The sequence below is a fragment of the Rossellomorea aquimaris genome, assembly GCF_020172085.1.
In the GTDB taxonomy this organism is placed as follows: Bacteria; Bacillota; Bacilli; order Bacillales; family Bacillaceae_B; genus Rossellomorea; species Rossellomorea aquimaris_E.
Window position 1 is genome coordinate 1 of record NZ_JAIVAT010000010.1, and the last position, 111,558, is coordinate 111,558.

Here is a 111,558-nt window from a genome sequence, read left to right on the forward strand (position 1 = left end):
GCGACATGTGGAGTTGACTGATACTAATCGATCGAGGACTTAACCACAAAGAGTCATTATTAAATGAACAACATTGGTCGATTCTCGACTTTCTTGACATCAATCCTTTATCTAGTTTTCAGGGAATAAATTTTCATTTACCCCTTGAAATTCGTTGAAAATATTATATAATAATATTTGTCATTGTAAGCAATATGTCTGGTGATAATGGCGAAGAGGTCACACCCGTTCCCATGCCGAACACGGAAGTTAAGCTCTTCAGCGCCGATGGTAGTTGGGGGATCTCCCCCTGTGAGAGTAGGACGTCGCCAGGCCAAATCATTCCGCAGTAGCTCAGTGGTAGAGCTATCGGCTGTTAACCGATCGGTCGCAAGTTCGAATCTTGCCTGCGGAGCCATTGCTTCCATAGCTCAGCAGGTAGAGTGCTTCCATGGTAAGGAAGAGGTCACCGGTTCGAGCCCGGTTGGAAGCTTTTATCTTTTTTATAGACTGGCCCATTGGTCAAGCGGTTAAGACACCGCCCTTTCACGGCGGTAACACGGGTTCGAATCCCGTATGGGTCACCATTGTTTTTTGCGGAAGCAAAATAACGTACCATTACATATTGGAGGATTAGCTCAGCTGGGAGAGCATCTGCCTTACAAGCAGAGGGTCGGCGGTTCGATCCCGTCATCCTCCACCATTTATCTTTGTTAATTCAATATGCCGGTGTAGCTCAACTGGTAGAGCAACTGACTTGTAATCAGTAGGTTGGGGGTTCAAGTCCTCTTGCCGGCACCATTTTTTTAGCTGGAGGGGTAGCGAAGTGGCTAAACGCGGCGGACTGTAAATCCGCTCCTTCGGGTTCGGCAGTTCGAATCTGCCCCCCTCCACCATTTTGTATATTTCAGTGTAAAATGGACATCCTATAAATGTCCCTTTTTTATGCCATTTACGTAATTATTGGGCTATAGCCAAGCGGTAAGGCATCGCACTTTGACTGCGACATGCGTTGGTTCGAATCCAGCTAGCCCAGCCATTACGAGCCATTAGCTCAGTTGGTAGAGCATCTGACTTTTAATCAGAGGGTCGAAGGTTCGAGTCCTTCATGGCTCATCACATATTTTCTCACATCTCTTGGTGTGAGAATTTCTCTATACGGGGCCTTAGCTCAGCTGGGAGAGCGCCTGCTTTGCACGCAGGAGGTCAGCGGTTCGATCCCGCTAGGCTCCACCAAAGATTTTTTGTGAGAGCAAATGATCTATCCGTTTACGGAGCGTCAGCGAAGTAAATGAACCATACATACGACATTTTAAGACCTTGAATCTTTTAGGAGATTTGAGGTCTTTTTATTTAGCTTTTCAGTTAGCTTCTCGCCTGTCCAATTGACAAAAATCCATATATTTTCGTTCGAAACCCAATGAAAATGACTTAAATTTAACCAGAATATCCGTTATCTGATTAAAACAAAAGAATGCCCTCTTACAATAAGGGAGAATTATCTCCTTTTCTTCATTCCTTCACCAATTTATTTTCAATACCTACCTATATATTTTTAAATCGATCATAACCAAGCTGCACATACATCCAAAAGAGTACCTGCATAATATTACACGAAATCACCCATAACCCTCTTCAGCCGCATATATATACACAATCTTGTCCAGTTGAGTCATCTATCATTCTAAGGATACAATAGGGGTAGGTCTTGAATTTTGAATTGGGGGAATTTTTGATGAAGAAGAACATTTCAATTATTGGAGTACCGATGGATTTAGGTCAAATGCGCAGGGGCGTGGATATGGGGCCGAGTGCGATCCGTTATGCCGGCATCGTCGAGCGTCTTGAGAATCTTGGATATTCCATTAACGACCTTGGTGATATCGAGATTGGTCAGGCTGAGCGTATACATAATAATCCTGATACAAACTTACGTAATTTGAAAGCGGTTGCGGAAGCCAGTGAAACGCTTGCAGGAAAAGTGAATGACGTGATCGGAAGCGGGGATTTCCCATTGATCTTTGGTGGCGATCACAGTATTGCGATCGGTACATTGGCGGGAGTTTCTCCTCATTATGAAAATCTAGGTGTAATCTGGTACGACGCCCATGGCGATTTAAATACAGGTGATACGTCTCCATCAGGTAATATCCATGGTATGCCACTAGCGGTGAGCTTGGGAATAGGTCATGAGGACCTAACGGGTATCGGTCACAGTAATCCTAAGATCAAGCCTGAGAACATCGTCATCATCGGGGCGCGTTCTTTAGATGAAGGCGAAAGGGAATTAATTAAAGAAAAAGGCATTAAAGTCTATACGATGCATGAAATTGATCGTCTGGGAATGACGAGAGTAATGGAAGAATCCATTGACTACTTAAAGGGCAGAACGGATGGTGTTCATTTGTCACTTGACCTGGATGGATTAGATCCAAGTGACGCCCCTGGTGTTGGTACTCCGGTTCTTGGCGGTATCAGCTACCGTGAGAGTCATCTGGCGATGGAGATGCTAGAGGAATCCGGGATGATTACGTCTGCTGAATTTGTAGAGGTAAACCCTATTCTGGATGAAAAGAATAAAACGGCAACGGTGGCCGTCGCATTAATGGGTTCTCTTTTTGGAGAGAAATTACTTTAATAAATCATAAAAAAAGAAGGCTGGAACCGTTTAAGGTTTCCAGCCTTCATCTATTTCACCTCAGTGGTGCTTGACCACTTGATATTGATTTAACAGATCGTCAAGACGAGTACTCAAATCCACTACCTGCTCATCTGCAAAGGAAGACTTTAATGCCAGTTCGACCATTTGGCGACGACAGTCTTCAATTTGGAATAATAGATCATTTAATCTGCCCCTCATTTAAGATCCTCCCGCAAAAGAAATATTAGTTCCTTTATACCCCTTTTCTAATAAATGTAAACACATTTCCTTAAAAATTTGTTAGGATAATAATATAAAAAAATTGAAACCTTTTAATAGGGTATTACGTATATAAATATAGCCGCATAGAGCGGAGGTTGTGAAATGGAAGCATTAGTGAAAAAACGGATAAAACAAGTATTGAAAGGTGATCAAAACGCCTTTGCTGAATTAGTCGAACTTTATAGAGATAAAGTGTTTCAAATATGCTACCGTATGCTTGGAAATCGCCATGAGGCAGAAGACATTGCTCAAGAGGCGTTTATCAGGGCATATGTGAATATCGAGACCTTTAATCAAAAGAGAAAGTTTTCGACCTGGCTATTCCGGATAGCGACGAACCTGTGTATTGACCGGATCCGGAAGAAGAAACCGGATTATTTCCTCGATGCAGAGGTGGCAGGGACGGAAGGCTTGACGATGTACTCTCAAGTGGCTGCTGATGTTCAGCTCCCGGAGGATGAAGTGGAGAATATGGAGTTGCAGGAGACCATTCAAACAGAAATCTCGAAGTTACCCGAGAAGTATCGATCGGTCATTGTTTTAAAATACATTGAAGAACTCCCACTTCAAGAAATCAGCGAAATATTGGATTTACCACTGGGGACGGTTAAAACGAGAGTACATAGAGGGCGTGAAGCTCTCAGAAAACAATTACGATCACTGTAGAGAGGGTGAGTGAACATGAAGCCTTGTCCTGATAAAATCATCGAGTATATGCACGATTATTTAGATGGAGATTTAAACCGTGAAAAAGAGGAAGAACTGAAGCATCATTTGCAGGAGTGCATTGAATGCCAGCACCACTTCCATGAGTTGAAAAAAGCGATTGCGTTTGTACAGAGCACATCCCACATCAGTGCTCCGGCAAACTTTACAGATAACGTCATGTCCAGATTACCGAAAGAGAAGAAGAAGGTCGGGGTACAGAGATGGTTCCGTCATCATCCGCTCCTTACGGCAGCCGCCCTATTCCTATTCTTTATGACCGGGAGTTTTCTCACATCCTGGAATGATGACAAGGACTTTTCTTTTACGAAAAATGCTCAATTAGTCGTGAAGGATCATACCGTCGTTGTACCTGAAGGTGAGGTCGTGAAAGGGGATCTGACCGTCCGTAATGGCGATGTGAAAATAGAAGGAAAAGTTGCAGGAAATGTCACGGTCATCAACGGGAAGGTAACGGGTATCGACGGTAAGCAATATCTTGCCTCTGCAGGCAGTGTGACAGGGGACATCCATGAAATCGATGAGGCGTTCGAGTGGCTTTGGTACCAGATAAAAAAAGGGGCTAAAGACACGTTGGACTGGGGAAATTCGCAACTTGAAGAAAAGTAGGATAAAATAGAGGGGATGGAATGTAAGGTCCGTCCCTAAAGGGCTGACACTTAAAAAATCGTGTCAGTTTTTTTATGCAAAAACGTGAGTTCATGAATAGATAAGAAAGAATCATGAAGCCGTGCGTGTCTCTCATTTGACCGTGAAAAAATGTGCTATAATAAGTAACGTTACGAAAATGGAGAAGCCACACATGGCGGCTTACGCTTTCGATTAAGCTATTGGAGGATGTAATATGCCGTTTATCGATATTTTTTCGGATTACTCCGCGCTGGATTATGTCTCTGATATTGTAGATATACTCGTTGTATGGTTTGTAATCTATAAACTGATCATGCTGATAAAAGGAACGAAAGCAGTACAACTATTAAAAGGTATTTTTGTCATTATCATTGTAAGGGGCCTGAGTAGTATCTTCGGTCTCGATACACTGGGATGGATGATGGAACAAGCCCTCACCTGGGGATTCCTCGCCATCATCATCATCTTCCAGCCTGAACTAAGAAGGGCTCTTGAACAGCTCGGCCGGGGACGTTTATTCTCAAGGACGGGCCTGCAGGAGGAAGAAGAGCAGGAACAGATGATCGAATCCATGACAAAAGCCGTAAGCTATATGGCGAAACGCCGTATTGGCGCCCTTCTCACTCTTGAGAGGGAAACGGGAATGAGTGATTACATCGAGACAGGTATACCCCTTGATGCAAAAATCACATCCCAGCTGCTCATTAATATCTTTATACCGAATACACCCCTTCATGATGGCGCGGTGATCATACAGAAGAATCAGATCGCAGCAGCAGCATGCTATCTTCCATTGTCCGAAAGTCCTTTCATCTCTAAGGAGCTTGGGACAAGGCATAGAGCCGCACTCGGTGTGAGTGAAGTGACAGATAGTATCACCATCGTTGTATCAGAAGAAACGGGAGCTATCTCCATCACGAAAAATGGAGAGTTGCATCGCGACCTCTCTCTGGAGCGCTTTAGGGAAATACTTACTTTAGAGCTCATTGGCGATAAGACAAATGCTTCCTCGACGAAATGGAGTTTTAGGGGGAAGAAAGAAAATGGATAAATTCATGGAAAGCCGCTGGTTCATGCGTATTGTTGGACTGTTGTTAGCCTTCATTCTCTATCTATCCGTGAACTTTGACGATATCCAGAAAACGGCCAACAATAACAACGGTAGCTCTCAGAATGCGATAGAAACGATCCAGGATGTCCCACTTGAAGTATTCTATGACCGTGACAACCTGGAAGTCTCAGGACTGCCTGATACGGTGAATGTGACTGTGGAAGGACCAAAGGCCGTTGTGCAGCAAACCAAGACAGTAAAGGATTTTCAAGTGTATGTGGACTTGAATGATATCGGGATAGGCGAACATCAAGTTGAAATTCAAATCCAAAATATCTCTGATAAATTAAAAGTGAAAAAGGATCCTGAATTCGCCAACATTTCGGTTCAGGAAAAAGTCACAGAAGAGTTTACGGTCGAACCTCAGTTCAATGAAAGCATTTTATCCAATGGATATGAGGCTGAAGGACTGGCAGTCGATCCAAAAACGGTGAAAGTGACCGGATCCAAGGCTGAAGTAGAACGGATTGCCTATGTCATTGCGACTCTTGATGTCGATGAAGAAATCAATGAGAATGTAACTAAGGAAGCCAGGGTTCAGGTGCTTGACCGTGAATACAACAAATTGGATGTACTGGTAGAGCCTGAAGTGGTGGATGTCACCGTATCGGTGGTGAATCCGAGCAAGACCGTACCAGTCTCGGTGAAGCAAAAGGGAAGTCTTCCAAAAGGCACTACCCTTGAATCGATTTCAATAGAACCTAAAGAGGCAACGATCTTTGGCAGACAGGACGTCTTGGACACAGTGGAAGAACTCCTTGCAGAAGTCGATCTATCGAAAATCACGAAGGACTCGACCATTACTGTACCACTTGCCCTCCAGGATGGGCTGAATAAAGTTTCTCCTGAAGAGGTGAAAGTCAAAGTGGATGTAAACACGACCGAGGAGAAGAGCCTATCAGGAATCGAGATCAAGCCTGAAGGATTGGCTGACGAATATGAATACACCATCATGACACCTGAAAGCGGGGCAGTGGATGTGGCACTGAAAGGTCAAAACAGGGAAGTGAATAAGGTCAGGAAAGAAGACTTTTCCCTCGCCCTTGATCTTTCAGGGCTTGAGCCCGGCGAACATGAGGTTGAAATAGATGCAAAAGGACCAGATAACGTTGAATGGACCCTTTCACAAAAAACGGTAAAAGTAGAAATCAAAGAAAAGAACACTTCAGCATAAGAGCTGTAAAAAGGAGAGAATGACAATGGGTAAGTATTTTGGAACGGATGGAGTAAGAGGTGTAGCGAATACGGAATTGACACCGGAATTAGCCTTTAAGCTTGGACGCTTCGGTGGGTATGTACTGACGAAGGATGCTACACGTCCCAAAATATTGATTGGACGGGATACTCGAATTTCCGGTCATATGCTGGAAGGAGCACTTGTAGCGGGACTTCTTTCCATTGGGGCGGAAGTGATGCGCTTGGGTGTGATTTCAACTCCGGGAGTGGCATATCTTACAAAGGCATTGGGAGCTCAGGCAGGAGTCATGATATCTGCTTCCCATAACCCGGTAGGAGATAACGGGATTAAATTCTTCGGTCCGGATGGTTTCAAGCTGTCCGATGATCAGGAAAGTGAGATTGAAGATCTACTGGATCAAACCGTTGACGGACTTCCTCGTCCGACCGGCGCCGACCTTGGTCAGGTAAGTGACTATTTCGAAGGCGGTCAAAAATATCTGCAGTACTTAAAACAATCAGTGGACGAAGATTTCGATGGTTTACATATTGCTTTGGATTGCGCACACGGTGCAACATCTGCTCTTGCTACCCACCTGTTTGCTGATCTTGATGCGGATATCTCCACAATGGGGGCATCACCGGACGGCTTAAATATCAATGAAGGCGTTGGATCCACTCACCCAGAATCTCTTGCTGAAATGGTGAAGGAAAAAGGAGCAGACTTAGGTCTTGCCTTTGATGGAGATGGAGACCGTATCATCGCGATTGATGAGCATGGGCGGATCGTGGACGGAGATCAGATCATGTACATCTGCGGAAAGTACTTGAAATCACAGGGACAATTGAAACAGTCTACTGTTGTGTCTACCGTAATGAGTAACCTGGGCTTCCATAAAGGTCTTGAAGAGAATGGCATCCAGAGCATCCAGACAGCCGTAGGTGATCGCTATGTGGTGGAAGAAATGAAGAAGCACGGTTATACTCTTGGCGGTGAGCAGTCTGGGCATATCATCTTCCTTGATTACAATACAACGGGTGACGGCCTGTTAACAGGTATTCAACTCGTGAATATCATGAAAGTGACAGGTAAATCATTATCGGAGCTTGCGGGAGAAATGCAGAAATTCCCTCAAAAGCTTGTAAATGTTCGTGTCACAGATAAGCATCATGTAACGGATAACGAAACGGTTAAAAACGTGATTCAAAAGGTAGAGGAAGAAATGAACGGAAATGGCCGTATTCTTGTCCGCCCTTCAGGAACGGAGCCACTGGTCCGTGTCATGGCGGAAGCCCCTACAGAAGAGCTATGTGAACAGTATGTAAATGAAATTGTACAAGTCGTCGATCAGGAAATGGGTCTGAACGAATAGTTGATTTTTCATGCACAAGGGGTCAATATGTGCCCTTTGTGCATATTTAATGAGTAGGGTGTTTTAATGTGTTTACCCTCATTCTATGTCGGGAACATGACAAAGTGATAACAACTCCTTATCGTTGTCAGATTTTCATTGACGAAGGGAAACCCGCTAGTGTATGATGATTTTGTTTTCATTTTTCAAATTATATGGAAATGTGATTCAAGAAGGAAAGGTGGATTGTAAGGTATAAAATCTATAAAGCGCCAGGGCTGGACGATGGATACGACAAGGATCGTTCAGTTGACGAGGTGGAGGTTTATCGAGTGTTCGGCGGATGCCTCCCGGTTCGTAATGTCACCGAGCCGAAAGTTTCTTCCTTAAAACATTGAGGCAACTTGATGCACAAAGGGATGAAAAGAAGTGACCAAACGAATAATATAAATGACAAACAGAGATAAGGGGGCAAGTTGTCCCCAAAAGAGTTCTTGCCCCCTTGCATGTTCAGGGAGGATAAATTAATTATGTGTGGTATTGTTGGATATATTGGAAATTCAGATACAAAGGAAATCCTATTAAAAGGTCTTGAGAAGCTTGAGTACCGCGGGTATGATTCTGCAGGGATCGCTGTTCAAAACGACGAAGGTATCCATGTGTTCAAGGAGAAAGGTCGTATTGCAGACCTTCGCGGAATCGTGGATGAGAACGTATCAAGCAACACTGGAATCGGTCACACTCGCTGGGCTACACACGGTGTACCAAGCAAGGTGAATGCTCACCCTCATCAAAGCAATTCAGGCCGCTTCACAATCGTTCATAATGGAGTAATCGAAAACTACTCTCAACTAAAGCGTGAATATTTAACAGATGTAACGTTCAAGAGTGATACGGATACAGAAGTCATTGTTCAGCTGATTGAAAAGATTGTAGAAGAAGGAAACACAGTAGAGGAAGCTTTCCGTCAAACGTTGATGCTTCTGAAAGGCTCTTATGCCATTGCCCTTTTAGATTCTGAGAATGATGAAACAATCTATGTAGCGAAAAACAAAAGTCCACTGCTTGTTGGTCTAGGAGAAGACTTCAACGTTGTAGCAAGTGATGCAATGGCGATGATTCAAGTAACGGATCAATATGTTGAGCTGATGGATAAAGAAATGGTCATCGTCACGAAAGAAAAGGTTGAAATTCAAAACCTGATCGGTGAAGTAATGGAACGTGCTCCTTACACGGCTGAAATCGATGCCAGTGATATTGAAAAAGGAACATACCCTCACTATATGCTGAAGGAAATCGATGAACAGCCACTAGTGATGCGTAAAATCATTCAAGCTTACCAAAACGAGAACAACGAGCTTCACATCGATGAGCCGATCGTAGGTGCGATGAAAGAAGCGGATCGTGTTTACATCATTGCATGTGGAACGAGCTACCACGCTGGTCTAGTTGGAAAGCAATTCATCGAGAAGAGTGCAGGAATTCCTGTAGAAGTTCATGTAGCAAGTGAATTCAGCTACAATATGCCATTACTTTCTAAGAAGCCATTGTTCATCTTCATTTCTCAAAGTGGTGAAACGGCAGATAGCCGTGCCGTACTGGTTCAAATCAAAGAACTTGGACATAAATCATTAACGATTACAAACGTAGCGGGATCAACCCTGTCACGTGAAGCAGATTACACACTGCTTCTTCATGCAGGACCTGAAATCGCTGTAGCTTCAACGAAAGCGTACACGGCTCAACTTGCGGTTCTTGCTATTCTTGCTCACGTTGCCGGTCAGGCATGTGGAAACAACCAGGACTTTGACCTTGTTCAAGAGCTTGGTATCGTAGCTACTGCGATGGAAGCACTTTGCGACACGAAAGAAGAGTTTGAAGACATCGCACGTGAATATCTGTCAACGACGCGCAACTGTTTCTTCATCGGCCGTTCTCTTGATTTCTATGTAGGTCTTGAGGGAGCATTGAAGCTGAAAGAAATCTCTTACATCCAGGCAGAAGGATTTGCCGGAGGAGAGCTTAAACACGGTACGATCGCCCTTATCGAAGAAGGAACACCGATCGTTGCCCTTGCAACACAAGAAGATGTAAACCTTGGTATCAGAGGAAATGTGAAAGAGGTAGTCGCTCGTGGAGCGAACCCTTGTATTATTTCCATGAAAGGTTTAGAAGACGAAGAAGATCGCTTCGTCATCCCAGAGGTTAACCCATTGTTAACACCTCTTATCTCTGTCATTCCGTTACAATTAATCTCTTACTATGCTGCTCTGCACCGCGATTGTGATGTAGATAAGCCGCGTAACCTGGCTAAGTCGGTTACGGTTGAGTAAGGATTGAGTAGAAAAAACCGGTTGGTCCATTAGGGCTGACCGGTTTTTTCAATTTAAATAAATAATCAAGTACTAGTTGTATCTAAAGTATCATATAAATTCAGTTAGATATGATCCTTGATACCTAATAAAATAGTATTTTCTGAAAATAATAGTTGACATGTTCTTTATACAGAACTAAAATGAAAGAAGAATAGATTGGTAGAGAATAAAGAAGTTGAATGAGCTCGAATTAGAAATTTTCAAATCGATTTTCTAGCAGGGATTCTTTTTTTTATTCTATTTGTTCGTTATAATGAATAATTCTCTCATAAGTACTTTTAAAATAAACTTCAATAAAGGTGGTTTGGTTTCCATGGGAAGTTCAAAACAATCAAGTTATATGGTGAACAATGTCGCGAGAGAAATCAATTTAAGAGAGTATTATGAGGTCATAAAAAAACGGATTTGGCTTATTATCCTGATCACATTCATCACAACGGTTGCCGGGTATGTATACAACTCCTATACACAAACGAATCTTTATGAATCCTCCAGACGGGTGATCATTGGCTCAGACAGCGGAAATATGAATACGCTAATGGTTATGATAAAAGATCCAATCATCATGGAGAAGGTCAGGGATGAATTGAATCTTTCCCGGTCACCGGAAGGAATCGCCAATCAAATTACGGTGGCTCAAATAGACGATTCACAAGTCATAAAAATTTCAGCCGTTGATGCCGATCCTAAAGTAGCCATGGCTATTGTTAATTCGACAGCCAAACTTTTTAAGAGCGAAATCGCTACAATATTAGATTTCAAAGAGGTTCAATTATTATCTGAAGCAAAAGAAAATCCATATCCTATTAATCCGGCAGGGAACAGGATCACGATCATCGCTTTCGTCTTAGGTATGATTACAGCTATCGGATTAGTGTTTTTATTAGATTCATTGGATCAAACAATCAAAACGAATAAGGATATTGAGGAGTACTTGGATATAACCGTTCTTGGTAAAGTGTCTAATATGAATAAGAAGAAATTTGTCATAAAGCGGAAGGCTCAGGCTGAAATGGAGTTAAGGGGTGATACAGTTGGCATTAAATAGGAAGAAGCAATTAAGTAAAATGAAAAGAAGACATCTTGTCACTTACTCTCATCCAGAGTCGATTATTTCTGAGCAGTTTCGCGAGATTAGAACGAATATGAAATTCATCAATAAAAATGAAAACAAAATATTCCTTATCACATCTCCCAAGGATGGGGAAGGGAAATCAACCATGGTCGCTAACTTAGCCGTCTCCATGGCGCAGCAGAAAGAGAAGATACTCGTCATCGATGCCAACTTGAGGGAGCCGATCATCCATTCGATCTTTAAAATTCCGAACGAAAAGGGACTGACCAATGTATTAACCGGTCATACGGCGTTAGAAGATGCACTCTATCAAACAGAGGTCAGTCGTCTGGAAGTATTGACAAGTGGATCTCATTCCTTTAACCCGGCTGAATTATTAGAAACAAGGGGTATGAAGGAACTTCTTAAGAAGCTGGCTGAGTTATACGATGTTGTGCTGATTGATGCTCCCTCTGCAATAAAGTCAACTGAAACGAGAGTCATAGCCAATCAATGCGATGGAGTTGTACTGGTACTGAATAAAGGGAAAACCGAGATCGAACTGGCGATTGAAACGAAAAAAGTGCTGGAACTGGCTCATGCCAAGATTGTTGGAGCTATTTTAAATGAAGGGTAAAAAATTTTTAATCTGCATGTTCGTTATTAAGAATTAATCGTACGTTAAAAATGAATATTCTATCGGTGATGTCTCCTTGCCGTTATCCATGGAGGTACTCGGTCATGCTGTGGGTTGAATAAACCTTAGACGCTAAGTCGTCGGTGGTGTGGTGTGAGGATGGGTTAGATGCCCACATTTTAATGTTTTTATGTAGGAAATCTTTTTTTTCGGAAGATAGCGTACATAAGGACATTAATGAATAAAAGGAGATGGTTTAAAGATATGATTCTATTAGATGAACAACCTAAATTAATTAAGAAAGCGATCAGGTATATAAAGCGGGATGCCTTGAAAGAACACCTGAAGGCCATAAGAAAGCTATTAGACTACGCTGTTTATAAAAGATTGAAAGTACTTGATGAAGGAAAGGAGGCATAGCATGACCTACAGGCAAAGATTATCTCTATTCATTCTAGTTGATTCACTTATTGTCCTGACCGCTGTCTTCGTCAGCAAAATGCTGACAGGCTCCACCATCCAAGTCATAACCCTTCCTGTCGTCATCAGCTCTATTACATTGCTCATCAGTCACCAAATCTTTTCACTGAAGCACAAACTTTATAAGAAAGCATGGGAATATGCAAGCATAGGGGAATTATTAATCATTTTTAAAGTAGTGAGTTATTCGGTGCTTACAGGAGCGATCATCCAACAAGTAGCACTGCAGGAAATTCAATTCAGACTCCTTGCCGTTACCTGGATGCTTCACTTGATGCTCATTGGAGGTTCAAGGTTTGTATGGAGAGTCTATCGTGACACCTTTATATCCCTGGTGGATAATCGCAAACGGACATTGGTGGTGGGAGCCGGGGCGGCCGGCACAATGGTAGCCAGACAGCTTCTAAAGAATGACGGGGATCTGGTCCCTGTTGCATTCATTGATGACAATATTAGAAAACAGAAACTGGACATACTGGGCATCCCGGTCGTCGGAGGCGTGGATCGAATTGAAAAAGCGGTAGCTCAATATGACATTGAACACATCATTATTGCCATACCTTCTCTTAGTAAACAAGATCTGAATACCATCTTCCAGGAATGCTTGAAAACGAAAGCGAAGACGCAAACCCTGCCGATGTTGGAGGATTTGATCACTGGAAAAATATCAGTCAATCAATTCCGTGATGTACAGGTAGAGGACTTACTAGGCAGGGATACAGTGGAAATCGATATGTCCAGCATCTCTGAATATGTCACAAACAAAGTGGTACTTGTATCAGGTGCAGGGGGCTCTATTGGTTCTGAAATCTCCCGTCAAATCTCTCAATTCAATCCGAAACAATTAATCCTCCTCGGACATGGGGAAAACAGTATTTATTCCATTGAGATGGAGCTGAAAGAATCATTTGTCGGCAAGGGAATTGAGTTCATCCCTGTCATTGCTGATTTACAGGATGAGAAGAAGATGATCCAAGTAATGAATGAACACACTCCTGATGTTGTTTACCATGCTGCTGCCCATAAGCATGTTCCTCTCATGGAGCGTAATCCGGAAGAAGCGGTCAAGAACAATCTTATTGGTACCACAAATATTGCGAAAGCGGCAAGCTGGAGTGGGGTCAAAACCTTTGTCATGATTTCCTCCGACAAAGCGGTGAATCCAACGAGCGTCATGGGAGCTACTAAACGATTGTCTGAAATGGTTATCCAAAGCATGGATCAAACGAGTTCCACACGATTTGTTGCCGTTCGATTTGGAAATGTATTGGGCAGCAGGGGAAGCGTCATCCCGTTATTTAAAAAGCAAATAGAAAAAGGTGGTCCTGTAACGGTCACGCATCCCGATATGGTCAGGTATTTCATGACTATCCCGGAAGCATCAAGACTTGTCATTCAAGCGGGAGCCCTGGCTCAAGGAGGAGAAATCTTCGTATTGGATATGGGAGAACCCGTGAAAATAGTCGACTTAGCGAAAAATCTGATCAAGCTCTCAGGTCATTCCATCGAGGAAGTCGGACTGAAATTTACAGGAATGAGACCAGGGGAAAAGCTGTACGAGGAACTTCTGAAGGATGAAGAGATCCACGAAGAACAAATCTACCCGAACATTTATATAGGGAAAACTGCGCATCTTTATTTAGAAGAAATCGATGAAATCATCGAAACGTTTAACGATATGGATCGGGCGACACTAAGAGAAAAACTGGTTGCGTTAGCCAATACAAAAGAGATTCTTGAACCGAAGCCAGTCATGTCGATATCAAGCTAATAGGAGTGAGAATCAATGAAGGTAAGAAAAGCCATCATCCCTGCTGCTGGACTTGGAACAAGGTTTCTTCCAGCTACAAAGGCCATGCCAAAGGAAATGCTGCCGATTGTCGATAAGCCAACGATTCAATACATAATCGAAGAAGCCATTGAGTCGGGGATTGAAGATATCATTATCGTTACGGGGAAAGGAAAAAGAGCCATCGAGGATCATTTCGATCATTCATTCGAACTCGAACAAAATCTTCTGGATAAAGGTAAATTCGAACTATTATCTGAAGTCCAAAAGTCTTCGAAACTTGTAGACATTCATTATATCCGTCAAAAGGAACCAAAGGGATTAGGGCATGCCATTTGGTGCGCCCGCAAATTTGTGGGAGACGAACCATTCGCCGTCTTACTTGGCGATGACATCGTCAGAGCTGACACCCCTTGCCTTAAACAAATGATCAATCAATACAATCGATATCAATCTTCTATTCTGGGAGTTCAAACTGTGAATGAAGAAGAAGTATCCAGGTATGGCATTGTAGATTCTAATCAAATCGGGGATCGATTCTACGGAGTAAACGGGCTTGTGGAAAAACCGGCTAGAGAAGAAGCTCCTTCAAATCTGGCTATTATGGGTCGGTATATCCTAAGTCCACGAATCTTCGATGTACTGGAAAATCAGCCACCGGGAGCGGGAGGAGAAATTCAGCTGACTGACGCCATTGCCGAACTAAATCATCACGAAGCGGTCTACGCCTATGACTTCGAAGGGACCCGTTATGATGTGGGGGAGAAGATGGGATTTATCCAAACAACGATTGAATTTGCATTACAGCGAGAGGATTTGAAAGCCGATTTGCTGGAATACCTATTAACCGTCATGGAACGGGAAGTAGCTAAGAAAGTGGAATGAGGTGATGGGTATGGTTCATTCAATCCTGTTTTGTGCAACCGTCGACTACCACTTTAAAGCGTTCCATTTACCTTACATGAAATGGTTCAAGGAACAAGGCTGGGAGGTTCATGTAGCGGCAAGTGGTGAAATCGAGCTTCCGTATGTAGATAAGAAGTTTACCATTCCGATCCAACGATCACCGTTTTCGCTGACGAACATAACGGCCTATCAAGAACTAAAAGATATCATTGATCTACAGCAGTATAGGATGATACATTGCCACACACCTATGGGAGGAGTGCTGGCTCGCTTAGCAGCACGAGGGGCAAGAAAGAATGGTACAAAGGTCATCTATACAGCACATGGATTTCATTTTTGTGAAGGTGCTCCCATTCAAAATTGGATGCTTTACTACCCAATTGAAAAAATGCTGTCACAGTATACAGATTGTCTTATTACGATTAACGAAGAAGACTATACCTTGGCCAAACAACGATTCCATATTCCCACCATTGAACATGTTCATGGAGTAGGAGTGAACACCGAAACCTTCCAACCTATTTCTGAAAAGGATAAAGAGGAAAGAAAGAAGTCATTTGGATATCAACCAGATGACTTCTTATTATTTTATGCTGCCGAATTTAACAGGAACAAAAACCAACAACTGCTGCTTAGAGCGTTAGCACATATCAAAGAAGAGGTTCCACACGCGAAGCTGTTGCTTGCAGGTGAAGGAATCTTGCAGAATACATGCAAGGAACTGGCAAAGAGGCTAGAAGTTGAACATATGGTACATTTCCTGGGATTTCGTAAGGATATACCTGAAATCCTCCCCATGTGTGATGTGGCGGTTGCATCAAGTCTGCGTGAAGGACTTCCGGTGAATATAATGGAAGCGATGGCTTGTGGGTTGCCGGTGGTGGCAAGTGTGAATCGGGGGCACCGGGAGTTGGTGAAGGAACATCAAAACGGCTGGATTGTATCCCCAACAGATATAAAAGGCTTTTCAAACAAGCTTAAACTCCTTGCTGCCTCAGAAGACATCAGAAGGCAGATGGGAATGAACGGAAGAGGCATGATAGAGAGCTCATTTAGTGTCCAACGAATAGTAAATGAAAAAAGTCGAGTTTACCAATCTTTTATGAAAGAGAAGGAGGTGGAAAAATGGGCAGTCCATTAAGAGTTCTGCATGTGGTCGTGAATATGAACCGGGGCGGCGCAGAGACACTGATCATGAACCTGTACCGTAATATCGATCGAACGAAGGTTCAATTCGATTTTTTAACATGTAAAGAAGGTGTATTCGATTCTGAAATTCTTGAGATGGGCGGAAAGATTCATAGGATTTCCTACGTGACGGAAGTTGGGCATTCTGGGTATGTGGAGGAATTGGATATGTTCTTTAAGGAACACTCCTATTATCAAATCGTTCACTCACATTTGGATAAGATGAGTGGGTTGGTGTTAAGAGCTGCAAAGAAAGCGGGTATTCCTGTAAGAATCGCTCACAGCCATAATACCCAGAGTGAGGGAGGATTAGGGGTAAAGGTTTATAAATGGTTAGTCGGCCAGCAGATAAAACGGAGTGCTACTCACTTGTTTGCCTGTTCAAATGCGGCCTCTAAGTGGTTATTCGGCAATCAGGCAGATAAAGCACAGCTTATAAAAAATGGAATTGAGTTCGATAAATTTCAATTCTCCTTTTATATCCGAAATCAGGTTAGATCTGATCTTCAGTTAAATAAAGACACGCTGGTATTAGGGCATGTTGGAAGGTTCTGTGAACAAAAAAATCATATGTTTTTACTCGAAACCTTTGCCGAGATTCACAAAAAAATACCCGAATCGAAATTAATCCTGGTGGGGGACGGACCTTTAAGAGAGAAGATCGCCGATAAAATAAGAAGCCTGCATTTACAACAAGCGGTCATGGTTCTGGGAGTAAGGGATGACATTCCCTATTTACTACAGGCATTAGATATGTTCATGTTCCCATCTTTTCACGAGGGTCTTCCGGTTACCTTGATTGAAGCACAAGGTGCAGGGTTACCGTGTTATATTTCAGAAACTATTACAGAAGAAGTAGATATGGGAAATGGTTTGGTCAGTTTCTTACCTATTACGAATAAGAGGGTTTGGGTGGAACAAATAGTGAAGGGGAAAAATACACAGTCAGCAAGACATGTCTCTCATGCGGCCATGACTCTTAAAGGCTATGATATTCGGAAAACAGCAGAAGATACAGAAAGATCATACATAACGCTGGGAGGGAAAACAGGATGAAGCAACTAACAGTCTTCACTCCAACCTATAATCGTGCCTATTGCCTTGGTCAGTGTTATGAAAGTCTTAAAAGGCAAACGAATAAAAATTTCACCTGGCTGATCATTGATGACGGATCAACAGATCATACAAATGAACTTGTCGCGAAATGGATCAAGGAGGAACATGTTCACATTATCTACCACTGGCAGGAAAATCAGGGCATGCATGGCGCCCATAATACCGCCTATCAATTAATTCATACAGAGCTGAACGTCTGCATCGATTCCGATGATTATATGCCAGACGATGCCGTTGAAAAGATCCTGTCATTTTGGAATGATCATGGAAGCTCTAAAGTAAGTGGAATGATTGGGTTAGATGCCTACCATGACGGGGGTATCATCGGAACAAAGTTACCAGATACAGTCGGCTCTTCCACCTTATTTGATTTATATAACAAATATGGAGTAACAGGGGATAAAAAATTAGTCTACCGTACAGAGTTGACGAAGAAATATCCTTATCCAATCTTTCATCGGGAAAAATACGTCGGCCTTGCCTATAAGTATTTCATGCTTGATAAGGAATATAAAATGCTTCTTATGAATGAGGTCATCTGCCGTGTGGAATATTTAGCTGACGGATCTTCTGTCAATATGTTGAATCAGTATCGGAAGAATCCGAAAGGGTTTGCTTTTTACAGAAAGGAACTGATGAAATTGCCGTTCGCCAGTACTACTTTTAAATTTAGGCAGGCGATTCATTATGTGTCGAGTAGTTTACTGAGTAGAGACCGGCACTTTCTAACAAAAACCCCGAATAAGTCACTCACATTTTTAGCAGTTCCATTTGGATGTATATTATATATATACATTATGGGTAAGACAAAAACGATAATAAGTTGATGATATCAGAGCGGAAAGGGTTTTATTATGACTGTGTTATGGTTGAATCTTTTATTGGTTTTTATGTTCGCCTTTTTTGCACGTTATTCAGCTGTATCTGCTAATGGTGTCTACTTTAATATGAAACCGAATAAGCTTTTGGTAATGTTAACTTTATTAACTCTAGTGTTAGTATCCGGATTACGTATCAATATGGCAGATACGTATTTTTACATGCATTCATATGAAATAACCCAGTTTTCTTGGGAAGGTGTGTTTGGACAAAGGGATTTTGGTTTCTATATACTTCAGCTACTCTTGAAAAAATATGTATCTACTGACCCCCAGATACTAATATTACTTACAGCACTACTAACTAATTTTTTTATTGTATTTGTGTTATATAGATATTCTAGAATGCTTGAATTAAGTCTATATGTATATATTACTGGGGGCCTTTATTTAACTTCCATGAACGGAATGAGGCAATTCTTAGCAGCTGGAATTATCTTCATAGCGACAAAGTATATTTTTGATGGCAATTGGTTAAAGTATATATCTTTGGTTATTTTAGCATCTACCTTTCATCAAAGTGCTTTAGTACTAATACCAATATATTTTTTAGTGAGAAGGAAGGCATGGACCAAAACAACTCTTGTCTTGTTGTTAATATCAGTCTTAATAGTAGTTGGATATAATCAATTTTCCGAGTTGTTATTTAAGGCAATTGATAATACTCAGTATGGGGGGTACGACAATTTCACAGAGGGTGGAGCAAATATACTTAGAGTAATCGTACACTCTATACCAGTCATAATAGCGTATATAGGGAGGGGGAGATTAAGTGAACTATATCCTAAAGGTGATTATATAGTTAATCTAGCGCTATTAGGGTCAATTTTCTTAATCATCTCAACTCAGAACTGGATTTTCGCAAGGTTTAATATTTATTTTGGGCTTTATCAAGTAATATTAATATCTTGGGTAATCAAGTTATTTGGGAAAAAGGATCAAAGGATCATATACCTTGGAGTTATAGTGTTTTACTTGATTTATTTTTATTATGAGTGCGTTATATCATTTGGGACGGTTTATCAAAGCGATTACATTAACTTTTAGACTAAAGGAGCGTACAGATTAAAATGAAAAGTTCTTATACTGGAAAATTGACTAGACTAGATTCATTGACCTCCTTTAGGTTTATTGCTGCATTAATGGTGTACTTATTTCATGTAGGAATTTGGTCAGAATTTCAAACAGGATATATAGGGGTTAGCTTTTTTTTTATACTTTCAGGTTTCATATTGACCTATAACTACAGTAATAAATTAATTCACTTTGACAAAAAATCGGTTAGGAAGTTTTATATAGCAAGATTTTCAAAAATATACCCCGTCCATCTGTTAACTTTTTTCTTTGCTGTACCTTACTATTTTTTTATTCCATTAAAGCATGAACCTGTATTATATGTGTTTCAAGCCATTACGAATATAACTTTGATCCATAGTTGGATTCCGTTTGGTAACATTTCATTCAATGGAGTGTCCTGGAGTCTATCAAACGAGATGTTTTTTTATATGATTCTACCTTTAGTTATAATGTGTGGCTACAAGTTCAGGACTAAAAGGTTAGTACTTGGAGTAGTTATTGCTGGTTTTAGCTTCTTATTACTTACTACATTGATCTTATTACCCCCAGCTAACAATTTTTCAAGATGGTTTGCCTATTACTTCCCAGTAACAAGAAGTTTGGAGTTCATAGTTGGTATATTCTTAGGATTTGTATTTTTACGAACTAAGAATTTAAAAATGAATGTACCTAAAGGTATTTTTACAATTATTGAAGTCATTACTTTAAGTTTATTAATTCTAATAATAATACTCTCACCAAATATTCTTCAGAATTTACGTTATGGAATGGTGTTTATACCTTTTATGGGTTTACTAATAATTACTTTTGCGTTTCAGAAAGGGTTATTGTCCCGTCTACTTTCTAATAAGGTTTTAATATATCTCGGAGAAATAAGCTTCTCCTTCTATATGATTCATAATTTAGTTCTTTCATACATCTTCTTTTTATGGAAGCCACAGATTAACCAAAATTTGTTGATAGTTATTTGTCTATTATTATCTATTGTCTTGTCATCGATTATGTATCGCTTTTACGAAGAACCAATGAGGATAAGAGTAAAGGACAGTTTAGGAAATAAGTTTTACACTCAAAGTGTTGTAGAGTCAAATAAAAAGGTTGTTTGAATTATATTGAAAAGGAGAAAATTTATGACGATATTAATTACCGGAGGAGCAGGATATATCGGAAGCCACACTTGCATCGAATTATTAAATGCAGGCCATGAAATCATCGTAGTGGACAATTTTTCAAACAGTAAACCTGAAGCACTCAAGAGAGTTTCAGAAATTACGAGAAAATACTTTCGAACTTATTGTCTGGATCTACAAAACCGGGAAGGGCTGGAGAAGGTGTTTACCGATAACGAGATTGAAGCGGTGATTCATTTTGCCGGCTCCAAGGCGGTAGGAGAATCGGTTCATTTTCCACTTGAATATTACGAAAACAATATGAACAGCACCATCACTCTTTGTGAAGTTATGAAAAAATTCAAAGTGAATAAACTCGTATTTAGTTCATCAGCCACTGTATATGGTGCGACGGATAAGGTACCTATTACAGAGGAGACCCCTTTAAAAGCGACAAACCCTTATGGTCGTACAAAGCAGATGATTGAAGAGTTATTACAGGATCTATATGATTCTGACCGTGAATGGAGTATTGCCCTGCTTCGTTATTTCAATCCTGTAGGGGCTCATGAGAGTGGCCGGATTGGTGAAGATCCAAATGGAATTCCGAACAATCTGATGCCGTATATTTCTCAAGTAGCAATTGGGAAATTGGAAACACTTCAAGTGTTCGGTAATGATTACCCAACAATAGACGGTACCGGGATAAGAGATTATATTCATGTGGTCGACCTGGCTCTTGGTCACGTCAAAGCTCTGGAAAGACTACTTACTAATACCGGAATTGATGCGTATAATTTAGGCACCGGTAAAGGATACAGTGTTCTTGAAGTCTTGTCCGCATATGAAAGAGCAGCTGGGAAAACCATTCCATATAAGATAGTGGAAAAGCGACAGGGAGATGTAGCCGTTTGTTATGCTGATACATCAAAAGCAAAAGAGAAACTAAATTGGGAAGCGGTTAAAGGGATTGATGAGATGTGTAAGGATTCCTTGAGATGGCAACAACATAATTCGTTCGGTTACGAGAAACAATCCAAAATGTTAGTGAAGAACTAGGTACAGGTGCTACTCATAGCAGCTGCTTTTTTTATGTTCAATGTAAGGAGAAGAAATATGAATATAACTGAAAATCTAAAAGTCGAAGATCTTCAGGAGCTTTTAAAAACAATATATCAAAAGGGTATTCAATCTAAAGAAGTGAATACAAGTGAATTTCTAAATGAAATAAAAGAAAGCATCATCTCCCTCTGTACTACAAATGAGATCGATAACTGATCATCAAGGAAGTGATTTCAAATGATCAAACGAATGATGGATATTGGTATTTCAACGATTTTACTTTTGATCCTGATCCCGTTAATGGTTCCAATCATGTTAGGGATCAAGATTAAAATGGGATCACCTCTATTGTTTTGTCAGCAACGACCAGGGTTATACGGAAAACCATTCATCCTATATAAATTCAGAACCATGTTGAATGGGGATGGTAAAGCAGATGAACTGAGATTGACTCCTCTTGGAAGATTCCTTAGAAAGTTTAGCCTTGATGAAATTCCCCAGCTTTTCAATGTACTGAAAGGGGATATGAGTTTAGTGGGTCCGAGGCCGCTGTTGATGGAGTATCTGCCACTCTATTCCGAAGAACAATACACTCGACATCACGCAAAGCCTGGCATAACCGGATGGGCTCAGGTGAACGGGAGGAATGCAATCTCATGGGAAGAAAAATTCTTATTGGATATTTGGTACGTCAAGAATCAAAGTTTCCTTCTCGATATGAAAATCCTTGCCAGAACCTTCATCAAAGTGGTCAAAAAAGAGGGAATTACCGGGCAGGATCATGCAACAATGGAAAAGTTCAAAGGGTCGAAAGAAGTGGTTTGATATGAGGGTCGTAATCATTGGAAATGGCGGGCATAGTAAAGTTGTTCAGGAGATGGTAATAAGACAGGGGTACAGTATTCATGCCATAGTAGATGACAAATATGGAAGTGAGAGAGTCATTGACGGCATTGTTTATGCACCATTAAATTCAATTCATAAAATGCGTGATAAAGAGATGAAAGTGGTCGTGGCGATTGGTCATAATATGGTTAGAATGCATGTGGTAAGTAAGTTAAAGCTTCCCAGTGAGCAGTATTTAACCGTCATCGATCCTACTGCAGTAGTAAGCAATTCGGCAGCAGTTGGATGTGGAACAGTTGTGATGCCACAAGCCGTGATTAATGCAGATGCCCAAATCCATGATCACTGTATCATCAACACCGGAGCTGTCATTGAACATGATAATTCTGTATGGGATTATTCCCATATTTCCCCTCGCGCAACATTAACAGGGAATGTAACAATCGACGAAGGTGTACACATAGGGGCGGGTGCTACCGTCATTCCTGGTATGAACATCGGGGAGTGGTCGATCATTGGAGCCGGAGCGACAGTCATTCGATCTGTCCCTGCCTATTGCAAGGCAGTGGGGACACCAGCCAGGATCATCAATAGGAGCCTTGGAGCAGTGAAAGATATCATGTAGAGAAAAGGTGGTTGTTAGATGAAGAAGCCGAGAATCTTCCTTTCTCCTCCGCATATGAGTGGAAGGGAACAAGAATACATTAAGGAAGCCTTCCGGACCAATTGGATTGCCCCATTAGGTCCGAACGTTGACGCATTTGAAAGAGAGTTAGCCTCATACGTAGGAGCCAGTGAAGCGGTCGCCGTGAATTCGGGAACAGCCGCCATCCACTTGGCTCTTTCTTTATTAGGAGTCACCCGTGGAGACACCGTTTTCTGCTCAACATTGACGTTTGTGGCAAGTGCGAACCCTATTCTATATCAGGGAGCAGAGCCCGTTTTTATAGATTCGGATTTCGATTCCTGGAATATGTCTCCACAGGCGCTTCAACGGGCATTACAAGACGCTGCCCTTCAGGGAAAGCTTCCAAAAGCCGTGATTATTGTGAACTTATATGGTCAAAGTGCGAAAATGGATGAACTTCTTACTCTCTGTGACCACTATCAAGTCCCGGTTGTAGAAGATGCAGCCGAGTCACTGGGCTCTACTTATAAGGGGAAACCTAGCGGGACATTTGGTCATTTTGGGGTCTACTCATTTAACGGAAATAAGATTATTACCACCTCCGGCGGGGGCATGCTGGTTTCCAACGATGTGGAATCCTTGCAGAAAGCCCGTTTCCTGGCTACCCAGGCAAGAGATCCTGCACCTTATTATCAGCATAGTCAGGTAGGCCACAATTACAGACTGAGTAATATTTTAGCAGGAGTGGGAAGAGCCCAGCTGGAGGTAATCGATGATAGGGTGAGCGCCAGAAGACTCATATTTGAACGTTATCAGCAGTCCCTTTCCCATCTCCCGGGTATCTCATTCATGCCGGAATTAGAAAACAGTATGTCAAACAGGTGGCTTACAACCTTAATCATTGACGAATTAGAAACCGGAATACCATCATCACAAATAATTGAAGCAATGGCGAACGAGAATATTGAAGCACGTCCAGTATGGAAGCCTCTTCATATGCAACCCTTATTCAAGGGGGCAACGTATTTCTCTCACAGTGAAGATGATGATGTGTCTGCAAAATTGTTTTCCAGAGGTGTTTGTCTTCCATCTGGTTCAGGCATGACGGAAGAAGAACAGACGAGAGTGGTTAATCTTTTAGAAGAAACATTAGAGGGAGTGTTAGTAACACGGGAAATTATTTGATGACAAAAATGAGGTATAAATAAATGATAGGTACAAATATAAGTACAATTCGAAAACGCAGAGGACTCACCTTATCCGAACTTGCAGACCGGGCAAATGTATCTAAATCCTATTTGAGTAATTTAGAGAGGAACTTAAATAAGAATCCCTCTATTCAAGTCCTAGAGAAAATCTCGACTGTATTAGACGTGGATTTAATGACCATCCTTCAATTCAATGCACATGAAGACAACAGGGAACTACTTGAGAACGAATGGCTGGACTTTATCAATGAATTGAAGGATTCAGGGATTGAGAAAGAGCAATTACAACAATATAAAGCGGTGATTGAATTCATAAAGTGGCAGAATCAAAAGGTGGAAGAGAAATAGTCAGGGGAGGGGATAGCGATGGATGTACCTAAACGAATCCTTCACATAGTGGGAGCGATGAACAGGGCAGGGACGGAGACCATGTTAATGAATCTGTACCGGAATATAAATCATCATGAGATACAATTTGATTTCGTTTCTTACAGTGAAGAAAAGGCTCATTATGATCACGAAATTATTGAGCTTGGCGGAAAGGTGATAAGGTTATCCCAAACCGGATCAATAATGGAACTCTATCAGGCAATTAAACAGAATGGGCCTTACGAAGCGGTTCATTCGCATACTTTATTTCACTGCGGCATAGCAAGTGCAGCAGCGTACTTAGCGGGAGTGAAAATCCGAATTTCTCATGCTCATACGACGGAAGATAATGAAGAGGGCTTGGTAAGGAGAATGTATATTACTGCCATGAGAAAGATGATAAAGGTATTTTCCACACACCTGCTTGCTTGCAGTAAAGAAGCGGGTGAGTACTTATTTGGAGCGGGAGCTGCACATCAATCCAACTATTCCTATTTTCCGAATGTGATCGAGTTTGAGAAGTTGTTAACATGTCCTCCATCACTCTTTAATCAATTCAAAATAGAAGAAGGCCTTGGGAAATCCATTGTCATTGGACATATTGGCAGATTCATCCCGGCTAAGAACCACGATTTCTTGCTTGATGTGATGAAGAGCTTAATAAAAAGGAATCCAAATTGTAAACTATTGCTGGTAGGAGAAGGAGATCTAAAAAAACATATTGAAAAAAGGATTGAAAATGAAGGGCTTAAAGAAAGTATCCGACTTGTAGGAATCAGGGAAGACATCGGAACCATGTTACATAGTATGGATGTTTTTGTCTTTCCTTCCCTATACGAAGGCTTGGGACTTGTCCTCTTGGAAGCACAAGCCAGTGGTCTGCCATGTGTCGTATCCGAAGCCATTCAACCAGAAGCAGACCTGCAAATTGGGTTGGTCACACAGCTCCAATTGAGGGACGGACCTGAAGTATGGGCTGGAGCTATAGTAGAACAGGCTAATAGGAAAGAAAAAAACCTCCATAAAATCAAACAGAGCTTTGAAAGAAATGACTATTCACCGGAAGCGGGGATTTCAAAGCTTATGACCTTATATGGAGTAGACATAGCGCTGGGAGGATCTAATGAAAAAAGTATTGATCGCTTCGTTTGATATGGAAGTCGGCGGTGTGGAACGGAGTCTCATCAGCATGTTGACTCATTTTGATTACGACCAATACCAGGTTGATCTGATGTTATACAGTCATACAGGTGACTTTATGGAACTACTGCCTACAGGACCAACCCTGCTTCCAGAGAATAACGTATACAAAACTTTTCGAATGCCGGTTTCAATGTTGATGAAAAAAGGAAACTGGGCCATTGGTTTAACAAGGATGCTTGCGAGATATAAGGCAAATCTTCAAAAAAATGCTGAAACAGGTTATAAGCAAATGCAATACATGTGGAAGTATGCCCTCCCATTCTTACCGAAGATGGAGAAAGAGTACGATATAGCCATCAGTTATTTATGGCCACATTATTTTGTAGCGGAAAAAGTAAAAGCTAAAACTAAGATAGCATGGATTCATACTGACTATTCAACTGTAGAAACTGATGTGAAATTAGATTTAGAGATCTGGAATAAATTTAATTATATTGTGGCTGTATCTGAAGAATGTAAAAGAGCGTTCTTATTAACTCATCCTTCTCTTTATAAGAAAGTATTAGTTATTGAAAACATAACATCACCAGAGTTAGTTAGGGATTTATCTCGTGAATTAGTTGAAGATTTTATAACCCAAGATAGAAGATTTAAACTTCTTTCAGTAGGAAGATTATCGTATGCAAAAGGTATTGATATCGCTGTAAGAGCATTGAAAATACTTAAAGACAAGGGTTATAACAATCTAGCTTGGTATGTTGTTGGCTATGGTGGAGAGGAAAACAAGATTAGAGAATTAATTCGAGAGAATAAATTAGAAGGCTCATTTATCTTATTAGGAAAAAAAATGAATCCTTATCCGTATATGAAAATAGCAGATATTTACGTTCAACCTTCTCGTTATGAAGGTAAAGCTGTTACAGTCAGTGAGGCTCAGATAATTGGAAAACCTGTTTTAATAACAAATTACATGACCGCAAAAAGTCAGGTGCAAAATGGAGTCGATGGCTCTATTTGTGATTTAACACCCGAAGGCTTAGCAGAAGGTATTGAAAAGTTGTATAAGAATAAAGAGGAAAGAAGTAAGTTAGAAAGAAATTGCATGAATATTATATTCGACAACAGGTTAGAGTTAGAAAAATTATATAAAATTATATAGTGGACTGAATGGAGTGTGAAAGATGAAGGTATTAACAATAACCTGTCACGATGTTTATAATCATGGAGCTTCATTACAAGCATACAGTTTAATGAAATATCTACAAAAATGTGGTCATGATGCAAGAATTATAGATTATAAACCTGATTATTTAAGTAATCAATATAATTTGTTAAGTATTAATAACCCAAAATGGGAAAAGAATATATTGACAAAGTTATTATATTTGGCTCTCAAATTCCCTTTAAGGTTACGAGAATTACAAAGAAAAAAGGCATTTGACCATTTTAAGTCAAAATATCTTCGTTTAACTGACTTTCGGTATAAATCTAATAGTGAATTAAGAAAAAAACTACCAGAAGCTGATGCTTTTATTTGTGGAAGTGATCAAATATGGAACAGTTTACACCAAAACGGAAGAGATCCAGCTTTTTATTTAGATTTTGTTCCAAATGACAAAATAAAGGCGTCATATGCAGCAAGTTTTGCCATAAATGAACTTGATAATAAATATAAAGATTTTGTTAAAGAGAAGATATCCACTTTAGATAAAATAGGAGTTAGAGAAAAAAGTGGCATTGAAATACTGAATAGATTAAATATAAAAAGTGGAGTGAATGTAGTAGACCCAACATTACTGTTATCGAAAGAAGAATGGAATAACGTCGGTCAAGAAAAATATAGAGAAGATTATATTTTAGTATATGATTTCGACAAAAGTAGTCTTATTAGAAATTTGGCAATAGATATTGCTGAGAAAAAGGGATATAAAATTTATTCGGTGAATACAGGGAAAGTTGACTATGCGGATAGATACTTTAAATTTGTAGGTCCTGATACTTTTCTCTCTTTGGTTAGGGATTCAAAGTTCATTATTTCTAATTCGTTTCATGCAGCCGTTTTTTCAGTAATATTCGAAAAGAACTTCATTATTGTAAATAGAAATGAGGCGATTAATACAAGAATGAGAGACTTTTTAGAGGACTTAAACCTCCAGGATCGATTAGTAACTGATATCAACAGCTTAGAGCATTTACTTAATGATATTGAGTACCATGAAAGAAAACAGACGATAGAAAAGAAAGTTGATTTTTCAAAGAAATACTTGGAAGAAGCTTTGTCGATAGACAAAAGGTTGAAAAAAGTTCAATGAAGTTGAAAATATTGTTTGTTATCGATTCTTTAAATAGCGGTGGGGCAGAAAAAAGTTTGATATCCCTACTTTCATTACTCGATTACGATGCATATGATGTAGACTTGCTAATGTTTTCACGTAAGGGGTTATACCTACCTCTATTACCGAAAAAAGTGAATGTAATAGAGGAATCAGAAGTTTTAGAGAAACTACAACGAAAAAATTTCAAACAATTTTATCTTAAATTAGGTAATTCTTTATCATTAAGAATTCCCTTCTATAAGAACTTTATGCACTCCGCACAAATAAATTGGAAATGGAAGGAAAGGGGTGTTAAGCAATTAAACCAAAAGTATGATGTTGCAATAGCATATAGTCAAGGATTTCCAACATACTTTGTAGCTGAAAAAGTAGAATCCACTAAAAAATATTGTTGGATAAATACAGATTATAAAAAAGCTTCATATAATAAAAGGTTTGATGAAAAATTTTACTATCGATTTGATAATATTGTCGCTGTATCTGAAAGTAATAAAGAGATTTTCATTAAAGAGATGCCTTTAGCTAAAGATAAAACATTAGTAATATATGATATTATATCTCCAAGATTAGTAAGGAGTATGTCTGAAAAACCTGTTTCATATCAGGATAATTATAAAGGTATAAAGATACTTACAATAGGTAGATTAGTTGAAGTAAAAGGCTATGACCTTGCCATAAAAGCATGCTACCAATTGAAAAAGCAAGGAATAAATTTTAGGTGGTATTCAATTGGGGAAGGAGAATTAAAACCTAAACTTGAAAAGCTAGTAAAAGATTATGATCTAGAAGATACTTTTATTTTTCTAGGACCTCATCAAAATCCTTATAATTATTTGAAAATGTGTGATATTTATGTCCAACCATCTAGATTTGAAGGTTTTGGAATGGCTATTGCAGAAGCAAAGATATTACACAAACCAATAATCTCCACTAATTTCCCTGTAGTTTTCAATCAGATTGAAAATAATGAAAATGGCATAGTTGTTGATATGGATCCTAAAGAAATTTCTCAAGGAATCAAAAAAATTATAAGAAACAAAGAATTGAAAGAAAAAATTATATATAACTTAAAACATGAATTTATTGGAACAGAAAATGAAATTCATAAACTTTATAGGTTAATTGAGAGTTAACAATTATGATTTTGCGGAGGGGTTTATGAAGAAGAAATTATTATTTATGGTCATCAACATGAATCTTGGAGGCACTGAGAAAGCATTACTAAATATGATAGCAGAAATCCCAAGAGAAAAATTTGACATTACAATTCTTATGTTAGAGAAGTACGGTGAATTACTTAAGTCAATTCCATGGGATGTTGAAGTGAAATATTTAAAAGATTATCATAATATTAAGGAGATAATTAATACTCCGCTGCAATCCTTATCGCTCCAATTCTTGAAAGATAGAAAGTATTCAAAAGCATTAGTATCAATTTTATTATATGCTTGGACTCGTCTTCGGAAGAATAAAGGCCTACTATATAAATATGTTTTACGTAAATATCCCATGTTTGGCGAGGAATATGATATTGCTGTAGCTTATGCAGGTCCAATGGACTTCATAAGCTATTTTGTTGTGGAGAAAATCAAATCTAAAAAAAAGGTTCAATGGATACATTTTGATGTTGAAAAAATAGGATTTAATAGTGAGTTTTCTTCTAAGATTTATAAAAAGTTTGATAAGGTTTTTGTGGTGTCAAAAGAAGGTAGAGAAATCCTAAGTAGAACTATTCCTGAAATAAGTAATAGGATTAACTATTTTAATAATAGTATATCTTCTGATTTAGTTAAGAAAATGTCGAACCAAGACATTGGTTTTAATGATAACTTTGAGGGAATCAGAATTCTGACAGTGGGGAGGCTTTCTATAGAAAAGGGTCAGGATATAACAATAAGTGTTTTAGGAAAGCTCAAAGAAGAAGGGCTAAAAGTAAAATGGTATTGCATCGGGGAAGGCAAATCACGAAATATATATGAGGAACTAATAAGGAAGCACAACCTAGAAGAAGACTACATTTTATTAGGATCAAAAATAAACCCATATCCATATATGAAGCAATGTGATATTTATGTGCAACCATCAAGACATGAAGGATATTGTATTACACTCGCAGAAGCGAGGTGCTTTAATAATCCAATAGTTTGCACTTCTTTTACAGGTGCTAAAGAACAGATCAAACAAAATGAAACAGGGATAATTATTAACTTTAACAAAAAAGAGCTCTTTGATTCTTTAATTAAAATAATAAATAATACATCATTTAGAAATAAATTAATAAAAAATTTGGGAAATGAAGTATTTGAGGGTAAGGGAGATTTGGAAAAACTATATCAGGTTGTAAATGATTAATGATTAAAAAAAGGAATGAAGGAGGATACTATGCAAAAAATATTATTTATGATAGGCATGATGAATGTAGGGGGGGTTGAAAAGTCCCTATTATCTTTAATTTCCACCATTCCAAGAGAAAAATATGAAGTCACTATACTACTATTAGAGAAGCGAGGGGAATTATTAAAAGAAATACCCCATTGGGTTAAAGTAAAAGAAGCGAACTGGTTTGAAGAAATAAGACCGATTATACTTCAATCACCTTATAAAACAATAAGTAATTATTTTTATAATAAACAAATTTTTGAGATACCTAGATTTGCGTTAATTCAAAAAATTTCAAATAAAACAAATAATAGATATTTTTATTATCAAAGTATACTAAGAAACGTTCCAGAACTTCCTGAATCTTACGATATAGCCATTGCTTATCAAGGCCCACATGATATTATTGATTTTTATATTGCCAATAAAGTAACCGCAAAAGTTAAAACATCTTGGGTTCATTTTGATGTCTCTAAATTTAAAGTAAATATTAAGTTTTATTCTAAAATATACCAAAAGTTCGACAAAATCTTTGTTGTATCGGATGAAGCCCATAAAAAAATATTACAATTAATACCTAATTTGGAAGGAAAAACAGAAGTATTCTATAACATATTTTCAAAGAAAACCGTAAATTACTTATCAAAAAAAAGCAACTGTTTTGATGACGATTATAAAGGTTTAAGAATAGTTACTGTAGGAAGACTTTCGAAAGAAAAAGGTCTGGATATTGCAATAAATTTATTATGTAGGCTTCGTACGGACGGGTACGAAGTAAAGTGGTACTGTGTTGGAGAAGGGAACCATAGGGCGGAATTAGAAAGAATCATAAATAAAAAAAACATGCAAAATAACTTTATTTTATTAGGATCAAAAATAAACCCATATCCTTATATTAGAGAGTCTGACATTTACGTTCAAACATCTAGACATGAGGGGTACTGTCTAACATTAGCAGAGGCTAAATGCTTAAACAAACCTATTGTGACAACCAATTTTATTGGAGCATACGACCAAATAGTCCACGGCGTAAACGGCTATATAGAGTGCAATGAAGACGATCTTTATCATCGAATAAAATACCTATTAGATGATCCTAACAAAAGATTAGAGTTGATAAAGAATTTAAGTAGTAAGGACTTAGATACAACAGATCAGGTAACCAAATTATTTAAATTGATTATATAAAATATCTGTTTACTAATCTTTCCAAAAAAGGCGTGAGGAAATGAAATTTATAATAAAAAAATCATTAATGCTCTTTGAGAATAATGAAAAGAAAAAGCTACTTTTAATTTTTTGTATGATGATCTTAGCAGCATTTTTTGAAACGCTTGGGATAGGGATGATAGTTCCGATAGTAGGTGTAGTTACTAATCCAAGTACGATAGGAGAGCAGAGCATATTATTATATTTTTACAATGCCTTTAATTTTGAATCACATTCAATGTTTATCGTATTTCTAGTAATGACTTTGTTTTTTATTTTTATTTTGAAAAACTCATATTTAATGCTATTCAATTATGTGCAGTTTAAAGTGATTTTAAACCAGCAAGTGAAGTTGTCCAAGCAGTTGTTTAAAGTTTACTTAACAAAACCTTATACTTTTCACTTACAAAGAAATACAGCGGATCTATTAAGAAATGTGAACGAAGAAGTACCTAAAGTTTTTCAGGGTATTATTATTTCTAGTTTTCAGCTGTTTACAGAGATTCTTGTAACAATCTGTATATTATCACTATTATTAATAACCTCACCTTACGCAACAGTAACAGCAACAGTTATTTTAGGGTCTGGTGTTTATATTTTTTTAAAATTATTCAAGAAAAAAATTACTCAGCTCGGAAAAGAACAGCAAAGAGTTAGCTCGGAAATGATTAAATGGGTAAACCAGGGTCTCGGGGCTAGTAAAGAAGTAAAGGTTTCTGGTAAAGAGACTTTTTTTGTCAGAGAGTATTTGAAACATGGTCAAATTAAAGCAAATAATAGTAGATACATGAAAATGTTGGATCAAGCACCTAGACTTTTTATTGAAACGTTATTAGTATCTGTAGTACTTCTTACTATGCTTATGATAATTTTCCAAGATAAGAGCACATCACAACTTACATCTACTATGGCATTATTCGCAATGGCAGCTTTTAGACTAATGCCTTCAATAACTCGAGTGGTTGCATTGATAACAACAATTAAATACAGTCAACCCGCTCTCACTGTAGTATACAATGATTTAAATTTGAGTGGTGAAAAAAAGCAAGTCAACATTAATTGTAATTATAATCCAATTAATGTTGAGGGAAAAGCATATCATGATTCTATCAAATTAGTAGATGTAACGTTTAAATACCCGAATCAAAAAAAATACTCAGTGAAAAATGTTTCATTAAACATCCCAATTGGTCAATCAGTCGCATTTATCGGGGAGTCGGGAGCAGGTAAAACCACAATTGTGGATATTATTCTTGGATTGTTCACCCCGGAAAAAGGTCAAGTACTGGTGGATGGAATAAACTTGGAAGAACAAAAATCAACCTGGCAGAAAAAGATTGGATATATACCGCAGTCCATTTTCTTATCAGATGACACGATTCGTGGGAATATCGCGTTTGGAGTAGATAGCAAAGATATAGATGAAGAAGCGGTTTGGCGGGCACTGGAACAAGCACAATTAAAAGATTTTGTTGAAGCACTCCCAAAGCAACTTGAAACTTCAGTGGGTGAGCGAGGAGTAAGACTTTCAGGAGGACAACGTCAACGAATAGGCATTGCCCGTGCACTCTATCATAACCCGGAAATTTTATTCATGGATGAAGCTACGTCTGCTCTGGACAATGAGACAGAAAAAGAAATAATGAGGGCAATTGATGAATTAAAAGGTGATAAAACACTCATTATTATTGCTCACAGACTTAGCACCATCGAAAATTGCGATATTGTATACAGAATGAATAATGGAAAAGTAGTTGCAATAAATAATCAACTTGTACAGTCATCATAAAAGTATAATCTTAACTCTGGACGAGGTAAGGGGGATCCCAATGAAACAAAGACTAATCGACCTTGATCTCTTAAAAGGATTCGGCATTATAATGGTAGTTGCAGTCCACTCCAACATGCCTCAGCCGGTCACAGCCTTCCTACAATCGTTTGGAATGCCCTTATTTTTCATGCTAGCGGGCTACACATTCAATTCAAAGAAATATAAGGGGAACTTTTATCTACTTGTGAAAAAACGCTCCGTAAGTTTGTTGGCACCGTATGTAATGGGGTTTTTCCTTTCGTATTCATATTGGATCGTAACGAAGTTCACAGGGGATTTTAAAGAAAGCTTTCTCTGGTATAAGCCATTAGTGGGAATGCTTGAGGGGAACATTGAGGGCCTACTCAATTACCCTTTGTGGTTTTTGGTTTGCTTATATGCGGCTTTATTAATGTATGCCGCCAGCCAGAAGTATCTGCAAAGGTTCGTATTAGCTCAGCAGTTTGCTATTTACGCGGTTATTGGGTGGATTGGAGCGGTGATTGGAAGTGTGGTCCACCTTCCATGGGGACTGGATATTTCAATGGTATCATTACTGTTCATCTTTATGGGGGATCGCCTTAGACAGGGATCGCGATTTCCAGGGGGGATTGGGTTGAGCTTGGTTCTGTTTTCAGCTTTTCTTATCAATGAGCCTGTCAGTATGGGTCTAAGAGAGTATGGAAACCTCTTGTTGTTTTATATTAGCGGAGTCTCGGGTAGCCTGCTTAGTCTGGAAATTGTAAGGGGAATAACTGGAATACACCACTGGTTTAGAGCCATTAGTCATATTGGAAGTGAGTCTGCGTATATTTTGATCCTGCATGCAGGAATTTCATTTCCCCTGGTGAGTTACATCAATCACTTTATACTACCAGGAGTAGCTTTTCCTTGGTTTGTATATTTAGTTGGAGGTATAGTCATACCCCTGTATATCCGTTACATATTTAAGAAATCATACCGGATCATTCAGCAGCTGAAAATCAATAAATCGTTAATGAATAGAGATAAAAGGATAGCCTGATTTTTTTTTGGGAGAATCTTAAATACACCTTGCGTTCTTTATAAAATTGTAGTATTGTTCTTTATATAGTACAAATTAGGTATTTATAACCAGTTTGGGGGATGAGTACAATTTGATCCTTTTTCTAAAGAGAATACTTTTAGCATTAATCATTTTAGGCTACATGATACTCATTTGGTACCAATCAAGTCACTTTAATCCTGAAATTATCTATTACACCGGTCTCACTCTTGATCCACGCATTATATTATTTGCTGGCCTTTTATTGGAATCACTTCATTTAATTGAATTTGGCATTTTATATGTACTCATTGTTCTTTTTCAGTTGTCTTTTGGTAACCTCAATCAGCGCAAAGAAATCATTGCAATCATCCTTTCATTTTTATATTCCGTTACTGATGAGATACATCAGTTTTTCGTTCCATTCCGTACCTCTTCAATAGGTGATCTCGTTAAGAATGTTATTGGCATCCTTCTAATGTGGGTGCTGGTTCGATATATACATAAACGAAAAAACAACGTAGCACAAGAGGATTTTCTTCAAAAATAATATAGTACACCCTTTGCGTTCTTAATTAAGAATCACGTGAGGGGAAATGAGGTGTCAATTATGAGTGCGATTGCTGGGATATATCATCAGAACCATGAGCCCGTATCTAGGGAGCATATACACGCAATGATGGGGTCATTTGAACAGTTCCCAGCAGATGACGTGAGAGTTTACAAGAAAGATCATATTTTTCTGGGCTGTCACGCTCAGTGGATCACTCCTGAATCAATCGGTGAAGTTCTCCCTTTCTATGACAATGAAAGAAAATTAGTGATAACCGCTGATGCCATTATAGATAATAGACAAGAATTGTTTAATATTTTAGGTGTTGGGCCTGCTCTTAGGAAAGGGATATCAGATAGTGAGTTAATTCTTCTTGCATACGAAAAATGGGATGAAGAATGTCCTAAGCAATTAATAGGAGATTTCTCTTTTATGATTTGGGATGAGAGGAAAGAAAAATTATTTGGTGCAAGAGATTTTGCTGGTAGTCGAACGCTCTACTATCATACATCAAATCAACGTTTTGCATTTGCCACCACAATTAAACCCTTATTGTCATTACCTTTTATAAGTAGACGAATAAATAAAGAATGGATTGCAGAATTTCTTGTTATTCCAGATATGTTTAATACAGTTGACGTGCATTCTACTGTTTACAGTAATGTCATGCAAGTCCCTCCTTCACATTCAATCGTAATTCAAAGTGGAAAGACTAAACTAACAAGATACACCAAGTTCGATTCGAGAAAAAAATTAAAACTTAATTCTAATTTTGAATACGAAGAAGCTTTTAGAGATATTTTTCAGAGAGCGGTTTCCGATCGATTGCGAACATTTAAAAAGGTTGGATCACAATTAAGTGGAGGGTTAGATTCAGGTTCAGTCGTAAGTTTCGCTTCGAGAGAATTAAATAAGCAGAAGAAGCAGTTACATACATTTAGTTATATACCCCAAGAAGACTTTATCGATTGGACACCAAAATCTAGAATAGCTAATGAAAGACCTTTTATTCAATCAACAGTGAAATTTGTAGGGAATATTCAGGATTCTTATCTTAATTTTAGAAATAGCACTCCACTTAAAGAAATAAATCAGTGGTTGGACATACTTGAAATGCCCTATAAATTCTTTAATAACTCTTATTGGTTAAGAGGGATATACGAAGAAGCTTCTACCCAAGGAGTTGGGGTTTTATTGAATGGGGCCAGGGGAAATTGGACTATATCTTATGGAACAGCCATTGATTATTACTCTAGGCTATTAAAGAAAATGCAATTAATAAAGTTTTATAAAGAAATTAATAAGTACTACCTTATCAAGAACACAGGTAGGAAAAGAGTAATCCAACAGGTAAGTAGAATGGCATTTCCCTTAGTGTTATCTCCTAAGGATAAATATATATTTCCTCAGTTCATAAATAAAGACTTTGCAAAGAAAACCAATGTTTATCAAAAGGTGAGGGAAAACGGATTAGACATTACTGGTTCAAATATTTCTACTCTGAGGGAAGCAAGGAATCGACAATTTCAATACCTATATTATTGGGGAAATGGCACGAGTGCGACAAAGATGTCATTACATTATTCACTTTGGAACCGTGACCCAACAAATGATTTGAGAGTGATTGAATATTGTTTATCACTCCCTGATTCTCAATTCGTGCAACATGGAGTGGATCGATCTCTCATTAGGAGGGCCACCGAAAATTATCTTCCAAACAAGGTGCGATTAAATCACAAATATCGAGGAGCGCAAGGTGTCGATATTATTCACAGAATGAGAGATGAATGGGATTTGTTTAGATCTGAAGTTGAGGAATTGTTAAATGATCAAATCATGTCAGATTTGGTGGATCAAGAAGTGTTGTTCAGAGCTTATCTCCGAATAAAGGATAACCCATTACCTGAGCATGCTTTAGATGATGATTTGAAAATACTGATGAGAAGCTTAATCTTATTCAAATTCATCAATAAAATAGTTGAAAGGAGGTGAGAGGTTTATGAAAAAAGTATGGGAAAAACCAGAGTTGGAGATTCTTTCAATTGATATGACTATGGCAGGTCCAGGTCTTCGTTATGTTGATCATGATCAAAACGATCCAGATGAGCAAGATGCAGACCACTACAGTTAAATTTGGTTAAAATGCATTAATGAATTCGTTACTACATATTAGGTCCTTATATTTACTTGGAGTATAAGGACCTAATAAGAATGAAAATTTATGGCTTATATGGAGTGATAGGCATGATCAGTGCATGTAAAAAAACATTTTATAGAGCGTTTGGTTTAAACATCCAAAGTGAAATCCCACTTCCTGAAGTGAAAACAATAAATACAAAAGGGTTATTCAATAATTTTGATGTCAAGATTGAAGTGGGTGATCTTAGGGAAGAGTGGAAAAATAATGGTAATGAAGGTAAGTTTACAGTCAATAATGGAACTGTAATGTTTCACATCAAGAATACAGCAATATTTAGTGTAGTAAAAGGAGAAAGAGTTATCGTATCACCTTTTGAACATGCGGATGAAAATAAAATCCGTCTTTATTTGTTAGGTTCGTGTATGGGCATCATATTACTGCAAAAAAAGATACTCCCTTTGCATGGCAGTGCGGTTGTTATAGATGGAAAAGCATATGCGATCATTGGCCACTCTGGAGCAGGTAAGTCAACATTAGCTTCTACCTTGATGAATAGTGGTTATAAGCTTATTAGTGATGATGTGATAGCTGTTTCTCTTTCAGAAAATCAAGAATTCATTGTTCATTCTTCTTATCCACAGCAAAAACTTTGGGAAGAAAGCTTGGCGAAGCTGGGTTTGCCTGAGAATAAGTATTTTCCTTTATTTGAAAGAGAGAAAAAGTATGCTATTTCTGTAGAACCCAGCTTTTACGAGGGGGAATGGGTGCCTCTTGCAGGTATATTTGAATTGGAAAAGTCAGAACATGAACAACTGACAATTGAAAAAGTTCAGAATAGCATAGAGAAATTGCCTGTACTTTTTCATCACACTTTCAGGAATTCAGTTCTCAATCGACTAGGGTTATTAGAGTGGCATTTCTCTACAACTGCTTCTCTTGCAGATCAAGTAGAAATGTACAGGGTAAAAAGGCCAACATCAAGGTTTACTCCTTATGAAATACAATCGTTATTATTAAATACATTAAGAAAAGGGGAAAAAAAATGCTGAAAAATCCCAGCCTTACTTTGGACCAATCGATTACTCAAAGAAAAGGAAATATAGTGAGCAATATGGGCGGCGAAAAAGTGATGTTAAGTATTGAAAACGGAAAGTATTATAATCTGGGGGAAGTGGGGGGAGACATATGGGATACTATCGAAAATCCCGTTACCATCACTGAATTAGTTGATACATTGATGGCTAAATATGAAATAGATAAAGAGACCTGTTTGTCACACGTTTTATCATTCATTGAGATGCTGAGAGATGAAGAATTAATTAAGTTTAATTAGGATGATCTTTTATGAAGAAAATAAAATTGTTTTTATCATTGGATTATGAAACAAAGCTACTATTGTTGGAGGTTTTTCTTCATTTAGGGTGGGCAAGAATTATCAAATCCCTTCCTTTTGCAAAAGTAGCACCTATATTAGGGAAGCATATGATCGAAACGTCGCATTCTTTAAATACCGATCACGTTAAGGTACTAAAACAAATATCTTCAGCTATTAAAATCATGAGTAATTATACATTGTGGGAAAGTCATTGCTTGGTTAAGGCGATTGCTGCTATGAATATGCTAAAAAAAAGAAACATAGACACTACTCTCTATTTAGGGACTGGAAAAGATGAGCATGGAAGGTTGATTGCTCATGCGTGGTTAAGGAGTGGATCTGTATATATAACAGGATCTGAAGGTATGGAGCGATTTACTATAGTAGGGACTTTTGCACACATAGCCGAAAAGTGAGTGTAGGTGAAAAGGATGGAAGAAACGTATCGTTTGGATTTAAATAATTTACCCATTGAGCTAAAACTGATACTCGATATCCTGCAGATCAGTGATAAAGTGAAATCTCATCAGTTCAGTCAGGAATTGAAAGATTCAAATATCGATTGGGAAAAGTTCATTTCACTGGTGTATCATCATAGGATATATCCTCAAGTGTACACTAAGTTAAACAAGGTTCATCAGGCATTGATTCCTGCACAGGTTATTCAAAGAATAGAAAATAAATACAAAAAAAATACTTTTAACATGCTTTTATTAAGCGCAGAAATGGAATATGTAAGTAAAATGTTTGAGAGTGCAGAAGTGAAAATGTTAGTTCTTAAAGGACCTGTTCTTGCAGAAGATTTATATGGTGACATATCACTACGTACATCAAATGATCTCGATATATTAATATCGATCAGTGACTTGGATAGAGCCGAAGCACTTCTAATAAAAGAGGGTTATCTTAAAGATGACTATTTCACATCTATATTAGGGGAATGGAGATGGAGACATCACCATGTAACTTATTTCCACCCCGTAAAGAAGGTGAAGCTTGAATTACATTGGAGGTTAAATCCAGGGCCAGGAGCTGAACCTTGTTTCAAGGATTTATGGAAGAGAAAAAGAATTAGCTGCATAACAAAAAAACCAATTTATTTTCTAGGGCGCGAGGATTTATTTTTATTTCTTATTTCACATGGTGCCAGACATGGGTGGTCCCGCTTACGCTGGCTTGTAGACATTCATCAATTAGTCGAACAAGATATTGATTGGAATCAGATATTCTTATTAATAAAGAAATATCAGCTGGAAAAGATTTCGGGTAAAGTCCTGATTCTAGCAAGTAATTTACTGGGTACAAATATAAAAAAAGAGATGATTTCATTAGTGTCTAATTGGAGATCTAAAGAGCTCGGACAGAAAACCATTTTTTATTTTGAGAACATGATTAACTTACATTCGGAACCACTGCCTACTGAAATCTCAAAGTATCATCAAAAATATTTATTTTCTTTAAAGACAATAAAACAGAAGTGGATATTTATTGTGAGTTTTCTTTACCCCTACCCCGAAGATGCCTCTACTCTTCAGCTACCGAAAAATTTGCACATTCTTTATTTTTTGTTACGTCCTTTTTTATGGTGTTGGAGAAAAACAAAAAGAAGCTATGCATTATATAGGGGGATATAAATGAATCATTTATTATATTTCACTAAAAGATTTTATGCTTTTTCAGGAAAGGTCTTAATCTTTAATTTAATAGGAATGATGCTCATAAGTATGCTTGAGGGAGTAGGCATCCTGCTTCTAATTCCTATGTTGACTGTAAGTGGTTTTATAGATTATGAAACGACCATTGCTCCAATATCAAAATTAGTGGGTTTTATAGCACTAGTACCAGAGAAATTTGCTTTGCCTCTGATATTAGTCATTTATATTTTTTTAGTAATAAGTCAAGCACTGTTACAGCGGAATATTTCCAGAAGAAATGTTCAAATAAGAGTTGGTTTTATCAATCACCTAAGAATGAAAACATATCGGGAACTCCTCCAGGCAAACTGGGGTTTTTTCTTAAAGAAAAGAAAATCTGATCTTATTAATTCTCTTACGGCTGAGTTGGGCAGGGTTAATGGTGGAACCAATATGTTCTTACAACTAATAACCTCTATCATATTTACTCTCCTTCAACTTGGAATAGCTTTTTGGGTATCTCCTTATATGACAGGGCTAGTCCTTATTTCGGGAATTATCTTAGCCTTTGTATCTCAATCATTCGTGAAAAAGTCAAAAAAAATCGGATCCAAAACTTCTGAAATAGGCAAGAACTACCTTGCAGGAATAACAGATAATCTAAATGGGATTAAAGACATAAAAAGTAATTCATTAGAACATTCACGAAATACTTGGCTTTCAAAATTAAGTGAAGATATCATACATGAACAAACAGAACTTATAAAAATAAAAACGAATTCAAATTTTTTATACAAAGTCTCATCAGCCATTATCATTGCTCTATTTATTTATTTTTCTATTACTCTTTTTCGAAGCCAAGCAGATCAGTTCTTATTAGTTATTCTTATTTTCACCAGACTATGGCCACGGTTCACTTCTATACAATCCAGTATGGAGCAGTTGGCCGAAACTCTTCCGGCGTTTTCGTCAGTTATCCAACTCCAAAGGGAGTCGAGAGAAGCGAATGAGATATTTACTCACCAAGAGTACCAAGGAAATTTCAAGTGTGAAATTAGAAAAAACATTAAATGTGTAGGTGTCAACTATCGCTATAACTCTACTGAACCTCATTTTGCTCTTGAGAATATTAACGTAACTCTTCCGGCCAACAAAATGACGGCTATTGTTGGTCCCTCTGGAGCCGGAAAAAGTACCTTAGTTGATTTATTAATGGGTTTAAATGTCCCTGAACATGGTTCGGTTTTAGTTGATGGATTACTTTTATCAGGAGATGTTCAACGCTCGATAAGAAGTACTATCGGCTATGTACCACAAGAACCATTTTTATTTAACGCTTCTATTAGAGAGAATTTATTAATAATGAAATCAAATGCAACGGATTGGGATATCTGGGAAGCACTACAATTCTCATCTGCTTCAGAATTTGTAAAAAATCTACCAGAAGGACTGGATACGCTGATAGGTGACCGTGGAATTCGACTATCAGGTGGAGAACGTCAACGAATAGTTCTTGCAAGAGCCATATTAAGAAAACCTTCCATCCTGGTCCTAGACGAAGCCACCAGCGCCCTCGACAGCGAAAACGAAGCCAAAATCCAAGAAGCAATTGAACGACTCAAAGGCAAAATGACCATCATCGTCATCGCTCACCGTCTATCAACCATCCGAAATGCGGATCAGGTCATCGTATTGGATAAAGGACGTGTCGTTCAAACTGGGGGATTTAATCAATTGGCAAATGAGAAGAAGAGCATGTTCAGTAACCTATTAGAAAAATAGATGAAGGCGATCCCATAAAAGCAACTGGCTGTATCCATTGCTTTTATGGGATCTTTTTTGGTGGGGAGAAATAAAACAGCCCATCTAAAAATAGATGGACCTTTATATTATAGGTATTTCACTTCTAACTCTTCAACAACTTTTCGATAGGTCAATTCTGCTTCTTTTGGTTGTCCATTGTTAATGAAATCCACGCATTTTAATACTAAGTTTTGATAAAGGTTTTGATAAATTTCTAACGAGTTTTCTTCTGATTTAATGCGCTCTGAAATGATTGGGGCAAATTCGTAATATCTTCCGACTAATTTTCTTCCTTCAACCGTTTGGACCATTATGGAATCTCTAAAATTTCTTATGATAGTTAGTTCTTCGCAATCATCCGGCAGGTGGTTGGCTTTCACACAAGAGTCTGTAATGAAACAATGGCCAGGCGGCTTCCATGGCTTATGCTTTCTATGTAGTTTACAAGTATAGAATGGTGGCCAGCAACAGCAAACCTTTCCATCGTCCCCGCCTCCACCTCCTCCACTAATGGTGGTTTCAAATGAGATCGTCTGATGGTCGATAATCTTTGGAACATACATCTCCTCTTTCTTCAAAACATCGCCTCCATTCAAAGTAGATAATTATTCAGAATAATCCTTGAATCAAAAGTACTATATGATTATTCTATGCTGAGTGGTGTTCTTAATAAAGTTATTTTATTCGACAAATAATGAGGTTTTTTAAATGTTATAGCTAATTATTATTGGATATTGTCGAATGGTTTGTTCTTTAAAAAGAACGATGGGTATAATATAATGATAAAAGTAATAGGTAAATAGATCTTTAGGGCTGACAAAAAGTAATTACCTGTTCGATATAGTAAAAATCATTCAATTACAAGGGAGAGGTGAATGAAATGTCACATGAAACAGGGCAGAATAAAACACATAATAAACCTGAGGTATTATCACATCAACAAATAGTATTTGAAACGGCACAGAGTTGGAATAAAGGACAAGGAAACTTAGATCATCCAGGAACGGGTAACGGTGGAGTGCATTACCCTAATGATCCATACACAGGCCCACATCATGGAAATGGTGGAGGAAATGGCAAAGGAAAGAAATAGATAAATAAATTTATTTATGGAGAGAGATCAGTGTGTTGATCTCTCCATAATAGAACCAAAAGGAGAATCTCATGAACAGCTTGCAAGTTGAAATTGGTGAGCACATTATCAACGTATCCTTCGATTCATGTCAGTTATTAAATTTCTTTTCAAAAAACTTCTCCATATTATCTAATAATAAAAAAAATCCGGATTTAAACGTAGCAATATCATCTGGCTATGGAATCCGCTTCGTTCATTACCAAGTATCCATCACTGAACACGCTCAAAGCATTCATTATGAAAGGCCAGATTACCTCATCAAAGTGGACAGGAATTTTACAAGGGCCCAAATCTTCGTCCATGATGAACTAGCCCTAAAACATGCACTCATGAATGTTTATAGTGCTTTTATTCTTCATCATAACTGGGGATTGTTAATCCATTCGTCCTGTGCGATAGAAAATCAAAAGGCACATCTATTCGCCGGTCACTCTGGAGCGGGAAAATCAACGGCTGCGAAATTATCCTCACCCAGGCCTCTGCTTTCAGATGAAGCCACTCTTGTGAAAGTGACCAAAGACTGCATCACGATCTTTGATTCTCCATTCCGTAGCGAGCAGGAAGGCAGCTGTGATCAAGCACCTGTCCCTTTAAACAGTATCCAGTTACTAGTTCAGTCTACTCAGATTGAACGTCTACAATTAACGAAATCTGAAGCATATATCCAACTTATAGACAAAGTCTTCTATTGGAAACGAAACGGTGAGGAGGTTACTAGGATTATGAAGATGCTAAAAACGATTGTTAACCTGGTGCCAGTATATAATCTTAAGTTTCAAAAGAACGATAAATTTTGGGAGTTGATATCATGATGACTAAATTTGTGAAAACCAAGGATTATGAGGCTTCCCAATTCGATGATGAATGGGTCATTTTAAATACAGATCAGTTTACGGCCACCAAGGTCAATGAAGTGGGAGGATTTTGTTGGGGGTTGCTTGATAATGTTCAGACCGTTGATTCAATTGCGGAAGAAGTAAAGCATCATTTCAAGATAGTAGAAGATATAGAATCATTTAAGCAGGACATTGAGCAGTTTATTACAGAGCTTCATCATTATGGACTAGTAACCTATGCTGGCTGATCAAGAAGCGGTTCATTTAATTTCCAATGTGATGAAGAAGCATAAATGGATCGACTTGCCTGCACACGGTATCAGTATGTTTCCATATATTCAAGATGGGGATGTATGTACGTTTGTGACGTGTTCAGCGGCAGAGCTGCAAAAAGGGGATACGGCTTTGTATCATACTGTGCAGGGGAAATTGGTTACACATCGTTTTGTGAAACAACAGACAATTAACGATGATACATTTTATATGTTTAAAGGAGATACAAATCTGGGTTTTGATGAACCTATAGGGGATCAACAGGTTATTGGGAAGCTCGTCTATATAAAGAGAAGGAGAAGAAAGATTTCAGCAGGAAGCGTACGTTCAATTTTATGGAGTAAAGCAATCCTTTCGTTGCCTTACTTATCTCAATGGTTGAGAAGTTATCTTAACAGAAGGAATACGGTTAGAATATAACCCAATCTGGAGTGTAAATATGAAAAATAGAATTGGTCAACTAATAGCATTAATGAAATTATATCTGAATTTCAGTGACATGAAGAGGACGTTCACCCTGCTTAAGCCTTTTCTATTTCGTCAACGGAAAGCTTATGCAGGAATGCTGCTCCTATTATTTACAGATATTTTCTTGACCATTGCGTTTGCCTGGTTTTTTGGGAATATGACAGATGCAGGTGTTCGAAGTGATTTTAATGAATTGAGAAGACTGGTACCTATTGGGATTTCCCTGGTCGTATTAAGTATAGTGTCTAATTTCGCGTCCATCTTGATTGAGACGGTAACAACAAATGGGCTGAAAAAGGACTTGAAAAATCATTTGTTCCACCATATCTTACGTCTCCCATTGGGAAAGGTCACTTCTCAACGATCAGGGGAGATCATCTCCCATTTTACGAACGATATTAATAGCGTTGATGGGGTGGTTGGAAGCAGTTTAATAGACTTGATAAGACTTCCCCTTATATATGTTTCAGTATTCCTTTATTTATTAAATATTAACTGGAAGCTTTCGTTATTAAGTGTTTCAATTGCTCCCTTAGCTGTAGTTGCAGGTGCTGTTTTTGGTCTGTTGTTACGAAATAACAGTCGGATGATTCATGACATGTATGGAAAGATCAATAGTCTATTAACCGAGTCATTACAAGGTTTTCAAGTGATTCGTTCTTTTACGATGGAGAAGCTTATTTATAATAAATATGCCAACCAAAACCAGCAACTGTATAAACTGGAATTAAAGAATGCCAAATTAAGTGGCTGGTTCAATTCTGGTGGACAGGTTGTCACTTCGATAACGTATCTAGTTAGTTTGTGTTTGGGTGCTTACTATGTGACACAAAACATCATTACAGTGGGCTCTCTTCTAACCTTTGTGAGCTTAGTGAATCATCTCGTTAACCCTTTAACAGGACTTGCCGGTCAATGGGCAGGGTTTCAATGGTCTGTTTCTGCTTTGGAAAGAGTGGTTGATGTATTGGAATCGCCCACAGAGTCTAACACTCTTTCTGCTTACTCACCTCAAAAGGACGAATCAACGTCCATATTCTTTCGTGATGTTTCATTTGGTTACGATGAAAATAACAAGGTGTTTGAGGAGTTCAGTTTACATATCCCGTCTGGAAAAATGGTAGCCATTGTTGGACCGAGTGGTGGAGGTAAGAGTACACTCCTGAATCTATTACAAGGATTTTATCTTCCTCAACAAGGGAAAATATACATTGGCGGTAAGAAGACTGAGGAGTTCACGTTATCTCAATTAAGAAGCTCTATCGCTAATGTGCCACAGGAAACCTTCCTATTTGCAGGGACCATAAAAGAAAATCTACGATTGGCTTCACCCAATCTTTCAGATGAACAAATCATAACGGCGACGAAAAAGGCGGAAATTTATGATTTTATTGCATCCCTTCCTGATGGGTTAGAAACAGAAATAGGTGAAAGAGGAATAAAGCTATCTGGGGGACAAAAACAGAGAATGGCCATTGCCAGGGCTATATTAAAAGATGCCCCGATTCTATTGCTTGATGAGGCCACGTCTGCTTTAGATAGTCAAACAGAATACCGTGTGAAAATAGCTTTGGAATCATTAATGAAGGATCGTACGACAATCGTCATCGCTCATCGGTTATCAACCATTCTACATGCGGATATTATTGTGGTGTTGGATAAAGGAAAGGTTACACAAATCGGCAGTCATGAAGAGCTCCTGAATAAGGAAGGCTTATATAAACGCCTTCATGAGCACCAATTCTTTGAAAAGAAAGAGAAAGTTGTCGCATTAAATGCCTAAAGGAAGGGGAGAAGAGATGATGATCAAAAACCTCATTCACTCACTATATGATAACAAGGCAAGCTTTCCTCACAAGGCTTCTTACTACCACCAGGCAATCGACGAAATAGAATCCCACTCCATATCCCCCCAGATCTATCACTTGTTAAAGGAGAGGGGATGTCTAGAAAAAACACCGCTATTCTTTCAAGTACGCCTCAAACAAAAATACGACGAGGTGCTATTTCAAAACATCCTTATCAAAAGTGAAACAGACAAAATCCTAAACAGACTAGGAAAAGGGAAAATAGAATCCATTCCACTAAAGGGAGTATACTTTTCCCAAGAATATTTCGGTCATCTGGCTGCCAGAGGGACATCGGATATTGATATTCTTATTAGAAAAGAATCGATTGAGGAGACGGTACAACTAGTAAAGGATTTAGGTTTTGAACAGGAGGAAGAATGGATTCCAGAGCATTTTCATTGTTCCTACAGTAAACAAATCCCTGGTTCTCCGGTACCGCTTGTTGTAGAAATTCATTGGGGTATTGTGAGGGAAAAGACGTCTTATCTAAAAATTGAAGACTTCTGGGAGAATGCAAAAGCTGTAAAGGGAAAATCCTATATTAAAAGGTTATCCGATGAACATACATTTTATATGATTTGTCTGCACGGATGGAGACATAATTTGGACTCTCCGAGGTATTATCTTGATATCATTCAGTTAATTTTTCGATTAAATAACCAAATAGATCTTCATCGAATATTTCAACAAGCTAAACATGATGGGACCTTGAAAAGACTGGTTCGTACTCTTTCCATTGTGTTTGAAGAATACCCGATGCTGGAGAACGTTATGAAACTGCCTGTTAAGCGAAGTATGAAGAAAGGGAAAGAGGGGCGATTGTCCCAATACTTGGATTTTATCGATTTTCAATTTCTAAGCTATGACAGCTTTCAACATAGTTTGAGAGAGGTGTACAGTTGGTGCTTTCCAAGAAGGAAAGACATTTATACGGAATTAAACGTGGATTCTCAAAGATCTTCCTATATAAAGAGTATATTCTTCTTATATAAAGTAAGGGTAATGAAAGGATTAAAAGCAACTTACTTGTTAGTCAGAGGTGCTATTCAGCCTTAGAATTAAGCACTTTCCTTTACCTAGCGCCTATAAAACCCTTATAATCATACAAATAGATTCCGTTCTCAACGTGCACCTGTGAATAAGTGTAACCTGCTGCTCCACGCAGTACAGGTTACTTTTTTATTGGAAAGGGTACGATAAAAGAGAATGAAAAACGGTGCGAAGATAAGGGTTTGATAAGATATGAAACATTTACATAGACAGCATATATGGCTGGGGAGGATCCTTGCCTCCGATCCCGGCAGAAAAAGATTTCAGCAGGCAGGGAAGGCTACGATCAGCTTAATATCGGCTGTGTTTACGATGCTGTATTTATTAAAGCAATTCGATCATCCATCCATCACTCCTGCCATCGTATCAGGGATGGTAGGGATGCTTTGTATATTCGTCGTCATGGATGATACGACGGGAAAGAAGAAGGTAACGACTCCGTTAGTCGGTGTCGCAATAGCTGTCGGAATTACAATGGGATCCGCCTTTGCTCATTACAGTCTCGTTGTGAACGCTCTATTAGTGGGGGCCATTTTTAGCGCGTTTTACTTTTCACGTTTTGCCATCCGTTATTTTTCCATGGGGATGGCAGGTTTTATGTCGATTTATATATCATCCATTCTGCAACTGGATGCGGCGCATCTGGAGTGGTTTTACCTGGGGGTCATCATAGGGGTCGTATACGCTTACCTTTATAACTTCATCATCTTCAAGGACTCTGTCCATATGTTAAGGAGAAGTATGCGTTCTTTTCATATTCAATCCAACTTGACCTTTACAATCTTGATGAGGATGATAGAGGATCCACAGACGAGTAGCAAGCGCAGGAAACAGTTGAATCGAAACGTAAGAAGGCTGAATGAGTACGCGAGAAGCGTAGCAGGCGATATCAATGAAAATGATGTAAAGAAATTATGGCCGGGTATTGAAGCATCACAACTACGGTTGTATGTATTCGACACAGAAATGCTCATCCAGACGCTGACCGATTCGTTGAAAAAGCTGAAAGATCTTGATGCTTTGGAAGTCATTGAGCTTAGACGATTATTAGTATGGGTGCTCCGGTCACTTCGCGATGCGGAGGTACTGGCTCAGGATTATGACCCCCGTTCCCTTGAAGAAGCAGAAAAGGCGATACAGGCCCTTCGATTGGTATTGTCTGAGGTGTTAAATCAGGAGAAGAAGCCTGAAGGTTGGGTGTATCTCTTAAGGCGGATCGAGTCCATTGCCAATCATGTACTTGAAGCGGCCATCTCGATTCAGGAATCATTAAAGGTACCTGAATACAAGGTGTCGACTGTTGAGAACGATGGAGAACCGGAAGAAAAGGAAAAAGAAGAGACTACGGAAGAATCGAAAAGCTTAAAGCCCTCAACCCGTAAAGCGATACAGGCTTTGGTTGCGGGGACGCTTGCGATCGTTGTAGGGGAGCTGATGGCACCTGCGCAGCCGTACTGGGTCCTGTTAACGACCTTCATTATTCAAATCGGTACTGAATCGGTAGGCAGGACCTATATGAAAGCTTTCCAGCGGTCGATCGGGACAGTGATTGGGGCCATCATCGGATTCGGAGCGGCCAACCTAGTCTCCGGGAACTCTCAGCTGGAAGTCTTCCTACTGTTTGTGGTCTTATTTCTCGCCTTTTATCTTTTCACTGTCTCCTATACGCTGATGAGCTTATTCATCACGATGCTCATCGCTTTCATGTATGACCTTCTGCTGGGTGGGATCAGTGTACAGTTGATGGGGGCACGTGTCATTGATACGATTGTCGGAGCTGTGATCGCCCTTGTGGTATCAGCCTTTGTGTTTCCAAAGAAAACGAAAGACAAAGTGGCGGATAGCTTGGATGATTTCTTCGGGGAACTTAAAGGGTATGTTTCTTCATATATAAAAACCTTTACGATCCCGGAAGGTAAAACATTGACCGATCAGGCTTTTGATTTGGATCAGAAGCTCCAGGGAATCAAGGATGAAGCGCAGTCCCTTCTCCAAAGGCCCGGCGCCATGACGAGGTCTGGTGCAGGACGATGGATCACTGTCGTAACGGCCATCAATTATTACGCAAAGCACCTGCTTGCCTCTTCCCATCGGAAAGCACAAGCAAAGGTGTCGGAAGAACTCATTAGCGCGTTTAGGGAAACAGAAGAGAAAATCTCTGAAAACATTGAAACGCTCCGACAACTTTTAAAGGAAAAGGAAAGCTCGCCTATCATGTGGGATTTGAGCCCGGAACGGCAAAAAATCGAAACGCAAGCCCCAAGCTGGCGTAAATCACAGGTGGATCTTATTCACCATCTATATTATGTGTGGAGGATCAACCAATCGATTGTGGCACTTGGAGAGGAACTGGGGGCAGAAGTGAAAAGAGGGTAAAGCGGATTCCGCTTTACCCTTTTTCTTAATAGATATCCACGTTTCCACTGGATACAGAAACATCAATGTTATACTGACCGGAGCCGGACACTCCGGAAATATCGCCGTTTTCTATCTTCTGATTCTTTAAAGGAAGGTTGCAGGAGATATCACCGCTGCTTGCATTCCCGTTCAGTTTAAAGCTAGCGTCTTCAGGTAAATCAAGATTTACGCCCCCGGAGCTGACATCGAAATTCAAGTCGCCCTTTAAGGATTCCATGGTGACCGTCAACTCTCCAGAAGATAAGTCACCTTTCAACGGACCTTCATAGTTCGATAATTCTACATCCCCGGAGCTGATGTCCACCTTTCCGTCCTTTGTCGTCAGTCCATTGACGATCAAATCACCAGACGAACCATCATGCTCGAATACATTTGTCTCGATATTGTTCAGTTCCATGTTCCCCGATCCCATGTCAACGGATAGTTCATCGAACGTCCATTTCTTTGAAACGGACTCTCCCTCTAAGACCAGATTGCCGGAACCGATATCGATTTCCATGTTATTGTCATACTCTCTCGGAATATAAACGGTAACGTCAGATTTTTGATTAAATCCGACCCACTCATACCATTTATGTTTTACCTTTACGTATATCGTGTCCCCTTTTTGATTCAATGTCATTGTTCCTTTTCCTTTGAAGTCGACTTTTACTTCATTCTTGTCTGTGGGTAAGACCTTTGTGTCGCTGCTTTCCAGGTCAAGATCGATTGTTTTCACGTTTTTGGTGACTTCGACCCGATCCCCAGACTGACTCTCCTTCGCAAATAAGGACGTATTGTCATTCATAATGACATAAAGCGTACCGAGTGCCAGAAGCGCAATGATAACGGCAAACGCATTTTTCATTTCAATCCCTCACTTTGGTTTGTTTTTCCAATTTATAGTTTTAGTTTAATCCATGAGGGGAACCATCACAATGAGCCAAAGCATTATTTTTGAATCAGACCAGAGGCTGAGAAGGAAAGGTCTGCGAAATAAATATTTTCCAAGGTGGAATCAATAATTTGTATAATGGAGTTGTATGAAGAACAATGTGAAAGAGAGGGACAATCGTGTCTGTCTTAATTGAAGTGGCAACCGAACATGAGATAGAGGAAATATTTGAAATGGCAGGAATCAACCGAGAAGAAGCGACAGGTGTTCCATATGAACATCATAAAGAAGAAATGCAAAAAGCATACCGTCACTCCATCGAACACGGAGCCTATTTCCTCGTTGCCCGTGAGGATGATGAGCTGGCAGGGTGGGTACAGGTAGATAAGAGTGTTGATTGGATTACCTCCAAAGAAATTGGGTGGATCAATGATGTGTATGTGAAGAAGTCCTTCCGGGGAAGGGGACATGCGACAAGGCTTTTAAAACGGGCGCTCCTCGAACTGAAGGATCGAAACTACGATGAAGTAAGGTTGAATGTATACACGTTTAATGAACAGGCCATTCATTTGTATGAAAAAGTGGGATTCACAGATGTATGCAAATTTATGAAACTGAACCTGTAACAGACGTAAGGAAGTTGGACCGGCCGCCACGACCGGTCCAACTCTTTATTTCGCGATAAACATCTGTGTCCAATATATCCCTTGGCTCGCATCTTTAGCCGTTCCCACACCAATATGAGTGACTTGTTTATTTAAAATGTTTTTGCGGTGACCCGGGCTGTTCATCCAGGCGTTCACAACCGATTCAGGTGTTTTCTGTCCAACGGCAATGTTCTCCGCTGCTGTAGAATAGTCTACACCGAAGTTTTCCATCATCTCAAACGGAGATCCATATGTTGGGGATGTATGAGAGAAATAGTCATGTTCCTTCATGTCCTCAGATTTCATCTCCGCTACGTTTGATAGCTCTCCGTCCATCTTCAACGCACTGAGTCCATTCTTCTTACGTTCCTGGTTTGTTAAATCAATCACTTGCTTCACATACCCACTTGCATTCGAAGATTGAGAATCTTGTTTAGGCTGTTGTGCAGGTGGTTCCGGTTGTCCTTTATTCGGCTCCCCGGCAGGTTGTTTCGGCTGAGGCACCCCTTCGTTACCGGGTGTATATTCTTCACCAGGATCTAAATGAGTGAATTCACGCAAATCCCCGTTAGGATCTATCGGGGCAATAAAACGGTGGATGGCCGTTCGGTTTTCTTGTAAATCATTCATTCCCACTCTGTCTTGGTTTCTATAGGAAACCGGATCGTAATTCACGTTTTGAGTATCAGTCAGTGAATCGTTTGTATCGTTATTGCAGCCAGTCATCAGCATGAACGGGATGACGGAGCAGATTAAGATTCGTTTTTTCATGAGGATTCCTCCATTTTGTGTTTGCCTTAACAGTCTTTAATATGTACGCCGCCCAAACGGTTTATCCTGTTAAAAATAGGTTGAAGCGATGGTCAGATTTAGTACTATAAGGTTAGGGTATACCTATTATAAAGACTGATTATTTGTGTGTAAGGAAGTGAAATCTATGAACCGAATCCCATTACCTTCCACCTTTTACAAGCAGCCTACATTGGACCTCGCCAGGTCCCTGTTGGGGTGTGTTTTGGTGAAAGAGACAGAGGAAGGAACAGCTTCAGGGTATATAGTGGAAACAGAGGCGTATCTTGGGCCGGAAGACAGAGCAGCTCACAGTTTTGGAAACAGGCGTACGAAACGGACGGAAATCATGTTCCATGAAGCAGGGCGGATATATACATATGTCATGCATACACACTGTCTGGTGAACGTAGTGAGCGGGGAAGAGGAAAAGCCCGAGGCCATCCTCATCAGAGCGGTCGAGCCACTAGAGGGAGAGGCCCTGATGGAAAGCAGAAGACGAGGACATATGAAGAAGAATTGGACGAATGGTCCAGGGAAATTGACGAAAGCATTGGGCATCACCATGGAGGACTATGGGGGAAGCTTTTTAGAGCCACCGCTGACGATCACAAAAGGATTCGACCCAGAAAGCATCTCATCTGGGAAACGGATAGGGATCGATAACACAGGGGAGGCAAAGGACTATCCTTGGCGTTTTTGGATCAGTGACAATCCTTATGTGTCAAGGTAAGGATTTTCTTTATGAATTTTCAAATAATTTATGGAAAAACACACCCTAAAAGTACTAGTTTGTGGTATATTTTTCTTATAAGCATCTTCATAAACTGACAATTCGACTGGGGGCTGTGAACCTAAATGATAGATGGGCGCTTACATTTAGGGGAGCCAGTAGCGCAACCGACCACATGCGAACGCGAGGAATGCGTTTTTGTGTGGTTTTTTTATGAAAAAAAAAATAAAGAGAGAGTATAGGGGTCCTATGAACATCTTTACTATTTTTCAAGACGACTTTATCTATCACGATTTTCAGCCATTATATGATATGGGTGAACATCGAACCCTCTATGCTTACGAGGGACTGTTACGGAATACGTTTAACGAAAATCCCGAGAGTGTATTTCAATCGGCCATGAAAGCAAATATCCTGTACAAGCTTGATACTCTGTCCATTTCTAAAGCCCTTGATAGTTTCTCAAAGAACGGGCTTATGAACTGTAAGTTGTTTCTCAATATTTATATTACAACCATCCTGCATCCGAGTTTTCACACGTTCTTCTCCGACCTTATGAACCGCTATCCAGACATAAAGGGACGACTTGTTCTCGAAATTAACGAATCCAGTGCTGAAGAGCTATGGCAGAATCCTTTATTGAAAAAATCCCTGAAAGAACTGAAGCAATACGGTGTCTGGTATGCCATCGATGACTTCGGACAAGGAACATCCTCTATAAAGAAATCGATTGAGTACGAGCCGGAAATCATTAAGCTGGACCGCTATTTTGCCATGAATTTGGCCCAGGATGAAAAGAAACAGAGATTCCTCTCTTTCTTCAGTCAATTCTACGGAAGTGATACGTTGATTGTCCTGGAGGGAATAGAAACAAAACAGGATATGCAGGTTGCCAAGGAAATCGGTATCACGATCGGACAAGGATTTTACTTGGGCAAGCCAAGTCAACTGTTGGCGTAGGGACAAAAAAGTGACTCTGGAGAAGGTGGGTCACTTTTTTTGTTATGGAATTGTCAGATTTGAAATAAAATTGAAAAATTTTAACATTTCAATTAAACTGAGGAAAAAGAGATAAAGGGGACACAATGATGAAGTTTCTCATCTTTCCGATTAAATTGATCTTCTATTATATTCTTGGTCTGATTGGGATTTTAGCCGTCAGTATCGCACCAGAAGTATTCAGGGAACGTGGATTATACAATGTTGTAGGGTACCTTGAGGCATTTATAAAGTTTATCTTTGTCTTCCTGGATGGAGCAAATTGGAGTTACTCATACAAGGGGATTACCGTGGAATTTCTTGATATGCTCTGGGGTCCATACGTATACTCCCTCCAGATTGTAGGTGGTGCTCTGGGGATTGGTCTTGGTGCTGCCTTTATTCTTACGATCTTCACCGTGTTTTTACCCCGACCGGTTACTTCGACACTTAAGAAAGGGTTAAACCTCTTAGAGACTGTGCCCGATTTAATGTTTGCGTTCATGCTTCAGCTTTTGATTGTCTATATCTTTAAATATTTTGGTGTGGAATTGATGAACTTTGCAGAGTACGGGGAAGAGAAGGTCTTTCTTGCCCCCATGATTACGTTGTCCATCATTCCCATGATTTCTTTCTTTCGGATTCTCCTTTTCATTATGGAAGAAGAGCTGCTCAAGCCTCATATTGAATTCGCCCATAGTAAGGGGATGTCTAAGGGCAGGATCCTGTTTTCTCATGTACTGAAAAATATTTCTCCAAGTTTGTTTTATCATGGAAAGTTGATCGTATGGGGCATGTTATCCAGTTTATTTATCATCGAAACGATTTTTAATATGAAAGGGATCACCTATTATATCATCCAGGATTTCCGGCCGATGGTGATCGCCATCTCTTTAATCATGATCTATACACCTTTCTTTGTGGTGTATCAAGGGGTATACCTGTGGATCAACCATGAGAGCAGCGAGGATTATACGAAATATAAAAGAGATAAAACAAAGTGGACTGAATGGAAGATATGGAGCATTCTTTCGACCATCCGGAAGCTGTGGTGGCAGCATATGCATAACAGCAAGTTTGCCATCGGATTTAGCATCATTTTCGGTTTGATTGCTACGAGCTTCCTTTATTCAACGTTGAAGGAAGAGCCGATTAAACAGATTCAATTTATGAAGAATGATGAGGGCCGGATCATAAGCGCCCCTCCACATAAACCGTTTGGTGACATGATTCTGGGATCCGATTTCTTCGGTTACAGTATCCTGGATCAGCTTATCGTAGGTGCCAAATATACACTGTTATTTGCCTTGATTGTCGCTTCTCTGAGGGTGATCGGCGGATTCTACCTTGGTATTGGCTATCATTTTCACTTGAAAGAGAACAGGAAGAATTGGCTTGACCGCATGGTGGATTCCATTCACTTTCTGCCCCTGAGCCTAATCGCGTATCTTCTATTAAGGCCGGTGCTTTGGGGGTTGCCTGTGTTAGGATGGGATCACTCTATTTTTGAAAGGCTGGTATTTGAAGCGGTAGTGTTGACGATTCTGGTCCTTCCGTTGACAACAGTGCTGATTGGGAATGAACTGAAGCAAATCGGAAAACAGGATTTCGTCCTTTCGGCAAAGCTGCTTGGCGGAAGCAATAAGCACCTGCTCTGGACGCATCTTTTTCCACATCTTGCCCCGAGGTTATTCATCATTTGGGGGCAGCAATTCATCCAGACGCTTCTCATTCTAGTCCATCTTGGTTTATTCCATCTCTTCCTTGGTGGAACGATCATCACTTTCGGTGATATGCCGGATCCCCCAAAATCCGGGACGTTTGAATGGTCCGGTCTGATCAGTTCCACGAAGAACTCTCTTATGACCGGGAAGTATTGGATCGTCATCGCCCCTTTAGTCGCCTTCATGATCGCCATCATCGCCATGCAGCTGATTGTACAGGGGGTAAAAGAAATCCAACAGACGAAGGTCGGGGTCCTAGTGAACAACAAGCCAATCAAAGTAAAGGGTCCGTTGGATAAAAAGAAAACGAAGATGCCAGTTGTGGAAGACTTCCAAATGGCCCGTCAGCAAACCTTTAAAGGATAAGGAGGAGGCACAATGACTAGAAAGAGTCCGAAACTGCCCCTGACTGATAAGGAACGGTCCGCCCTTCGTAAAGGGAAGATCCGGTTGGGGGATATTCATGACTTGCCGCCTGAGCGACTAGGGGAAATGCTGGACATTCCTTTAGACAGATCCCGTTATTTAGTCGGGATGTCCATTTTTCAACAGATTCCATCCATCGGGCCCAATATGGCTCATAATGTCGTAGAAGATCTGGGTTTCTATACCTTTGAAGAAATAAAGGATGAAAAAGGGGAAGAACTCATCATCGAATTAGAGAAAAAATACGGTGTTTGGATGGACCCCTGTGTCGAAGACTCATTAAGATGTGTCGTTCACCACGCGAATCACCCGGAAAGCACCAAAAACTGGTGGGACTTCACCGCAGACAGAAAAACCCACCGCCAAACCCACGGCTACCCAAAAGACCGCCCCACCAAAGCCTGGGATGAATAGAGACTCTTCACCAAGCCAGGAAGCAAAACACGCTTCCTGGCTTTTTGATGGATGAGGGACGGACCTCCACTCGTATATCCTCTCTAAAATGGACATCATAATGAAAAAAGGAGTGATATGAGTTGAGAATCCTGCTTATCTTTTTCTTGCTGACGTTCTCCGTCCAAACATCCGTTTCTGCAAGAAACATCCTTCCCTATCCTGCCCATCATAATGAATTGGCGATTGTGATAGATGATCTGGGTAATGGTATGAAAGGAACGAAAGAGATACTGAATCTGCCTGTGACATTGACAATTGCCGTCATGCCTTTTTTGCCAACGACCAGAAAAGATGCAGAAAAAGCCCACGAGAATGGCCATGAAGTCATCATCCACCTTCCGATGGAACCGATGCACGGGAAAGCGAGCTGGCTTGGACCCGGGGCCATCACGACCTCCCTTTCCGATGAAGAAATCAGAAAGAGAGTGGAGCAGGCCATCAAAGAGGTTCCTTATGCAGTTGGCATCAACCATCATATGGGCTCGAAGGCAACAGCGGATGAGCGGGTCATGCGGATTGTACTTGATATTTGTAAGGAAAACGGCTTATTTTATCTGGATAGTAAAACTACAGGAAAGAGCGTCATTCCTCAGCTTGCCAAAGAACTGGGAGTGCCGTATCTGGAAAACGAACTATTCTTTGATGACGTCTATACGATCCAGCATATCGGAAAGCAGGCAAGACTCCTTTCGAAAGAATTGGATCATGACAATGCAACCATTGCGATTGGCCACGTCGGGGTCACGGGAATGAAGGTGGCAACCATGCTTAAGGAATTCCTGCCCCTTTATGAAAAGAAGGCCACGATTGTCCCATTGTCAGATCTTATACCGGAGTATCATTTGATTGACGAGAGCATGCCTTGATTGATGAGGGCTTTCGAGGCAAATGTAAATCTTTCGTTAAACGGGTGCATATTTTTTTGTGAAAAGATTCCTCTCCCTTATAATCAGGAGATAAGAAGGAGATGATTCGAAATGGATTATGCAATTGTGACAGGAGCAACAAGAGGCTTAGGGGAGTCCATTGCCAAGGGTTTTATAGAAAAGGGCATCGGCGTCATGAATATTTCCCGTACAGATAATGAGAGCTTACAAAGGCTGGCACGTGAAAAAGAAGTGTCGTATGAATTCTTCCATTGTGATCTTTCTCAAACCGTGCAAACAGAATCCGTTTTTCGTGAGGTCGGAGCCAGGGCATTTAAATCTGAAGCTGATTCAATCTATGTTGTGCAAAATGCGGGAGTGGTGACACCGATCAATCCGTCTGGTGAAGTGGATACCGGAGCACTTGAAATGAGTGTACATGTCAACCTGCTTTCTCCCATGATAGCCACCAATGAATTGATCAAAGCAGCAGAAGGTTCTTCTTCCAAAATGACCATGGTTAACATCAGCTCTGGTGCAGGGAGCCGTCCTGTTTATGGTTGGAGTACGTATTGTGCAACGAAAGCAGGCGTCAATATGCTGACGGAAACCGTGAGCCTGGAGCTTACCAATAAGCATAGCCGCCATCAAGTCATCGCCTTCAGTCCAGGGGTGATGGATACCGATATGCAGGGGGAAATCCGTTCTTCATCTAAGGAATCCTTTGCTGATGTTGAATCATTCCAGCGCTACAAAGACGAGGGCATGCTTCGCAGCACAGATACGGTTGCAGATGTATTATTGAAGCTCATCACTGAAAGTGAAATTGAAAGTGGAAAGCTTTATCATGTGAATGACTTATTATAAGAGAGTGAGCAGATTCCGGGAAGCGGGATCTGCTTTTTTGAGGTTGTTGTTAGTGTCTAGACGATAAAGAATCTTGTGGTATTTACGGAGTTGGCCCGATAAGTGCTTAGAGTGGCCCGAAAAACGTCAAAAGTGGCCCAATAAGTGCTTAAAATGGTCCAATAAACAATCAAAACTGCCGCGACATTCATACAACCCTATCCAAAAACAAAAAAGAGACAAATCCCGAAAGATTTGTCTCTTTAAAATCATTATGAAGACTGAATCGGATCTCCATCTGGAACGGGATTGCGAGTGAACTTTGGAAGGGCGAATTGAATTGCAATTAATCCGCAAACCGCAATCAATACTGGATAGAAGGCATATGGAATGATGCTGAGCGGTGATATGCCGGCTACTTCTGCCACGAGCAGTGCCTGTGCCCCATATGGGATCAAGCCTTGGATGGCACAAGAGAAAATATCCAGGATACTAGCTGATTTACGGGCATCCACTCCATATCGTTCGCTAAGCGTTTTGGCAAGTGGACCTGCAATGATGATGGAAATGGTATTATTCGCAGTACAAAGATTTGTTGCACTGACTAACCCCGCGGTAGCAAGCTGTGCTCCCTGAGGGGATTTGATCTTACGGGTGGCTTGATACAGGATTGCCTGGATTCCACCGTTATGACGGATCAGTTCGACCACGCCTCCAATCAGGATGGAAAGGATTACAATCTCAGCCATCCCTGTCATTCCGTCAGCTACACTGCCAAAATAACTCGATGGGGTGAAGCTTCCATCCACAAATCCGATGATTCCTGCCAACAGGATTCCGCCTAATAGAACAACAAATACGTTCAATCCTGCAAGGGCTCCGATTATGACTCCAAGGTAAGGCAGGATTTTAACCCAATTAAAGCTTTCCGCCTCTACTGAGGATGGAGTGCCAAGCGTCAGGATAAACAGGATCACCATGGTGATGATGGCTGCCGGTAATACAATGAAGAAGTTCACTTTGAACTTGTCCTTCATTTCCGTTTTCTGTGTACGGACAGCAGCGATGGTTGTATCCGAAATAAACGATAAGTTATCTCCGAACATCGCTCCACCAATAACGGTTGCCATGGCAAGGGGCAGGGAAATATCTGCTCCTGAGCTGATTCCCGCTCCGATGGGGGCAAGGGCTGCAATCGTCCCCATGGATGTTCCCATTGATAAAGAGATGAATGCGGCAATGATAAACAATCCAACAATGATTAAGTTACCCGGAAGCACAGATAGGGCAAAGTTGACGGTTGAATCAACGGCTCCCATCTTTTCTGCCACTCCTGAAAAGGCTCCTGCTAACAGGAAGATGAAGACCATAATCATGATGTCGGGATGACCAGCGCCTTTAGCGAACCGTTCAATCTTAGCGGTCAACGACTCTTTACGGTTCATAACTAGGGCAACGACCGATGCAATGATGATGGATACGAGTACAGGAAATGCATAAAAATCTCCCGAAATGATACCTGCTCCAAGGAACAGGGAAACAAATATGATCAAGGGCAATAAAGCCAATAGATTTCCTTTTTCTTGATTCATGCTAACACTCCTTTGTCTTGGTGTGAAATGAAATAAAAAACCTCTTCTTATATAAGAAGAGGTTTCATTCAAACGAAACACTCTCCTTATCTTTCAAGCATTACGCTTGCTGGATGTGGCACAGCACTCACATAGAGTCCGCTGCCGAGACATCACAGGGCCAGTCCCTCCGTCTCTCTGGATAAGAAGATATGTTATTTACTTGTTTTAAAATATACTTCCATACTTTAAAGGGTTTCATCAAAAAAGTCAAACCGGAAAATATTGTGAACCAAAAGCGGAAGCGGCTCGACCAGGCCCGACAAGCATAAGGCGAGAGCGTCAGAAAGGCGTCTTTTGCCTTTTTGACGTTCTTGACTTATGACCTCGAGGGCCTAGCCGCTGCAGCTGGATGAACCAAAAGCGGAAGCGGCTCGACCAGGCCCGACAAGCAAAAGGCGAAAGCGTCAGAAAGGAGCATTGATCCATCTCTTTCCCATCATCAGTCCTCCTGAAAAAGTATGACTTTATCCATAAAAAGGCATGAATTCATAGACAATTGAACAGTCAGGGTCTACTATAAGATAGACAAAAAACATCTTGGAGGATACGGTAGTGGAGAGAACTGTACGAAATCAAATTTTTACATTACAAGGGTTTTATTTATTGACGTTCTTCGGGGTTGGCAGTTTATACCCGTTACTCAGTGTGTATTTAAGTGAAAGCGTCGGATTGAATGGATATCAGATTGGAACCATCATGTCCGTCGGTCCCATCATGATGATTTTTTTTCAGCCGATATGGGGGATGGTAAGTGACACAACGAACCGTCCTACTGCAGTGCTGGGATTGACTTCTTTGATTGCCGGTATCTTTGCACTTGGCTATTTATTTATGAATATGTACTATGGTTTGCTGGCGGTCGCCATCCTGGTGGCGATTTTCCAAAGTGCGATCATCCCAGTTTCGGACAGTATCAGTTTGAAGTATACAAGTAAAGTCCGCTACAACTACGGAAACATCCGGCTGTTTGGATCATTGGGATTCGGTATTGCAGTCTTCACCATGGGGAGACTATCGGAAGGTTTCATCGGTCCGACGATCATTTTCTACTCGTTCTTTATCTGCCTCGTCCTTGCCGGTTTCCTTTCCTTCCGTTTTCCTAGAGAGAGAGCGGCTGCCAAGCTCGATTTAAAAGCAGGGATGAAGGAGCTATTCACAATGAAGAAATTCCTGATTTTCCTGGCTGTCACATTCCTGGTGTTCGGACCGAATTTAGCCAACAATGTCTATTTTGGATTGTTTGTGGAAGATTCAGGTGGTACGTACGCTGGAATAGGTCTTGCTTTCTTAATCGCTGTATTATCAGAGGTACCGTTTATGAGAGTTGCCGGAGGGTGGATTGATCGGTTTGGTCTCCTGACCGTAGCAGCACTAGCAGGTGCCGCTTCCATGATCCGCTGGTTGTTTTACTTCACAGAACCAAGTCTTTGGCTCGTCTACTCCTCAGCCGTCATGCAGGGCCTTGCCATTGGCCTGTTCATTCCCGCAGGGCTGAGGTATATAAAAGAAATTACACCGGCTCACATTACAGCCACAGCCGTCACCGTATATTCAGCCATTGGAAACGGTCTGGGAAACTGGTTCAGCACCTTTGTGGGAGGCTTCATCTATGAAACATACTCCATCTACACGGTGTACCTTTTCTTTGCCGTATTATCACTTATAGGTATTTTCTTATGCTTCGTTCTCATGAAAGAAGAGAAAAAAAATGCATTGGCTTATTAATAGAGGAATATCAGACATCCATGAATTCATGGATGTCTATTTTTTATAAAATGATTAAAAAGGAAGGATTTTCCTTATTGAGTATTGAAGTATACATAAGGAAAAGGTCTGAACCGTTTCATCCACCAAGAAAAGCATCCTGAAAGGTTTTAACTTTATTAAATTGTGGTACAAAAAGGTTAAGTCATTCATTGAAATTTACATAAATACAGGTTAAAATAATATTATTAGAAAATTCTTTCAATTAAACAGAGAAACTTATAAATGATATAAAAAGGGGATTATAAAATGGAAAATACATTCGTTTACTCGAAAGAGAACGCCAACCTTGGGGATACTGTTCAGTTTAGAAGAAAGAAACACGTCATTAATGGTGTCGTTACAACCTTAAGAGAAAATACCGTCATTGTTAAAATGGATAGGGAGATGGCGAAAAAGCTTGACCTTCCGGATGATCAAACGGTCGTAGCACATAAAAACTATGTGGTAATCGAACGAGCGGACAATGATTCACAGCCTGTCTTTGTCTATGATGGGTGGAATAGTGCATTAAAAGCGTAAGTTCCTTCATCCAACATAAAAAGCCCTGACGCATCTTCACCAAGAACTTGGATATAGATGCGTCAGGGCTTTTTACATTGTCTAATATTTGATACGGGTTAGCTCATTCTCCCAACGTACTCCTCGACCATGTCGATTGTGACGAGCTTCCTTTGCGGTACAACCCCTTGGCGGGCAAGGACATTTATTTCATTCGTAATATGATTGATGCGATCCGTTGTAAATGGTTTACCGGCAGAACAAAGCTGAACAGCCTCTTCAATCGCTCTTTCCCGTTGGTCATCCAGTATCATAAATTGTTGAACCAATTGGTTCTGTTTGTTGGAATGCTTGGAAATTTCTTTATGAACACTCATGATCTCATTCCTCTCTATGTCTTTCACACATTACCTCTATTATGCCTTCTTCCAACACCTGATGGCAATGTCGAACATTCTTTTTTATTGGTTCTTTTCGGCACCGTTGTTGCTTTTTCTATCAGCCTACGATTCATCCATGCTCTGTCTATGAGTATGTGCTGGAGGGTGAAGGGAGCTGCTTCGCTTCCCGCGGACGTTCGGCCGAGCCTCCTCAGTAAAAATTCGCTTCCGGGGTCTCGACGCGCACGTCTTCCGCAGGAGTCTCCGCATTTCCCCTCACCCTCTAAAGAGGCAATTGTTGACAGAGCTGAATGGTTCATAAAAATAAATAGAAAGAGCATTAGTATATTTGATATATTCTATCACTGCATAAAAGAAAATGATTTGGATAAGTAATCCTGACATTTACATGGTTATACTGAAAAAGTTATGCTTGGACAGTTGATTGGAGCGGAAGGTGCTCGACTCCTGCGGGAAATGCTGGACAGGTGAGACCCCACAGGGCTTTAGCCCGAGGAGGCTCACCACCAGCCCCGCGGAAAACGACCACCTGGAGCGGAAATCAACCACAACTCGCTTCTTCTAAAACAATAATGTTTACGAAAACAGCCATTTTTATAAAATAGGGGACAGCAGCCTCGAAATAGACTCCTTCACTTTAATCATAATCGGTCGTTGATGGTATCCTTCCAAGGTCAATTCCCGGCTTTTTTTAATGTCATCCATAAATACTGAGCTCAAGTGTTCAGAGAGTTCCTGGTCATATAAGAAGGCATTGACCTCGAAGTTTAAGCGGAAGCTTCGCACATCGATGTTGGCTGTGCCGACAGATGAGATGGACTCATCTACTACGATGGTTTTGGCATGTATGAACCCGTTATCGTAAATATAAATTTTCACTCCCGCCTTCAACAGCTCACCGATATAAGAATACGTAGCCCAATATACGAATAGATGGTCGGGCTTATTCGGAATCATAATCCGGACATCCACGCCCGTAAGAGCAGCGATCCTCAATGAATCAAGAAGGCTGACGTCTGGAATGAAATAAGGAGTTTGAATGAAAATGGATTTTTTAGCTGACGAAATCATCTTGATGTAACCGTTTTTTATCTGTTCCCATTCCGAGTCGGGACCGCATGTGACAATTTGAACGCCTGCTTCGCCCGTAAAGGAAGAGAGAGGGAAGAATCGCAGGTCGTATGCAATCTTCTTAGACCGGCTGGCCTGATTCCAATCCAATATGAATCGGGTCTGCATGGCCAGAGCCGAACTGCCTTCGATTCTCAGGTGGGTGTCCCGCCAATACCCGAACTTCGGGTTCAAGCCCAAGTATTCATCCCCCACGTTGAAACCACCGACATACCCGACCTTCCCGTCGAGAATCACGAGTTTTCTATGATTACGATAATTTAACCGTAGATTGACAAAGGGTATCTTCGAGGGGAAAAACACTTCCACTTCGCCACCTGCAGAGAGGAGATCTTTAAAGAATCCCCGCCTCGTTCGCCGGGATCCCATCTCATCGTACAGGACCCTGACCTTGACGCCTGCTCGGGCTTTTTCAACGAGCTTAGCCAAGATTCGTTGTCCCAACTGGTCTTTTTTGAAAATATAATACTGAATATGAATATGATCCTGTGCAGCTTCTATGTCTTCTAATAGTGCTTTAAACTTGTCTTCTCCATGTGTAAATACTTTGACCTCATTATCCTGGGTCAGTAAAGCATCATTATTGATCAGATGCATATAGATCAGGTCCTGATAGCGGGAAGAAATGTCATTCTTAAAAGGAAAACGATGTTCTTTCAACGTATGGATCTGGTTTTGGATCAAGCCTTCTATTCCGATTTTCTTCATATCTTCCCAGTCAAACAACCGTTTCCTGGTCAAATTTTGGCCAAAGACTAAGTAGAGGATGAATCCCAGTAATGGAATGAAAAACAATACCATCAGCCAGGCCCATGTCGCACCTGCATCCTTACGCTCGAGAAAGATGATGGCGGCTGCAAGGATCAGGTTCAGGAAAAATAATATCCCCAGAAGTGTAGATAGGATACTCATATGCCAAGGCTCCTTTGACTAACTTTCTATGACTAGTATACATGAGAACGGAATAGAAAAAAATGACAAGAAAAAAAGAGCAGAAGTCTGCTCTTTTTTAGAAAATGATTTATTCATTTGCAGCCTTTTTAGTCATTTCTCTTTCACGTTTCGGCCAGCTTTCGACACCTCGTAATCCTGGAATATCATCAGCATAGAAGACAGGGTCTAATCCTTGTCGGCGCTGAGTCATGTAGTTGTCCAGTGCTTTAAAGGCAATCGGAGCCAGGATTCCGATGGCAATCAAGTTCGTAAGGGCCATCAGTGCCATAGAGAAGTCTGCCAGACTCCAAACGATATCGAGACTTGCAACAGAACCGAAGATCACCATTCCAAGTGCAATGAAACGGTAGACTAAAAGACCGGTTTTGCTTTTGTTGATGAATGGGAGGTTGGCTTCCCCGTAATAATAGCTTCCGATGATGGAGCTGAAAGCAAAGGTGAAGATGGCAATCGCCAGGAAAACACCTGCCCATGAGTTAAAGTGTTCAGACATGGCTGCCTGAGATAATTCAATTCCCGTCAAACCTGATCCGTAAGCATCTGACGTCAGAATGATAAACGCCGTAGCGGAACAGACCAGAATGGTATCGAAGAATACTCCTAACGCCTGAATGAACCCCTGTTTTACCGGATGGGAAACAGATGCCGTAGCAGCTGCATTCGGTGCACTACCCATACCGGCTTCATTGGAGAATAATCCACGCTTTACACCATTCATGATAGCGGCACCGATCCCGCCGCCGACCACTTGGTCAAAGCCGAAGGCACTTTTGAAGATAAGGGCGATGACACCGGGCATTTCGGTAATATTCGTAATGACGACGTATAATGCCAGTACAATATAAAAACCTGCCATGATCGGAACGATGAAGGATGAAAAATTAGCAATACGCTTAACTCCTCCAAAGATGATCAGTGCGGTCAATCCTGCCAATATTAGTCCAATAACGAATGTATTAATATGAAATGAGTTACTGAACGCCGTTGCGATCGTATTACTTTGAACGGCATTAAAGGTTGTACCGAAGGAAAGGATGATAGTGACTGCGAAGATCGAACTCATCCAAGGCTTGCCCAGTTGTTTCTTCATATAGTAGCCGGGGCCGCCTTTAAATCCTACTGAATCTCTCTCCTTGTAAATCTGGGCCAATGTACTTTCAACAAAGGCGCTGGCTCCTCCTAGAATGGCAACAAGCCACATCCAGAAGACAGCTCCAGGTCCCCCAATTGCTAAGGCAATGGCTACTCCTGCTAAATTACCTGTACCAATTCGAGTACCTGCTCCAATAAAGAATGCCTGCAGGGAAGATATATGCTTTTCTCCTTCTGCTTCCACAACATCTTTATCGCCTAATAATCGAAACATTTCTCCTATATGACGGATTTGAACAAATTTAGATCCGATGGTGAAGTATAGTCCTAAAATGAGAAGTACACCGATTAAAATATACCCCCAAAGAATCGAATTCGCTTCCGTGACTAAATGGTTTAAGATATCCATGATAACCCCCTCAGAAAATTGTATCGGTTACACGTAATATTATCTGAAAATTTGAAATAAAAGTCAAGTTATTATCTGAATATTAAAATATTACCAAAAATGTATTTAGAGGGTCGAACTATTTTGTCATAGTAATAAAGGGTTTCTATTCAATCATCGGACAAAAGTATCTATGTAATTAATTATCTCAAAATAATTTTTATTGTTCTATTTAAATAATATTTTTCTTCGGGAGAAGTAGTAAATCGCCCACAAAAAAAAGCCATAGAAATCCATGGCGACAAATCGATTATTATCTTTAATATGAATAAATGAGATCATGACTTAATAATAATTCCAAAATCCTAAAACAAATAATAAGATACCCGTAATCATTGAAATACCAAATAACATGAATAAGAAATCAAGAATGCTGTCGGCGAAGACTTTTTTGCGGTTCTCACGTTTAAAATGACGAACTTCCTTCCGATACGATCGTGCGGCACGGCTCATACAAAACATCCTCCTCCACTAACACCTATAGTATTATTTCACATATTCGTCATAAAAAAAGAAAATCCTCCCTTTACATGAAAATAATGACGATAGACCCTCCTTCAAGTCGCAATCAGTCGAATAGAGGGACGGACCTTTTTAAATGACAAATAAGGGGCTTAATAAGCCCCTTATCTGTAACAAACATAAAGAGATTGTCCGCTTTTTCGTTAACGAAGGTGATTTTGAGAAATACCGCTTAGAGCGCTTCCTGCACTTTGATCGGATTGCTGCTGCACTGCCAAATCCCCTAAAGCCAACATCCCGACAAGCTGTCCGTTTTCTACTACCGGTAAACGGCGTACCTGGTGCTGGGACATAAGAGCGGATGCCTCTTCGACAGAAGCATCCGGAGAAATGGTCACCACTTGCTGTGACATGACCTGAGAGACATTTCCTTGTGCACCTTGAGTTAGTCCACGAGTTGCAATATCACGGTCTGTAATCATCCCGACAACCTGCCCGTTTTCAACAACGGGAACGGAACCAACATTTCTGGAACTCATTTTAGACGCAACGCTCTCTAATGAATCCTGGTTAGAAGCGGCTTCTACATTTGTCGACATAATATCACGTACTTGCATGAAAAATTCCCCCCTTGATCATAATGGCAGTACACCATTTATTATCCTTCATAATGCCTCAGATATTCTCAATATGAGTTTCCATTTATTTAAAGAGCTTTGTTAGTACTTCATACAGTAAGAGGGACGGACCTCGCCCGGTTCATCTTTATTTCGTAATGAACAGCTGCGTCCAGTATGTACCGTAGGCACCGCCCTTGGCATATCCCACACCCATATGAGTATAAGATGGATTGAGAATATTATTCCTGTGAACAGGACTGTCCAACCACTCTTGCACAACCTCCTCGAAACTCATTTGTCCCGCGGCCAGATTTTCAGCTGCCTGGCTGTATGAAATGTGAAAGCTCTTCAACATATCATCAGGTGACCCGTATGTTGGGCTCCTGTGAGAGAAATATCCTGCATCTCTCATATCACGGGACTTATAAAGGGCGACCTGGGAAAGTTTACTGTCAGTTTGAACAGGAGAAAGTCCATTTTTTTGACGCTCCCGATTGATCAATGTAGCGAACCTGTCTTCAAATGCATCCTCAGAACGTATAGCCGGAAGATGGATGATTTGGCCGGGGTAAATGATATCTGGATCTGTCAATTGGGGATTGGCCCCGATCATTTCTGACAACTCGATCCGAAACTTCTTGGAAATGGTCCAAAGAGTGTCTCCTTTTTTTACAGTATACGTACTTTCAGCGGTTACTAAAGGTAGATCAAATAGACTAAATACAAGGAACGATGTGATGAGTATGAGGGATAGTTTCGTCTTCATGAGTATAAATTGTGTAATTCGAAACAAATTATTCTTCTGAAATGTGTAAAAATAGGATTATCGTTTCATTTTTAGGGAAAAGGGAAATCATATAACATTAAGTGAAACCTTTTACTGAGTAAAACGTACAAATAGGTAACGATTTAATAAAAAGAGGTGAATAACGTGGTAAAGGAGAACGATCGCTTTAAAAAAGTGATAACGAAATTGTCGAACGTCGGTGTGAATATTTCAAAAACGAAATCAAGACGGGAAATCCTTCATTCACTAAAGCAGTATCAACCATTACCTAAGACGTTAACACAAGATTCATAAACACATACATCCAGAGTTGTCGGACAGACATAATTCCCTTTTCTCACCGATATACTATAGGTAAGGTGAAGAGGAGGGTTAGGCATGGAGAGAATGATGTTTGATCCACAAGCATTAAAGGAAATCAGAAAGAAGGCAGATGAAATTTCATACTACTGTATGAGCAGGGAGCAGCTTTCAGATCCTCAACGGATAAGCATGGCTTTAGATCAGGTGTGTCGTGCCCTGGCCATGTTTGCGGAAATGGAACTTCATCGTATGCAGAATCAGCATATTCCCTATGACCCCCAAAGCTACATTAAAGGACGTCTCGGAATAGCTCATCGATCTGTACTCCACGTCCCTCAGGAAGATTCCAGTACTGCGTAGTAAAAGAGGTTGACCCAAGATTCATTGGATTCTAAGCCGGAAATTCCACAGATATAAATAGATGCTTTGATAGAATATGGCTTGGTCCTATAAGGATGATATCCACTCATCGTTTTGGGTCAGCCTCTTTTTATTTGAAAAATTAATTGAGAAATTAGGTGACGACATTCATGGCAAGGTTTTCAGATATATTACTCATATGCAATGGCAAGGCAGGTCAAGGGACTCTCGAGGTTCTGCTGAAAGATGCTGTACCGCCTTTATTGGATATTTGCTCGAATCTAATCATCCATAAGACGAAAGAAAAAGGTGATGCCGAGAGGGTTTGTAAAGAAACCGGAAGTCAATATGAGCTGGTTGTGATCATGGGCGGTGATGGTACGATCCACGAATCGATCAATGGGCTGTCGGCCCTGAAGGAACGTCCAATGGTAGGTATCCTTCCAGGTGGGACATGCAATGATTTTGCGCGTTCATTACATATCCCCATGAACATAGGACAAGCCGTCCGCCTCATTACCGAACGACCTTTCGAAAAGGAAATCGATATCGTCAGAGCCGGTGAAAGATATTTCAGTAATTTCTGGGGAACAGGACTGGTTTCCCAAACGAGCGATAATATAGATGTGGGATCCAAGAGCGTCCTTGGAAAACTGAGCTATTATATCAGTGCATTCCAATCGATCAAGGATTCCCCGATCTTAAATGTGAAGGTCACGACGGAAGATGATGTAGTGGAAGAAGAGGTGGTCATGCTGCTGGTCGCCAATGGACGTTCCATCGGGTCCAATCCACTACCGACCTGTATCAGCATAGATGATGGCTTAATGGACATCTATGTTGTGAAGAAAAGTGGGTTTCCGTTGTTAAAGGAATTCCTTGTGATTAAAAGTACGGGCAACATCAGCGACGAGTATGATGATATCATGCATATTCAAGCAAAGGAAGCACATATTGAGCTCGGTCAGAATGAAAAGCTTGATATGGACGGGGAATTATACGAAGGAAGCAGGCAATCGCTGAAAGTGTTACCTAAGCATTTACGCTTTGTAGTGGGATCTACTGAATAAAAGAGAGCATGGGTACAGTAGTGTACCCCATGCTCTTTTTAATGAAAGTCATCAGGGAGTGCGTTGTTTCTTTTTGATGACTAAGTAGACGAGATATGCAGCAATCAATACTAAACCTGCTGCCAGGGTAAGGAATGTAAAGTTTTCCTCGATGAAAGGCTTTGCCTTTGCCCCGAGAGTCAGGATGATTGTCCCTTCAAGGAAGAAACGAATTCCTCTTCCGATGATGGACCAAATCACCAATACCCTGATTTTCACACCGGAAACCCCTGCGAAAATCGTAAAGATCTTGTAAGGAACAGGTGTCAGTCCGGCAATCAGAAGGGCCATAGGGCCGAATTTAGTAAAGTATTCCTCTACTTTTTGTATGCGTGCTTCTGAGAATAATCGAACAAGAATCGGTCTACCAAGTTTTTTACCGATCAACCAGCCGAAAAGGGCTCCAATGACAGAAGCTGCTGTCGTATAAAGTGCATACAGCAATGCACTGTCAGGGTTGGCGATCGCTAAAGGAATCAGCAACACATCAGGCGGGATGGGAAAGAAAGATGAATCTGCAAATGAAACAAGAATCAGTCCCCAAACACCGTAATCCAATAACCAGGCTTCGAAAGTATGAAGTAGTTCAGACATTGTACTCTCCTTTATAAAAAAAGCGTTAGTTTCAATTAGAACAGAACATAAGAAAGTATATCACTTTTCATATAGGGAGTCATGAAATATCCAATTCATATCACTTCAATACTTAAAAATGCAGATTCCTTCAGGAGTTTCATATCTTTTCAGGAAACACTATTTCTCGGGAAATAGTGACAAAATCTTTTAGAGTTCTACATTTCCGAAGGAGAATTTATCCCGAGTAATCTTAAACCTTCAGCAAGGACAATCCCGACGGCTTGAACCAGCGCAAGGCGGGATTTCTTCTGTGGGTCCTCTGAAATGATTTTCGTTTTACCATAATATCGATTGAAGCTTTGTGAAGTGTCGATTAGATATTTGGCAATGACGGATGGGGCATAGTGCTGCCAGGCTTTTTCAATGATTTCCGGGAATAACCTCAGCTGTTTGACCACTTCCCAGCTCTCGGCATCATCAAGACCATCAAATTTCAGGGAATAGGTTTCTCCTGCTTTCCTGAGCAGTGACTGGGCTCTGGCATATGTGTATTGGATATAAGGACCAGTCTCTCCTTCAAAAGTAAGCATGTGATCCAATGAGAATTCAATATCATTGAGACGGTCGTTTTTTAGGTCGTGGAATATGACAGCACCTACTCCGACATCTCTTGCGACTGAGGGTGCATTTTCTAAGCCGGGATTCTTCAGCGTAATGTTCTCCTCCGCCATTGTGATTGCTTCTTGGAGCACTTCTTCGAGAAGGATGACCCTGCCTTTACGTGTCGACATCTTCTTTCCATCCTTTAGATATAGTCCGAATGGAATATGCTTCATGTCATCTGCCCAGTCATATCCAAGCTTTTTCAGCACCGTCATGACTTGCTTGAAATGGATCGTCTGTTCCTGGCCGACGATATAAAGGGCTTCATCAAAGTGATATTGACGCTTCCGGTAGAGGGCGGCTGCCAGGTCCCTTGTAGCATAAAGAGTGGCTCCATCCGATTTCTTGATCAGGCAGGGAGGCAGATTCCCCTCATCCATCCGAACAACTTGGGCCCCTTGAGACTCCTCAAGAAGTTGGTGTTCCTGAAGCAATGTCACGATTTCATCCATCTTATCATTGAAAAATGCTTCCCCGTTATAGGAGTCGAATTTAACACCCAGTAAGGAGTAGATCGTTTTGAAGGCTTGGAGTGATTCATCCTTAAACCATTTCCAAAGCTCCGTGACTTCTTCATCCCCATCTTCCAAAAGCTTAAAGGCTCTTCGCCCTTCATTCTCAAGGCCGGGATCGAGTTCTGCTTCCTCATGAAACCTTTTGTATAGAACGAATAATTCGGCGATCGGGTTTTCTTTCACTTTTTCGGGGTCTCCCCATTTTTTAAACGCGACGATCAGTTTTCCAAATTGTGTACCCCAATCCCCGATATAATTAATCTTCTCGGTCGAGTAGCCGCATTTCTCAGCGATGGTTGCAATGGCATTCCCGATGACCGTTGAACGGAGGTGCCCCATGGAGAATGGTTTGGCGATGTTGGGGGAGGACATGTCTAATACGATGGTCTTCTTTTCTCCGAAGGTTTGTGTTCCATAATCCTTCCCTTTTCCCAAAATATCTGAAACGATTTCCTTCCCTGCTTTTGCCCGGTTGAAGTGAATATTAAGATAAGGACCTACTGCCTCCACCTTGGTGAAAAGGGGAGAGGTAAAGGTGACAGACCATTCATTGGCGATTTGTACGGGGGATTTCTTATAGACTTTAGCCAGCTGGAAGCATGGGAAAGCCAGGTCACCCAGATGACTATGTTTTGGGGTTTCAATCAAATCCCACAGAACATTTTCGCTCCAATCAGGCAGGAGCTGTGCTTTTATTTCATGAGCCAGTAAAGATTTCAAATCCATTTTAGAACACCTCCATTAATATAAAACACAAAAAAACTCGTCTCTACACAGAGACGAGTTTAGCTCGCGGTACCACTCTTATTTCCAATAAGGACACTCATTGTATAACGGGAGATCCCGGCTTTTCCCTACTCCGATTTCGGGGAAAACTTCTCGGAAGTGCGGTTCATCCATGGTTTCACACCAGGCTTCCACCACCCCCGGCTCGCTTTTGATTTACGTCAGGATTACTCTCTTCTTCATTGAATGTTCGATATCTAATTACTATTATTTTACACATCCTGAGGATGAATGCAACCAGTAATTAGGAATCTTCTGAAGAAAACATATACGTTTTGTGGTGGAACCTCATACTGAACACGAGGCCGAGGGCCAGCATATTCCCCATCAGTGAGCTTCCCCCATAGCTGATGAACGGAAGGGGGATACCGGTGATTGGGAGTAATTGAATCGTCATTCCAATGTTCTGGAACACGTGGAATGTGATCATGCTGATAATCCCTGCACACACATAAGCGTTGAAGGGCTCTTTCGTATCAAGGGCCGTCTTGGTCAAATGATAGATCAGCAGGAAGTATAAGCTGATGACGACACTTGCACCGATAAACCCGTACTCTTCACCGATGACGCTGAATATAAAGTCCGTATGGTTTTCCGGGATATACACTTCCCGGTCGCTGTAGCCTTTTCCGAAAATCTGACCCGAACCAATGGCATTAAGGGAGTTGATTAAGTGAAAACCCTCCAATTTTGCGTAGTTATAAGGGTCTAGCCAGGCATAAATCCGGCCGAATTGATATGGCTTTACGTTTAAGTACTTTTCCAATATCTCTGGTGCCCAAATCACGAGTGAAAGGATGCCCGCTCCTATCACCCCGATGGATGCGTAAATGGGAACGATCAACTTCCACGTAATACCTGAAACGAGGATGATCCCCGTCATAATGGCCAATATGACCAGTGATGTCCCTAAATCCGGCTGCTGCATGATGAAAGCAAGGGGAACAAGGGTGGTCAAGCCGATTTTAATTAACAACTGAAAGTCTGTCTGTACGGTTTTTCTTGGATTAAGTTCATGATGGTTGGTAATGACGCGCGCAAGAGCAAGGATTAAGAATGTCTTCATGAATTCTGAAGGCTGTATAGACCCAAGCGGTCCCAGCATGAACCAGCTTTTGGCTCCATTCCGATGAGGTGCGATGCTCTCTGGTGAAATCAATAATAACACGAGCAAGAAAATGCCCGCACCGTATATGTACCAGGCAAGCCGCTTATACTGATCCGAATCCAGGAATAATGCTGCCCCAATAATGATTCCACCCACTACATACCAAAATGCTTGTCTAATGACGAAGTTTGTTCCATACTGCCCTGAGGTCTGGGCGCTGCTGATTCCCATTGCGCTTACGATGAAGAACAGCATTAATAAAAAGAGAAGACCCCAATCGATCTTATCAGCAAATCGCTGGCGAGTTTCCATATTCTATTCACCTGAATTTCTAAAGATTTCACATTCCCTAGTCTAATAGAAATGAAGGGAAATTTCTACTCATGACCGGAGAAATCGTTGAACTTCTATCGGGATTGGACGGGTACTTTGGAGCACTCAGGGAAATGAATTCATTGGAAATGTAGATAGCAGAAGGGCTCATGGAAAGAATAGAGAGAGAGAATTCCATTTATTACATATTTGTGCTGGGCATTTGTTATTAAAAATAGTGCTAATTTAAAATCCATACAGTCTGTAGTACCGGGATATGACTATTTTCGACAATTCCCTGCGACTTTTGTCATCATTTTGAAATGAAATAGAAAAGAACAAGTGTCTTCTTTATTTGATAAAATAGAAAATATGAACTGTGCACCGTGTTAATCAGATGGAGGGAATGTTCTTGAAGGCAAATAATCGAGTTAAAGATATCATCTATGTTCATAAGAATCCGGAGCGTCAATACGTCGTTTCTTACGGAATTCATTTCAATGAATTTGTTATGAATGCCCGTAAACCCTTAAAGAACTTACTTCTCATAAAGCATCAGTACGAGCATGGTGCTTTTAATATACATACCCATATGGAATATGTAGAAAAGGACGAAATGAAAAAGATTATGAACGACGGGGTTCAAAACTATGGGGATTTCTGCTGGATTGACTTTGAAGAGGAAGTTGGAGTCGATGAATTGAACGGTCAGGAAATTGCGGAACTGCTTTATATGGGGCATATCAAGCAGCCGTTAAACCCTCCTTTTTATTCCAAGCTGAATAATCGCTACGCCTATCTTTCGCATGATGACGGCTGGTTCAATAAGGTTTATTACCGTGACTTCGAGGACTTCTATCATATGCTGGGATCGACCCTTTCATCAAAGCTGAGCTCCATCAAGGGTGGGAAAGGACTGTTCGGTATGAAAAAGGAAAAGCCTTACCCTGTGATCGGAAAGGAAGTCATTCATTCCTTCAGGGACAAGCTTAAAGAAGGGATGGTCATTTCCCTTGAAAAAGCTGTCCTGACAAGAGGGAAAATTGAAATTCCCATCTGGGTGATGGGGGATTATTATGATATGGATGAAATGGCGGAGGATTATGAACAGATTCGCAAGTCCCCTGCGAACGGATTATTATCCTATGACCGCAAGACGAAGAGCTGGAGTGCTCTGCTTAAATGAGAGGCCGTGAAGACATGGTAGAAATACCATTCCATGACACATTGATTCAAGGAATCTTTCTTGAGAGGCTCAATCGGTTTGTACTGGAATGCGAGCTTCCTTCGGGTTCAAAAGAAAAAGTTCATTTACCCGATCCCGGAAGATTGAAGGACTTACTGGTGCCAGGGGGGCCGATATGGCTTCAGGAATCCAATGATCCAAAAAGAAAAACGAAATGGTCAGCTGTCATGACATATGACTCCACAAATGATAGTTATGTATCATTAAATACTCAATATCCCAACCGGCTGGTGTTGAAGGCCTTGCAGCTGGAAATAATGGATGAACTAAAGGAATGGCGCCTTGAAAAAGCCGAATATAAGGCAGGGGGGTCTCGTTTTGACTTCCTTCTAACCCATAAGAAAAATGATGAAAAGTTACTACTTGAAGTCAAAAGTGTCACGATGATCGAGGACGGAATAGGTAAATTTCCCGACGCCGTTACGGCAAGAGGAGCAAGGCATGTCGAAGAACTCACTCATTTTCAGAGGAATGGAAGCTATCAAACAGCAGTCCTATTCATTGCCCAGCGTACAGACCTTAAGGCCATCACTTCAGCGCCGGAAATCGACCCGCATTTTGCACGGATCATGGAAGCAGCCGCGGATCAAGGAGTGCGTTTCATGGGAAGAAGCTGCATCGTGACGCCTGAACGTATCACTCTGGGTGGTTCTGTTCCTGTATATACAAAGGATTAATCTCACCATATGTGCAGATTAATCCTTTTTTTGATCTCTTATTCAATTTCAACGGCAGTCGTCGCTTTATAATCCTGATCTCCCTTGGCAGTCATCCATACCGTCAATGTATATGAGCCGCTCTCGAGCTTCGGCAGGACAATTTTCTGAGTAAATGCTTCTCCTTGCTTCACTGTGATTTCCTGCAAGGCCTGGGTATACATCTTATTCTTTGAATCTTTATATACGACCTCGCCTTTTTCGTTTCTCAGTTCGTAGTCGATCTTCTGTCCTGAAGAGAATTCAAAGGTTTTTTCCTGTTCGGTTTGGTTTTTCACTGAATATACGTAAACATTCTGATCTGCTGCATCCTGCTTTGTTAATGAAGGTTCCATTGCGCCTGCGACAATTCCTTTCTGCACGGTCATATCCTCACCTGCTTCCTGATTCGTTCCATTATTCGTCGAATCGCTGTCGTTTTCATCAGCCGTCCCACATCCGGCCATTCCCGCCATAAGAATGATGGTGATCATCAGTAATCGCTTCACGTTAAAGTCACCTCCTTACCGTATTAGACAAGGTTTGAGTCAAAAGGTTACAAGCTGTATAAAATATGAGCAAGAAGACATAGGTCATCGATAGGGCAATCATTTTCTTATGTAAGGCAGATTACTTTTTTATATTAATCGGTCCAGTACAATAGAATTATAGTAAAGCGCAGAGGAGTAGGATGGATGAAAAAATGGTTAGCTATACTGGGCGTCATTTCCTTACTGTTAGTATCGGCTTGTGATTCTTCAAATATAAATGGTGCCGGTAAAATTCCGGACGGAGATTGGAAGACGATCGCGTCGAATGCAGAAGGGACCAAAGTGAATATGTTCATGTGGGGAGGAGATGAAGGGATCAATCGATATATAGATGAGGTCATGGCTCCCATGCTGAAAGAAAAGCATCATATCGAACTGAACCGTGTACCTTTGGATACAACTGAAATCCTTCAGAAGCTGCAAACGGAGAAACGGGCTGACAAAGAAAAGGGCACGATCGATATCGTCTGGATCAACGGTGAGAATTTTAAAAATGCAAAAGAAAATAAGTTATTGGCAGGTTCATTCACGGACCAGCTGCCGAATTACAACCAATATTACGATACAACGAGCGACGCCTTCCGTTATGATTTTGGAACGGAAACGGAAGGGTTCGAAGCACCGTGGGGAAAGGTTCAATTCGTTTTTTTCTATAATAGTGAGAAAGTGAACCATCCTCCTTCTACCTTTGAGGAACTGAAAACGTTCATGAAAGAGAATCCAGGGAAATTTACGTATCCAAATCCGAGTGATTTCACAGGGAATGCGTTTCTTAGACATCTTCTTTATGCGAAAACAGACAAGAATCTGGTTCAGGAGGGGTTTGATGAAGAGAATGCGAACAGACTAGGAACCGATGCCTGGAAAGAATTAAACGAACTGAAGCCATACTTATGGCGTCAAGGGGAAACCTATCCTGCCACCTTAACTGATCTTGATAAGCTGTACAGTCAGGGAGAGGTATGGATGACGATGGGGTATAACGAAGCGAGGGCCGAGCATTTGATCAAAGACGGAGTCTTCCCCGAAAGTACGAAGTCCTTCCTATTAGAGGACGTCGGGTCAATCGGAAACACCCATTTCCTGGCGATTCCATTTAATAGTCCGAATAAAGAAGGGGCCATGGTGACCATTAATGAGTTTTTATCACCAGAAGCACAGTATGAGAAATTGAAGCCGGATTATTGGGGGGAAAGTTCTCCTATCTCTTACGACAAGCTTGATGAGGAATGGAGAGAGAAATTCATGGGAATTGATCGTGGAAAAAGTGTACTGGAGGCATCTGAGCTTGAGAAACATTTCAAAGGTGAGCTTGATGCCGCCTATGTGGAATGGCTAAAGGAGAACTGGAACCGTGAAGTGGTTGAAAGTCAATAATGCGTTCCTCATCCTTCCAGGCGTTCTCTTTTTTCTATTGATTCCGGGGCTTGGGATTGTCCTTGCAATCTTTGAAAGTGTAAGGGACAGAGGAACCTTCACCTTTGCACATTACCAGGAATTGATTGTAGAGGACCGGTTTATCTCTTCCGTCCTTTTCAGCTTGATGGTGACTTCCATCTCAACCATCCTGGCCCTTGTGATTGGCCTGGGAATCGTAAAGGCCTTCTCTCCGTTGTTAAAGGATAATAAGCATAAATTGCTGGTGTGGATCCCAATGCTCGTTCCCCACTTTGTATGGGCTTATCTTGTCTATTTACTCTTCAATCAGAGCGGTTTCTTCTCGAATGTAGCCGGTTTGCTTGGATGGATAGACGATCGCAGTCAGTTCCCGATAGTGGTTCAGGACCGGAACGGGGTCGGAATTATCTTGACGTATGTGTGGAAGGAAGTCCCATTTGTGACCCTGATGATGCTGCCTGTGTATGCTACCCTGTCAAAAAGGTATAAAGAGGTTGCTTCATTATTGGGAGCGGGACCATATCAAGCCTTCTGGGTAGCGGAATGGCCTTTGATCTTTCCGGTGTTTATTGAAACCGGAGCGATATTATTTGCCTTCATCTTTACCGCATTCGAGGTTCCGCAGCTTCTTGGAGTGACGTCCCCGCAAATGCTTGCCATTCTAGCATACGACTGGTTTTACAGCGGAAGCTGGAGTGATCGTCCGTTGGCGTTTGCTTCGCTTGTCCTGACAGGTCTCGTGATCGGGATCATCATGTGGGTCGTCCTTTATATGACGAATAAAAAGCGAATGCACATCACTAAAGGGATTGGGAATTAGGGGTGTTACGTTGAGGAAATCAATCTTTTACAGCATATCATTTATTCTATTTGTCTTTCCCCTTCTCTTTTTAGTATATAAAAGCTTTTATGGTGTGTGGGTATGGGGGAGCCCCGATCAAGGAAATCCGAGTGTAAGAGCGTGGGAACGGTTGTTGAATCAAGGGGAGTTCCTGGATTCCATAGGGATATCGATTTGGATCGCCCTTATCGTCCTGGCCCTCAATCTTGTGATCGGCATCACCTCTGGAAAGGTATATGCCTTCTCCTCTTTCAGGGGGAAATCGATGCTTGAAGCGCTCATGATGCTTCCCCTTTTTATACCGGTATTGGTTGTGGCCATCGGTCTTCATATCACGTTTATCCGATATGGTCTTTCGGATCATTGGCTTGGAGTGGCCCTCGTCCATCTGGTCCCGACGATCCCTTACAGCATCAAAATGTTTAAGACAGGCTATGAACGAATCGGTTCTAAATTAATTGAACAATCAACCATCCTTGGGGGAAGCTCCTTACAACGCCTGTACCATGTTGAATTACCTCTGCTTCTACCAAGCATCCGGAGTGTGTTGTTCCTGACAATTGTCATTTCCTTAAGTCAATACGTCCTTACTGCGATCATAGGGGGAGGGAACGTGGTGACCCTGGCAATGGTTTACTACCCATTTACCAATACGGCAGACGAAGCGGTCGCAGCTGCATTCTCTATTGTGTTTGCCCTTATCCCCATCGCGTTTTATATCATGTTGGAAGGATGCTTGACTGTCATGCTCCCATATCAGCATCTAAGAGCGAGGAAGAAGCTGTGAATACATTCATAGAGATTCAAGGAATATCAAAAACATTTAAAGAGAAAGAAATATTAACAGACACGACGCTTACACTGAACAAAGGTGAGATCCTTTCCCTGGTGGGAGCATCGGGTTCAGGTAAATCAACCTTTCTGCGCATTCTATCAGGCTTAGAATCTGCCACGCAGGGAAAGGTGTTAATAGAAGGAAACGATATTTCTTCCATCAGACCTCAGAACCGCCCCATCGGGATGGTCTTTCAACAACCTTTATTATTCCCTCATATGAATGTTCTTGAAAATGTCATGTATGGGTTAAAGATGAAAGGGAGAAGAAAAAAGGAAACCAAGGAGAGGGCAATGGACTATATCGAAAGAGTCGGTCTTGGGGAATTCATGCACCACTATCCTTCAGAGCTCTCCGGGGGTCAGCAGCAGCGGGTGTCCCTGATCCGTTCCCTCATCCTGAAGCCAAAGCTATTGCTTCTGGATGAACCATTCAGCAGTCTTGATCTGCAATTGAGGAAAGAATTGAGACACTGGGTCAGGAGCATTCTAAAGGAAGAAGAAACCACGGTTATATTCGTGACCCATGACCGGGATGAAGCGTATGAGATGGGGGATCGCGTGGCAGTGTTACACGATGGGCGATTCTTGCAGATAGGTAGTCCAGATGAGATCTATTACCGGCCCGCATCCCCATTTGTCGCGTCATTCATGAGCGATGGCCTCATCTTAAGAGGGCGGCAGTTTGTTCATGCTTCCCAAATAAAGGTCAGCTCTAGCGGTCAGGGTGTTTTGTCCCCGAAATGGAAGGGAGCGGTAAAGCAAAAACGTTTCATAGCGGGAACGAATATTTATGAAGTATGGGTGGAGGATTTGAAGCAAAAACTGAATCTCCCCCTTGACGGGCACTCATCACTCGAGGCGGTCTGGCTATATACCGAGGAAGAGAACATTCAGACGTTTCATCAAGAGGAGTAGGAGGGAAGACAATGAAGAAGAAGGAAATAGGCAAAATTCTGCTGTTTATTGCAATTTTACTATCCCTCATGTGGCTGAGCCGAAATTTCTTCCAGGTCAAGCCGCATGATATAAGGGATTGGATCGTGTCATTTGGTATATGGGCTCCGATTGTCTTTATCGTGGTATATACGATCCGACCACTGATCCTTTTCCCGGCTTCCATCCTTTCACTGGCGGCAGGACTTGCTTTCGGCGCTGTCCAAGGTTTCTTTTATATTATTTTAGGTGCCCTCGGCGGTGCAACGGTCGCCTACTATGCAGCAAGCTTCCTTGGAGAAAAATTATTAAAAAGACCATCTGCCAGAATGGAGAAAATACAGGCCAAGATGGAGGAGAGCGGCTTCTTTTATGTCCTCCTATTACGCCTCGTTCCATTCCTCAATTTTGATTTGATCAGCTATCTGGCTGGGATGGGGAAGGTGAAATACGTTCCGTACATTCTTGCTACAGCCATCGGAATTTTACCGGGCACGTTTGGTTACGTCTTTCTAGGGTCAAGCTTGGTAGGAGAAGATCGAACGAAATTATATATTGCCCTCGCATTTTTCCTGGTCATGATCATCGTACCACTCATTTTCAAAAAGAAGATGAAAGCATGGCTGGGGTTATCGGGGAAAGAAGATAAATAAAGGATGGGAACAATATGTTAGACACTCACGCCCGCAAATGGGTGCAGCCAAGTATAGAGGGAACGGCAAGGCTGTTTTTAAAAAAAGGACTATCAGCCAATCAGGTGACGCTCACGGCCTTTGTCGTGGGGTCGGTCACTGGACTGGTGTATTACTTGGGATTTCCGTTCATCGCCGTCACCTTATTATGGCTGTCCGGGTTCCTCGACGCAGTGGACGGAACGATGGCACGATTGACCAAGCCTTCTCCGTTCGGGACCGTCATGGATGTGACCTTTGATCGAATCGTTGAGATCAGTGTCCTCCTTGGCGTTGCTTTCCTGCACCCTGACATTATGTGGGCCACCCTCTTATTGAGTGTCTCCATCATCATCTCCATGACCATTTTTCTCACAGTCGGAGCCGTATCAGAGAAGCAGGGGATGAAGTCATTCTATTACCAGGCGGGACTCGCTGAGAGGACGGAAGGATTCATTCTATTCAGCGTCATGATGCTATTTCCCTCGATAGTCCTGTGGACGACGTTACTATTTTTTGCAGTGGAATTGTACACGGGTATCCAGCGGTTTCTGGAAGCGAAACGATTACTTTCATAAGGAGAGATGAAGATGGATCAATACGATTTGATAGTCATAGGGGGAGGCGCCGGTGGACTGACCGTCGCATCGGGAGCCGCTTCCCTTGGAGCCAAAGTAGCCCTTGTCGAAAAAAGCGGTGTGCTTGGCGGGGACTGCCTGCACTTTGGCTGCGTTCCGTCAAAGGCATTCATCCAGGCAGCAAGGGAAGTAGCTACTATAAGGAAAGGTGATGCTTTTGGATTCGAAACCAAAGGGACCGTTGACATGAAAAAGGTGAAAGAGAAAGTCAAAGGAGCCATAGCGCATATCCAACAGCATGACGATCCCGAGCGCTTCCTGGAATTAGGGGTCGATATCTATTTCGGTGGAGCCGAGTTCCTGGATCCCCACACCATTCTGGTGGAGAAAGAGGACAGGATCTCAGGGAAAAGGATTGTCGTGGCCACAGGATCAAGTCCTAGGGTACCAGATATCCAAGGCCTTTCTGAGGTAGAGTATCACACAAATGAAACGATATTCGACGTCGAGGAACTGCCAAACCGGGTTGTGTTCGTGGGAGGAGGTCCGATCGGACTTGAGCTTGCCCAGGCATTTTCCCACTTAGGTGCTGAAGCTGTTGTCCTGGAACAACATGATGAGGTTTTAGTGAAAGAAGATAAAGAAATTCGTGAAGTGGCAGCCGACATACTAGAAAAGGATATCCAGTTTGTGTATGGAGCAGAGATCAAACGGGTTTCAAAGCGGGATGGCAGGCAGAAAACGATCCATTATATGAAAGACGGTGTGGAGCATTCTGTTAATGGGGACCTATTATTTTTGGCAACCGGCCGCAAGCCCGGGACGGAATCTTTAAACCTGTCTGCAGCAGGCGTGGAAATGGACGACCGCGGTTTCATCAAAGTGAATGATGAACTAAGAACGAATCATCCACATATTTTCGCCATCGGGGACGTGAACGGCCGCTACCCATTCACCCACGGAGCCGGAATGGAAGGGAAGCTCGTCGTCCAAAATGCTGTGTTCGGATTGAAACGAAAGGTTTCCTACAAAAAGCTACCTTGGACAACCTATACGACACCAGAAATCTTTCATATCGGATTGACCGAAGAAGAGGCCATGGAAAAAGGAATACAGTATAAAGTCTTTAAGAAGACATTGGACGAAGTCGACCGCTTCGTTGCCGACCACCGAACCGAAGGACTCGTCAAAATCATCACAGACTCAAGCGGGAAAATACTCGGTGCCCACGCAGTCGGTTCCGGTGCAGGAGACTGGATGCAACCCGTCGTATTCGCCATGGAAAAAGGAAGCAAGATCGGTGCTCTATCCAATATGGTCTACCCTTATCCGAATCACGCAGCAGCTGTACAGCAGGTAGCGGACCTCTATTGGAGGGAGAAGCTGTTTGATGGAGTATTGCCTGTGATTAGTAAGAAGTATGTGGAGTTGTTTAGATAGATAGGTATGAGTGCGCGGCTGCTGGTTGGTGGTCGTGTTTTTTTTGTGTGGGTTGGGGTGTGGGATGTGGCGAGTGGTGGCGTTCACAATTTGGCCCAATAAACCGGGGAAGTGGCCCAATAAATGCCGAAAGTGGCCCAATTTATATTAAATGTGGCCCGAAAAACCCACAAAGTGGCCCAATAACCGATATCATGAAAACTCAACTCACAATATATTTGTAAAATAAAGGGTTTTTATAAGCGGGTGTCGAATAAACGTGTATACAATGAAAGGAGTTGATAAATTGATCGTTAAAAACAGGGAAATACCCCGGAGAATTTTAATGAATGAAGCATTATTAGAAAGACTCTCTCCTGCTCATAGCCATTGGCATATCATAAAGGCGGATTTAGCCAAGCGAAAAGCCGGTTACCGAGGAGAATTACAATTAGACTATCATCTGAAGTTTATATCTAAAAATAAAAATATATTCATCTTGCATGATCTTCGACTTGAAATAGATGACCGTCACTTTCAAATCGATACCCTCCTCTTAACCCCACAAGTCTTCATCATTATAGAAGTCAAGCACATAGCTGGAACCTACACATTAGATTCGAGATTCGACCAAGCCATTCGAAAGGTAGAGGATAAAGAAGAGGCATTCAGTCACCCTGTCACACAGGTCGAACGCCAGAAGAAGCAGTTGGTAAGGTGGTTCATCAACAGAAAGCTGCCTTCAATCCCGATTTCTACACTTGTTGTCATGACGAATAAATCCACAATCATTGATACTACTTCTCCTAATGAAAAATATCATAATGTGATCAGGGTAGAAAATGTAGAGGGATGGATTTTATCCGTACTTGCTCTTCATAGAAAAGAATCTATTCCAGCAAAACAATTAAAAAAAATCTCCAGCCAATTAGTGAAAAAACACACTGCACCCTTTGCTTTCCCTAAAGACATTTATGGAGTTACTCCAGGTGAAATAATGTCTGGTGTAAAGTGTTCGCAATGTCAACATCTTCCTATGGTAAGGAGATATGCTCATTGGGAGTGCACGGAATGTGGTGGGAAATCAAAAGATGGTCATATAGCTGCTTTAAACGACTATGCCCTTTTAATTTCTGATCGAATAAACAACAAGCAAGTTAGAAAATTCCTCCATTTAGAATCGAGAAAGATTGCTTATAAGATTCTTCAATCCATGCAGCTCAATTCAGAAGGGATGACGAAAAACAAAACCTACCACCTCACCCCCCATACCTTCCAACAAACCTCACATCAATCCAATTCTTCAACCGCCATGCCCAGCCGTTGACCAATGAAAATGACCCATATGTCAAAAAGCCCTCCTTATTCCCAATCGACATAATCGCCAGATACCGGTTCTGCGGTTCAAAGGGAATGATCTTTCCACCAGCCGCTGCACCGGTCAGATTTTTCCATAACACAGGACCTTGTCGCACAGCCGTGACCCCGTTTTTCGGAAGATTGGGGAAGTCTTGTAAAGTTGCGCAGTCACCTGCTCCGAATACGTTTGGGTATTCGACGGATTGGAGGTAGCTGTTCACGAGGAGGAAGCCTTTTTCATCTGTCTGCAGCACACTGCTTCCTAAGAGTGGAGGCGCTTTGGGCCCGCCTAAGAAAATGATCTCATCAAATCCTAAGGTCCGTCCCTCTCCCGTATGTACGCGGGTACTATCTACTTTTGTCACACGTCCTTTATGCAATTCGATGCCTTTTGAATGGGCAACTCTCGTCATTTTCTTTGATGAAAAGGAACCTGCTTTTTCTATGAGTGGTGAAGAATGAATCACTGTAACGGCATGATCCTCATACCCCATTTTCATTTTCCATGCTTTCAAAGATAAAGCCATCTCAATACTCGCTGCGCCTCCACCGATAAAGACCGTCCTTCTGCTGTTACGCAGTTTCTCGATTTGCTCGGGGAAACGATAGTTCGGTTTGATGGGCAGATTGTGCGTATGTAAACCTTGGATCTCCAGCGAGTCATTCCGCGACCCGATGTCGAAAGAAACGAAGTCGTAGGTGAAAATGTCTCCCTTGTCTGTTAAGAGATGCTGTTGATCGGGATCGATGGAGAGGACGGTGCTTTCGACAAAGTCACAGCCAGCCCTCTCACATAGATTATCTAAATCGATCCGGGTTTCTTCTAATGAATAGATTCCTTCTGTATATCCGGAGAACATTCCCGAGTAATACTGATAGCGGGAAGGGGAGATGAGGATCCATTTCACGGTTTCTTCTTGCGGTTGTATCTTTTTTAAACAGTGTAGGTGACTGTGTCCGCCACCAACCAGGATGATTGTTTTCATAGTGGGACTCCTTTTAGAGAGATCGTTTTTCTTCCCATTCTTCCCGGATCATGCCCATTCGGATGGAGTCGTAATAGACGCCATTGTAATAACGGCATTTTCGCATACGACCTTCAAGCTGCATGCCGATTTTTTCTGCGGCCTTCATCATCCGTTCATTTCCTGACCAGGTCGTGATGCCGACCCGTCCGATTTCCTTTGTAGTAAAAAGGTGGTCTACCCATAGGGATAAGGCTTCGGTCCCGTATCCACCGTTCCAGTATGCGGGATCATAGATCACAATCCCGGCCTCAAGCCATCTGGTGGGCTCATAATCCCAATAGTATCCGACGGTTCCGATGATGGTTCCGTCAACTTCGATGATCCGCTGGAATTCATCGCTGCGGTTTTTATTCCGGGTGGATGATTCCATATACTCGTCAAAAGGGACATATTTATGTTCAAAATAAGGGGCGTCCCATTTTTTCCATTCCGGAGAAGGATCCCCGTAAATATAGTCCCATAAAGTAGGAAGGTCTCTCTCTTCTATTTTTCTTAGTGTTACACGCTGCCCGGTTAATTTCAATTTATGAGCACTCCTTTAATGTGTTAATATTTCCATTATACAGAAAATGACAGAGATATTCAGTGGTGAAGTGACTGATTCACGGATCGGAGAGTGGTTCCCTGGACCTATGCGTCACGTCGTCTAAACGTCATATGCAGATAAAATGGTCACCGCGGTGTCTTTTTCAGACTGATTTCAAAAATAAAAATAGAGGTCCGTCCCTCCGATTGGAGGGACGGACCTCTATTAGGTTAGCTTGCTTTAATAGAAGATACGTGTGCTTTTTTCTTTTGGGTCAGTTTGTCGACGATCGATGTGATGGCGCCGTCACCTGTTACGTTGCAGGCAGTTCCGAAGCTGTCCTGTGCGAGATACAGGGCGATCATAAGGGACGTCATCGTCGGTCCGAACCCAAGCATTGTTTCAAGTAGTCCAAGGGCTGCCATGACGGCTCCCCCTGGAACACCGGGTGCTGCAATCATCGTGATGCCAAGCATTAGGATGAATGGAAACAGCTGAGTGAATTGCAGTGCCTCGCCCTGGATGAACATGACGGCCATGGCGCAGCTGACAAGAGTGATGGTGCTTCCTGATAAGTGAATCGTAGCAAGAAGCGGTACAGAGAAATCGGCAATGCGTTCTCTTGAACCGATTTTCTTGGAACGTTCAAGGGTCACCGGGATCGTGGACGCGGAAGACTGTGTTCCGAGTGCCGTAAAGTAAGCTGGGAGCATCCCTTTCATCATGGAAAGAGGGTTTTGTTTTCTCAGTGTCCCTGCAGCTGTATATTGAATAATTAAGAAAATAACATGTAAAAGAATGATCATGACAAATACTTTAGCAAATACAGACATGATGGCACTCACTTGTCCACCTTGCGTCATATTGGCGAAAATTCCAAGTATATGAACAGGTAACAGTGGAATGATGATCTTTTCAATCACAAGCTCGACGATGTTCCTGAATTCATCCATCCCTTTTTGAAGGGTGTCGCCTTTGATGGCGGCCATTCCAAGTCCGATGGTGAAAGCGATGAGTAATGCCGACATAACGCCCATGATTGGAGGCATGTCCACTGTAAAGAAACCTTTGAGAAGAGCTTCTTCAGGATTTTCAAATGACTGGGAAGTTTGATTGGCCAGTAAAGATGGGTATATAGACTTCGCAACGGCAAAGGCGAGTAAACCGGCTAATACTGTGGAACCGTACGCGAGGGCAGTGGTCAATCCAAGAAGTTTCCCTGCACCTTTTCCCATGGAGCCGATCCCAGGAGCGATAAAGCCGATGATGATCAACGGAATCGCAAATCCGAGGAAATTACCGAATAATCCATTGAATGTAGCGAAGATTTTCACAAACCATTCTGGTGCATAGGCACCAATGACAATACCTGACGCAATACCTAATAGAATCTTAGGCAGTAAACCGAGCTTTCTCATCTGGGTGTCCTCCTTAAAAATACAAATGTTTTTGATAGAGGGATTATACACCTTATGCCATGATAGTTTAATAGCTTTTTAAATAGGCGAAATCTTAAGTGTATTCAGAATAATAATAGGTCCATTTTGTCGCAGGACTGGTTTTCATTTGCATACATATATATTGGGCACTCTTTGAATGCCATTTGAATCAAGACAAATGTGGTAAATTTTATTTTCCAAGGGAATCATTCTTTCCCTTTCCGGTGAAAGTGATAAAATAGAAACATCTATTGTGAATATTGGAGGTAACTCATTTATGAAAACGAAGTTATGCTTACTATACGGAGGAAAATCCGCTGAACATAATGTATCTCTGCAAACAGCCAAGGCCGTGATTGGTGCCCTGGATTTAAATAAATACGAAATCCACCCTGTTTTTATTTCGACGGAAGGCCGTTGGGTCAAGGGTCCTGAACTGAACGCTCCTGTTGAAGATGTGAAGGCATTGCAATTTAAAGAAGGGGAAGAGATTGCCCCTAATGCTTTAAGTACATCCATCGCGCCGTCAGATTCAGAAGGATATGACATGATTTTCCCGCTGCTTCACGGACCGAATGGTGAAGACGGAACGGTTCAAGGAATGCTTGAACTGTTGAATCTCCCTTATGTGGGGAATGGTGTCCTTGCTTCATCTGCCGGAATGGATAAAGTCATTATGAAGAATCTATTCGCTCAGGCTGGCATCCCGCAAGTCAACTATACGTGGTTCATCCGCAGCACATGGAAAGGGAATCCGGAAGCGGCTTATAAGCAAGTGGAAGAGGAGATTGGCTATCCTTGCTTCGTAAAGCCCGCCAACCTTGGGTCATCGGTCGGAATCAGCAAATGTACGACTCGTGAAGAACTGCAGTCGGCTTTCAGTGAAGCGTTCCAGTTCGACCGCAAGATCATCATTGAAGAAGGCGTAAAGGCAAGAGAAATCGAGCTAGGCGTACTTGGAAATGATCAGCCGGAATGCTCTGTAGCAGGTGAAATCGTTCCGAAGAAAGACTTCTATGATTACAAAGCCAAATATGAGGATGGAGATACGGCCCTTATCATTCCGGCAGAAGTGGAAGGAAGCATCTATAACGAAATGAAGGAAATTGCCATCCAATCCTATAAGGCACTGGATTGTTCCGGGCTTGTAAGGGCAGACTTCTTCTTAACGGAGGATGGTCAAATCTATATGAATGAAGTGAACACGATGCCTGGCTTCACGCCATTCAGTATGTTCCCGCTTCTTTGGAAGCATACAGGAGTCGATTATCCTACTCTGATCGGGAAACTTGTGGAGCTTGGAATGGAACGATATCAAGACAAACAAACGATTAAGCATACGATGTAAACAACTTGGGACTGACCGCCTAAAGGCAGTCCCTGCTTTATTTTCATTAAAAAATGAGTAAAAGGAGTAAACGAATGTTCGAGAAGACGATTAAAGATATGTGTACCATGCTTGATGTAAAAAACGATCTTACCCCATTTGAATCAGTGGTCGTGAAGGGCGTTTCCATCGATACAAGAAAAATCGAGAGCGGCAACTTATTTGTTCCTTTTAAAGGGGAAAATGTAGACGGTCACCAATTTGTTCGCCAAGCCATTGAAAATGGTGCTTCTGCAGCTCTATGGGATATCAATGTCCCTAACCCTCCGGAAGATATACCTGTACTCGTTGTGGAAGATCCGCTGCTTGCCCTTCAGGCTTTGGCGAACAAGTATCGCCACGAACTGGATTTAAAAGTCGTCGGCATTACAGGAAGCAATGGGAAAACGACAACCAAGGACATTGTAGCCAATCTGCTGTCTGTAAAGTACCGTGTTCATAAAACACAAGGGAACTATAATAACCATATTGGTCTCCCGCTGACCATCCTTTCTCTTCCACAAGACTCGGAAGTGGCTGTACTTGAGATGGGAATGAGCGGGTTTGGTGAGATTGAACTCCTATCTGAAATCTCCCAACCTGATGCTGCCATCATTACGAATATCGGGGAATCTCACCTGCAGGACCTAGGTTCAAGAGAAGGTATCGCCAAGGCCAAGCTTGAAATCGTAAAAGGTCTGAAGCCTGAAGGTCTGTTTGCCTACTATGGAGATGAGCCGTTGCTGCAGGAAGGTGTAAAAGGACTCGGCCTCACGCATATGGAGACTTTCGGAAGAAGTGAATCCAATTCGATTTACCCGACTAAAATCGAAATGAACAATCATGGAAGCTATTTCGAGACGTCTTTTGCTGAAGGTGAAGCGTTCTTCCTGCCTGTCTTAGGGCAGCATAATATCCATAACGCCCTTGCTGGAATCCTGATTGCCCGTCATTTCGGACTCAGCGTGGATGAAATGAAAGAAGGCTTACAGTCGTTAAAGCTGACGCAGATGAGGATGGAAATGCTTGAAGGGAAGAAAGGCGAAAGCATCATCAACGATGCCTACAATGCGAGTCCGACTTCCATGAAAGCGGCCATTGAGCTTTTAGCAGAGCTTGAGGGCTACCGTACAAAGATCCTGGTCCTCGGAGATATGCTTGAACTTGGGGATAATGAAGAAGAATTCCATCAGGAAATCGGACGCATGATCGATGGAGAGAAAATTCAGCAAGTATTCACATTCGGCCATCTTGGAAGCCTGATTGCGAAAGGTGCCCTGGAGAATCTTCAAGAAGACCGGGTTCACTCCTTTACAGACAAAGAAAGCCTGACGAATAAACTGTCTTCCATCCTTAAGGGGGATGAACTGATCTTATTCAAGGCATCCAGAGGGATGAAGCTTGAAGAAATTATCGACAACCTTAAGGCATAAGTTTAAACCTTCATTAAAGTGAACAAAATGAGCTTGTAGATGTTGTGGGAGTGTGGCTCGCTCCCTACTTTTTGAGAAGTAAGTGGGGATAACATGATCGGTTGTTTATTAATCCATGGTTTTACAGGGAGCCCATTTGAAGTTGAGCCTCTTGCAGAATTCCTCCAGGAACGGACCGATTGGAAAATCGTCGTGCCGACTCTCCCAGGCCATGGGCAAACCCTTGACCTGAAAGGGATTAAGCATGTTGAGTGGATCGAACATGCTGAGTCTGAGCTGAAGGTCCTGTTGGACACATGCGACGAAGTGTATGTCATCGGGTTCTCAATGGGTGGATTGATTGCTACGTATCTTTCGGTTAAATACAATATCAGCAAGCTCGTACTATTAAGTGCCGCTGCTTACTATATAAATGTTAAACAACTGCTGAAAGATATTGGTAATTTAATTAAAGAGGGAATGCAAGGCAATATGCTTGAAAACGAGCTGTACAAACGATATAAATTCAAGGTGACTCAAACCCCGTTTCTGTCCACATATGAATTCAGAAAAGTTGTCCGTATCGCTCGTCCACTCCTCGGCGAGGTGAACATCCCAACGTTCATCGCTCAAGGAGAGAATGATGGAATAGTCCCCCCGAAAGCTGCGAAATATATATACGAGACTATTTCCTCAAAAAAGAAAAACCTATACTATTCCCCGGAAGCAAAACACTTAATTTGTCATAGTGAAGACAAGCAGGATCTATTTGAGAAGATCTACCAATTTCTTCAAATTGAATAGATTGACTATTTGACATTAGATTGAAATTCGTTTCTAGAAGTGGTAACATAACTACAACATAGTTCTTATTTTGTTGGACGTGCTAGCTCTTCTATTTTGAAGAGTGTATTTTTTTGTACCAAACATAAAACTAAACATCTCATATAGACGGTTTTAGATTAGATACCGAAGTCTTTCGGTGGGTAAAATTGTAAGATTTCGTTCCGACCTAAAAATATAATCAGATATTGATTAGTTATAAAAGATGTAAATTAAAGGAGAATGTAACATTGACTAAGTTTGCAGATTTAAACTTAAGCGCATCTACGTTGAAATCAATCAAACGTATGGGCTTTGAAGAAGCTACACCCATTCAGGCAAGTACGATCCCGGTCAGTTTAGAAGGTAAGGATATCATCGGTCAGGCACAAACGGGAACAGGTAAAACGACAGCATTCGGTGTTCCGATGATCGAGAAAATCGATGTGAAAAACCCGAAAGTGCAAGCGTTGATCATTGCACCAACACGCGAACTTGCGATCCAGGTATCTGAAGAGTTATACCGTATCGGTGCCGACAAGCGTGCCCGCGTCCTATCCGTATATGGAGGTCAGGACATCCAGCGTCAAATCCGTGCGATGAAGAAGAACCCACATATCATCGTAGGTACACCAGGTCGTCTTCTTGACCATATCAAACGTAAAACACTTAACCTTGAAAACGTTGAAACACTAGTACTGGACGAAGCAGATGAAATGCTGAACATGGGCTTCATCGAGGACATCGAAAGCATCCTTGAGACAGTTCCAAGCACAAGACAAACACTTTTATTCTCAGCAACAATGCCGGATCCGATCCGTCGTATTGCGAACCGTTTCATGTCAGAGCCGGAAGTCATCAAAGTGAAATCAAAAGAAGTAACGGTTTCGAATATCGAACAATACTTCACAAAAGTAAGTGAAAAAGAAAAATTCGATACCCTTTCACGTTTAATCGACGTACAATCACCTGAACTTGCGATTGTATTCGGCCGTACTAAGCGTAGAGTAGACGAATTAGCTCGTGCCCTAAGCATCCGCGGTTACCTTGCAGAAGGTATTCACGGAGACCTTTCACAAGCTCGTCGTATGACGGTCCTCAAGAAATTCAAAGAAGGACGCATCGACATCCTGATCGCTACAGACGTTGCTGCCCGTGGATTAGATATCTCAGGCGTAACGCATGTATACAACTTTGATATTCCTCAAGATCCTGAAAGCTACGTTCACCGTATCGGACGTACAGGTCGTGCAGGTAAGAAGGGTATGTCCATCACTTTTGTCACACCAAGAGAAATGGGTTACCTGAAGATCGTTGAACAAACAACGAAGAAGAAAATGACGGCCCTTAAGCCACCTAGCTTAAACGAAGCTCTTGAAGGTCAGCAGCGTCTGGCTTTAGAGAAACTGGTTGAAGCAGCGAAGGAAAGCGATCTTAAAGATTACTATCCATTAGCAGAAGAGTTCCTTGGCGATCATGATCCGGTTCAAGCGGTAGCGGCAGCGATCCGTGTATTAACGAAAGAACCTGATACAACTCCTGTTGAAATCACGGAAGAGCGTCCATTACCATCAAGAGGTGGAAATCGTGGCGGCGGAAACCGTGGTGGATACAAAGGCGGATCACGCAGCGGTAAAGGCGGAAGCCGTGGTGGGTCATCACGCAGCGGCGGTGGAAACCGCGGAGGCGGAAGCCGTGGCGGAGATCGCAACCGTTCAGGCGGCGGCAGACCACATTCTTCAAGCAAACGTAAATCTTATAACAATTCTTGATTAGATGGAACACGATGACCTTTTGGGGTTGTCGTGTTTTTTTGTTGGTTGTGGTTTTGGTAATTGAAAGAGAGAAAAGAAATATGTTCCAATATTTGTTAAAATACGCAATTATCATTAAAAATGACGCAATAAATAAAAAAACGACGCAATTATCCAGAAAATGACGCAATCAGAGCCAAAAATGACGCAATACATATTAATATGTTAATATTTCCAACCCGAATGAAGGATTCTCTCATCCTGTGGCGAATTAAATATCCATAAACCATAAGGAGAGTGATCCATTGATCTGTAAAGAACTCAAAATCCCCATCATTCTTGAAAAAACGGAAGCATTATTATGCCGAACTCCCCATAATCATCCTCAAATGTCACTTATAGAAAAGGATTTCAAGAAAAGAAGAGCAGGATATAATGGAGAATCCACCGTGTACTACCACCTCACCTTCCTGAAAGACAAAAAGTACAAAATCTTCTATAATGTAAGACTCCCCATCTTCTCAAACCATTTCCAAATGGACTTTCTCATCCTTACCCCTTTCTATATTTTAATCATCGAAGTAAAAAACATATCAGGAATCGTCCTCATCGATCCTTTCATCAGACAACTTACCCGGACTCATAAAGGAGTGACGGAAGGGTTTATCGACCCGGTTTCTCAAGTGCAAAGATATAAATTATTACTACAGAAATGGTTCAGTACCCATAAACTGAATCATCCCCCAATCGAACACCTCGTCGTTTTCAGCAACCCGTCAACCATTCTGAACTACACAGTATCCCCGACACCAGACGATCCTTATAAGAATATTATTCATGCTCAAAACCTCATCGATAAAATAAAAGAACTAAATGAAAAACATTTAAAGACAATCATTACAGATAAAGAACTCTTAAAAATGAAAAGGACCTTATTAAAGCATCATCATGAACATGAAATAGACATTTTAGAAGCCTACTCCCTGACAAAAAACGATCTCATCACCGGTGTCCGATGTGAATCCTGCCAACACATCCCCATGATTCGAGTCAGTGCATCCTGGTACTGCGTGAAGTGCCATGCTTCATCAAAGAGAGCTCATGAGACAGCGGTCAAAGATTATTTCTTACTAATAAATGATCAGCTAACCAATAGTGATTTAAGAAAGTTCCTCCATTTAAACTCAAGAAACACAGCCTACAAAATATTAAAGTCCTTTCAATTAGAAACCCAAGGAGGAACAAAATCTGTTACCTATTCAAAACCCACGAGATAATTCCCCGACTAAAGCACATACTAACCCCAAAAAGGAGTCCACCCACCCATGACACTCATTAAACTTGGCTACGTGGCCATGAGCATGAACCTGCAAAATGCGTCCCCTTCCCAAACGATGACATATAAACAATTCTCCAGCATAAAGGATCGGGAAGCGGCTATCCATAAACTCGAGAGGATTGCCCGGTCGAATTTACAAAATTGCCTTAGGCTTTTAAAGCATAATGTCCTGAATGAAATCCATTTCTTCCGGTTCAGTTCAAAGTTGATTCCTCTTGCCAATCATCCGGATTTGAAAGGGTGGGATTTTATTTCTCCTTTGAAGGAGGAACTACAAGAGATTAAAGATTATCTCGAGCTACATCCGATGCGGGTCGATTTTCACCCCGACCATTTTGTTCTGCTGAATTCAAGCGATGTGGATGTTTTGAAAAATACGCTAAAAACCTTGAAGGTGCATGAGGCGTTGTTAAAAGGAATGGGAATCGATCCGACCCATCGCTGTGTTCTTCATGTCGGCGGGGCATATGAGGATAAGGAGAAGGCGCTGGAGCAATTCATTCATAATTGGGGGCTGACTCCTGTGTCTCTTCAACAGATGATCATCCTTGAAAATGATGACACGGTTTTTAGTGCGGCGGATGCCCTTTATTTATGTGAGAAACTGGGCATTCCCCTTGTGTTTGATTATCATCATCATCTTGCGTATAACGAACGGGATTGGTTGTTGGACTGGGATAGGGTGGTTGGGACGTGGAGTCAGTCGAAGCTTCCGATGAAAATGCATATCTCAAGCCCGAGGTCAAAAGAGGAATATAAAGCACATGCGGATTTCATCGATCCCGGCATGTTTCTTGATTTTCTGCACGGCATAAAAGGTACGGTCGATGAAATCGATTGTATGATTGAAGCAAAGAAAAAGGATGACGCTTTGTTCAAGTTAGTAGAGGACCTGCAGGAATGTGAAGGTATCGAATGGGTGGATAAGAGTTCTTTTATTATTAACTAGCGTGAGGCATATTCTGAAACCATCTCTGTTCCCAATCGTATTTATACTGTAAGATTTAGTAAGAGAGATGGAAGGGGGATTTGCATGATAGGGGAACCGCAAACGCGAATATCGCCCATGGCTTTGAAGGTCTGGAGAATATATGGGGTGTTGGAGTCATTGATCGCGGCGGTGTTTGTAGCCGGGGCGATTGTGCTCGCTTTTATTTTTGATGGGTCCCATTGGGTGACTGTCACAGCAGTACTGGTATATATTTTGTTTACATATTTGTTTGTTTACTTGCTTCCGATGATGAAATGGAAAAGATGGAGATATGAAGTGAGGGAGCAGGAAATTGAACTGCAGCGTGGGATCTTCATTGTGAAGCGGACATTGGTCCCGATGGTGAGGGTACAGCATGTGGACACGGTACAGGGGCCTATTTTAAAAAGGTATGGACTATCGACGATCACCATTTCCACGGCAGCGACGGTTCACGAGATTCCGGCATTGGACATGGAAGAAGCGGATCAGCTGAGAAATTCCATATCACAATTGGCGAGGGTGGCGGAAGATGATGTCTGAGCATAAACGTCTTCACCCCATTTCGGCAGTGGCCAATTTCATTAAGCAACTAAAGGATCTGATTGTCCCCTTGATATTTCTGTTTGTATTGAATAATCGGGAAGAGAAGAATGGGTTTTGGGATTATCTTCCTCTTTTATCCATGGCTGTCGTGCTTGTTTTCGTACTTGTTTTCGGAATCATCAAATGGCTGCGATTCACTTACCGCGTAGAAGAGGGTGAACTCCGGATTGAATATGGGCTGTTTGTGAAAAAGAAACGGTACATCCCCATTGACCGGATTCAGAGCCTTAATTTCTCCGAAGGGATCTTGCATCGTCCTTTCGGGCTTGTAAAGGTGAAGGTTGAAACGGCAGGCTCTTCAAATTCAAGAGAGTCTGAAGCGGAACTGACCGCGATTACAAAGAAAGAAGCTCAGGACTTAGAGAACATGATCTATGTGGAGAAGAAGGGGCATACCGATGTGGAGGATTCTCCTGAGTCATCTGAAACCCGTGAGGAAGAACCCTATTTCTCACTCGGGTCCAAGGACATTTGGGTCCTGGCGGCAACCTCAGGGGGAGTTGGGGTCATTATTTCAGGTGTTGCTTTATTTTTGTCACAAATGAATGAACTCATTCCGTATGAGGCCGTGTATGAAGAAGTGGCGGTATTTGTTCAAAATGGAGTGTTCGTCGTTGCTATGACAGTGTTCTTAGGGTTGATTCTAGCATGGGTCCTCTCGATTATTTGGACGTTCATCATTTATGGAGATTTTAAGATTAAAATAGTAGATGATCATATCGTCATGACAAGGGGGCTGCTTGAGAAGAAGCAGGTGACGGTGCCGCTGAATCGGGTCCAAGGGATTCGGGTTGTGGAGAACCCCATCAGGCAGCTGATCGGCTATTGCACGGTGCATATTGAAAATGCCGGAGGGTCTGTCCTGGAGAAAGACAGTATGAGTATCAAACTATTCCCGATTGTGAAGAAGGAACAAGTACCGGATTTGTTAAAGGGGCTGTTTCCCGACTATATCATCCAACATGATTTTAAGGGGCTGCCTGGACGCTCCATGAGAAGATATGTGTTTAGACAGTCGGCCTGGGTTCTGGTACCCACGGCAGCTGCCTGTTATTTCTACTGGCCATATGGACTTTGGGCATCCCTTTTGATTCTTCCTTTTGGGGTTCTGGGATACTTCCAATACCGTGCAGGAGGATGGCGGATCGATGGGGGACAATTGACTTTACGGTATAGGGGCTTGTTGAAGAATACGATGTACATGAAGAAAAGCAGGATCCAGTCTCTTGATACGAAAGTGAGCTGGTTTCAATCGAGAAAAGAACTGGGTAGCCTTTCGACGACTGTGAAATCAGGTGTAACCGGACATGAAAGTCCTGTTAAGGATCTTGATCAAGAGGATGTTAAGAGGATTGCTTCCTGGTTTTCGCATCGTGTGTAAATGAAGAAGCGGCCTGCATTTGCGGGCCGCTTTTTGAATATTCCTTACTTCCTGCCCGAGATCCATCCGATGACGAATCCTGCGATAAGTCCGAATATGTGGGCGGTTATGTTGATGCCGGATTGCATAAATGTCATCACGACTCCGATGATGACGATGGGCAAGATGATTTGCCGGCTTTCCCTTGTGATGAAATGGTTTTTCAACACAATCATGGCGATGTAAAATCCAAATAAACCAAATATAGCTCCTGATGCCCCGACATGACTGTAGGTGAGAGGTTTAACCAAATACGTGATGATATTGGCGAACATCCCGCTTGCTAAATAAAGGCCAAGGAATTTCGCCTTACCAAGATGTTTTTCCAGGGGCGGGCCGAATAGTACAAGAGAAAACGAGTTAAATAATAGATGGGCAAAATCCATATGAACGAAGATGGGGGTGAGGAGTCTCCACCATTCCCCTTCTTTAATGAATAAATTCACACCGGCCAATTGTTCGTATACCCACAGCTGGGGGAAGATAGGGAGGGCGCTTACGGCGAAAAGGGCGATATGAATCAATACGATCAAGGAGATAATAGGATAGAATCGTAAAAATTGAGAAAAACTTTCGGTTCGTACAAACATATTGTATCCTCCTAGATAGGCTCTGTTACATAATAGTACTATAGTATAAGAAGACGTTTGAAATTACGAGTGAGATCTTAATTAATATATGAAAGATAGGACAAGAGTAGAAGGGGAATCGCATATGATAAAAGGAATAGGGATGGATATTGTTGAGATAGGACGCATTCAGGAACTGCTGGAGCGCAAGACGAAGTTTGTAAGCAGGGTTCTAACGGACAGAGAAGAGGATGCGTTCTATTCTTTGAATGAGCGGCGCAGGGTTGAATTTGTTGCTGGGCGTTTCGCTGCGAAAGAGGCATATGCCAAAGCGAATGGTACCGGGATCGGGAAGGAGCTTTCATTCCGGGATATTGAAATCAGCAAGGATGAAAGAGGCAAGCCTTATTTTTCAAAGCCTGAGGGAACGGCTGCCCACCTATCCATCACCCATAGCAGGGAGTTTGCGGCTGCTCAAGTCGTCATCGAAGAGTAATAAATTTTATGCTTGTCAGCATAATCCCCGAGGTTGTCTCATATATTCAGTAGTGCAATAGGAGAGACAAGGTCAGGTGTCTCACAATCGCGGTTCGTTGGCGAATGGAAACGGGCATTCTTTCAAGGATCGTCCATTCTTTGACAGCTGACCTTCCCCTCTCTCAATAACGTATATCCTGGGACAAAAGGGGTTGAAAAAATGAAGAAAAAGCTAGTGATACTAGTGATTGCCATGTTAGCGGTGCTGGCGCTCGCCGCTTGTGGGCAAAAATCGAAAGAAGATGTAACCAAGGACCTTAAGGCAAAAGTAGAGGATATGAAGGGGTACAAAGCAGATGCCAAAATGACCCTTCAGGTGGGAGAGGAACCCCAAACCTATGATGTAGAAGTATGGCATAATGACCCTAATTATTACCGTGTAGCTTTAAAGAATGCTTCGAAAGATCAAAGCCAGATGATTCTGCGAAATGACGAGGGAGTGTTCGTTCTGACACCGGCCCTGAACAAAAGCTTCCGGTTCCAAAGCAACTGGCCAGAAAACAGCAGTCAGGCGTACTTGTATGAATCGCTTGTCAAGGATGTCTTAGAAGACAAGGAAGCGACCTTCAAAGAAACGAAGAACCATTATGTGTTTACGACGAAAACACGTTACCAAAACAGTCAGATGCTACCTACTCAGGAGATTGCCTTTAACAAGAAAGACCTGACTCCTGCATCCGTCAGTGTCATGGATTCCGATCAAAATCCGCTGGTGAAAGTGGAATTTTCCAAGATGGATATGAAAGCGGCATTTGACAAGAAAGACTTCGACATGAAGAAGAACATGACAGGTGCCCAGCTTGAAGTTCCTGTTACAGCATCTGTAGAAGATACTGAATTCACTGTTCTTTACCCGATGTCAGAAATCACGGGGACTGAATTAATAGAAGAAAAAGAAGTGGCGACGGATACCGGAAAACGTGTCATCTTGACCTACGATGGTGAAAAGTCATTTACAATCGTACAGGAGAAGACAACTGTCGTGCCGACGATGACGGTTTCTACTTCACTTAAAGGGGAATTAGTGGACCTCGGATTCACAGTGGCGGCCATGACAGATCAATCCATCAGATGGACGAATAATGGCGTGGATTATATGCTTGCTTCAAATGATCTCACTCCTTCCGAGATGGTGATGGTGGCCCAGTCTGTACAAGGTTCGATGGTGAAATAAATTCTATGATAGGGGCGGGCCTGCTGGGTCTGCCTCTTTTCAATGATGGGATCAAGAGTGAATAGTGTAAGTTGATAATAAAAGGTCACATATTTTACTAATCAAGCAATTTGAGCACAAACGGATAGTAAAGTTTCGTCGTAGATCTTATTTCCCTTCAAACACCCTCTTTTCGAGTTTAACCCTTCCCTGAAAAATTCTCTTCACCACAATCAATGATATTATGAATAATCCATGGTATTCTTGAATAGAATGACAATGTTTTGTGTAAAGATACGAGGAAGTGAACAGAGTGGAAACCCAGACGCAATTTTTTCGTGATACATGGGCTGAAATCAATTTAGATCATTTATATGAAAACGTAAAGAATATCAAAGGTCATATCCCGAATGATGTAAAGGTATTTGCCGTAGTGAAGGCGAATGCGTATGGTCATGGGGATGTGCAAACATCTCTGACGGCTCTTTCGGCGGGGGCGCATGGTCTTGCTGTGGCATTCCTGGATGAAGCGATCTCCTTAAGGAGAGGCGGCATCATCGCACCTATCCTGGTGTTGGGGGCTACACGCCCTAAAGACGTGAAGATGGCTGCCGATATGGATATTTCATTAACGGTGTTTCAGCAGGAATGGCTAGAGGAAGCTGAAAGACAACTGTCAAAAGGGGATTGTTTAAACCTCCACATCAAATGTGATACCGGTATGGGCAGGATCGGTGTACGGACGATTGAAGAGTTGAAGGGGATTGAGAAATATATCCTTGATCATCCTCAGTTCGAAATGGAAGGGGTCTTTACCCACTTCGCCACTGCGGATGAATTGAACGATGAGTATCTTGATGAGCAATTGGTGCGTTTCGAACATATGCTTGCACAATTGGATAGTCTTCCTGCCTATATTCATTCTTCCAATAGTGCGGCTACTTTAAGGAAAACGAATACACTCTTTAATGCTGTGCGGGTCGGAATTGCCATGTATGGACTTACACCGTCGATTGAAATGAAACCGGAACTGCCATTTCCGTTAAAGGAAGTCTTTTCTCTTCATTCGACACTCATCCACACCAAGGAGCTCGGAGCTTTTGAGAAGGTCAGTTATGGAGCTACGTATCAAACGGAAAGGGCTGAGTGGATCGGGACGATTCCCATCGGTTATGCTGACGGGTGGCTTAGAAAGTTACAGGGGCAGGACGTTTTGGTGGACGGAAAGAGAGTTCCAATTGTTGGAAGGATTTGCATGGATCAATGCATGATCCGCCTCCCTGAATCCAGGTCGACTGGAACCCGTGTCACGCTAATCGGCAGTCAGGGCGAAGAGGATATCACCATGGATGAAATCGCTCAAAAGCTTGATACAATCAACTATGAGATACCTTGTATCATCTCTACAAGGGTTCCGCGTATTTATATACGGAACGGAGAACCTGCAGAAGTATCGAATAAACTCTTATCTACCGGGGTACAGGGTCAATTGAAAAATAAAGAACTTCAGGATGAATAATTCGTATTTTAAATGGTGGATAATAGAAGAGATTGATAAATTAACTTTTCATTCCCTATAATTGATGGTATGATAAATATGTTAATGAACAGAAACGGTATGTAGTGATTGGTGGAGGTGTAGTTTGTGTCTGAATCCAGCGCAACAACAGAAATCTTAATTCGTCTACCGCAACAGCTCGTTACAGAATTAGACGGCTTTGCAGATCAAGAAAATGTGAATCGCAATGAGTTTATTTATCGTGCAACCAAAATGTATCTAAGAGAGCGTAAAAAGAGACAATTACGTGAATCTATGAGACGCGGCTATATGGAAATGGCTAAGATTAATCTCGCAATCGCTTCTGAAGCGATTCAAGCAGAATATGAGGCAGAACATACAGTCGAACGCTTAGTAAGCGGAGGTTAATCCTTTGATTGTAAAGCGTGGTGACGTATATTTTGCAGACCTTTCTCCTGTTGTAGGTTCAGAACAAGGCGGAGTTCGGCCGGTACTTGTTATTCAAAACGATATAGGGAACAGGTTTAGTCCCACAATTATTGTAGCTGCCATTACCGCACAAATTCAAAAAGCAAAACTGCCTACTCATGTTGAAATTGATGCAAAACGTTATGGCTTTGAACGTGATTCCGTTATCTTGCTTGAACAGATTCGAACGATCGATAAACAGCGTCTTACCGATAAAATTACACATCTGGATGATGAGATGATGGAAAAGGTGGATGACGCCCTGCAAATCAGTGTGGGTCTGATCCAGTTTTAACAGCATTCTTACTGAATGTGTGTAATCATGGTCACGTTTATAATAGGGACAGTATTACTGCAAACCAGAAGGCTTGCTGATCAACACGATATTGATCATTAAGCCTTTTTGTTTTGCCTTTTTTATATTACGGCGAAGTTTTTTTGATTGTAAGAAGAATATGGATAGTGGAAATATAGACAATTTTATGACAAAACAAGGCAAACAATTTATAATGGGAAAAGAAAGCAAAATACCCGAAAAGGCATAGCTTTTTTCTTTTCTATGTTAATTTGTTACTATTAGATTAATTACGTCATTTTTCGTCCATGGATGTAAACTACTTTAAGATTGAGTTACAACACTCGGCATAAATACTGAGGTTAAATTTCATATGATAGAATGGAGAGAACGATATGTTTAGTGAAGTCACGGATTATATTCAAACCAATAAATCAGAAATCACTAGTATTTGGATGGAACGAATGCGAAATGAGGCGGATGAGAAGTTTCTTCAAGTCGTTTCTGATCAGGTTTTCACTAAGACAAGCCATGAGTTTGTGGAAATGATTGCTGCCAATTTGAGAGATTCGAAAGAATTCACCAGCCGGTTGGAAGATTTCGCTGAGAAAGTTGTCAGATTAGGCTGGCCACTAACATTTGTGACATCAGCATTAGGTACATTTGGGAAAGTGGTATTTGAGGGCATGACGAATGATCAACTGATATCAGAAGAAAATTATGCTGCTCAGGTTGAGAAATTCGACAAATGGCTGACCCCGATGTACAACAAAGTGGTTAAGGCTTATACAGAATCATGGGAACGAACGGTTTCTCTTCAAAAGATAGCATTACAGGAATTATCTGCGCCCCTTATACCGGTTTTTGAGAAAATTTCCATCATGCCTCTTGTCGGAACTATTGATACTGAACGAGCGCGCTTGATCATGGAAAACCTGTTAAACGGTGTAGTGAAGCATAGGGCAGAAGTTGTATTGATTGATATCACGGGTGTACCGGTGGTGGATACAATGGTTGCTCATCATATCATTCAAGCGGCAGAGGCTGTGCGTTTAGTCGGGGCGAAGTGCATGCTGGTAGGTATCAGACCTGAGATTGCCCAGACGATCGTCAATTTAGGGATTGATCTTAATCAGTTCAGTACGAATAGTACGTTAAGAAAAGGGATAGAAAAGGCTCTTGAAATGACAAATCGAAAAATTGTTTCGGCGGAGGGATTAGAGTGAGAATACCAATTTTAAAGCTGCATGATTGTTTGTTGATTTCCATTCAGTGGGAGCTGGATGATCAAACCGCCCTTCAATTTCAAGAGGATCTTCTACAGAAGATTCACGAGACGAGTGCAAGGGGAGTTGTGATTGATATTACCTCCATCGATTTCATAGATTCCTTTATCGCGAAGGTTCTTGGGGATGTCATCAACATGTCCAGATTAATGGGGGCTAAAGTGGTCATCACAGGTATTCAGCCAGCTGTAGCGATTACGCTGATTGAGCTTGGAATCAGGTTAGAGGACGTTCTAACCGCTCTTGATCTCGAAAAAGGTCTGGAGAAATTACAATTGGAACTGGGGGACTAGGTATGGATAGCCAATCCTGCGTGAAGATCACGAATGAATGGGACATCGTTGCTGCCCGCCAGTTAGGGAGGAATGTAGCGAAGGAGCTCGGATTCGGCACCGTTGACCAAGCTCGTATCACTACGGCTATCAGCGAATTAGCAAGGAACATTTACTTATATGCCGGCTATGGTCAGATATGTATTGAGAAATTATTTGACGCCGGGAAAAAGGGTGTGCGCATCATCGCCTTAGATGAAGGTCCTGGTATTGCCGATATCAGAAAAGTAATGGAAGATGGATATTCCACATCGGGCGGATTAGGAGCAGGTTTGCCTGGAGTTAAGCGCTTAATGGATGAGTTTAACGTAGAATCTGTACCTGGTGAAGGGACAGATATAAGGGCGACAAAGTGGCTCCGCTAGGGGGAGTTAGATGAATTTCAGAGAATTGATGGATTCAAAATATAGAGAGATCATTGAGCACTATCTAAACGATCAAGATGAGAAAGCCCTTTACTTAGGGCAGAAATTCAGCCGTAAATCAATTGAGCATCACGTGTCACCCGAAGAAATCATCAGTCTTCATAAGAATGTCATTCTGGAAATGGAACCGGATATACCGCATCAGGTTTTGCATTCATTCGATATCCTGCTGGAAGTCATGATTGGCTATGGTTTTGCTTACCGGGAACATCAAAGCCTCAGAACGAAACAACAAGAACTAAATAACGAAATAGATGTAGCATCCAATATGCAGCAGACCCTTCTTGGGACAGTCGTTCCGGCAGTGGAAGGATTGGATATTGGGGCAGTCAGTGTACCTGCCAAGAAAATGAACGGAGATTACTATCACTTTGTGCAGGATGAAAATGATAGTGTCAGCGTGGCCATAGCAGACGTCATCGGAAAAGGGATACCGGCTGCTCTTTGCATGTCCATGATTAAATACGCGATGGATAGTTTACCTGAATATCGCCATGAACCGAATGCGGTACTGGAAAGCTTGAATAGGGTTGTGGAACAGAATGTGGATGCGAGTATGTTCATCACAATGTTCTACGGTGTTTATAATCCCGAGAAACATCTGTTTTCATACTCATCAGCTGGGCATGAACCTGGCTTTTTTTATAAAGCTTCAACGGATGAATATGAGGACCTTGATGCAAAAGGGCTCTTATTGGGAGTGGATAAGAAAGCGAAGTACAGGCAGTATGAACGACGGGTGGAAGTAGGGGATATGATTATCCTACTCTCTGACGGAGTAACTGAATGCCGTACCGAAGAGGGGTTCATCGAAAGAGAGGACTTAGTTCAATTAATCAGCCAATATACGCATCTGCCGACACAGGAGATCGTGAATAAAGTGTATAAACAACTGGAGAAGCTGCAGCACTTTGAACTGAGAGACGATTTCACCTTGATCATCATAAAAAGAATTTCATAAAGAAGTTTATTTTTATCATTCATAGGGTAAATGTATAGAGACTTAATATAACGTTGCCAAAAAGGTGGTCTTTTTATGAACTTATCAATAGATATGAAAGAAAAAGAAAATGAGCTGCTTGTAAAAGTGGCCGGTGAAATTGATGCATATACAGCTCCAAAGCTTAAGGAAACGCTTCAACCATCTGCTGAAGCTGATAATAAAGATATTACAGTCGATCTTTCCGAAGTGTCTTATATGGATAGTACCGGACTAGGAGTCTTTGTCGGTCTGTTTAAAATGGTAAAGGCGCGTGGTGGACAACTTCATCTTGTTGGCCTGTCCGATCGTTTACAAAGACTGTTTGATATTACAGGTTTAGGGGATATTATGAATATTAATTCCAAGGTAGAAGGTGGGGTGGAATGATGCAAGCTTTTGATTACATCGAAATGAAAATCCCCGCAAAGCCGGAATATGTCGGGGTTATTCGTTTGACGCTTTCAGGTATTGCAAGTCGCATGGGGTTTGATTATGATGCAATTGAGGATTTGAAGATTGCCACAAGTGAAGCAATCACTAATGCGGTACAGCATGCTTACAAGGACAATCTCGGGGAAGTAGTCGTTGGATTTGCCCTGTATGAGGATCGTCTTGAGGTGATGGTGGCAGATCATGGTGAAAGCTTTGATTTTAAAGAAATCCGAAGTGCTGTTGGTCCTTATCATGCCGATCATTCCGTTGAGTTCTTAAGAGAAGGTGGGTTAGGCCTTTACCTTATCGAGAGCCTTATGGATGATGTAAAAGTGCATCACAAGGAGGGAGTGACAGTCTTCATGACTAAATTCCTATCAGGGGAGCAGGTGGAGAGGGATGAAAAAACTATCTCAACCTAACCAGCAGGCCCAAAAAGAAAAAGTACTGCAATGGATCAAGGAGTATCAGGAAACGCAAGATGACGATGCTCAGAGCCAGCTCATCCTTCACTATCAAAACCTCGTTGAGTCCATCGCAAGGAAATACTCAAAGGGCAGGTCTTTCCATGAGGATATTATCCAGGTTGGGATGATTGGACTGCTTGGTGCCATCAGACGATATGATGAATCCTTCGGCAGATCATTCGAAGCCTTTGCCATTCCAACCATCATCGGTGAGATCAAAAGGTTCTTAAGAGATAAGACATGGAGTGTACATGTCCCGCGTAGAATTAAGGAACTCGGCCCGAAAATCAAATCGACGGTTGAAGAGTTAACGAATAGATTGGAGCGTTCTCCCCAGGTTCATGAAATTGCGGAGTATCTGGAAGTGAGCGAGGAAGAAGTACTGGAAGCAATGGAAATGGGCAGGAGTTATCAGGCGCTTTCCGTGGATCATTCGATAGAGGCGGATTCAGAAGGAAGCACGGTAACGATACTGGATATTGTAGGGGATCAGGATGAGGGTTACGAGAAAGTAAATCAGCGGCTTGTTCTGGAAAAAGTCCTTCATGTCCTTACCGATAGAGAGAAAGCGATTATACAACACACTTACTTGGAAAATCTAAGCCAAAAAGAAGCTGGTGAAAAGCTCGGGATTTCACAAATGCATGTTTCCCGTCTGCAAAGAAGGGCAATTAAGAAGTTAAGGGAAGCCATACAAGAAGAGATGAACGATTCGGAGAGTCATTATTAATGGCTTATCTTCAACAAAATGAAATAGAGCTTTATGCAGAACAAGTATCGAAAAATGGGAACCCCTTTTGTGGTGATAGCTATTACTATACATCTACAAACGATTACTTTATCTGTGTCCTGGCCGATGGTTTAGGTAGTGGTAAGTTTGCGTACGAATCGTCACATGTTGTGGTGGAAATAGTTGAAAAGCATCACCATGAGGATGTGGAAACTCTCATGAGCCTGTGTAATGAAGCTCTGCAAAGAAAACGCGGAGCGGCAGTTGCAATCATTAAAGCATATTACCATTCCAAAGAGTTTGTGTATAGCTGTGTTGGAAATATCCGCTTTTATATGTATGCACCAGAAGGAAAGATGACTTATCCCCTGCCGGTGACAGGTTATTTATCTGGAAGACCGCAGAAGTATAAAACCCAACGCTTTCATTACAATCCGAACTCCAGATTTCTTATTCACTCAGATGGTTTGAGTATATCCGGCGTAAAGAATATCCTCCAAAGGTATCCAACCCTTCACGGAGCTTTAGGGGATATCCAATCATTAGTCGATGGTACATCAGATGATACAACATATATAATAGGAAACTTACTCTAATGGGCTTAGGGTAAGTTTTTTTGTTTATTTGGATACATTGATTTCCCCGTTGCCTTTTCAACCCTAAAAGGCAATTATGGTAAAATATAAAAGAATCCTATTAATGGAGGTAATACATGTGACATCAACATTAACAAAGCAGGAACCTTTACTTAACCAAGTATCAAAAGAATTGAACTTATCGATAAAGAATGTAAAAAACGTCATCTCGTTGCTGGAGGAAGGGAATACAGTTCCTTTCATCGCTCGTTATCGAAAAGAGCAGACAGGCGCGCTGGATGAAGTTCAGATCCGTAATATTATGGATAAATGGAATTACCTGCAGAATCTTGAGCAGCGAAAAGAAGAAGTTATCCGTTTGATAGAAGAACAAGGGAAGTTGACGGAAGAATTGGCAAATGCCATCCATAAAGCTGATAAGCTGCAAATGGTGGAAGATTTATACCGCCCCTATAAGCAAAAAAGGCGTACTAAAGCGACCGTAGCGAAGGAAAAAGGATTGGAACCCCTGGCTGAATGGATTCTTTCCTTCCCACCAAAGGGTGACTTGGAAGATGAGGCGAAACATTACCTTTCTGAAGAGAAAGAAGTGACGACAGTCGAGGAAGCCCTGAGTGGAGCACGCGATATCATTGCAGAATATATTTCGGACGAAGCATCTTACCGGGACTACATAAGAAAGTATACATTCCGAAAAGGGTTAATTGAAACAAAAGTAAAAAAAGAAGAGCTGGACGAAAAAAGAGTATTTGAAATGTATTATTCTTATCAAGAACCTATTCACAAAGTGGTTCCTCATCGGGTGTTGGCGATGAATAGAGGAGAAAAGGAAGACATCCTCAAGGTGAATATCCAGCCTGATGCAGAGGGTATCCAGCACTATTTGGAAAAGCAGGTTATTAAAAATGTACATTCCATCTCTGTCCCTCTTGTGAAAGAAGCGGTGGAGGATAGTTATAAAAGGCTTATTCAGCCTTCCGTGGAAAGGGAGATCCGTAATGAGTTAACAGACAAAGCGGAAGATCAGGCCATTCATATCTTCTCCGAAAACTTACGGAAATTATTGCTACAGCCTCCGATGAAAGGGAAGATGGTGTTAGGGGTGGATCCTGCATTCCGGACGGGGTGTAAGCTTGCTGTCATTGATGAAACAGGGAAAACCCTTGATATAAATGTGGTGTATCCACATCCGCCTAAACCGAAGCGGGAAAAAGCTGAAGAGATTATCAAAGGGATATTACAGAAATATTCCATAGAGGTTGTGGCGATAGGCAACGGGACAGCTTCCAGGGAGACGGAACAATTTGTTGTGGATGTGCTTAAAGATCTGAATGCAAACATTTCTTATTTAATTGTCAATGAAGCAGGGGCAAGTGTGTATTCAGCGTCTGAAGTGGCAAGAGAAGAATTCCCTGATCTTCAGGTCGAAGAGAGGAGTGCTGTCTCTATTGCGAGAAGATTGCAGGACCCATTGGCAGAGTTAGTGAAGATTGATCCGAAATCCGTCGGGGTTGGTCAGTACCAACATGATGTTTCTCAGAAGAAGCTGAATGAATCCTTAACCTTCGTCGTAGAGACAGCGGTTAACAAGGTCGGGGTAAATGTCAATACTGCCTCCTCTTCTCTTCTTCAATATGTTGCTGGACTTTCAAAGACAGTGGCAAATAATATTGTGAAAAAACGGGAAGAAGAAGGTAAGTTTCAATCGAGAGCCCAATTAAAGAAGATTCCAAGGCTGGGCGCCAAGACGTATGAGCAGTGTATCGGATTCTTGAGAATAATGGATGGAAAAGAACTGCTTGATCGAACACCGATTCACCCGGATAACTACAATGATGTGAAGAAACTCCTTTCTAAAGTGGAATTAAGTGTACAGGACATCGGAACAGAAGAATTAAAGCTGGCATTGAATCAATTGAATATAGAAGAGGTTTCTGGTGAACTGGAAATAGGGAAGCTGACGCTGAAGGATATTATCGATTCACTGATTCGACCGGGCCGTGATCCAAGGGATGAGTTTCCCAAACCGTTACTGAAGAAGGACGTCCTGAAATTGGAGGATCTTACTCAAGGAATGGAATTGCAAGGGACTGTTAGAAATGTTGTAGATTTTGGAGCATTTATCGATATTGGTGTTAAACAGGATGGTCTTGTCCATATATCGAAGTTGAAAAACGGATATGTAAAACATCCATTAGATGTGGTTTCTGTTGGAGACGTCGTAACCGTTTGGGTCGATAGTGTTGATGTCCAAAAAGGCAGAGTCTCGCTGACGATGGTTCAGTAGGAAGAGAATAGGAGCTGACGGCATGATAGGGAACTATCAGAAGTCAGCTCTTTTTTTCAATATGTGGTCGAATGACTCGTGTCGTTACAGTTTCCATTAAGAGCAGTTCTTCTTTCGGTAAAAGTACCAGCACTGATTGAGAAGTTTAATTTGGTAACGATCCTTCTCGAGGTATGCTTTCCTTAATTGATTGACAAGCCAATTAGGCATGTATGAACCTCCTTGTCTCTAAGAAAGCCCCAATGAAAAAGGGTTTTATAAGAGTAGTTGATCTCAGGTTTTAACAGTAAGGGTGATACCTAGTTTATGCTATAATGGGTTGTCATGTTCTAACGAAGAAAGAAGGAATTTTTATGACGAATGCTGAGTTGCAACAGTTAGTTGAAAAAATTTCAACGCAGTCGTTCCACAAGCCTTTCCTTCATAAGGCGTACTTTAATCCCAGATTAAGGACAACGGGAGGAAGGTATATGTTAAGAAGTCATGATATCGATATTAATCGTAAGTATCTCGATGAGCATGGGATGGAGGAATTAATCGGGATCATTAAGCATGAACTGTGTCATTACCATTTACATATAGAAGGAAAAGGTTACAAACATGGAGATCAAGACTTTAAGAGGCTTCTTCAGAAGGTGGGGGGACCGAGGCATTGTGCTTCGTTACCTAGTGAGAAGCAGCGAAAACGAGTAGTACTCTATAGCTGTTCTAAGTGTGGGTGGAAATTTGAAAGAAAACGAAAGATTAATACGAGTAAATATGTGTGCGGTCGCTGCAGTGGAAAGTTACGACTGGAGAAGGAAATGGTGTTTGAAAAAAGATAAAGATTCAGACTTTTGATTACAATCGTTTCGTGAAAAAAGTGTCGGAAAGTAGTTGACAAGAAAACGATGAGTCATTATAATCTAAAGAGTCGATAAGACGAGTTAAGCGTTAGAATACTTCACGTTCCGCAGTAGCTCAGTGGTAGAGCTATCGGCTGTTAACCGATCGGTCGCAAGTTCGAATCTTGCCTGCGGAGCCATTTTTATGGAGAAGTACTCAAGTGGCTGAAGAGGCGCCCCTGCTAAGGGTGTAGGTCGGGCAACTGGCGCGAGGGTTCAAATCCCTCCTTCTCCGCCATTACTTTAATGACGTGGCCCGTTGGTCAAGCGGTTAAGACACCGCCCTTTCACGGCGGTAACACGGGTTCGAATCCCGTACGGGTCATATTTACTTTAATGAAAGTTATGTTGCTTTCGCAATGTAATGAAACCTATTTGCTAACGCAAAAAGCTTTGGTCCGGTAGTTCAGTTGGTTAGAATGCCTGCCTGTCACGCAGGAGGTCGCGGGTTCGAGTCCCGTCCGGACCGCCAGATTTATTTTAAAAAAGTCATTGACTTCATCGGAGTGGACATGGTATTATTAAAACCTCGTCACTTTTTAATGACATATTGGGCTATAGCCAAGCGGTAAGGCATCGCACTTTGACTGCGACATGCGTTGGTTCGAATCCAGCTAGCCCAGCCATTACGAGCCATTAGCTCAGTTGGTAGAGCATCTGACTTTTAATCAGAGGGTCGAAGGTTCGAGTCCTTCATGGCTCACCATAGATTTTTTACTCCGGTAAAATATCTTATTATAGGATTTTCGCGAATGCGGAAATATTTACAGATTCATGCGGGTGTGGCGGAATTGGCAGACGCACCAGACTTAGGATCTGGCGCCGCAAGGCGTGGGGGTTCAAGTCCCTTCACCCGCACTTTTAACACTTTAAAAAAGTTGTTGACAAAATAGATTTTCCTCGATATAATAGTGTTTGTCGCTTTAAAACGCGGTCGTGGCGGAATGGCAGACGCGCTAGGTTGAGGGCCTAGTGGGGGCGACCCCGTGGAGGTTCAAGTCCTCTCGGCCGCACCAAAAGGTTTCAAAAGACATAATGCGCCCGTAGCTCAATTGGATAGAGCGTTTGACTACGGATCAAAAGGTTAGGGGTTCGACTCCTCTCGGGCGCGCCATCTTGTTTCTACTAGTGAGTATCATTCACGAATTTATACATATGCTTTTCTGACGGGAAGTAGCTCAGCTTGGTAGAGCACTTGGTTTGGGACCAAGGGGTCGCAGGTTCGAATCCTGTCTTCCCGACCATCGAAATTTTATATGCGGGTGTAGTTTAGTGGTAAAACCTCAGCCTTCCAAGCTGATGATGAGGGTTCGATTCCCTTCACCCGCTCCAATTTATTACCTGATTATTGAACCTTGAAAACTGAACAAAACAAGACAATACGTCAACGTTAATTCTAGATTTATTTTAAAGAGCTATTCAAACTTTTATCGGAGAGTTTGATCCTGGCTCAGGACGAACGCTGG

111 protein-coding genes, 20 tRNA genes, 1 rRNA gene, 2 riboswitches and 1 other annotated feature are annotated in these 111,558 nt (G+C 41.4%); of the genes, 112 read left to right on the plus strand and 20 right to left on the minus strand.

Annotated elements, in window-relative coordinates; genetic code table 11:
• Positions 1 to 197: 197 nt before the first annotated feature.
• The 11 genes from rrf to rocF all read left to right on the plus strand — a co-directional run bounded on the left by rrf (position 198) and on the right by rocF (position 2,617).
• Positions 198 to 314: ribosomal RNA gene (gene rrf, locus LCL96_RS21255) — 5S ribosomal RNA — on the plus strand.
• An 8-nt stretch (positions 315 to 322) separates the two neighbouring features.
• Positions 323 to 397: transfer RNA gene (locus tag LCL96_RS21260), tRNA-Asn, on the plus strand.
• A gap of 2 nt (positions 398 to 399) precedes the next feature.
• A tRNA-Thr gene (locus tag LCL96_RS21265) sits at positions 400 to 472 on the plus strand.
• Positions 473 to 491: 19 nt separating this feature from the next.
• Positions 492 to 566 (plus strand) — tRNA-Glu (locus tag LCL96_RS21270).
• Between the two features lie 40 nt (positions 567 to 606).
• Positions 607 to 682: transfer RNA gene (locus tag LCL96_RS21275), tRNA-Val, on the plus strand.
• A gap of 22 nt (positions 683 to 704) precedes the next feature.
• Positions 705 to 780: transfer RNA gene (locus LCL96_RS21280), tRNA-Thr, on the plus strand.
• An 11-nt stretch (positions 781 to 791) separates the two neighbouring features.
• Positions 792 to 875: transfer RNA gene (locus tag LCL96_RS21285), tRNA-Tyr, on the plus strand.
• A 68-nt stretch (positions 876 to 943) separates the two neighbouring features.
• Positions 944 to 1,018: transfer RNA gene (locus LCL96_RS21290), tRNA-Gln, on the plus strand.
• Positions 1,019 to 1,022: 4 nt separating this feature from the next.
• Positions 1,023 to 1,095: transfer RNA gene (locus LCL96_RS21295), tRNA-Lys, on the plus strand.
• 44 nt (positions 1,096 to 1,139) lie between these two features.
• Positions 1,140 to 1,215, plus strand: a tRNA-Ala gene (locus LCL96_RS21300).
• 499 nt (positions 1,216 to 1,714) lie between these two features.
• A complete protein-coding gene (gene rocF / locus LCL96_RS21305; protein ID WP_224945099.1) occupies positions 1,715 to 2,617 on the plus strand; it encodes an arginase in 903 nt (300 codons plus the stop codon).
• Between the two features lie 60 nt (positions 2,618 to 2,677).
• On the opposite strand, the gene LCL96_RS21310 is transcribed toward rocF, so the two are convergent.
• A complete protein-coding gene (locus LCL96_RS21310) occupies positions 2,678 to 2,839 on the minus strand; it encodes an aspartyl-phosphate phosphatase Spo0E family protein (protein ID WP_224945101.1) in 162 nt (53 codons plus the stop codon).
• Positions 2,840 to 3,004: 165 nt separating this feature from the next.
• Here LCL96_RS21310 and sigW point away from each other — a divergent pair, with 165 nt between their 5' ends.
• From sigW to LCL96_RS21500, 38 genes are all read left to right on the plus strand, one after another.
• Complete coding sequence (sigW, locus tag LCL96_RS21315) at positions 3,005 to 3,568, plus strand: RNA polymerase sigma factor SigW (RefSeq protein WP_224945103.1); 564 nt, start codon at positions 3,005 to 3,007, stop codon at positions 3,566 to 3,568.
• 15 nt (positions 3,569 to 3,583) lie between these two features.
• Complete coding sequence (locus LCL96_RS21320; protein WP_224945105.1) at positions 3,584 to 4,237, plus strand: anti-sigma factor family protein; 654 nt, start codon at positions 3,584 to 3,586, stop codon at positions 4,235 to 4,237.
• A 235-nt stretch (positions 4,238 to 4,472) separates the two neighbouring features.
• On the plus strand, positions 4,473 to 5,309 hold the full coding sequence (gene cdaA / locus LCL96_RS21325) for a diadenylate cyclase CdaA (protein WP_224945106.1): 837 nt from the start codon (positions 4,473 to 4,475) through the stop codon (positions 5,307 to 5,309).
• Positions 5,302 to 6,543 carry a YbbR-like domain-containing protein gene (locus tag LCL96_RS21330; RefSeq protein ID WP_224945108.1) on the plus strand — a complete coding sequence of 414 codons (1,242 nt, stop codon included), beginning with the start codon at positions 5,302 to 5,304 and terminating at the stop codon, positions 6,541 to 6,543. Before cdaA ends, LCL96_RS21330 begins: the two co-directional genes overlap by 8 nt.
• 25 nt (positions 6,544 to 6,568) lie before the next feature.
• Positions 6,569 to 7,918, plus strand: a complete 1,350-nt coding sequence (gene glmM, locus LCL96_RS21335) for a phosphoglucosamine mutase (RefSeq protein WP_224945110.1) — start codon at positions 6,569 to 6,571, stop codon at positions 7,916 to 7,918.
• Between the two features lie 509 nt (positions 7,919 to 8,427).
• Complete coding sequence (gene glmS, locus LCL96_RS21340) at positions 8,428 to 10,230, plus strand: glutamine--fructose-6-phosphate transaminase (isomerizing) (RefSeq protein ID WP_224945112.1); 1,803 nt, start codon at positions 8,428 to 8,430, stop codon at positions 10,228 to 10,230.
• A gap of 355 nt (positions 10,231 to 10,585) precedes the next feature.
• Positions 10,586 to 11,320 carry a YveK family protein gene (locus LCL96_RS21345; protein WP_224945114.1) on the plus strand — a complete coding sequence of 245 codons (735 nt, stop codon included), beginning with the start codon at positions 10,586 to 10,588 and terminating at the stop codon, positions 11,318 to 11,320.
• On the plus strand, positions 11,307 to 11,963 hold the full coding sequence (locus tag LCL96_RS21350; protein ID WP_224945115.1) for a CpsD/CapB family tyrosine-protein kinase: 657 nt from the start codon (positions 11,307 to 11,309) through the stop codon (positions 11,961 to 11,963). The genes LCL96_RS21345 and LCL96_RS21350 overlap by 14 nt, the downstream gene beginning before the upstream one ends.
• A 264-nt stretch (positions 11,964 to 12,227) precedes the next feature.
• Positions 12,228 to 12,383 (plus strand): hypothetical protein, encoded by a 156-nt coding sequence (locus LCL96_RS21355; protein WP_224945117.1) that lies wholly within the window; start codon positions 12,228 to 12,230, stop codon positions 12,381 to 12,383.
• A 1-nt stretch (position 12,384) separates the two neighbouring features.
• Positions 12,385 to 14,214 (plus strand): polysaccharide biosynthesis protein, encoded by a 1,830-nt coding sequence (locus LCL96_RS21360; RefSeq protein WP_224945119.1) that lies wholly within the window; start codon positions 12,385 to 12,387, stop codon positions 14,212 to 14,214.
• Between the two features lie 15 nt (positions 14,215 to 14,229).
• Complete coding sequence (gene galU, locus LCL96_RS21365; protein ID WP_224945121.1) at positions 14,230 to 15,117, plus strand: UTP--glucose-1-phosphate uridylyltransferase GalU; 888 nt, start codon at positions 14,230 to 14,232, stop codon at positions 15,115 to 15,117.
• Positions 15,118 to 15,127: 10 nt separating this feature from the next.
• On the plus strand, positions 15,128 to 16,279 hold the full coding sequence (locus LCL96_RS21370; RefSeq protein ID WP_224945122.1) for a glycosyltransferase family 4 protein: 1,152 nt from the start codon (positions 15,128 to 15,130) through the stop codon (positions 16,277 to 16,279).
• On the plus strand, positions 16,264 to 17,382 hold the full coding sequence (locus LCL96_RS21375; protein ID WP_224945130.1) for a glycosyltransferase family 1 protein: 1,119 nt from the start codon (positions 16,264 to 16,266) through the stop codon (positions 17,380 to 17,382). Before LCL96_RS21370 ends, LCL96_RS21375 begins: the two co-directional genes overlap by 16 nt.
• Entirely contained in the window at positions 17,379 to 18,269 is an 891-nt protein-coding gene (locus LCL96_RS21380) for a glycosyltransferase family 2 protein (protein ID WP_224945132.1), read from the plus strand. Before LCL96_RS21375 ends, LCL96_RS21380 begins: the two co-directional genes overlap by 4 nt.
• A gap of 27 nt (positions 18,270 to 18,296) precedes the next feature.
• Positions 18,297 to 19,367, plus strand: a complete 1,071-nt coding sequence (locus tag LCL96_RS21385) for an EpsG family protein (RefSeq protein ID WP_224945134.1) — start codon at positions 18,297 to 18,299, stop codon at positions 19,365 to 19,367.
• A gap of 23 nt (positions 19,368 to 19,390) precedes the next feature.
• The gene (locus tag LCL96_RS23735) at positions 19,391 to 20,503 is read left to right on the plus strand and encodes an acyltransferase family protein (protein ID WP_224945136.1); all 1,113 of its coding nucleotides are present in this window, start codon (positions 19,391 to 19,393) and stop codon (positions 20,501 to 20,503) included.
• Positions 20,504 to 20,527: 24 nt separating this feature from the next.
• Positions 20,528 to 21,565: a UDP-glucose 4-epimerase GalE gene (gene galE, locus LCL96_RS21395; protein ID WP_224945138.1), complete on the plus strand. Its 1,038-nt coding sequence runs from the start codon at positions 20,528 to 20,530 to the stop codon at positions 21,563 to 21,565.
• Between the two features lie 57 nt (positions 21,566 to 21,622).
• Positions 21,623 to 21,784 carry a hypothetical protein gene (locus tag LCL96_RS21400; protein WP_224945140.1) on the plus strand — a complete coding sequence of 54 codons (162 nt, stop codon included), beginning with the start codon at positions 21,623 to 21,625 and terminating at the stop codon, positions 21,782 to 21,784.
• Between the two features lie 24 nt (positions 21,785 to 21,808).
• Positions 21,809 to 22,393, plus strand: a complete 585-nt coding sequence (locus LCL96_RS21405; RefSeq protein WP_318246452.1) for a sugar transferase — start codon at positions 21,809 to 21,811, stop codon at positions 22,391 to 22,393.
• A 1-nt stretch (position 22,394) separates the two neighbouring features.
• Positions 22,395 to 23,039, plus strand: coding sequence for an acetyltransferase (locus tag LCL96_RS21410; protein ID WP_224945143.1), 645 nt, complete (start codon positions 22,395 to 22,397; stop codon positions 23,037 to 23,039).
• Positions 23,040 to 23,057: 18 nt separating this feature from the next.
• Positions 23,058 to 24,227, plus strand: coding sequence for an aminotransferase class I/II-fold pyridoxal phosphate-dependent enzyme (locus tag LCL96_RS21415; protein WP_224945145.1), 1,170 nt, complete (start codon positions 23,058 to 23,060; stop codon positions 24,225 to 24,227).
• A gap of 23 nt (positions 24,228 to 24,250) precedes the next feature.
• Complete coding sequence (locus LCL96_RS21420; RefSeq protein WP_224945147.1) at positions 24,251 to 24,598, plus strand: helix-turn-helix domain-containing protein; 348 nt, start codon at positions 24,251 to 24,253, stop codon at positions 24,596 to 24,598.
• Positions 24,599 to 24,616: 18 nt separating this feature from the next.
• A complete protein-coding gene (locus LCL96_RS21425; protein ID WP_224945149.1) occupies positions 24,617 to 25,771 on the plus strand; it encodes a glycosyltransferase family 1 protein in 1,155 nt (384 codons plus the stop codon).
• Positions 25,743 to 26,921 (plus strand): glycosyltransferase, encoded by a 1,179-nt coding sequence (locus tag LCL96_RS21430; protein WP_224945151.1) that lies wholly within the window; start codon positions 25,743 to 25,745, stop codon positions 26,919 to 26,921. The genes LCL96_RS21425 and LCL96_RS21430 overlap by 29 nt, the downstream gene beginning before the upstream one ends.
• Positions 26,922 to 26,943: 22 nt before the next feature.
• Complete coding sequence (locus LCL96_RS21435) at positions 26,944 to 28,074, plus strand: polysaccharide pyruvyl transferase family protein (RefSeq protein ID WP_224945160.1); 1,131 nt, start codon at positions 26,944 to 26,946, stop codon at positions 28,072 to 28,074.
• Positions 28,071 to 29,231, plus strand: coding sequence for a glycosyltransferase (locus tag LCL96_RS21440; protein ID WP_224945162.1), 1,161 nt, complete (start codon positions 28,071 to 28,073; stop codon positions 29,229 to 29,231). The genes LCL96_RS21435 and LCL96_RS21440 overlap by 4 nt, the downstream gene beginning before the upstream one ends.
• A 25-nt stretch (positions 29,232 to 29,256) precedes the next feature.
• A complete protein-coding gene (locus LCL96_RS21445) occupies positions 29,257 to 30,450 on the plus strand; it encodes a glycosyltransferase (protein WP_224945164.1) in 1,194 nt (397 codons plus the stop codon).
• Between the two features lie 30 nt (positions 30,451 to 30,480).
• Positions 30,481 to 31,665, plus strand: coding sequence for a glycosyltransferase (locus LCL96_RS21450; protein ID WP_224945166.1), 1,185 nt, complete (start codon positions 30,481 to 30,483; stop codon positions 31,663 to 31,665).
• 40 nt (positions 31,666 to 31,705) lie between these two features.
• Complete coding sequence (locus tag LCL96_RS21455; protein WP_224945168.1) at positions 31,706 to 33,475, plus strand: ABC transporter ATP-binding protein; 1,770 nt, start codon at positions 31,706 to 31,708, stop codon at positions 33,473 to 33,475.
• Positions 33,476 to 33,515: 40 nt separating this feature from the next.
• A complete protein-coding gene (locus tag LCL96_RS21460; protein ID WP_224945169.1) occupies positions 33,516 to 34,520 on the plus strand; it encodes an acyltransferase family protein in 1,005 nt (334 codons plus the stop codon).
• A gap of 112 nt (positions 34,521 to 34,632) precedes the next feature.
• Positions 34,633 to 35,070, plus strand: coding sequence for a VanZ family protein (locus LCL96_RS21465; protein WP_224945171.1), 438 nt, complete (start codon positions 34,633 to 34,635; stop codon positions 35,068 to 35,070).
• 60 nt (positions 35,071 to 35,130) lie between these two features.
• Entirely contained in the window at positions 35,131 to 37,065 is a 1,935-nt protein-coding gene (locus tag LCL96_RS21470; RefSeq protein WP_224945173.1) for an asparagine synthase-related protein, read from the plus strand.
• 7 nt (positions 37,066 to 37,072) lie between these two features.
• A complete protein-coding gene (locus LCL96_RS21475) occupies positions 37,073 to 37,204 on the plus strand; it encodes a paeninodin family lasso peptide (RefSeq protein WP_224945175.1) in 132 nt (43 codons plus the stop codon).
• Between the two features lie 113 nt (positions 37,205 to 37,317).
• Positions 37,318 to 38,262: an HPr kinase/phosphorylase gene (locus LCL96_RS21480; protein WP_224945177.1), complete on the plus strand. Its 945-nt coding sequence runs from the start codon at positions 37,318 to 37,320 to the stop codon at positions 38,260 to 38,262.
• Positions 38,256 to 38,546, plus strand: a complete 291-nt coding sequence (locus LCL96_RS21485) for a lasso peptide biosynthesis PqqD family chaperone (RefSeq protein WP_224945179.1) — start codon at positions 38,256 to 38,258, stop codon at positions 38,544 to 38,546. Before LCL96_RS21480 ends, LCL96_RS21485 begins: the two co-directional genes overlap by 7 nt.
• Before the next feature lie 11 nt (positions 38,547 to 38,557).
• Positions 38,558 to 39,004 (plus strand): lasso peptide biosynthesis B2 protein, encoded by a 447-nt coding sequence (locus tag LCL96_RS21490; protein ID WP_224945181.1) that lies wholly within the window; start codon positions 38,558 to 38,560, stop codon positions 39,002 to 39,004.
• 15 nt (positions 39,005 to 39,019) lie between these two features.
• Positions 39,020 to 40,222, plus strand: coding sequence for a nucleotidyltransferase family protein (locus LCL96_RS21495; protein ID WP_224945183.1), 1,203 nt, complete (start codon positions 39,020 to 39,022; stop codon positions 40,220 to 40,222).
• The gene (locus tag LCL96_RS21500; RefSeq protein WP_224945184.1) at positions 40,223 to 42,004 is read left to right on the plus strand and encodes an ABC transporter ATP-binding protein; all 1,782 of its coding nucleotides are present in this window, start codon (positions 40,223 to 40,225) and stop codon (positions 42,002 to 42,004) included.
• A 107-nt stretch (positions 42,005 to 42,111) separates the two neighbouring features.
• Here LCL96_RS21500 and LCL96_RS21505 read toward each other — a convergent pair whose 3' ends face one another.
• Entirely contained in the window at positions 42,112 to 42,603 is a 492-nt protein-coding gene (locus LCL96_RS21505) for a CFI-box-CTERM domain-containing protein (RefSeq protein WP_224945186.1), read from the minus strand.
• 302 nt (positions 42,604 to 42,905) lie between these two features.
• On the opposite strand from LCL96_RS21505, the gene LCL96_RS21510 reads away from it, so the two are divergent.
• From LCL96_RS21510 to LCL96_RS21540, 7 genes are all read left to right on the plus strand, one after another.
• Complete coding sequence (locus tag LCL96_RS21510) at positions 42,906 to 43,118, plus strand: hypothetical protein (RefSeq protein ID WP_224945187.1); 213 nt, start codon at positions 42,906 to 42,908, stop codon at positions 43,116 to 43,118.
• Positions 43,119 to 43,189: 71 nt separating this feature from the next.
• A complete protein-coding gene (locus LCL96_RS21515) occupies positions 43,190 to 43,972 on the plus strand; it encodes a hypothetical protein (protein ID WP_224945189.1) in 783 nt (260 codons plus the stop codon).
• Positions 43,969 to 44,244: a PqqD family protein gene (locus tag LCL96_RS21520; protein WP_224945190.1), complete on the plus strand. Its 276-nt coding sequence runs from the start codon at positions 43,969 to 43,971 to the stop codon at positions 44,242 to 44,244. The genes LCL96_RS21515 and LCL96_RS21520 overlap by 4 nt, the downstream gene beginning before the upstream one ends.
• Positions 44,234 to 44,689, plus strand: coding sequence for a signal peptidase I (locus LCL96_RS21525; RefSeq protein WP_224945191.1), 456 nt, complete (start codon positions 44,234 to 44,236; stop codon positions 44,687 to 44,689). The genes LCL96_RS21520 and LCL96_RS21525 overlap by 11 nt, the downstream gene beginning before the upstream one ends.
• Positions 44,690 to 44,708: 19 nt before the next feature.
• Complete coding sequence (locus LCL96_RS21530) at positions 44,709 to 46,520, plus strand: ABC transporter ATP-binding protein (RefSeq protein ID WP_224945192.1); 1,812 nt, start codon at positions 44,709 to 44,711, stop codon at positions 46,518 to 46,520.
• A gap of 16 nt (positions 46,521 to 46,536) precedes the next feature.
• Positions 46,537 to 47,643: a nucleotidyltransferase family protein gene (locus LCL96_RS21535; RefSeq protein WP_224945193.1), complete on the plus strand. Its 1,107-nt coding sequence runs from the start codon at positions 46,537 to 46,539 to the stop codon at positions 47,641 to 47,643.
• Positions 47,644 to 47,829: 186 nt separating this feature from the next.
• Positions 47,830 to 50,013, plus strand: coding sequence for an FUSC family protein (locus LCL96_RS21540; protein WP_224945194.1), 2,184 nt, complete (start codon positions 47,830 to 47,832; stop codon positions 50,011 to 50,013).
• Positions 50,014 to 50,038: 25 nt separating this feature from the next.
• Here LCL96_RS21540 and LCL96_RS21545 read toward each other — a convergent pair whose 3' ends face one another.
• Entirely contained in the window at positions 50,039 to 50,902 is an 864-nt protein-coding gene (locus LCL96_RS21545) for a DUF4097 family beta strand repeat-containing protein (protein ID WP_224945195.1), read from the minus strand.
• A gap of 206 nt (positions 50,903 to 51,108) precedes the next feature.
• On the opposite strand from LCL96_RS21545, the gene LCL96_RS21550 reads away from it, so the two are divergent.
• The gene (locus LCL96_RS21550) at positions 51,109 to 51,555 is read left to right on the plus strand and encodes a GNAT family N-acetyltransferase (RefSeq protein ID WP_224945197.1); all 447 of its coding nucleotides are present in this window, start codon (positions 51,109 to 51,111) and stop codon (positions 51,553 to 51,555) included.
• Between the two features lie 45 nt (positions 51,556 to 51,600).
• Here LCL96_RS21550 and LCL96_RS21555 read toward each other — a convergent pair whose 3' ends face one another.
• Positions 51,601 to 52,347: a CAP domain-containing protein gene (locus LCL96_RS21555; protein ID WP_224945199.1), complete on the minus strand. Its 747-nt coding sequence runs from the start codon at positions 52,345 to 52,347 to the stop codon at positions 51,601 to 51,603.
• A 166-nt stretch (positions 52,348 to 52,513) separates the two neighbouring features.
• Here LCL96_RS21555 and LCL96_RS21560 point away from each other — a divergent pair, with 166 nt between their 5' ends.
• The 6 genes from LCL96_RS21560 (at position 52,514) to LCL96_RS21585 (ending at position 58,415) form a co-directional block, all read left to right on the plus strand.
• Entirely contained in the window at positions 52,514 to 53,098 is a 585-nt protein-coding gene (locus LCL96_RS21560; protein WP_224945201.1) for a DNA-3-methyladenine glycosylase, read from the plus strand.
• Between the two features lie 101 nt (positions 53,099 to 53,199).
• A riboswitch (cyclic di-GMP riboswitch) is annotated at positions 53,200 to 53,280 on the plus strand.
• A gap of 67 nt (positions 53,281 to 53,347) precedes the next feature.
• Positions 53,348 to 54,058, plus strand: coding sequence for an EAL domain-containing protein (locus tag LCL96_RS21565; protein ID WP_224945203.1), 711 nt, complete (start codon positions 53,348 to 53,350; stop codon positions 54,056 to 54,058).
• A 125-nt stretch (positions 54,059 to 54,183) separates the two neighbouring features.
• On the plus strand, positions 54,184 to 56,166 hold the full coding sequence (locus LCL96_RS21570) for an ABC transporter permease subunit (protein ID WP_224945205.1): 1,983 nt from the start codon (positions 54,184 to 54,186) through the stop codon (positions 56,164 to 56,166).
• Between the two features lie 12 nt (positions 56,167 to 56,178).
• Positions 56,179 to 56,640, plus strand: coding sequence for a helix-hairpin-helix domain-containing protein (locus tag LCL96_RS21575; protein ID WP_224945208.1), 462 nt, complete (start codon positions 56,179 to 56,181; stop codon positions 56,638 to 56,640).
• Positions 56,641 to 56,762: 122 nt separating this feature from the next.
• The gene (locus LCL96_RS21580; RefSeq protein ID WP_224945210.1) at positions 56,763 to 57,548 is read left to right on the plus strand and encodes a divergent polysaccharide deacetylase family protein; all 786 of its coding nucleotides are present in this window, start codon (positions 56,763 to 56,765) and stop codon (positions 57,546 to 57,548) included.
• 111 nt (positions 57,549 to 57,659) lie between these two features.
• Complete coding sequence (locus LCL96_RS21585) at positions 57,660 to 58,415, plus strand: (S)-benzoin forming benzil reductase (protein WP_224945219.1); 756 nt, start codon at positions 57,660 to 57,662, stop codon at positions 58,413 to 58,415.
• 251 nt (positions 58,416 to 58,666) lie between these two features.
• Here the strand turns inward: LCL96_RS21585 and LCL96_RS21590 are convergent, their stop codons facing one another.
• Positions 58,667 to 59,986: a Na+/H+ antiporter NhaC family protein gene (locus LCL96_RS21590; protein ID WP_224945221.1), complete on the minus strand. Its 1,320-nt coding sequence runs from the start codon at positions 59,984 to 59,986 to the stop codon at positions 58,667 to 58,669.
• Between the two features lie 83 nt (positions 59,987 to 60,069).
• A riboswitch (SAM riboswitch) is annotated at positions 60,070 to 60,174 on the minus strand.
• A 406-nt stretch (positions 60,175 to 60,580) separates the two neighbouring features.
• On the opposite strand from LCL96_RS21590, the gene LCL96_RS21595 reads away from it, so the two are divergent.
• Both LCL96_RS21595 and LCL96_RS21600 read left to right on the plus strand, forming a co-directional pair.
• Entirely contained in the window at positions 60,581 to 61,753 is a 1,173-nt protein-coding gene (locus tag LCL96_RS21595; protein ID WP_224945223.1) for an MFS transporter, read from the plus strand.
• Positions 61,754 to 62,041: 288 nt separating this feature from the next.
• Positions 62,042 to 62,314, plus strand: a complete 273-nt coding sequence (locus tag LCL96_RS21600) for a DUF2187 family protein (protein ID WP_224945224.1) — start codon at positions 62,042 to 62,044, stop codon at positions 62,312 to 62,314.
• A 98-nt stretch (positions 62,315 to 62,412) separates the two neighbouring features.
• Here the strand turns inward: LCL96_RS21600 and LCL96_RS21605 are convergent, their stop codons facing one another.
• The 6 genes from LCL96_RS21605 to LCL96_RS21630 all read right to left on the minus strand — a co-directional run bounded on the left by LCL96_RS21605 (position 62,413) and on the right by LCL96_RS21630 (position 68,194).
• Positions 62,413 to 62,670: a YpbS family protein gene (locus tag LCL96_RS21605; protein ID WP_224945225.1), complete on the minus strand. Its 258-nt coding sequence runs from the start codon at positions 62,668 to 62,670 to the stop codon at positions 62,413 to 62,415.
• A gap of 618 nt (positions 62,671 to 63,288) precedes the next feature.
• Complete coding sequence (cls, locus tag LCL96_RS21610; RefSeq protein WP_224945230.1) at positions 63,289 to 64,737, minus strand: cardiolipin synthase; 1,449 nt, start codon at positions 64,735 to 64,737, stop codon at positions 63,289 to 63,291.
• Positions 64,738 to 64,846: 109 nt separating this feature from the next.
• A complete protein-coding gene (locus LCL96_RS21615) occupies positions 64,847 to 66,280 on the minus strand; it encodes an alanine/glycine:cation symporter family protein (RefSeq protein WP_224945232.1) in 1,434 nt (477 codons plus the stop codon).
• Between the two features lie 324 nt (positions 66,281 to 66,604).
• Positions 66,605 to 66,772, minus strand: a complete 168-nt coding sequence (locus LCL96_RS21620) for a hypothetical protein (RefSeq protein WP_224945234.1) — start codon at positions 66,770 to 66,772, stop codon at positions 66,605 to 66,607.
• Positions 66,773 to 66,984: 212 nt separating this feature from the next.
• Positions 66,985 to 67,398: a CBS domain-containing protein gene (locus LCL96_RS21625; protein ID WP_224945236.1), complete on the minus strand. Its 414-nt coding sequence runs from the start codon at positions 67,396 to 67,398 to the stop codon at positions 66,985 to 66,987.
• A gap of 148 nt (positions 67,399 to 67,546) precedes the next feature.
• Positions 67,547 to 68,194 (minus strand): CAP domain-containing protein, encoded by a 648-nt coding sequence (locus LCL96_RS21630; RefSeq protein WP_224945245.1) that lies wholly within the window; start codon positions 68,192 to 68,194, stop codon positions 67,547 to 67,549.
• Positions 68,195 to 68,332: 138 nt separating this feature from the next.
• Here LCL96_RS21630 and LCL96_RS21635 point away from each other — a divergent pair, with 138 nt between their 5' ends.
• From LCL96_RS21635 to LCL96_RS21645, 3 genes are all read left to right on the plus strand, one after another.
• Positions 68,333 to 68,482, plus strand: a complete 150-nt coding sequence (locus LCL96_RS21635; RefSeq protein ID WP_098351100.1) for an Lmo0850 family protein — start codon at positions 68,333 to 68,335, stop codon at positions 68,480 to 68,482.
• A gap of 84 nt (positions 68,483 to 68,566) precedes the next feature.
• Positions 68,567 to 68,851 (plus strand): hypothetical protein, encoded by a 285-nt coding sequence (locus LCL96_RS21640; RefSeq protein ID WP_224945246.1) that lies wholly within the window; start codon positions 68,567 to 68,569, stop codon positions 68,849 to 68,851.
• A gap of 170 nt (positions 68,852 to 69,021) precedes the next feature.
• Positions 69,022 to 69,921: a diacylglycerol/lipid kinase family protein gene (locus LCL96_RS21645; RefSeq protein ID WP_224945248.1), complete on the plus strand. Its 900-nt coding sequence runs from the start codon at positions 69,022 to 69,024 to the stop codon at positions 69,919 to 69,921.
• A 51-nt stretch (positions 69,922 to 69,972) separates the two neighbouring features.
• On the opposite strand, the gene LCL96_RS21650 is transcribed toward LCL96_RS21645, so the two are convergent.
• The 3 genes from LCL96_RS21650 to LCL96_RS21660 all read right to left on the minus strand — a co-directional run bounded on the left by LCL96_RS21650 (position 69,973) and on the right by LCL96_RS21660 (position 73,920).
• Positions 69,973 to 70,554, minus strand: a complete 582-nt coding sequence (locus LCL96_RS21650; protein ID WP_224945250.1) for a YqaA family protein — start codon at positions 70,552 to 70,554, stop codon at positions 69,973 to 69,975.
• A 197-nt stretch (positions 70,555 to 70,751) separates the two neighbouring features.
• Complete coding sequence (argS, locus tag LCL96_RS21655; RefSeq protein WP_224945251.1) at positions 70,752 to 72,440, minus strand: arginine--tRNA ligase; 1,689 nt, start codon at positions 72,438 to 72,440, stop codon at positions 70,752 to 70,754.
• Between the two features lie 46 nt (positions 72,441 to 72,486).
• Positions 72,487 to 72,692, minus strand: a binding site (T-box leader).
• A gap of 52 nt (positions 72,693 to 72,744) precedes the next feature.
• Positions 72,745 to 73,920, minus strand: a complete 1,176-nt coding sequence (locus tag LCL96_RS21660; RefSeq protein WP_224945253.1) for an FtsW/RodA/SpoVE family cell cycle protein — start codon at positions 73,918 to 73,920, stop codon at positions 72,745 to 72,747.
• A 406-nt stretch (positions 73,921 to 74,326) separates the two neighbouring features.
• Here LCL96_RS21660 and LCL96_RS21665 point away from each other — a divergent pair, with 406 nt between their 5' ends.
• Positions 74,327 to 75,106, plus strand: a complete 780-nt coding sequence (locus LCL96_RS21665; RefSeq protein WP_224945255.1) for a hypothetical protein — start codon at positions 74,327 to 74,329, stop codon at positions 75,104 to 75,106.
• A 14-nt stretch (positions 75,107 to 75,120) separates the two neighbouring features.
• Complete coding sequence (gene sfsA, locus LCL96_RS21670) at positions 75,121 to 75,843, plus strand: DNA/RNA nuclease SfsA (RefSeq protein WP_224945257.1); 723 nt, start codon at positions 75,121 to 75,123, stop codon at positions 75,841 to 75,843.
• A gap of 38 nt (positions 75,844 to 75,881) precedes the next feature.
• Here the strand turns inward: sfsA and LCL96_RS21675 are convergent, their stop codons facing one another.
• Complete coding sequence (locus tag LCL96_RS21675) at positions 75,882 to 76,370, minus strand: BsuPI-related putative proteinase inhibitor (RefSeq protein ID WP_224945259.1); 489 nt, start codon at positions 76,368 to 76,370, stop codon at positions 75,882 to 75,884.
• A 186-nt stretch (positions 76,371 to 76,556) separates the two neighbouring features.
• Here LCL96_RS21675 and LCL96_RS21680 point away from each other — a divergent pair, with 186 nt between their 5' ends.
• The 8 genes from LCL96_RS21680 to LCL96_RS21715 all read left to right on the plus strand — a co-directional run bounded on the left by LCL96_RS21680 (position 76,557) and on the right by LCL96_RS21715 (position 84,416).
• Positions 76,557 to 77,789, plus strand: coding sequence for an ABC transporter substrate-binding protein (locus LCL96_RS21680; RefSeq protein ID WP_224945261.1), 1,233 nt, complete (start codon positions 76,557 to 76,559; stop codon positions 77,787 to 77,789).
• On the plus strand, positions 77,767 to 78,630 hold the full coding sequence (locus LCL96_RS21685; protein WP_224945263.1) for an ABC transporter permease: 864 nt from the start codon (positions 77,767 to 77,769) through the stop codon (positions 78,628 to 78,630). The genes LCL96_RS21680 and LCL96_RS21685 overlap by 23 nt, the downstream gene beginning before the upstream one ends.
• A gap of 10 nt (positions 78,631 to 78,640) precedes the next feature.
• A complete protein-coding gene (locus LCL96_RS21690) occupies positions 78,641 to 79,438 on the plus strand; it encodes an ABC transporter permease (RefSeq protein WP_224945265.1) in 798 nt (265 codons plus the stop codon).
• A complete protein-coding gene (locus LCL96_RS21695; RefSeq protein WP_224945267.1) occupies positions 79,435 to 80,403 on the plus strand; it encodes an ABC transporter ATP-binding protein in 969 nt (322 codons plus the stop codon). The genes LCL96_RS21690 and LCL96_RS21695 overlap by 4 nt, the downstream gene beginning before the upstream one ends.
• Positions 80,404 to 80,414: 11 nt before the next feature.
• Complete coding sequence (locus tag LCL96_RS21700) at positions 80,415 to 81,074, plus strand: TVP38/TMEM64 family protein (RefSeq protein WP_224945269.1); 660 nt, start codon at positions 80,415 to 80,417, stop codon at positions 81,072 to 81,074.
• A 14-nt stretch (positions 81,075 to 81,088) separates the two neighbouring features.
• On the plus strand, positions 81,089 to 81,670 hold the full coding sequence (locus LCL96_RS21705) for a CDP-alcohol phosphatidyltransferase family protein (protein ID WP_224945271.1): 582 nt from the start codon (positions 81,089 to 81,091) through the stop codon (positions 81,668 to 81,670).
• 12 nt (positions 81,671 to 81,682) lie between these two features.
• On the plus strand, positions 81,683 to 83,110 hold the full coding sequence (locus tag LCL96_RS21710) for a dihydrolipoyl dehydrogenase family protein (protein WP_224945273.1): 1,428 nt from the start codon (positions 81,683 to 81,685) through the stop codon (positions 83,108 to 83,110).
• A 325-nt stretch (positions 83,111 to 83,435) separates the two neighbouring features.
• Complete coding sequence (locus LCL96_RS21715; protein WP_224945275.1) at positions 83,436 to 84,416, plus strand: nuclease-related domain-containing protein; 981 nt, start codon at positions 83,436 to 83,438, stop codon at positions 84,414 to 84,416.
• On the opposite strand, the gene LCL96_RS21720 is transcribed toward LCL96_RS21715, so the two are convergent.
• The 3 genes from LCL96_RS21720 to LCL96_RS21730 all read right to left on the minus strand — a co-directional run bounded on the left by LCL96_RS21720 (position 84,349) and on the right by LCL96_RS21730 (position 87,420).
• Complete coding sequence (locus tag LCL96_RS21720; protein ID WP_224945277.1) at positions 84,349 to 85,434, minus strand: FAD-dependent oxidoreductase; 1,086 nt, start codon at positions 85,432 to 85,434, stop codon at positions 84,349 to 84,351. The two genes, LCL96_RS21715 and LCL96_RS21720, sit on opposite strands and share 68 nt — an antisense overlap.
• Positions 85,435 to 85,447: 13 nt before the next feature.
• Positions 85,448 to 85,999, minus strand: coding sequence for a GNAT family N-acetyltransferase (locus LCL96_RS21725; protein WP_224945279.1), 552 nt, complete (start codon positions 85,997 to 85,999; stop codon positions 85,448 to 85,450).
• A gap of 233 nt (positions 86,000 to 86,232) precedes the next feature.
• Complete coding sequence (locus LCL96_RS21730) at positions 86,233 to 87,420, minus strand: dicarboxylate/amino acid:cation symporter (protein ID WP_224945281.1); 1,188 nt, start codon at positions 87,418 to 87,420, stop codon at positions 86,233 to 86,235.
• 298 nt (positions 87,421 to 87,718) lie between these two features.
• Here LCL96_RS21730 and LCL96_RS21735 point away from each other — a divergent pair, with 298 nt between their 5' ends.
• The 8 genes from LCL96_RS21735 (at position 87,719) to LCL96_RS21770 (ending at position 97,091) form a co-directional block, all read left to right on the plus strand.
• Positions 87,719 to 88,789: a D-alanine--D-alanine ligase gene (locus LCL96_RS21735; RefSeq protein ID WP_224945283.1), complete on the plus strand. Its 1,071-nt coding sequence runs from the start codon at positions 87,719 to 87,721 to the stop codon at positions 88,787 to 88,789.
• A gap of 74 nt (positions 88,790 to 88,863) precedes the next feature.
• The gene (locus LCL96_RS21740; protein WP_224945293.1) at positions 88,864 to 90,240 is read left to right on the plus strand and encodes a UDP-N-acetylmuramoyl-tripeptide--D-alanyl-D-alanine ligase; all 1,377 of its coding nucleotides are present in this window, start codon (positions 88,864 to 88,866) and stop codon (positions 90,238 to 90,240) included.
• A gap of 93 nt (positions 90,241 to 90,333) precedes the next feature.
• Positions 90,334 to 91,023 (plus strand): alpha/beta hydrolase, encoded by a 690-nt coding sequence (locus tag LCL96_RS21745; RefSeq protein WP_224945295.1) that lies wholly within the window; start codon positions 90,334 to 90,336, stop codon positions 91,021 to 91,023.
• 269 nt (positions 91,024 to 91,292) lie between these two features.
• Positions 91,293 to 92,813: a DEAD/DEAH box helicase gene (locus LCL96_RS21750; protein ID WP_224945296.1), complete on the plus strand. Its 1,521-nt coding sequence runs from the start codon at positions 91,293 to 91,295 to the stop codon at positions 92,811 to 92,813.
• Between the two features lie 287 nt (positions 92,814 to 93,100).
• Positions 93,101 to 94,072 carry a nuclease-related domain-containing protein gene (locus LCL96_RS21755; protein ID WP_224945297.1) on the plus strand — a complete coding sequence of 324 codons (972 nt, stop codon included), beginning with the start codon at positions 93,101 to 93,103 and terminating at the stop codon, positions 94,070 to 94,072.
• Positions 94,073 to 94,120: 48 nt separating this feature from the next.
• On the plus strand, positions 94,121 to 95,083 hold the full coding sequence (uvsE, locus tag LCL96_RS21760; RefSeq protein ID WP_224945299.1) for a UV DNA damage repair endonuclease UvsE: 963 nt from the start codon (positions 94,121 to 94,123) through the stop codon (positions 95,081 to 95,083).
• Positions 95,084 to 95,167: 84 nt separating this feature from the next.
• Positions 95,168 to 95,647, plus strand: a complete 480-nt coding sequence (locus LCL96_RS21765) for a PH domain-containing protein (protein ID WP_224945301.1) — start codon at positions 95,168 to 95,170, stop codon at positions 95,645 to 95,647.
• Positions 95,637 to 97,091: a PH domain-containing protein gene (locus tag LCL96_RS21770; protein WP_224945303.1), complete on the plus strand. Its 1,455-nt coding sequence runs from the start codon at positions 95,637 to 95,639 to the stop codon at positions 97,089 to 97,091. The genes LCL96_RS21765 and LCL96_RS21770 overlap by 11 nt, the downstream gene beginning before the upstream one ends.
• 44 nt (positions 97,092 to 97,135) lie before the next feature.
• Here the strand turns inward: LCL96_RS21770 and LCL96_RS21775 are convergent, their stop codons facing one another.
• Positions 97,136 to 97,720, minus strand: coding sequence for a rhomboid family intramembrane serine protease (locus tag LCL96_RS21775; protein WP_224945305.1), 585 nt, complete (start codon positions 97,718 to 97,720; stop codon positions 97,136 to 97,138).
• Positions 97,721 to 97,844: 124 nt separating this feature from the next.
• On the opposite strand from LCL96_RS21775, the gene acpS reads away from it, so the two are divergent.
• The 14 genes from acpS (at position 97,845) to LCL96_RS21845 (ending at position 109,208) form a co-directional block, all read left to right on the plus strand.
• Positions 97,845 to 98,195 carry a holo-ACP synthase gene (gene acpS, locus LCL96_RS21780; protein WP_224945307.1) on the plus strand — a complete coding sequence of 117 codons (351 nt, stop codon included), beginning with the start codon at positions 97,845 to 97,847 and terminating at the stop codon, positions 98,193 to 98,195.
• Between the two features lie 201 nt (positions 98,196 to 98,396).
• Positions 98,397 to 99,410, plus strand: a complete 1,014-nt coding sequence (locus LCL96_RS21785) for a LolA family protein (protein ID WP_224945308.1) — start codon at positions 98,397 to 98,399, stop codon at positions 99,408 to 99,410.
• Positions 99,411 to 99,702: 292 nt separating this feature from the next.
• The gene (gene alr, locus LCL96_RS21790) at positions 99,703 to 100,908 is read left to right on the plus strand and encodes an alanine racemase (protein ID WP_224945310.1); all 1,206 of its coding nucleotides are present in this window, start codon (positions 99,703 to 99,705) and stop codon (positions 100,906 to 100,908) included.
• Between the two features lie 126 nt (positions 100,909 to 101,034).
• Positions 101,035 to 101,316 (plus strand): CopG family ribbon-helix-helix protein, encoded by a 282-nt coding sequence (locus LCL96_RS21795; RefSeq protein ID WP_032085355.1) that lies wholly within the window; start codon positions 101,035 to 101,037, stop codon positions 101,314 to 101,316.
• Positions 101,317 to 101,320: 4 nt separating this feature from the next.
• Positions 101,321 to 101,671, plus strand: a complete 351-nt coding sequence (ndoA, locus tag LCL96_RS21800; RefSeq protein WP_034763063.1) for a type II toxin-antitoxin system endoribonuclease NdoA — start codon at positions 101,321 to 101,323, stop codon at positions 101,669 to 101,671.
• A gap of 395 nt (positions 101,672 to 102,066) precedes the next feature.
• A complete protein-coding gene (locus LCL96_RS21805; protein ID WP_224945312.1) occupies positions 102,067 to 102,897 on the plus strand; it encodes an RsbT co-antagonist protein RsbRA in 831 nt (276 codons plus the stop codon).
• The gene (locus LCL96_RS21810; protein WP_034763058.1) at positions 102,894 to 103,250 is read left to right on the plus strand and encodes an STAS domain-containing protein; all 357 of its coding nucleotides are present in this window, start codon (positions 102,894 to 102,896) and stop codon (positions 103,248 to 103,250) included. Before LCL96_RS21805 ends, LCL96_RS21810 begins: the two co-directional genes overlap by 4 nt.
• A 2-nt stretch (positions 103,251 to 103,252) precedes the next feature.
• Complete coding sequence (locus tag LCL96_RS21815) at positions 103,253 to 103,654, plus strand: anti-sigma regulatory factor (protein ID WP_034763056.1); 402 nt, start codon at positions 103,253 to 103,255, stop codon at positions 103,652 to 103,654.
• A gap of 10 nt (positions 103,655 to 103,664) precedes the next feature.
• Complete coding sequence (locus LCL96_RS21820; RefSeq protein ID WP_224945313.1) at positions 103,665 to 104,675, plus strand: PP2C family protein-serine/threonine phosphatase; 1,011 nt, start codon at positions 103,665 to 103,667, stop codon at positions 104,673 to 104,675.
• Positions 104,676 to 104,750: 75 nt separating this feature from the next.
• A complete protein-coding gene (locus LCL96_RS21825) occupies positions 104,751 to 105,083 on the plus strand; it encodes an anti-sigma factor antagonist (protein WP_224945315.1) in 333 nt (110 codons plus the stop codon).
• On the plus strand, positions 105,083 to 105,550 hold the full coding sequence (gene rsbW, locus LCL96_RS21830; RefSeq protein ID WP_318246453.1) for an anti-sigma B factor RsbW: 468 nt from the start codon (positions 105,083 to 105,085) through the stop codon (positions 105,548 to 105,550). Before LCL96_RS21825 ends, rsbW begins: the two co-directional genes overlap by 1 nt.
• Positions 105,528 to 106,325 (plus strand): RNA polymerase sigma factor SigB, encoded by a 798-nt coding sequence (gene sigB / locus LCL96_RS21835; protein WP_224945319.1) that lies wholly within the window; start codon positions 105,528 to 105,530, stop codon positions 106,323 to 106,325. The genes rsbW and sigB overlap by 23 nt, the downstream gene beginning before the upstream one ends.
• Positions 106,325 to 106,921: a PP2C family serine/threonine-protein phosphatase gene (locus LCL96_RS21840; RefSeq protein WP_224945321.1), complete on the plus strand. Its 597-nt coding sequence runs from the start codon at positions 106,325 to 106,327 to the stop codon at positions 106,919 to 106,921. Before sigB ends, LCL96_RS21840 begins: the two co-directional genes overlap by 1 nt.
• A gap of 118 nt (positions 106,922 to 107,039) precedes the next feature.
• Positions 107,040 to 109,208: a Tex family protein gene (locus LCL96_RS21845; protein ID WP_224945323.1), complete on the plus strand. Its 2,169-nt coding sequence runs from the start codon at positions 107,040 to 107,042 to the stop codon at positions 109,206 to 109,208.
• Between the two features lie 96 nt (positions 109,209 to 109,304).
• Here the strand turns inward: LCL96_RS21845 and cmpA are convergent, their stop codons facing one another.
• Positions 109,305 to 109,418 carry a cortex morphogenetic protein CmpA gene (cmpA, locus tag LCL96_RS21850; protein WP_098351062.1) on the minus strand — a complete coding sequence of 38 codons (114 nt, stop codon included), beginning with the start codon at positions 109,416 to 109,418 and terminating at the stop codon, positions 109,305 to 109,307.
• Between the two features lie 143 nt (positions 109,419 to 109,561).
• On the opposite strand from cmpA, the gene LCL96_RS21855 reads away from it, so the two are divergent.
• The 12 genes from LCL96_RS21855 (at position 109,562) to LCL96_RS21910 (ending at position 111,424) form a co-directional block, all read left to right on the plus strand.
• Positions 109,562 to 110,032: a SprT family protein gene (locus LCL96_RS21855; RefSeq protein WP_224945325.1), complete on the plus strand. Its 471-nt coding sequence runs from the start codon at positions 109,562 to 109,564 to the stop codon at positions 110,030 to 110,032.
• A 125-nt stretch (positions 110,033 to 110,157) separates the two neighbouring features.
• Positions 110,158 to 110,232, plus strand: a tRNA-Asn gene (locus LCL96_RS21860).
• 7 nt (positions 110,233 to 110,239) lie between these two features.
• A tRNA-Ser gene (locus LCL96_RS21865) sits at positions 110,240 to 110,330 on the plus strand.
• Positions 110,331 to 110,345: 15 nt separating this feature from the next.
• Positions 110,346 to 110,417: transfer RNA gene (locus tag LCL96_RS21870), tRNA-Glu, on the plus strand.
• 70 nt (positions 110,418 to 110,487) lie between these two features.
• Positions 110,488 to 110,564 (plus strand) — tRNA-Asp (locus LCL96_RS21875).
• 79 nt (positions 110,565 to 110,643) lie between these two features.
• Positions 110,644 to 110,718 (plus strand) — tRNA-Gln (locus tag LCL96_RS21880).
• A gap of 4 nt (positions 110,719 to 110,722) precedes the next feature.
• Positions 110,723 to 110,798: transfer RNA gene (locus tag LCL96_RS21885), tRNA-Lys, on the plus strand.
• 70 nt (positions 110,799 to 110,868) lie between these two features.
• Positions 110,869 to 110,950: transfer RNA gene (locus LCL96_RS21890), tRNA-Leu, on the plus strand.
• 72 nt (positions 110,951 to 111,022) lie between these two features.
• Positions 111,023 to 111,108: transfer RNA gene (locus LCL96_RS21895), tRNA-Leu, on the plus strand.
• A gap of 21 nt (positions 111,109 to 111,129) precedes the next feature.
• Positions 111,130 to 111,206, plus strand: a tRNA-Arg gene (locus tag LCL96_RS21900).
• Between the two features lie 53 nt (positions 111,207 to 111,259).
• Positions 111,260 to 111,336 (plus strand) — tRNA-Pro (locus LCL96_RS21905).
• A 14-nt stretch (positions 111,337 to 111,350) separates the two neighbouring features.
• A tRNA-Gly gene (locus tag LCL96_RS21910) sits at positions 111,351 to 111,424 on the plus strand.
• The last annotated feature ends 134 nt before the right edge of the window (positions 111,425 to 111,558 follow it).

What these genes read in the sequence shown, in the direction of transcription:
- rocF (WP_224945099.1), top strand. Translation starts at nt 1,715, where the DNA reads ATGAAGAAGAACATTTCAATTATTGGAGTACCGATGGATTTAGGTCAA.
- LCL96_RS21310 (WP_224945101.1), bottom strand. Translation starts at nt 2,839, where the DNA reads ATGAGGGGCAGATTAAATGATCTATTATTCCAAATTGAAGACTGTCGT.
- sigW (WP_224945103.1), top strand. Translation starts at nt 3,005, where the DNA reads ATGGAAGCATTAGTGAAAAAACGGATAAAACAAGTATTGAAAGGTGAT.
- LCL96_RS21320 (WP_224945105.1), top strand. Translation starts at nt 3,584, where the DNA reads ATGAAGCCTTGTCCTGATAAAATCATCGAGTATATGCACGATTATTTA.
- cdaA (WP_224945106.1), top strand. Translation starts at nt 4,473, where the DNA reads ATGCCGTTTATCGATATTTTTTCGGATTACTCCGCGCTGGATTATGTC.
- LCL96_RS21330 (WP_224945108.1), top strand. Translation starts at nt 5,302, where the DNA reads ATGGATAAATTCATGGAAAGCCGCTGGTTCATGCGTATTGTTGGACTG.
- glmM (WP_224945110.1), top strand. Translation starts at nt 6,569, where the DNA reads ATGGGTAAGTATTTTGGAACGGATGGAGTAAGAGGTGTAGCGAATACG.
- glmS (WP_224945112.1), top strand. Translation starts at nt 8,428, where the DNA reads ATGTGTGGTATTGTTGGATATATTGGAAATTCAGATACAAAGGAAATC.
- LCL96_RS21345 (WP_224945114.1), top strand. Translation starts at nt 10,586, where the DNA reads ATGGGAAGTTCAAAACAATCAAGTTATATGGTGAACAATGTCGCGAGA.
- LCL96_RS21355 (WP_224945117.1), top strand. Translation starts at nt 12,228, where the DNA reads ATGATTCTATTAGATGAACAACCTAAATTAATTAAGAAAGCGATCAGG.
- LCL96_RS21360 (WP_224945119.1), top strand. Translation starts at nt 12,385, where the DNA reads ATGACCTACAGGCAAAGATTATCTCTATTCATTCTAGTTGATTCACTT.
- galU (WP_224945121.1), top strand. Translation starts at nt 14,230, where the DNA reads ATGAAGGTAAGAAAAGCCATCATCCCTGCTGCTGGACTTGGAACAAGG.
- LCL96_RS21370 (WP_224945122.1), top strand. Translation starts at nt 15,128, where the DNA reads ATGGTTCATTCAATCCTGTTTTGTGCAACCGTCGACTACCACTTTAAA.
- LCL96_RS21375 (WP_224945130.1), top strand. Translation starts at nt 16,264, where the DNA reads ATGGGCAGTCCATTAAGAGTTCTGCATGTGGTCGTGAATATGAACCGG.
- LCL96_RS21380 (WP_224945132.1), top strand. Translation starts at nt 17,379, where the DNA reads ATGAAGCAACTAACAGTCTTCACTCCAACCTATAATCGTGCCTATTGC.
- LCL96_RS21385 (WP_224945134.1), top strand. Translation starts at nt 18,297, where the DNA reads ATGACTGTGTTATGGTTGAATCTTTTATTGGTTTTTATGTTCGCCTTT.
- LCL96_RS23735 (WP_224945136.1), top strand. Translation starts at nt 19,391, where the DNA reads ATGAAAAGTTCTTATACTGGAAAATTGACTAGACTAGATTCATTGACC.
- galE (WP_224945138.1), top strand. Translation starts at nt 20,528, where the DNA reads ATGACGATATTAATTACCGGAGGAGCAGGATATATCGGAAGCCACACT.
- LCL96_RS21400 (WP_224945140.1), top strand. Translation starts at nt 21,623, where the DNA reads ATGAATATAACTGAAAATCTAAAAGTCGAAGATCTTCAGGAGCTTTTA.
- LCL96_RS21410 (WP_224945143.1), top strand. Translation starts at nt 22,395, where the DNA reads ATGAGGGTCGTAATCATTGGAAATGGCGGGCATAGTAAAGTTGTTCAG.
- LCL96_RS21415 (WP_224945145.1), top strand. Translation starts at nt 23,058, where the DNA reads ATGAAGAAGCCGAGAATCTTCCTTTCTCCTCCGCATATGAGTGGAAGG.
- LCL96_RS21420 (WP_224945147.1), top strand. Translation starts at nt 24,251, where the DNA reads ATGATAGGTACAAATATAAGTACAATTCGAAAACGCAGAGGACTCACC.
- LCL96_RS21425 (WP_224945149.1), top strand. Translation starts at nt 24,617, where the DNA reads ATGGATGTACCTAAACGAATCCTTCACATAGTGGGAGCGATGAACAGG.
- LCL96_RS21430 (WP_224945151.1), top strand. Translation starts at nt 25,743, where the DNA reads ATGAAAAAAGTATTGATCGCTTCGTTTGATATGGAAGTCGGCGGTGTG.
- LCL96_RS21435 (WP_224945160.1), top strand. Translation starts at nt 26,944, where the DNA reads ATGAAGGTATTAACAATAACCTGTCACGATGTTTATAATCATGGAGCT.
- LCL96_RS21440 (WP_224945162.1), top strand. Translation starts at nt 28,071, where the DNA reads ATGAAGTTGAAAATATTGTTTGTTATCGATTCTTTAAATAGCGGTGGG.
- LCL96_RS21445 (WP_224945164.1), top strand. Translation starts at nt 29,257, where the DNA reads ATGAAGAAGAAATTATTATTTATGGTCATCAACATGAATCTTGGAGGC.
- LCL96_RS21450 (WP_224945166.1), top strand. Translation starts at nt 30,481, where the DNA reads ATGCAAAAAATATTATTTATGATAGGCATGATGAATGTAGGGGGGGTT.
- LCL96_RS21455 (WP_224945168.1), top strand. Translation starts at nt 31,706, where the DNA reads ATGAAATTTATAATAAAAAAATCATTAATGCTCTTTGAGAATAATGAA.
- LCL96_RS21460 (WP_224945169.1), top strand. Translation starts at nt 33,516, where the DNA reads ATGAAACAAAGACTAATCGACCTTGATCTCTTAAAAGGATTCGGCATT.
- LCL96_RS21470 (WP_224945173.1), top strand. Translation starts at nt 35,131, where the DNA reads ATGAGTGCGATTGCTGGGATATATCATCAGAACCATGAGCCCGTATCT.
- LCL96_RS21475 (WP_224945175.1), top strand. Translation starts at nt 37,073, where the DNA reads ATGAAAAAAGTATGGGAAAAACCAGAGTTGGAGATTCTTTCAATTGAT.
- LCL96_RS21480 (WP_224945177.1), top strand. Translation starts at nt 37,318, where the DNA reads ATGATCAGTGCATGTAAAAAAACATTTTATAGAGCGTTTGGTTTAAAC.
- LCL96_RS21485 (WP_224945179.1), top strand. Translation starts at nt 38,256, where the DNA reads ATGCTGAAAAATCCCAGCCTTACTTTGGACCAATCGATTACTCAAAGA.
- LCL96_RS21490 (WP_224945181.1), top strand. Translation starts at nt 38,558, where the DNA reads ATGAAGAAAATAAAATTGTTTTTATCATTGGATTATGAAACAAAGCTA.
- LCL96_RS21495 (WP_224945183.1), top strand. Translation starts at nt 39,020, where the DNA reads ATGGAAGAAACGTATCGTTTGGATTTAAATAATTTACCCATTGAGCTA.
- LCL96_RS21500 (WP_224945184.1), top strand. Translation starts at nt 40,223, where the DNA reads ATGAATCATTTATTATATTTCACTAAAAGATTTTATGCTTTTTCAGGA.
- LCL96_RS21510 (WP_224945187.1), top strand. Translation starts at nt 42,906, where the DNA reads ATGTCACATGAAACAGGGCAGAATAAAACACATAATAAACCTGAGGTA.
- LCL96_RS21515 (WP_224945189.1), top strand. Translation starts at nt 43,190, where the DNA reads ATGAACAGCTTGCAAGTTGAAATTGGTGAGCACATTATCAACGTATCC.
- LCL96_RS21520 (WP_224945190.1), top strand. Translation starts at nt 43,969, where the DNA reads ATGATGACTAAATTTGTGAAAACCAAGGATTATGAGGCTTCCCAATTC.
- LCL96_RS21525 (WP_224945191.1), top strand. Translation starts at nt 44,234, where the DNA reads ATGCTGGCTGATCAAGAAGCGGTTCATTTAATTTCCAATGTGATGAAG.
- LCL96_RS21530 (WP_224945192.1), top strand. Translation starts at nt 44,709, where the DNA reads ATGAAAAATAGAATTGGTCAACTAATAGCATTAATGAAATTATATCTG.
- LCL96_RS21535 (WP_224945193.1), top strand. Translation starts at nt 46,537, where the DNA reads ATGATGATCAAAAACCTCATTCACTCACTATATGATAACAAGGCAAGC.
- LCL96_RS21540 (WP_224945194.1), top strand. Translation starts at nt 47,830, where the DNA reads ATGAAACATTTACATAGACAGCATATATGGCTGGGGAGGATCCTTGCC.
- LCL96_RS21545 (WP_224945195.1), bottom strand. Translation starts at nt 50,902, where the DNA reads ATGAAAAATGCGTTTGCCGTTATCATTGCGCTTCTGGCACTCGGTACG.
- LCL96_RS21555 (WP_224945199.1), bottom strand. Translation starts at nt 52,347, where the DNA reads ATGAAAAAACGAATCTTAATCTGCTCCGTCATCCCGTTCATGCTGATG.
- LCL96_RS21560 (WP_224945201.1), top strand. Translation starts at nt 52,514, where the DNA reads ATGAACCGAATCCCATTACCTTCCACCTTTTACAAGCAGCCTACATTG.
- LCL96_RS21565 (WP_224945203.1), top strand. Translation starts at nt 53,348, where the DNA reads ATGAACATCTTTACTATTTTTCAAGACGACTTTATCTATCACGATTTT.
- LCL96_RS21570 (WP_224945205.1), top strand. Translation starts at nt 54,184, where the DNA reads ATGATGAAGTTTCTCATCTTTCCGATTAAATTGATCTTCTATTATATT.
- LCL96_RS21575 (WP_224945208.1), top strand. Translation starts at nt 56,179, where the DNA reads ATGACTAGAAAGAGTCCGAAACTGCCCCTGACTGATAAGGAACGGTCC.
- LCL96_RS21585 (WP_224945219.1), top strand. Translation starts at nt 57,660, where the DNA reads ATGGATTATGCAATTGTGACAGGAGCAACAAGAGGCTTAGGGGAGTCC.
- LCL96_RS21590 (WP_224945221.1), bottom strand. Translation starts at nt 59,986, where the DNA reads ATGAATCAAGAAAAAGGAAATCTATTGGCTTTATTGCCCTTGATCATA.
- LCL96_RS21600 (WP_224945224.1), top strand. Translation starts at nt 62,042, where the DNA reads ATGGAAAATACATTCGTTTACTCGAAAGAGAACGCCAACCTTGGGGAT.
- LCL96_RS21605 (WP_224945225.1), bottom strand. Translation starts at nt 62,670, where the DNA reads ATGAGTGTTCATAAAGAAATTTCCAAGCATTCCAACAAACAGAACCAA.
- cls (WP_224945230.1), bottom strand. Translation starts at nt 64,737, where the DNA reads ATGAGTATCCTATCTACACTTCTGGGGATATTATTTTTCCTGAACCTG.
- LCL96_RS21615 (WP_224945232.1), bottom strand. Translation starts at nt 66,280, where the DNA reads ATGGATATCTTAAACCATTTAGTCACGGAAGCGAATTCGATTCTTTGG.
- LCL96_RS21620 (WP_224945234.1), bottom strand. Translation starts at nt 66,772, where the DNA reads ATGAGCCGTGCCGCACGATCGTATCGGAAGGAAGTTCGTCATTTTAAA.
- LCL96_RS21625 (WP_224945236.1), bottom strand. Translation starts at nt 67,398, where the DNA reads ATGCAAGTACGTGATATTATGTCGACAAATGTAGAAGCCGCTTCTAAC.
- LCL96_RS21640 (WP_224945246.1), top strand. Translation starts at nt 68,567, where the DNA reads ATGGAGAGAATGATGTTTGATCCACAAGCATTAAAGGAAATCAGAAAG.
- LCL96_RS21645 (WP_224945248.1), top strand. Translation starts at nt 69,022, where the DNA reads ATGGCAAGGTTTTCAGATATATTACTCATATGCAATGGCAAGGCAGGT.
- LCL96_RS21650 (WP_224945250.1), bottom strand. Translation starts at nt 70,554, where the DNA reads ATGTCTGAACTACTTCATACTTTCGAAGCCTGGTTATTGGATTACGGT.
- argS (WP_224945251.1), bottom strand. Translation starts at nt 72,440, where the DNA reads ATGGATTTGAAATCTTTACTGGCTCATGAAATAAAAGCACAGCTCCTG.
- LCL96_RS21660 (WP_224945253.1), bottom strand. Translation starts at nt 73,920, where the DNA reads ATGGAAACTCGCCAGCGATTTGCTGATAAGATCGATTGGGGTCTTCTC.
- LCL96_RS21665 (WP_224945255.1), top strand. Translation starts at nt 74,327, where the DNA reads ATGTTCTTGAAGGCAAATAATCGAGTTAAAGATATCATCTATGTTCAT.
- sfsA (WP_224945257.1), top strand. Translation starts at nt 75,121, where the DNA reads ATGGTAGAAATACCATTCCATGACACATTGATTCAAGGAATCTTTCTT.
- LCL96_RS21680 (WP_224945261.1), top strand. Translation starts at nt 76,557, where the DNA reads ATGAAAAAATGGTTAGCTATACTGGGCGTCATTTCCTTACTGTTAGTA.
- LCL96_RS21700 (WP_224945269.1), top strand. Translation starts at nt 80,415, where the DNA reads ATGAAGAAGAAGGAAATAGGCAAAATTCTGCTGTTTATTGCAATTTTA.
- LCL96_RS21705 (WP_224945271.1), top strand. Translation starts at nt 81,089, where the DNA reads ATGTTAGACACTCACGCCCGCAAATGGGTGCAGCCAAGTATAGAGGGA.
- LCL96_RS21710 (WP_224945273.1), top strand. Translation starts at nt 81,683, where the DNA reads ATGGATCAATACGATTTGATAGTCATAGGGGGAGGCGCCGGTGGACTG.
- LCL96_RS21715 (WP_224945275.1), top strand. Translation starts at nt 83,436, where the DNA reads ATGAATGAAGCATTATTAGAAAGACTCTCTCCTGCTCATAGCCATTGG.
- LCL96_RS21720 (WP_224945277.1), bottom strand. Translation starts at nt 85,434, where the DNA reads ATGAAAACAATCATCCTGGTTGGTGGCGGACACAGTCACCTACACTGT.
- LCL96_RS21730 (WP_224945281.1), bottom strand. Translation starts at nt 87,420, where the DNA reads ATGAGAAAGCTCGGTTTACTGCCTAAGATTCTATTAGGTATTGCGTCA.
- LCL96_RS21735 (WP_224945283.1), top strand. Translation starts at nt 87,719, where the DNA reads ATGAAAACGAAGTTATGCTTACTATACGGAGGAAAATCCGCTGAACAT.
- LCL96_RS21740 (WP_224945293.1), top strand. Translation starts at nt 88,864, where the DNA reads ATGTTCGAGAAGACGATTAAAGATATGTGTACCATGCTTGATGTAAAA.
- LCL96_RS21745 (WP_224945295.1), top strand. Translation starts at nt 90,334, where the DNA reads ATGATCGGTTGTTTATTAATCCATGGTTTTACAGGGAGCCCATTTGAA.
- uvsE (WP_224945299.1), top strand. Translation starts at nt 94,121, where the DNA reads ATGACACTCATTAAACTTGGCTACGTGGCCATGAGCATGAACCTGCAA.
- LCL96_RS21765 (WP_224945301.1), top strand. Translation starts at nt 95,168, where the DNA reads ATGATAGGGGAACCGCAAACGCGAATATCGCCCATGGCTTTGAAGGTC.
- LCL96_RS21770 (WP_224945303.1), top strand. Translation starts at nt 95,637, where the DNA reads ATGATGTCTGAGCATAAACGTCTTCACCCCATTTCGGCAGTGGCCAAT.
- LCL96_RS21775 (WP_224945305.1), bottom strand. Translation starts at nt 97,720, where the DNA reads ATGTTTGTACGAACCGAAAGTTTTTCTCAATTTTTACGATTCTATCCT.
- acpS (WP_224945307.1), top strand. Translation starts at nt 97,845, where the DNA reads ATGATAAAAGGAATAGGGATGGATATTGTTGAGATAGGACGCATTCAG.
- LCL96_RS21785 (WP_224945308.1), top strand. Translation starts at nt 98,397, where the DNA reads ATGAAGAAAAAGCTAGTGATACTAGTGATTGCCATGTTAGCGGTGCTG.
- LCL96_RS21805 (WP_224945312.1), top strand. Translation starts at nt 102,067, where the DNA reads ATGTTTAGTGAAGTCACGGATTATATTCAAACCAATAAATCAGAAATC.
- LCL96_RS21815 (WP_034763056.1), top strand. Translation starts at nt 103,253, where the DNA reads ATGGATAGCCAATCCTGCGTGAAGATCACGAATGAATGGGACATCGTT.
- LCL96_RS21820 (WP_224945313.1), top strand. Translation starts at nt 103,665, where the DNA reads ATGAATTTCAGAGAATTGATGGATTCAAAATATAGAGAGATCATTGAG.
- LCL96_RS21825 (WP_224945315.1), top strand. Translation starts at nt 104,751, where the DNA reads ATGAACTTATCAATAGATATGAAAGAAAAAGAAAATGAGCTGCTTGTA.
- rsbW (WP_318246453.1), top strand. Translation starts at nt 105,083, where the DNA reads ATGCAAGCTTTTGATTACATCGAAATGAAAATCCCCGCAAAGCCGGAA.
- sigB (WP_224945319.1), top strand. Translation starts at nt 105,528, where the DNA reads ATGAAAAAACTATCTCAACCTAACCAGCAGGCCCAAAAAGAAAAAGTA.
- LCL96_RS21840 (WP_224945321.1), top strand. Translation starts at nt 106,325, where the DNA reads ATGGCTTATCTTCAACAAAATGAAATAGAGCTTTATGCAGAACAAGTA.
- cmpA (WP_098351062.1), bottom strand. Translation starts at nt 109,418, where the DNA reads ATGCCTAATTGGCTTGTCAATCAATTAAGGAAAGCATACCTCGAGAAG.
- LCL96_RS21855 (WP_224945325.1), top strand. Translation starts at nt 109,562, where the DNA reads ATGACGAATGCTGAGTTGCAACAGTTAGTTGAAAAAATTTCAACGCAG.